106 protein-coding genes, 1 tRNA gene and 3 riboswitches (1 of these 110 running past the window's edge) are annotated in these 115343 nt (G+C 52.1%); of the genes, 97 read left to right on the top strand and 10 right to left on the bottom strand.

Going from position 1 to position 115343, the window contains the following annotated elements:
* On the top strand, positions 1-625 hold the end of the coding sequence (locus tag FYJ52_RS02285; RefSeq protein ID WP_154575641.1) for an ATP-binding protein. 689 nt of this gene lie to the left of the window's left edge; the window shows 625 of its 1314 coding nt (coding positions 690-1314); the start codon falls outside the window, past its left edge; it ends in the stop codon at positions 623-625.
* Between the two features lie 57 nt (positions 626-682).
* Here the strand turns inward: FYJ52_RS02285 and FYJ52_RS02280 are convergent, their stop codons facing one another.
* Positions 683-1315 (bottom strand): EutP/PduV family microcompartment system protein, encoded by a 633-nt coding sequence (locus tag FYJ52_RS02280; RefSeq protein ID WP_154575640.1) that lies wholly within the window; start codon positions 1313-1315, stop codon positions 683-685.
* A 148-nt stretch (positions 1316-1463) separates the two neighbouring features.
* Here FYJ52_RS02280 and FYJ52_RS02275 point away from each other — a divergent pair, with 148 nt between their 5' ends.
* From FYJ52_RS02275 to FYJ52_RS02260, 4 genes are all read left to right on the top strand, one after another.
* Positions 1464-2150: an HAD family hydrolase gene (locus FYJ52_RS02275; RefSeq protein ID WP_154575639.1), complete on the top strand. Its 687-nt coding sequence runs from the start codon at positions 1464-1466 to the stop codon at positions 2148-2150.
* 82 nt (positions 2151-2232) lie between these two features.
* A tRNA-Gly gene (locus FYJ52_RS02270) sits at positions 2233-2306 on the top strand.
* A gap of 106 nt (positions 2307-2412) precedes the next feature.
* Entirely contained in the window at positions 2413-4257 is a 1845-nt protein-coding gene (locus FYJ52_RS02265; protein ID WP_154575638.1) for an NAD(P)-binding protein, read from the top strand.
* Positions 4251-6035 carry a [FeFe] hydrogenase, group A gene (locus FYJ52_RS02260; protein WP_154575637.1) on the top strand — a complete coding sequence of 595 codons (1785 nt, stop codon included), beginning with the start codon at positions 4251-4253 and terminating at the stop codon, positions 6033-6035. Before FYJ52_RS02265 ends, FYJ52_RS02260 begins: the two co-directional genes overlap by 7 nt.
* A gap of 70 nt (positions 6036-6105) precedes the next feature.
* On the opposite strand, the gene FYJ52_RS02255 is transcribed toward FYJ52_RS02260, so the two are convergent.
* On the bottom strand, positions 6106-6711 hold the full coding sequence (locus FYJ52_RS02255; protein ID WP_154575636.1) for an ANTAR domain-containing response regulator: 606 nt from the start codon (positions 6709-6711) through the stop codon (positions 6106-6108).
* A gap of 10 nt (positions 6712-6721) precedes the next feature.
* Positions 6722-7945: a glutamine synthetase family protein gene (locus tag FYJ52_RS02250; RefSeq protein ID WP_154575635.1), complete on the bottom strand. Its 1224-nt coding sequence runs from the start codon at positions 7943-7945 to the stop codon at positions 6722-6724.
* A gap of 308 nt (positions 7946-8253) precedes the next feature.
* Between FYJ52_RS02250 and purF the strand changes: the two genes are divergently transcribed.
* From purF to FYJ52_RS02225, 6 genes are all read left to right on the top strand, one after another.
* Entirely contained in the window at positions 8254-9690 is a 1437-nt protein-coding gene (gene purF / locus FYJ52_RS02245) for an amidophosphoribosyltransferase (protein WP_154575634.1), read from the top strand.
* A gap of 13 nt (positions 9691-9703) precedes the next feature.
* Complete coding sequence (gene dapF, locus FYJ52_RS02240; protein ID WP_154575633.1) at positions 9704-10504, top strand: diaminopimelate epimerase; 801 nt, start codon at positions 9704-9706, stop codon at positions 10502-10504.
* Positions 10501-11682, top strand: a complete 1182-nt coding sequence (locus tag FYJ52_RS02235; protein ID WP_154575632.1) for an LL-diaminopimelate aminotransferase — start codon at positions 10501-10503, stop codon at positions 11680-11682. Before dapF ends, FYJ52_RS02235 begins: the two co-directional genes overlap by 4 nt.
* Before the next feature lie 321 nt (positions 11683-12003).
* On the top strand, positions 12004-12180 hold the full coding sequence (locus FYJ52_RS10015) for a hypothetical protein (RefSeq protein WP_205960735.1): 177 nt from the start codon (positions 12004-12006) through the stop codon (positions 12178-12180).
* On the top strand, positions 12104-15853 hold the full coding sequence (locus FYJ52_RS02230; RefSeq protein ID WP_154575631.1) for a hypothetical protein: 3750 nt from the start codon (positions 12104-12106) through the stop codon (positions 15851-15853). Before FYJ52_RS10015 ends, FYJ52_RS02230 begins: the two co-directional genes overlap by 77 nt.
* 205 nt (positions 15854-16058) lie before the next feature.
* Positions 16059-17480 carry a hypothetical protein gene (locus tag FYJ52_RS02225; RefSeq protein WP_154575630.1) on the top strand — a complete coding sequence of 474 codons (1422 nt, stop codon included), beginning with the start codon at positions 16059-16061 and terminating at the stop codon, positions 17478-17480.
* Between the two features lie 135 nt (positions 17481-17615).
* Here FYJ52_RS02225 and secA read toward each other — a convergent pair whose 3' ends face one another.
* On the bottom strand, positions 17616-19943 hold the full coding sequence (gene secA / locus FYJ52_RS02220) for a preprotein translocase subunit SecA (protein WP_205960734.1): 2328 nt from the start codon (positions 19941-19943) through the stop codon (positions 17616-17618).
* 298 nt (positions 19944-20241) lie between these two features.
* Between secA and glpK the strand changes: the two genes are divergently transcribed.
* From glpK to tuf (FYJ52_RS02165), 11 genes are all read left to right on the top strand, one after another.
* Positions 20242-21732: a glycerol kinase GlpK gene (gene glpK, locus FYJ52_RS02215; RefSeq protein ID WP_154575628.1), complete on the top strand. Its 1491-nt coding sequence runs from the start codon at positions 20242-20244 to the stop codon at positions 21730-21732.
* Complete coding sequence (locus FYJ52_RS02210; protein ID WP_328598748.1) at positions 21687-22292, top strand: glycerol-3-phosphate responsive antiterminator; 606 nt, start codon at positions 21687-21689, stop codon at positions 22290-22292. Before glpK ends, FYJ52_RS02210 begins: the two co-directional genes overlap by 46 nt.
* 42 nt (positions 22293-22334) lie before the next feature.
* Positions 22335-23843 carry an FGGY-family carbohydrate kinase gene (locus FYJ52_RS02205; protein ID WP_154575627.1) on the top strand — a complete coding sequence of 503 codons (1509 nt, stop codon included), beginning with the start codon at positions 22335-22337 and terminating at the stop codon, positions 23841-23843.
* A 24-nt stretch (positions 23844-23867) separates the two neighbouring features.
* Positions 23868-24623: an SDR family NAD(P)-dependent oxidoreductase gene (locus FYJ52_RS02200; RefSeq protein ID WP_154575626.1), complete on the top strand. Its 756-nt coding sequence runs from the start codon at positions 23868-23870 to the stop codon at positions 24621-24623.
* Between the two features lie 21 nt (positions 24624-24644).
* On the top strand, positions 24645-26108 hold the full coding sequence (locus FYJ52_RS02195; protein WP_235901493.1) for an NAD(P)/FAD-dependent oxidoreductase: 1464 nt from the start codon (positions 24645-24647) through the stop codon (positions 26106-26108).
* A 12-nt stretch (positions 26109-26120) separates the two neighbouring features.
* Entirely contained in the window at positions 26121-27380 is a 1260-nt protein-coding gene (locus tag FYJ52_RS02190) for an NAD(P)/FAD-dependent oxidoreductase (protein WP_328598747.1), read from the top strand.
* A gap of 13 nt (positions 27381-27393) precedes the next feature.
* Entirely contained in the window at positions 27394-27759 is a 366-nt protein-coding gene (locus FYJ52_RS02185; RefSeq protein WP_154575624.1) for a DUF1667 domain-containing protein, read from the top strand.
* Between the two features lie 8 nt (positions 27760-27767).
* Positions 27768-28631 carry a class II fructose-bisphosphate aldolase gene (locus FYJ52_RS02180; RefSeq protein ID WP_154575623.1) on the top strand — a complete coding sequence of 288 codons (864 nt, stop codon included), beginning with the start codon at positions 27768-27770 and terminating at the stop codon, positions 28629-28631.
* Between the two features lie 88 nt (positions 28632-28719).
* Entirely contained in the window at positions 28720-28950 is a 231-nt protein-coding gene (locus FYJ52_RS02175) for a DUF1858 domain-containing protein (RefSeq protein WP_154575622.1), read from the top strand.
* 110 nt (positions 28951-29060) lie between these two features.
* On the top strand, positions 29061-30509 hold the full coding sequence (gene proS, locus FYJ52_RS02170) for a proline--tRNA ligase (protein ID WP_154575621.1): 1449 nt from the start codon (positions 29061-29063) through the stop codon (positions 30507-30509).
* A 121-nt stretch (positions 30510-30630) separates the two neighbouring features.
* Entirely contained in the window at positions 30631-31821 is a 1191-nt protein-coding gene (tuf, locus tag FYJ52_RS02165) for an elongation factor Tu (RefSeq protein WP_154575610.1), read from the top strand.
* Between the two features lie 101 nt (positions 31822-31922).
* Here the strand turns inward: tuf (FYJ52_RS02165) and FYJ52_RS02160 are convergent, their stop codons facing one another.
* The gene (locus FYJ52_RS02160; protein ID WP_205960733.1) at positions 31923-33194 is read right to left on the bottom strand and encodes a phosphotransferase; all 1272 of its coding nucleotides are present in this window, start codon (positions 33192-33194) and stop codon (positions 31923-31925) included.
* A gap of 187 nt (positions 33195-33381) precedes the next feature.
* Positions 33382-34341, bottom strand: a complete 960-nt coding sequence (locus FYJ52_RS02155) for an L-lactate dehydrogenase (protein ID WP_154575619.1) — start codon at positions 34339-34341, stop codon at positions 33382-33384.
* Positions 34342-34654: 313 nt separating this feature from the next.
* On the opposite strand from FYJ52_RS02155, the gene FYJ52_RS02150 reads away from it, so the two are divergent.
* Both FYJ52_RS02150 and FYJ52_RS02145 read left to right on the top strand, forming a co-directional pair.
* Positions 34655-35335: a hypothetical protein gene (locus FYJ52_RS02150; RefSeq protein WP_154575618.1), complete on the top strand. Its 681-nt coding sequence runs from the start codon at positions 34655-34657 to the stop codon at positions 35333-35335.
* Positions 35336-35541: 206 nt separating this feature from the next.
* Positions 35542-53664: an MBG domain-containing protein gene (locus tag FYJ52_RS02145; RefSeq protein ID WP_154575617.1), complete on the top strand. Its 18123-nt coding sequence runs from the start codon at positions 35542-35544 to the stop codon at positions 53662-53664.
* Positions 53665-53795: 131 nt separating this feature from the next.
* On the opposite strand, the gene FYJ52_RS02140 is transcribed toward FYJ52_RS02145, so the two are convergent.
* A complete protein-coding gene (locus FYJ52_RS02140) occupies positions 53796-55079 on the bottom strand; it encodes a type II toxin-antitoxin system HipA family toxin (protein ID WP_154575616.1) in 1284 nt (427 codons plus the stop codon).
* Positions 55076-55297: a helix-turn-helix domain-containing protein gene (locus FYJ52_RS02135; RefSeq protein ID WP_154575615.1), complete on the bottom strand. Its 222-nt coding sequence runs from the start codon at positions 55295-55297 to the stop codon at positions 55076-55078. Before FYJ52_RS02135 ends, FYJ52_RS02140 begins: the two co-directional genes overlap by 4 nt.
* 422 nt (positions 55298-55719) lie before the next feature.
* Between FYJ52_RS02135 and rpoB the strand changes: the two genes are divergently transcribed.
* From rpoB to FYJ52_RS01850, 56 genes are all read left to right on the top strand, one after another.
* Entirely contained in the window at positions 55720-59505 is a 3786-nt protein-coding gene (rpoB, locus tag FYJ52_RS02130; protein ID WP_154575614.1) for a DNA-directed RNA polymerase subunit beta, read from the top strand.
* A gap of 3 nt (positions 59506-59508) precedes the next feature.
* Positions 59509-63384, top strand: a complete 3876-nt coding sequence (gene rpoC / locus FYJ52_RS02125) for a DNA-directed RNA polymerase subunit beta' (RefSeq protein ID WP_154575613.1) — start codon at positions 59509-59511, stop codon at positions 63382-63384.
* Positions 63385-63477: 93 nt separating this feature from the next.
* The gene (locus FYJ52_RS02120; RefSeq protein ID WP_205960732.1) at positions 63478-63732 is read left to right on the top strand and encodes a L7Ae/L30e/S12e/Gadd45 family ribosomal protein; all 255 of its coding nucleotides are present in this window, start codon (positions 63478-63480) and stop codon (positions 63730-63732) included.
* 101 nt (positions 63733-63833) lie between these two features.
* Positions 63834-64208, top strand: a complete 375-nt coding sequence (rpsL, locus tag FYJ52_RS02115; RefSeq protein ID WP_154575611.1) for a 30S ribosomal protein S12 — start codon at positions 63834-63836, stop codon at positions 64206-64208.
* 143 nt (positions 64209-64351) lie between these two features.
* The gene (gene rpsG / locus FYJ52_RS02110) at positions 64352-64822 is read left to right on the top strand and encodes a 30S ribosomal protein S7 (RefSeq protein ID WP_295362313.1); all 471 of its coding nucleotides are present in this window, start codon (positions 64352-64354) and stop codon (positions 64820-64822) included.
* A gap of 42 nt (positions 64823-64864) precedes the next feature.
* Complete coding sequence (fusA, locus tag FYJ52_RS02105; protein ID WP_328598746.1) at positions 64865-66940, top strand: elongation factor G; 2076 nt, start codon at positions 64865-64867, stop codon at positions 66938-66940.
* Between the two features lie 50 nt (positions 66941-66990).
* Entirely contained in the window at positions 66991-68181 is a 1191-nt protein-coding gene (tuf, locus tag FYJ52_RS02100; protein WP_154575610.1) for an elongation factor Tu, read from the top strand.
* 393 nt (positions 68182-68574) lie between these two features.
* A complete protein-coding gene (gene rpsJ / locus FYJ52_RS02095) occupies positions 68575-68883 on the top strand; it encodes a 30S ribosomal protein S10 (RefSeq protein ID WP_154575609.1) in 309 nt (102 codons plus the stop codon).
* Positions 68884-68945: 62 nt separating this feature from the next.
* Positions 68946-69581, top strand: coding sequence for a 50S ribosomal protein L3 (gene rplC / locus FYJ52_RS02090; RefSeq protein WP_154575608.1), 636 nt, complete (start codon positions 68946-68948; stop codon positions 69579-69581).
* A 17-nt stretch (positions 69582-69598) separates the two neighbouring features.
* Positions 69599-70219, top strand: a complete 621-nt coding sequence (gene rplD, locus FYJ52_RS02085) for a 50S ribosomal protein L4 (protein WP_154575607.1) — start codon at positions 69599-69601, stop codon at positions 70217-70219.
* On the top strand, positions 70219-70509 hold the full coding sequence (rplW, locus tag FYJ52_RS02080) for a 50S ribosomal protein L23 (protein ID WP_154575606.1): 291 nt from the start codon (positions 70219-70221) through the stop codon (positions 70507-70509). Before rplD ends, rplW begins: the two co-directional genes overlap by 1 nt.
* A 46-nt stretch (positions 70510-70555) precedes the next feature.
* The gene (gene rplB / locus FYJ52_RS02075; RefSeq protein WP_154575605.1) at positions 70556-71389 is read left to right on the top strand and encodes a 50S ribosomal protein L2; all 834 of its coding nucleotides are present in this window, start codon (positions 70556-70558) and stop codon (positions 71387-71389) included.
* A 14-nt stretch (positions 71390-71403) separates the two neighbouring features.
* Entirely contained in the window at positions 71404-71682 is a 279-nt protein-coding gene (rpsS, locus tag FYJ52_RS02070; RefSeq protein ID WP_154575604.1) for a 30S ribosomal protein S19, read from the top strand.
* Positions 71683-71701: 19 nt separating this feature from the next.
* The gene (gene rplV, locus FYJ52_RS02065) at positions 71702-72046 is read left to right on the top strand and encodes a 50S ribosomal protein L22 (RefSeq protein WP_154575603.1); all 345 of its coding nucleotides are present in this window, start codon (positions 71702-71704) and stop codon (positions 72044-72046) included.
* Positions 72047-72063: 17 nt separating this feature from the next.
* Positions 72064-72792: a 30S ribosomal protein S3 gene (gene rpsC / locus FYJ52_RS02060; RefSeq protein ID WP_154575602.1), complete on the top strand. Its 729-nt coding sequence runs from the start codon at positions 72064-72066 to the stop codon at positions 72790-72792.
* 14 nt (positions 72793-72806) lie between these two features.
* Positions 72807-73241, top strand: a complete 435-nt coding sequence (rplP, locus tag FYJ52_RS02055; RefSeq protein ID WP_154575601.1) for a 50S ribosomal protein L16 — start codon at positions 72807-72809, stop codon at positions 73239-73241.
* Positions 73238-73447, top strand: coding sequence for a 50S ribosomal protein L29 (gene rpmC / locus FYJ52_RS02050; protein WP_154575600.1), 210 nt, complete (start codon positions 73238-73240; stop codon positions 73445-73447). Before rplP ends, rpmC begins: the two co-directional genes overlap by 4 nt.
* Before the next feature lie 13 nt (positions 73448-73460).
* Complete coding sequence (rpsQ, locus tag FYJ52_RS02045; RefSeq protein ID WP_154575599.1) at positions 73461-73718, top strand: 30S ribosomal protein S17; 258 nt, start codon at positions 73461-73463, stop codon at positions 73716-73718.
* Between the two features lie 20 nt (positions 73719-73738).
* Positions 73739-74107, top strand: coding sequence for a 50S ribosomal protein L14 (gene rplN, locus FYJ52_RS02040; RefSeq protein ID WP_154575598.1), 369 nt, complete (start codon positions 73739-73741; stop codon positions 74105-74107).
* A gap of 12 nt (positions 74108-74119) precedes the next feature.
* Entirely contained in the window at positions 74120-74443 is a 324-nt protein-coding gene (rplX, locus tag FYJ52_RS02035; RefSeq protein ID WP_154575597.1) for a 50S ribosomal protein L24, read from the top strand.
* A gap of 14 nt (positions 74444-74457) precedes the next feature.
* Positions 74458-74997 carry a 50S ribosomal protein L5 gene (gene rplE / locus FYJ52_RS02030; protein WP_154575596.1) on the top strand — a complete coding sequence of 180 codons (540 nt, stop codon included), beginning with the start codon at positions 74458-74460 and terminating at the stop codon, positions 74995-74997.
* An 11-nt stretch (positions 74998-75008) separates the two neighbouring features.
* A complete protein-coding gene (locus tag FYJ52_RS02025; RefSeq protein WP_154575595.1) occupies positions 75009-75194 on the top strand; it encodes a type Z 30S ribosomal protein S14 in 186 nt (61 codons plus the stop codon).
* Between the two features lie 28 nt (positions 75195-75222).
* Positions 75223-75621: a 30S ribosomal protein S8 gene (gene rpsH, locus FYJ52_RS02020; protein ID WP_154575594.1), complete on the top strand. Its 399-nt coding sequence runs from the start codon at positions 75223-75225 to the stop codon at positions 75619-75621.
* A gap of 20 nt (positions 75622-75641) precedes the next feature.
* Positions 75642-76175 carry a 50S ribosomal protein L6 gene (gene rplF / locus FYJ52_RS02015; RefSeq protein WP_154575593.1) on the top strand — a complete coding sequence of 178 codons (534 nt, stop codon included), beginning with the start codon at positions 75642-75644 and terminating at the stop codon, positions 76173-76175.
* Between the two features lie 54 nt (positions 76176-76229).
* Positions 76230-76598, top strand: a complete 369-nt coding sequence (gene rplR, locus FYJ52_RS02010; RefSeq protein ID WP_154575592.1) for a 50S ribosomal protein L18 — start codon at positions 76230-76232, stop codon at positions 76596-76598.
* A 16-nt stretch (positions 76599-76614) separates the two neighbouring features.
* Positions 76615-77121 carry a 30S ribosomal protein S5 gene (gene rpsE / locus FYJ52_RS02005; protein WP_154575591.1) on the top strand — a complete coding sequence of 169 codons (507 nt, stop codon included), beginning with the start codon at positions 76615-76617 and terminating at the stop codon, positions 77119-77121.
* A gap of 10 nt (positions 77122-77131) precedes the next feature.
* Positions 77132-77314 carry a 50S ribosomal protein L30 gene (rpmD, locus tag FYJ52_RS02000; protein WP_154575590.1) on the top strand — a complete coding sequence of 61 codons (183 nt, stop codon included), beginning with the start codon at positions 77132-77134 and terminating at the stop codon, positions 77312-77314.
* A gap of 12 nt (positions 77315-77326) precedes the next feature.
* A complete protein-coding gene (gene rplO, locus FYJ52_RS01995) occupies positions 77327-77770 on the top strand; it encodes a 50S ribosomal protein L15 (protein WP_154575589.1) in 444 nt (147 codons plus the stop codon).
* On the top strand, positions 77770-79029 hold the full coding sequence (gene secY / locus FYJ52_RS01990) for a preprotein translocase subunit SecY (protein WP_154575588.1): 1260 nt from the start codon (positions 77770-77772) through the stop codon (positions 79027-79029). The genes rplO and secY overlap by 1 nt, the downstream gene beginning before the upstream one ends.
* A gap of 35 nt (positions 79030-79064) precedes the next feature.
* The gene (locus FYJ52_RS01985) at positions 79065-79706 is read left to right on the top strand and encodes an adenylate kinase (protein ID WP_154575587.1); all 642 of its coding nucleotides are present in this window, start codon (positions 79065-79067) and stop codon (positions 79704-79706) included.
* A 52-nt stretch (positions 79707-79758) separates the two neighbouring features.
* Positions 79759-80514, top strand: a complete 756-nt coding sequence (map, locus tag FYJ52_RS01980; RefSeq protein ID WP_154575586.1) for a type I methionyl aminopeptidase — start codon at positions 79759-79761, stop codon at positions 80512-80514.
* Between the two features lie 14 nt (positions 80515-80528).
* Positions 80529-80867 carry a KOW domain-containing RNA-binding protein gene (locus FYJ52_RS01975; RefSeq protein WP_235901491.1) on the top strand — a complete coding sequence of 113 codons (339 nt, stop codon included), beginning with the start codon at positions 80529-80531 and terminating at the stop codon, positions 80865-80867.
* Positions 80849-81076 carry a translation initiation factor IF-1 gene (gene infA, locus FYJ52_RS01970; RefSeq protein WP_154575585.1) on the top strand — a complete coding sequence of 76 codons (228 nt, stop codon included), beginning with the start codon at positions 80849-80851 and terminating at the stop codon, positions 81074-81076. The genes FYJ52_RS01975 and infA overlap by 19 nt, the downstream gene beginning before the upstream one ends.
* Before the next feature lie 22 nt (positions 81077-81098).
* Entirely contained in the window at positions 81099-81212 is a 114-nt protein-coding gene (gene rpmJ / locus FYJ52_RS01965; RefSeq protein ID WP_013781731.1) for a 50S ribosomal protein L36, read from the top strand.
* Between the two features lie 183 nt (positions 81213-81395).
* The gene (gene rpsM / locus FYJ52_RS01960; RefSeq protein ID WP_154575584.1) at positions 81396-81770 is read left to right on the top strand and encodes a 30S ribosomal protein S13; all 375 of its coding nucleotides are present in this window, start codon (positions 81396-81398) and stop codon (positions 81768-81770) included.
* Between the two features lie 14 nt (positions 81771-81784).
* Entirely contained in the window at positions 81785-82174 is a 390-nt protein-coding gene (gene rpsK, locus FYJ52_RS01955; protein WP_154575583.1) for a 30S ribosomal protein S11, read from the top strand.
* 17 nt (positions 82175-82191) lie between these two features.
* A complete protein-coding gene (rpsD, locus tag FYJ52_RS01950) occupies positions 82192-82821 on the top strand; it encodes a 30S ribosomal protein S4 (RefSeq protein WP_154575582.1) in 630 nt (209 codons plus the stop codon).
* A gap of 66 nt (positions 82822-82887) precedes the next feature.
* Complete coding sequence (locus FYJ52_RS01945; protein ID WP_154575581.1) at positions 82888-83844, top strand: DNA-directed RNA polymerase subunit alpha; 957 nt, start codon at positions 82888-82890, stop codon at positions 83842-83844.
* 4 nt (positions 83845-83848) lie between these two features.
* Complete coding sequence (rplQ, locus tag FYJ52_RS01940; protein WP_154575580.1) at positions 83849-84190, top strand: 50S ribosomal protein L17; 342 nt, start codon at positions 83849-83851, stop codon at positions 84188-84190.
* Positions 84191-84326: 136 nt separating this feature from the next.
* Complete coding sequence (locus tag FYJ52_RS01935; protein ID WP_154575579.1) at positions 84327-85223, top strand: energy-coupling factor transporter ATPase; 897 nt, start codon at positions 84327-84329, stop codon at positions 85221-85223.
* Positions 85208-86074 (top strand): energy-coupling factor transporter ATPase, encoded by an 867-nt coding sequence (locus tag FYJ52_RS01930; protein WP_154575578.1) that lies wholly within the window; start codon positions 85208-85210, stop codon positions 86072-86074. Before FYJ52_RS01935 ends, FYJ52_RS01930 begins: the two co-directional genes overlap by 16 nt.
* Positions 86067-86891 carry an energy-coupling factor transporter transmembrane component T family protein gene (locus FYJ52_RS01925; RefSeq protein ID WP_154575577.1) on the top strand — a complete coding sequence of 275 codons (825 nt, stop codon included), beginning with the start codon at positions 86067-86069 and terminating at the stop codon, positions 86889-86891. The genes FYJ52_RS01930 and FYJ52_RS01925 overlap by 8 nt, the downstream gene beginning before the upstream one ends.
* A gap of 4 nt (positions 86892-86895) precedes the next feature.
* On the top strand, positions 86896-87651 hold the full coding sequence (truA, locus tag FYJ52_RS01920) for a tRNA pseudouridine(38-40) synthase TruA (RefSeq protein ID WP_154575576.1): 756 nt from the start codon (positions 86896-86898) through the stop codon (positions 87649-87651).
* A gap of 177 nt (positions 87652-87828) precedes the next feature.
* Positions 87829-88266, top strand: a complete 438-nt coding sequence (gene rplM, locus FYJ52_RS01915; protein ID WP_154575575.1) for a 50S ribosomal protein L13 — start codon at positions 87829-87831, stop codon at positions 88264-88266.
* Positions 88267-88285: 19 nt separating this feature from the next.
* The gene (gene rpsI, locus FYJ52_RS01910; RefSeq protein WP_154575574.1) at positions 88286-88678 is read left to right on the top strand and encodes a 30S ribosomal protein S9; all 393 of its coding nucleotides are present in this window, start codon (positions 88286-88288) and stop codon (positions 88676-88678) included.
* 76 nt (positions 88679-88754) lie between these two features.
* Positions 88755-89783, top strand: a complete 1029-nt coding sequence (locus FYJ52_RS01905; RefSeq protein ID WP_154575573.1) for an SPFH domain-containing protein — start codon at positions 88755-88757, stop codon at positions 89781-89783.
* 212 nt (positions 89784-89995) lie between these two features.
* Positions 89996-91825, top strand: a complete 1830-nt coding sequence (gene typA, locus FYJ52_RS01900; RefSeq protein WP_154575572.1) for a translational GTPase TypA — start codon at positions 89996-89998, stop codon at positions 91823-91825.
* 104 nt (positions 91826-91929) lie between these two features.
* Complete coding sequence (locus tag FYJ52_RS01895) at positions 91930-92667, top strand: NAD-dependent protein deacylase (protein ID WP_154575571.1); 738 nt, start codon at positions 91930-91932, stop codon at positions 92665-92667.
* A 41-nt stretch (positions 92668-92708) separates the two neighbouring features.
* A riboswitch (cobalamin riboswitch) is annotated at positions 92709-92891 on the top strand.
* 247 nt (positions 92892-93138) lie between these two features.
* Positions 93139-93311: riboswitch (Lysine riboswitch) on the top strand.
* Between the two features lie 89 nt (positions 93312-93400).
* Entirely contained in the window at positions 93401-94420 is a 1020-nt protein-coding gene (locus FYJ52_RS01885; RefSeq protein WP_328598745.1) for an aspartate-semialdehyde dehydrogenase, read from the top strand.
* A gap of 29 nt (positions 94421-94449) precedes the next feature.
* The gene (dapA, locus tag FYJ52_RS01880; protein WP_154575569.1) at positions 94450-95346 is read left to right on the top strand and encodes a 4-hydroxy-tetrahydrodipicolinate synthase; all 897 of its coding nucleotides are present in this window, start codon (positions 94450-94452) and stop codon (positions 95344-95346) included.
* On the top strand, positions 95339-96109 hold the full coding sequence (gene dapB / locus FYJ52_RS01875) for a 4-hydroxy-tetrahydrodipicolinate reductase (RefSeq protein WP_154575568.1): 771 nt from the start codon (positions 95339-95341) through the stop codon (positions 96107-96109). Before dapA ends, dapB begins: the two co-directional genes overlap by 8 nt.
* 132 nt (positions 96110-96241) lie before the next feature.
* Complete coding sequence (locus FYJ52_RS01870; RefSeq protein ID WP_154575567.1) at positions 96242-97444, top strand: aspartate kinase; 1203 nt, start codon at positions 96242-96244, stop codon at positions 97442-97444.
* Positions 97445-97456: 12 nt separating this feature from the next.
* The gene (locus FYJ52_RS01865; protein ID WP_154575566.1) at positions 97457-97939 is read left to right on the top strand and encodes an ACT domain-containing protein; all 483 of its coding nucleotides are present in this window, start codon (positions 97457-97459) and stop codon (positions 97937-97939) included.
* A 22-nt stretch (positions 97940-97961) separates the two neighbouring features.
* Positions 97962-100250: a L,D-transpeptidase family protein gene (locus FYJ52_RS01860; RefSeq protein ID WP_154575565.1), complete on the top strand. Its 2289-nt coding sequence runs from the start codon at positions 97962-97964 to the stop codon at positions 100248-100250.
* A 151-nt stretch (positions 100251-100401) separates the two neighbouring features.
* A complete protein-coding gene (locus FYJ52_RS01855) occupies positions 100402-101373 on the top strand; it encodes a serine O-acetyltransferase (protein WP_154575564.1) in 972 nt (323 codons plus the stop codon).
* A 12-nt stretch (positions 101374-101385) separates the two neighbouring features.
* Positions 101386-102237 carry a shikimate dehydrogenase gene (locus FYJ52_RS01850; RefSeq protein WP_154575563.1) on the top strand — a complete coding sequence of 284 codons (852 nt, stop codon included), beginning with the start codon at positions 101386-101388 and terminating at the stop codon, positions 102235-102237.
* Positions 102238-102376: 139 nt separating this feature from the next.
* On the opposite strand, the gene FYJ52_RS01845 is transcribed toward FYJ52_RS01850, so the two are convergent.
* Together FYJ52_RS01845 and FYJ52_RS01840 are read right to left on the bottom strand one after the other, a co-directional pair.
* A complete protein-coding gene (locus FYJ52_RS01845; RefSeq protein WP_154575562.1) occupies positions 102377-103456 on the bottom strand; it encodes a site-specific integrase in 1080 nt (359 codons plus the stop codon).
* A gap of 70 nt (positions 103457-103526) precedes the next feature.
* Positions 103527-103937: a helix-turn-helix domain-containing protein gene (locus tag FYJ52_RS01840; RefSeq protein WP_154575561.1), complete on the bottom strand. Its 411-nt coding sequence runs from the start codon at positions 103935-103937 to the stop codon at positions 103527-103529.
* Between the two features lie 180 nt (positions 103938-104117).
* Between FYJ52_RS01840 and FYJ52_RS01835 the strand changes: the two genes are divergently transcribed.
* The 17 genes from FYJ52_RS01835 to FYJ52_RS10010 form a co-directional block, all read left to right on the top strand.
* Positions 104118-104318 (top strand): hypothetical protein, encoded by a 201-nt coding sequence (locus tag FYJ52_RS01835; protein WP_154575560.1) that lies wholly within the window; start codon positions 104118-104120, stop codon positions 104316-104318.
* Positions 104311-105018: a hypothetical protein gene (locus FYJ52_RS01830; RefSeq protein WP_154575559.1), complete on the top strand. Its 708-nt coding sequence runs from the start codon at positions 104311-104313 to the stop codon at positions 105016-105018. The genes FYJ52_RS01835 and FYJ52_RS01830 overlap by 8 nt, the downstream gene beginning before the upstream one ends.
* A gap of 7 nt (positions 105019-105025) precedes the next feature.
* Positions 105026-105520 (top strand): hypothetical protein, encoded by a 495-nt coding sequence (locus FYJ52_RS01825; RefSeq protein ID WP_154575558.1) that lies wholly within the window; start codon positions 105026-105028, stop codon positions 105518-105520.
* A 131-nt stretch (positions 105521-105651) separates the two neighbouring features.
* On the top strand, positions 105652-105918 hold the full coding sequence (locus FYJ52_RS10325) for a hypothetical protein (RefSeq protein ID WP_408003670.1): 267 nt from the start codon (positions 105652-105654) through the stop codon (positions 105916-105918).
* 12 nt (positions 105919-105930) lie between these two features.
* Complete coding sequence (locus tag FYJ52_RS10320; RefSeq protein ID WP_154575557.1) at positions 105931-106242, top strand: S24 family peptidase; 312 nt, start codon at positions 105931-105933, stop codon at positions 106240-106242.
* The gene (locus FYJ52_RS01810) at positions 106239-106553 is read left to right on the top strand and encodes a hypothetical protein (protein ID WP_154575556.1); all 315 of its coding nucleotides are present in this window, start codon (positions 106239-106241) and stop codon (positions 106551-106553) included. Before FYJ52_RS10320 ends, FYJ52_RS01810 begins: the two co-directional genes overlap by 4 nt.
* A gap of 729 nt (positions 106554-107282) precedes the next feature.
* A complete protein-coding gene (locus tag FYJ52_RS01805; RefSeq protein WP_154575555.1) occupies positions 107283-108584 on the top strand; it encodes a phenylacetate--CoA ligase family protein in 1302 nt (433 codons plus the stop codon).
* A 12-nt stretch (positions 108585-108596) separates the two neighbouring features.
* The gene (locus FYJ52_RS01800; RefSeq protein ID WP_154575554.1) at positions 108597-109034 is read left to right on the top strand and encodes an ACT domain-containing protein; all 438 of its coding nucleotides are present in this window, start codon (positions 108597-108599) and stop codon (positions 109032-109034) included.
* Between the two features lie 35 nt (positions 109035-109069).
* Positions 109070-109196: riboswitch (FMN riboswitch) on the top strand.
* A 98-nt stretch (positions 109197-109294) separates the two neighbouring features.
* A complete protein-coding gene (locus FYJ52_RS01795) occupies positions 109295-109879 on the top strand; it encodes an ECF transporter S component (RefSeq protein WP_154575553.1) in 585 nt (194 codons plus the stop codon).
* Positions 109880-110002: 123 nt separating this feature from the next.
* Positions 110003-110572 (top strand): TetR/AcrR family transcriptional regulator C-terminal domain-containing protein, encoded by a 570-nt coding sequence (locus tag FYJ52_RS01790; RefSeq protein ID WP_154575552.1) that lies wholly within the window; start codon positions 110003-110005, stop codon positions 110570-110572.
* A 145-nt stretch (positions 110573-110717) separates the two neighbouring features.
* Positions 110718-111188 (top strand): ferritin-like domain-containing protein, encoded by a 471-nt coding sequence (locus FYJ52_RS01785; RefSeq protein ID WP_154575551.1) that lies wholly within the window; start codon positions 110718-110720, stop codon positions 111186-111188.
* 16 nt (positions 111189-111204) lie between these two features.
* Positions 111205-111600: a flavodoxin family protein gene (locus FYJ52_RS01780; RefSeq protein WP_154575550.1), complete on the top strand. Its 396-nt coding sequence runs from the start codon at positions 111205-111207 to the stop codon at positions 111598-111600.
* Entirely contained in the window at positions 111578-112075 is a 498-nt protein-coding gene (locus FYJ52_RS01775) for a MarR family winged helix-turn-helix transcriptional regulator (protein WP_154575549.1), read from the top strand. Before FYJ52_RS01780 ends, FYJ52_RS01775 begins: the two co-directional genes overlap by 23 nt.
* A gap of 49 nt (positions 112076-112124) precedes the next feature.
* Positions 112125-113207 carry an ABC transporter permease gene (locus FYJ52_RS01770; protein WP_154575548.1) on the top strand — a complete coding sequence of 361 codons (1083 nt, stop codon included), beginning with the start codon at positions 112125-112127 and terminating at the stop codon, positions 113205-113207.
* Positions 113204-113866 (top strand): ABC transporter ATP-binding protein, encoded by a 663-nt coding sequence (locus FYJ52_RS01765; RefSeq protein WP_328598744.1) that lies wholly within the window; start codon positions 113204-113206, stop codon positions 113864-113866. Before FYJ52_RS01770 ends, FYJ52_RS01765 begins: the two co-directional genes overlap by 4 nt.
* A gap of 121 nt (positions 113867-113987) precedes the next feature.
* Positions 113988-114629, top strand: coding sequence for a CpXC domain-containing protein (locus FYJ52_RS01760; RefSeq protein WP_154575547.1), 642 nt, complete (start codon positions 113988-113990; stop codon positions 114627-114629).
* A 296-nt stretch (positions 114630-114925) separates the two neighbouring features.
* Positions 114926-115343: IS110 family transposase (locus FYJ52_RS10010; protein WP_205960730.1), on the top strand; the 418-nt coding region annotated here is incomplete at its 3' end.

Below are 115343 nucleotides of genomic sequence, written 5' to 3'. Positions count from 1 at the left end.
TTCGGGGAAGCCGGCCAACAACGTGCTGCTCTACGGCGACGCCGGCACCGGCAAATCCACGAGCATCAAGGCCATTTTAAATCAGTATTACGACGCGGGTCTTCGGATGATCGAAATCTACAAGCATCAGTTCAAGAAGCTGTCCCAGATCATCGCAGCCGTGAAAAACCGCAACTACCGTTTCATCATTTATATGGACGATTTGTCCTTTGAAGAATTCGAGACGGAATACAAATATTTGAAGGCCGTCATCGAAGGGGGACTGGAGCCGCGGCCGGACAACGTGCTGATCTACGCGACCTCCAACCGCAGACATCTGATCCGGGAAACCTGGTCCGATCGGGCCGATCAGGACAGCGAAGATATTCACCGCAACGACACCGTTCAGGAGAAGCTGTCTCTGGCCAACCGTTTCGGCGTGCGCATCGGCTATTTCAAGCCTTCCCAGAAGGAATATCAGGCTATCGTCGAAGCGCTGGCAGCGCGCTGCCCCGGCATTACCCTGGACCGCGACGAGCTGCTCAGTCAGGCGCGGGTTTGGGAAATGCAGCACGGTGGCTTCTCCGGCAGAACGGCCCAGCAGTTCATCGACCATCTGGCCGGCACTCTTACCAAAACCGAATAAAACGCAAAAAAATAAGGCAGATACACTCGTGTATCTGCCTTTTTGCGTGCCTGCAATTTACCGCGCCTGATTGTGCATGTTGTTGACGTTGTTTTTGAGGGAACCCGCTTTGTTGGCTGAGACGATCAGGTTGTCGTTGATGTCGAGGAAGTCGGTATGGCCCATGTCTTCGATCTGAGAGCCGATTTCAACCGCTTCGTATTTGGTGGTCAGCACCTCGCGGGGCGTTTCCAACTCTTCCTTGGTGAACGGGAAATGATCGTCCGGATCTTTCAAGAAGGTCAACAAATCCCAAAGTCCGGTGCCTTCGTATGAAGAAACCGGGAAAATCGGATTGGCGCCGGCGAGGCGCAGCCAATACTGGGCGCGGTCGATGTCCGCCTCCGGCTTGTCGATTTGGGTGATGATTCCGATGACCGGGCGGGAGCTGACGCCTGCGCAGCTCGGCGGGTACAGCGAGTAGGGTTCATCGGCGGCCATCAGCAGGGCGACGTAATCCGCTTCGTAAGCGTACAGCGCCAGGGCGCGCGCCAAATCGGTGCACTGGGCGTATTCGCCGGGCGTGTCGATGATAATGTCAAAATAATTGACCGCCTGGGTTTTTTCGTATTGCAGCTTTTTTCCTTTAAGGGCCTGTTTCAATGTGGTCTTGCCACATTCCGAACGGCCCATCATAACCATTTTACGCATAAAATGCCTCCATTATTCAAAAATAGTTTAACACAACCTTTTGAAATCATCCTGTAAAGAATTGTTCATTAACCGAAAAAAGTAGTATAATAGGGCCGATCAATATCAACTCAAAATTAACCATTTATCAGCGATCAAAGGAGAAAACATGCGAGACCAGATACAAGCCGTAATTTTTGATATGGATGGCACCATTTTGAATACCCTTGAAGATTTGACGGGCTCCTTGAACTACGCCCTGGGACAGACCGGGCACCGTCACGATTACGTAGCGGAGGACGTGAAGCACTTCTTCGGCAGCGGCATCCGTGTTGCGATCAGCCGGGCGCTGGCGGCAGAAGGGCAGCCCGACGTGCCGGAGGACGACCCGGAAGTCGAACGGGTCCGCGAAATTTTTGCGCCGCACTACGCGAAACACTGCAACGATCACACCGGCCCTTACCCGGGCATCCCCGAATGTATCGCCGCCTTGCGAAAGCGGGGCATTCTGACGGCGGTGGTCTCCAATAAACCGGACTTCGCCGTGCAGACTCTGGCCCGGGAAATTTTTCCGGGTTGTTTCGATTTAGCCGTCGGCGAGCAGAGCGGTGTGCGCCGGAAACCGGCGCCGGACATGACGGACAAGGCGCTGAAAGATTTGAAAACCTCGAAGGAAAATGCGGTGTACGTCGGCGATTCGGAAGTCGACCTCATGACCGCGAAGAACGCCGGACTGCCCTGTATCGCCGTGAGCTGGGGATTTCGTTCAATTGAATTTTTAAAGGCCCGGGGAGCATCGACCATCGTTGACCGCGCGGACGAAATCGTTGGCTGGGTCGACGTGCAGAATGCCTAAATTGTATGGCATACAGACAAGAGAAAAATTAAGGCTTTACAAACGCTGCACTTTTTGCTAGAATAACGTTGTTGATTCGAAAGCGGGTATAGCTCAGTGGTAGAGCCCTGGCTTCCCAAGCCAGTCGCGAGAGTTCGATTCTCTTTACCCGCTCCAATTGAGAACAATGGAGTCCGTAAAATTACCTTGCGGGCTCTTTTTTTCACACAAAAAAGTAAACGGACAGCATCAGAGAAATAATAAGAAAGTGAGGAATCGACGAATGGCCAGACTAAGAACGTCGACGCAGAGTCGTGCGCAGCAGGTGGTTGAGCATTTGTACAGCAATTTAGAGCAGCGGATTATTGCGAGTCCGCCGGGGCTCTGCCCGGTCGACATTTCGGCGGCATTTTTGAGAATGTGCCACGCCCAGACCTGCGGCAAGTGCGTCCCCTGCCGGATCGGCATCGGCCAGATGGTGCACATCATGGACGATATTCTCGACGGCAAGGGCAGCCTCGAAAGCATTGACGTGCTGGAACAGACGGCGCGGGTGGTCTACGAAACGGCGGACTGCGCCATCGGCTACGAGGCGGCGCACATGATCCTACAGTGTCTCGACAGCTTTCGGGACGATTTTGAAGGGCATGTCAAATGGGACCGCTGTATCGAGCAGCTGGAGCAGCCGGTGCCCTGTGTGGCGCTGTGCCCGGCGGGCGTCGATATTCCAGGCTACATTGCGCTGGTGCGAGCCGGGCGATACGCCGATGCCGTACGCCTGGTGCGCAAGGATAACCCGTTTTGTTCGACCTGCGGCATTGTCTGCGAGCACCCCTGCGAGGCGCGGTGCCGCAGGAACATGATCGACCAATCCATCAATATCAGAGGGCTCAAGCGTTTTGCCGACGAACAAGCCGGCGTCGTGCCGGCGCCGGCACCCCAGCCCGATACGGGCAAGCGGGTGGCCATCGTCGGCGGCGGCCCGAGCGGATTAACCGCAGCGTATTTTTTAAGGCTCATGGGCCACAGCGTGACGGTTTACGAAAAGCGCAGCCAGCTGGGCGGCATGCTCCGGTTTGGCATTCCGCGGTTCCGTTTGTCGGAAGAAGCGCTGGATAAGGACCTGGATATGATCCTTTCCACTGGCATCGACGTGAAATTGGGGATCGGCATCGGCGACGGCGACGGGGATGTGAGCATTGCAACTCTGCGGAAGGACTACGATGCGGTGTACATTGCCATCGGCGCCCACGAAGATCGGAAAATCGGCATCGACGGGGAGGACGGTCCGGGCGTCGTCTCAGCGGTTAAGCTGCTCCGGGATATTGGTGAAGGACACCCCCACGATTTGAGTGGCCGGAAAGTGGTGGTCGTCGGCGGCGGCAACGTCGCGATGGACGTCAGCCGGACAGCGATCCGTCTCGGCGCGTCGGAAGTCAGCGTCGTCTACCGCAGACGCAAGGCGGACATGACAGCCTTATCTGAAGAAATTGAAGGCGCCGAAGCCGAAGGGATTCAGATTCTCGAGCTGCACGCGCCGAAGGCCGTGCTCAGAGACGAAGAAGGCCAGGTCAGAGCTTTCCTCGCTGAGCCAAAAATCATCGGCAAAATCGACAGCGGCGGCCGTCCGCGGCCGGAAGCGGCAGACGGCGACGACGTGGCGATTCCCTGTGATGTGGTCATCGTCGCCATCGGCCAGCAAATCGATTCGAAACACCTGGAAAACAACGGCATCCCCGTTCACTGGGGCTCCGTGGTGACCGGCGACAGCGGCAAAGTCAAAGAAGTTCCCGGCGTTTTCGCCGGCGGGGACTGTGTTACCGGGCCGGCGACGGTTATCAAGGCTGTGGGCGCCGGGAAGGTGGCCGCGGCAAATATCGACAATTATCTGGGATACAACCACATCATTTCAGTGGACGTCGACATTCCAGAACCGGCGCTGATCGACCATCCGGCCTGCGGCCGTGTCAATTTGCGGTTTAGAAATGCCAACAGCCGGCGTCTGGACTTTGAGCCGGTGGAAACCGGCATGACCTGTCAGGAAGCGGATCAGGAATCGGCGCGTTGCCTGCGCTGTGATCACTTCGGCATCAGTACGCTGCGTGGAGGGAGGAATGCACAATGGTAATCCGCGTGACCATCAACGGATTCGTCTATCAGATTCCGTCAGATATCAGCATCATGGAAGCCTGTGAAAAGACAGGCTGGCCGCTGCCCCACCTTTGCTTCTTAAAGGATATTAACGAGATCGGCGCCTGCCGGGTCTGCGTCGTCGAAGTAGAAGGAGAAGAGCGGCTGATTACGGCCTGCAACAACAAAGTCTACCCGGGCATGGTCATATACACGAATTCGCCGCGGGTGCAGGAGGCCAGACGCATTAACCTGCAGCTGATTTTATCCCAGCACGACAGCCACTGCACGACGTGCCCGCGAAACGGCAATTGCGCCCTGCAGCAGGCCTGCTTCGATCTGGGCATCGAGGAAAGCCTGTACCACAAGGAAGTGCCGGAAAATAAATGGCCCCAGGATTTCCCGCTCATCCGAGAGGAATCCAAATGCATCAAATGCCTGCGCTGCGTGCAGATTTGCGACAAGATTCAAAGCCTCGGCGTCTGGGACTTGGTGCGCTCTGGCGGACGCACCACCGTGAACGTTTCCGGCGGGCGCCATATTGAAAACGCAGACTGCACGGTCTGCGGCCAGTGCGTGACCCATTGCCCCACCGGCGCCCTCCACGGCAGACAGGACCGCAAACGGGTCTATCCGTGGGAAAAGGCCATCAACAATCCGGACATTGTGACCGTTGTGCAGGTGGCGCCGGCGGTGCGGGCCGCCTGGGGCGAGGGGCTGAACCTCTCCAGGGAGCGGGCGACACCGGGGCGCCTTGCGGCGGCGCTGCGCCGCTGCGGCTTCAATTTCGTTTTTGACACCAATTTCGGGGCGGACCTGACGGTCATGGAAGAAGCCTCGGAATTTTTGAAACGGATGACCGACGGCCAAAAACACCGCTACCCGATGTTCACCTCCTGCTGCCCGGGATGGGTGCGGTTTTTGAAGTCGCAATACCCGGATATGGTGGACGATTTGTCGACCTCGAAGTCGCCGCAGGGGATGCAGGCGACGATGACCAAAACCTATTTCGCCGACAAAATCGGCGTGCCGGCCGACAAGATCTTTTCGATTTCGGTCATGCCTTGCCTGGCGAAGAAGTCGGAAATAGCCATTCCAAGTCTCAACGACGCCGGGGCCGGCCAGGATCTGGACGTCACCCTGACGACCCGGGAAATGATCGCGATGATCCGCGCACAGAATCTGGACGTCGCGAACCTGCCGGAAGAGCCTTTCGATTCGCCTCTGGGTGTCAGCACCGGCGCCGGCGTGATCTTTGGCACGACCGGCGGCGTGATGGAAGCGGCCCTGCGCACGGGCTATTATCTGGCGGCAGGGGAGACCCCCAGTCCCGACACCTTTAAGACGGTGTGCCGCACAGAGGCCCATCCTTGGGGCGAGGCGGCTTACGATTTCGCCGGCATCCCGGTGCGCACGGCGGTGGTTAGCGGCCTGGCCAATACTCGGCAGCTCATTCGGGCCCTCAGGCGCGGCGAAGTGCATTACGATTTCGTCGAAGTCATGGCCTGCCCGGGCGGCTGTGTTGGCGGCGGCGGCCAGCCGATCCACGACGGCGAAGAATTGGCGGCGATTCGGGGACGGCGTCTGCACAATTTGGACCGCATGGCCAATATTCGATTCTCTCACGAAAATCCGGAGATTCAGCGGCTGTACCGGGAATTTTTAGGCGAGCCCCTGTCAGAAAAAGCGGAGCGCTACCTGCACACTGACCACCATCAGTGGGAGATGCCCTTAAGCCCTCATTTGGATGAAGATGTCCGGATCGAAAGAAAATGACGCGTTAAGCAAAAAAATAAGAGGCCAACGTAAAAGTTGGACCTCTTATTTTTTTGGGTCAGCTTTCGAATTAAACCGACAAATTTTTCAGAATCGCTTCGGCAATGGCCCCTTTGGAGACGCTGTGATTCATCGCCTGTTTTTCGATGAAATGATGCGCGTCCATTTCGTTCATGTTTTTCTGGTCGATGAGCAGCCATTTCGCTTTGTTGACCAGGCGGATTTCTTTCATCTTATCTTCAAGAGAAACGGATTTTTTCTCGAGGCGGTGGAGCCGTTCCCGATAAGCCGCCATCCATCTCAGTGCGAGGCGCACGTTTTCACCGGTGGCCGGCTTGGGCAGGGTGAGCACGCCGTACTCGGCCACTTGGTTGTGAATGTCTTCCAGATGGTCGCGGCTGATAAAAAGCAGCGGCACGACCGCGCGGTTCTGGGTGAGATGAATGGCCAGTTCCGAGCCGAATTCGTCGGGCAGCGGCGTGTTGATGATGACGAAATCGTAGGGTTGGTCGTTGAGCGCCCGGCGCCCAGCCGCAGCGTTGGTGACCACCGTTACTGGGCTGTACTGCCGTTCGGGCATCAGCGCCAAAAGGGCGGTGTTAAAGCGCTCCGCCGAGGAAATCAGCAGCACGCGGTAGACGCGTTGAGTGTTCAGAGATGCTTGCGTGATGCGCATAAACCGCCTCCTAACGGTGACAGAATTTGGTGATCAATGATGAAGGCAGGTGTGCCTGAATAAAGGACGAATGGCGGGCGATGCCGGTGGCTTCCGAGCGGGAAGCTGGCAGGGTCTGCAGCTGATCGAGGATCTCAGGCTCAGCGGTAAATAGGTTCGCGTCGACAGGGTCCGGCAGTTTCAGGCCGCGGACAACGCCGTCGATGCCGGCGTAGATCAAAAGGGTCAGCGCCAGATAAGGATTGGCGCCGTTGTCCGGCGAGCGCAGCTCGACGCGGCGGTAGCGTTCGTTGGTCGTGGCCGGAACGCGGATCAGCTGGGAGCGGTTTTGGTAATCCCAGGAGATGTATTTTGGTGCTTTGCGGTGGCCCAGCCGGTGATACGAGGCTTCGGTGGGATTGAGAAAGGCCGTCATGTCGAGGATGTGGTCGAGGATGCCGGCGGTCATGCTTTCCAGATAGTCCCGTCCATCGTCGGCGCGCACCGAAATATTGATGTGCTGGCTCGAGCCGTCTTCATTGCTCAAAGGTTTTGGTCCGAAATCGGCGTAGAGGCCGTTTTGTACGGCGACGGCCTGGACGGCGGTGGTGAAAGCGATGGCGTTGTCCGCCGCGGTCAGCGCGTCGGCAAAATTGAAATCCACTTCGTTTTGCCCCGGGCCGCCTTCGTGGTGGGAGCCAGTCGGGCTGATGCCCATTTCTTCGAGGGTCAGGCAGATTTCCCGGCGGATATTGACCCCGCGGTCCAGCGGCGCGATGTCCATATAGGTGGCCCGGTCGATGGGAATTTGGGTCGGCTCGCCGTTTTCGTCGAGACGGAATAAATAGAATTCTTTTTCAGTGCCAAAGAAAAATTCCAGCCCCGCGGCCCGGGCGTCTTCGACGGCCTGAATCAGGAGGCTGCGGGTGTCGTGGGCGAAGACGGTGCCGTCAGGGTTGCGGATCTGGCAGAACATCCGAACCACCCGGCCGTGCTCAGGGCGCCAGGGAAAGAGCGTCAGCGTCGACGGATCGGGAAAGAGGAAGAGATCGGAATGGACATCCCGGTCAAAGCCGTCGATGGCGGAAGCGTCGATGGCGATGCCGTCCTGAAAGGCGTGTTCGAGCTGGGAAGGCATCAGCGAGATATTCTTTTGGCGGCCGAAGATGTCGTTGTAGGCGAGACGGATGAATTTGACGTCATCTTCCTCGACAAATTGCCGGACTTCTTCAGCTGAATATCGATCGTAGATCATAAATGTGACTTCCTTTCATTATTTTTAAATTTGTAGAGAACAAAAATATTTTACAATAAAAAAGAATAAAATAAAATTAAAAAATCCATTCGCAGCAATGACAACGTTGTAGATTTGGCAGGCGGTCTGACCCGTAAAAAAGGATTGACAAACCGGAAGGCCGTGAAGTAAGATAAAGCCGACAAAAGCAATGGCGTTTTTGGATGGTTCCCTGCGCATTGCTTTTTTCTGTCTATAAGGTTATGATAAAATAAAACGATCGTTTCTTAGAATATTTACAGAATTTACAAAAGCATTGTGAGGTAAGGATGTCTATTCACGAAGAATGTGGTGTTTTTGGCGCGATCAGCCGCGAACGGAAAGATTTGGCGCGGCTCACGTATTACGGGCTGTATGCCCTTCAGCATCGGGGGCAGGAAAGCTGCGGTATCGTCGTCGACGACGACGGCCTGTTTTATTCCCACAAAGACCTCGGGCTGGTCGGGGACGTCTTCTCTAAAGAAGATCTCGATCGGCTGCCGGAGAGCACCATGGCAGTGGGCCATGTCCGTTATTCGACGACGGGCGAAAAGACCCGGGCCAATTGTCAGCCCATCGAAGTCAACCACCAGAAAGGGAAGCTCGCGCTGGCGCACAACGGCAATTTGACGAACTCGGACAAGCTGCGGGATCGCCTGGAGCTGAACGGTGCGATTTTCCACACCACCAGCGATACAGAAACCATTGCCTACATCATCACCGGCAAACGCCTGCGCTGCGGATCGATTGAGGACGCCGTCAGCCAGGCCATGGACGAAATCGAAGGGGCGTATTCCCTCGTCGTCATGTCGGCCGCGAAGCTGATGGCGGTGCGCGACCCCTACGGCTACCGGCCGCTGTGTTACGGCAAGACGAAGGATGGCACCTACATCGTCGCCTCGGAAAGCTGCGCCCTGCAGGCGGTGGGCGCCGAATTTATCCGCGATCTGGAACCTGGCGAAATTCTCGTGTTCAACACCGACGGCGAGATCGTGTCCCGCCGGGAACACTGCGGCAAGGTGCCCCGTCAGAGCTGTATCTTCGAACAGATTTACTTTGCCCGTCCGGATTCCGTCATCGACGGCATTCCCATCCACGAAGCCCGCGTCCGTGCGGGGCGCGCGCTGGCTAAGGCGCACCCGGTGGACGCGGACGCCGTCATCGGCGTGCCGGATTCGGGGCTCAATGCCGCCATCGGCTTCGCCCAGGAATCGGGGATTCCCTACAGCATCGGCATGATCAAAAACAAATACATCGCCCGTACCTTCATCTCGCCGGGGCAGCGTGAACGGGACAATCAGGTGCACATCAAACTCAACCCGATCTCGTCGATTGTCAAAGGCAAGCGCGTGGTGCTGGTCGACGATTCGATCGTCCGCGGGACAACCTCGCGGCGCCTCGTCACCATGATGCGGGATGCCGGCGCGACGGAGGTTCACATGCGGATTTCGGCGCCGCCGTTTCTGCACCCGTGCTACTACGGCGTGGATATCGACAGCGAAGACAATTTGATTGCGGCGCAGCACAGTGTCGAAGAAATCTGCGAGCTGATCGGCGCGGATTCCCTCGGGTACCTGCCCATCGAAGATTTAAAAGTCCTCTCGCCCGAGCTCGGCTACTGCGACGGCTGCTTCACGGGGCGTTACGCGACAGCGGTCTCGGCGCATTACCGGAAAGATCGGTTCTCGACGCCGTTGTCTCAGCGCAAGAAAAAGAGTCAGAAATAAATAGGAGTGCATCATGCAATTTACATTTACAAAAATGGAAGGTCTCGGCAACGACTATCTTTACGTTTACGACGACCCGGACAAATACGACGCGCCGGCCTTGTCGATCCGGCTGTCTGAACGCCATTTCGGCGCAGGCTCCGACGGGATGATCTGGATTGCGCCGTCGGACCAGGCGGATTTCAAGATGCGGATTTTCAACGCCGACGGCAGTGAAGCGATGATGTGCGGCAACGGCATCCGCTGTGTCGGCAAATACGTTTACGACCACGGCTACACCGACAAGACCCATCTGCACATCGATACCCTGTCCGGCATCAAAGCGCTGGACCTCCTCGTTGAAGACGGCAAAGCCGTTGGCGCGACGGTCAACATGGGGAAGGTCGAAGTCTCTGGCCCTAAAACGCTGGACGTTGACGGCGAAGCGGTGACCTGCCGGCCGGTTTCGGTGGGCAATCCCCACGCGGTGATTTTCGTCGAAGACGGCGAAAACGCACCGCTGACCACCTTGGGTCCGAAGGTTGAAAAGCACCCGGCTTTCCCGGACGGTGTCAACACGGAATTTGTTCAGGTCATCGACCGTCACCACTTGAGAATGCGCGTCTGGGAACGGGGCAGCGGCGTGACCCTGGCCTGCGGCACCGGCGCCTGCGCGTCCACCGCGGCCGCAGTCGCCGAAGGGTTCTGCCCGAAAAATGAAGACGTGACAGTCACCCTCGACGGCGGCGATCTGCACATTAAAATCACCGATGACGGGGCGGCGATCATGACCGGCCCGGCCACCACAGTTTACAAAGGAGAAGTTACACTATGATTCCCAATCACCACTACGACGAGCTCGTCTCGTCCTATTTGTTCTACAACATCGACCAGAAGGTCAGTGCGTACGTGAAAGATCACCCGGACGCCAAGCTCTACAAAATGGGCATCGGCGACGTCACCCTGCCGCTGGCAGACGTTGTTATCAAGGCGCTGCACGAAGGGGTTGACGACCAGTCCAAGAAAGCAACCTTCCACGGCTACCTGCCGGAAGTCGGGGCCGATTTCCTGCGCGAAGCGGTTCAAGGCCATTACAAGGAACGGGGCGTCGATTTGGATATCGGCGAAATTTTCGTGTCCAGCGGCGCCAGCGACGAACTCAGCCACATCCTGAACCTGTTCGACAAGAAGAACTCGGCCCTCGTCATGGAGCCGGCTTATCCGGCGTACGTCGACGCCAACGTCATGGAAGGCCGTGAAATCATCCACCTGCCTTCTTCACGGGACAACGGCTTCCTGCCGATGCCGACGGACGATCTCAAGGCGGATCTGATCTACATCTGCTCACCGAACAACCCGACTGGTGCGGTGTTCAACAAAGAACAGCTGAAGGCGTGGGTGGATTACGCGAACGCCCACAATTCGGTGATCATTTTCGACGCGGCTTACGAATGCTTCATCGCCGATCCGGAACTGCCGCACAGCATTTTCGAAATTCCGGGCGCGCGGACCTGCGCCATTGAAATCTGCTCGTTCTCGAAGACGGCGGGCTTCACCGGGACGCGCTGCGGCTACACGGTGATCGGCAAAGATCTCGAACGGGAAGGCATGAACCTGAACGCGATGTGGGTGCGCAACCGGACGACGCGTTCCAACGGGGTGTCCTACATCATTCAGAAGGGCGCTGCGGCTGTCTTTACGCCGGAAGGCCAGGAACAAATTCAGAAGAACATCGACGTCTACCGCAACAACGCGAAGGTTGTCATGGCCGCGCTCGACGAATTAGGTCTGTGGTACTGCGGCGGCAAGAACTCGCCGTACATCTGGATGGCCTGCCCGGACGGCATGGACAGCTGGACGTTCTTCGACAAGCTGCTCAACGAAGCGCAGATCGTTGGCACACCGGGCGAAGGCTTCGGCGACTGCGGCGAAGGCTATTTCCGTTTTTCGATGTTCGGGGATCCGGACGACACTAAAGAAGCAGCCAGACGCCTGGTCGAGCTGCTGAAATAATTGGCGCAAACATCAAAACACATTTGAATTTAATGAAGTCTGCTCATTTGAGCAGGCTTTTTTTATTGAGCAATATTGTAAAAACAAGATACCCCTCTGTGTAAAGAAGTGTCTTTTTGTGATGAATGATAACCTCTTTATTCGAAATTTAGCGCAATTATTTATAAAATAGCTTGAAAGTAGCAATATAACCTTCTATAATTAAATTAAGAGTTACTTAAATGGGAAAGTGGCTCAATTTTTTGATTATCTCGTTAGATGGCGCAAAACTCACGATAAGACAGTGCGTCCTATCTGATCATGATGGAAAGGAAATTAGAATTGAAAAGCGAAAGAGGATCATCCAAGCAAACGCTTAAGCGCACGGCAGTCAGTTTAACGCTGGCAGCAGCAACTTTGGCGAGCGGCCAGGTGGCCGTCAATGCACAGGCGCCTTCGGCCGACGCGTCGGACGTCTCGACTCAGACCGTTGATACAGGGGGGGGGTATAGCCACTAGCAGCTCGAACATTGCGCAGCCGAAAAGCTCCGAATCAATCGCCGATACAGCGCAGACCGCGCCAAATGATTCACAAGAAACGGCACAAACCAATACAGCGGCTTCTTCTGCAGCTCAGACCACTTCTCAGAATAATTCAGCTGCAGTAAGTGGAAAACCTGCAGCTCAAACGGCGGACCAAACAGAAAGCCAAGCGTCAACTTCAACCGCGAGTGACGTCAAAACCACTGACACGCCCGCCTCAAAGACAACGCCTTCTTCTGCATCTGCAAAAGCAGCCAATACCCTCGGTGAAAAATATGAAGCAGTTCAGAAAGCCAAGACGGAAGCCTCAGCTAAACAGGAAGTCTCAAATACCGCAAATCAGAAAGCAGATGATGCTAAATCTGACTTAACGCAGGCAAAACAGATCACAGAAGATGCTCAGTCGGATTATAATAACGCCAAATCAAATGTTGACACGGCACAGAAAAATTATGACAATGCCAAAAAAGACACTGAAAATGCGCAAAAGGCATTAGATCAGGCAAAAGCTGAACAGAAAGCAGCAGAAAATCGTGTGGCAACAGCCAACAAAGCATCGGATGATGCGGAAAATGCAGTAAAAGCCGCTAAAGATAAAAAAGACGCTGCTGAAAAAGCTCTGGCAGATGCTAAGCAGGCTGCTTCTGGAACAGTTACGGACAAAGCAGCAGCTGACGCTAAAGTTGCTGATGCACAGAAAGCCTATGATGAAGCTGCTCAGGCGGTCGTCAATGCACAAAAAACAGCCGATGCTAAATATAACGATCTGCTCAAAGCACAGTCTGATTTAGACGCTTTAAATACTGGGTCACAAGTTGAAAAGGCAGCGCAGGCGTTAAAAGCAGCGCAGGAAAAAGAAAATGCAGCACAGACGGCTTACAACACTGCCAAAGGTGCTTCTGAAAAAGCAACTTCTGACTTAGATGCAGCGAAGACCAATCAGGCTGATGCCAAGAAAGCTTTAGAGGATGCTCAGAAGGCGGCAAAGCAGGCAGAAGATGATCTTGCCACTGCCAATAGTACATATGAACAGGCAAAAAATATTTATGATAATGCCGGTCAGAAATTTATTGAATCTCATACAGCATCAGATGTATCAGTTGATTCCATCATGGAACGTGCAAGAACGACAGGTGGATCACATGACACATCAATCATGACAGGTATTCCTTCAGGAAATGACAGTTTTCGTACTATTTCCCAATGGGATGTCTTAAATAATAAACATTTTCAGGACGCACTTAAGAGCGCATTCAATGCCGATAACATTGAAAAAGATATTGCTTTTATGGAAGAAGTCAATGCTGACCGTGCAAAAGAAGGGAAAGATCCATATCAAGTCGATTATTCGGTTCTCTTTGACTCAATCTTCAATTCGGCATTTCAGTCTGTTTTAGGTAATGAATTTGGCATTTATGATCACTGGAACGCAGGATTGTATAGTCAAACTTGTGTAGGTACTTACGATAAAAATGGAAATTCTATAATTGTATCTGATTATCTGTCAAGTTGTACACCAAATCCTAAAACACCGACAGAAGAAGAAAGTAAAACAGAACTTTACGATATATTAGGCAATGATCTCGGGGTGACATTAGGTGAAGCCATAAAAGATTCGGATAAACTTACACAGTCTGGGCCTTGTTATACTGACAACAATACTTACGCGCATGCTAGATTTGGCGGTGAAAACTTAGCGTGGGGTTGGTATAACGACAAGGGTGAAGCTGATCCGGTTTATGGATGGTACGACTATGAAAAAGAAACTCACGAATTAAATGAAAAGTACAAAAATGATCCTGCTAAGTTAAAAGAAATCTACAATGAAAGAGGCGGATGCGGTCACTACGGTGCCATCAAGAGTGATACCTTTAAGGTAATGGGTATTGGTTTTGTCGATGATAATTCGATTAACTACAGTGCAGAAGGCACTGACAATAACTACGGGATTGCCTTTAATCCAGATGGATACCATTATGCTTATACGTCTGCTATGGAAATGTGTACCATTCCTAAAACCGCAACAGCTGAAATTACCACCGTTGACAAAGTAAAAGAAGCCTTCCAGAATTACATGAAAGACATCAAGCAGAAACTTTCTGATGCGAAAGACGCTTTGACAAAGGCTCAAAATGCAAAAGCAAAAGCCGATCAAGCTGTTAAAGACGCACAGGCAAAGGTTGACGCTCTGGTCTCTACTGTAACAGATGCTCAGACGAAAGCAGACGAAGCAGCAAAGAAACTTTTCGACGCACAGTCTAAGTTGAATGAAGCGAAAGCTAATACTGAAAGCGCACAGGGGGATTACAATAAAGCCCTTGAAGCAGATCAGAACTTGGCTAAAGCGATCCAAACACAGCAGAAGGTTGTCGATCAGGCAAAAGCTGAAAATGAATCTGCACAAAAGGCACTGTCTGACGCTAAAACTAAACAGGCAAAAGCCAATGAAGCGTTAACCACAGCACAAACTGAACAGAAAAAAGCAGATCAGAAAGCAAAAGATGCTCAGGCTGATGTGACCGCAAAGGAAAAGAGCCTTAATAATGCAGCAGCAGCGCTTAAAGATGCTGAAAATACGAAAACAAAAGCTGATCAGGAAAAAGCGGATGCAGCTTCTAATCAAACCGCCAAGGACAACAAAGAAAAAGATGCTGAAAATAATAAGTTAACGGCTGAACAAAAAGAACAGCAGCTCTTAATCCTGTTAAATCTCAGCAAAGCTAATCTGGCAGATACTGTTAGTGCTCACATCAAAGCTTTACCAGAAATCAACAATTTGACCTTAAATGATAAAGACAGTGTGGATACTTTAGCGAAAATCTATGACAGCATGACCAAGGACACACAATCTCTTATCAATAAAGAAGATGCGAACAAATTAGATCAGGCCAGACAGAAAATTGCAGACCTTGTATTGATTCAGAAAGATAAGGATACTGCAAAAGCGGTTGCCGACAAGGCAGACGCCCTGCCAAAGGACATCACAGCGGACAATGCAGCCGCCGTCTACGACGTACAAAAGGCGTACAATCACTTAACCGACCGTCAGAAAGACTTTGTCGGGCAAGAAGCCAAAGACAAGATTGCCGCTGCGGTGAAGGCTGCGGACAAAGCCACCGCTGACGCCGTCAATGACGCCATTGCCGCTCTGCCGGATCAGATCACGTTGAAGGATAAGGACGCCGTCAAGGCCGCCCGCGCCGACTACGACGCACTGACCGACGATGCGAAAGCCCAGGTCGACCCGGCGAGATTGACCGCCGCGGAAAAGGCCATCCAGAATCTTGAAAAAGAACAGGCCGATCACGACGCGGCGCAGAAAGTCGACACGATGATCAATGCGCTGCCGAAGTACCCGAGCGCCAAAGACCGCGCTGGGATTCTGAACGTCTACCGCCGCTACCAGGCCCTCTCTGCAAACGCCAGGGCGATGCTGCCGGACGGCGACGTGGCCCGGCTCCTCGACGCGATGAAGGCCGCCAATGCCGCAGGCAACAGCAGTGCCGCGGCCGTGAAATCGGCTCAGGGCAAGACGTCCGGCTCGCCGAAGACAGGGGACACCACCGCAGCCAGCGCCGAAACCGTCGCGCTCCTCGCCGCCATCGCCGGCCTGAGTCTGGCCCTCAAACGCCGCCGCGAAGACGCGTAAAGTTAAAAATTATTAGCCATCTCATTTTTATAAAAGGGCTGTCGCACGTAGACGGATCGCATCTGCGTGCGGCAGTTCTTTTTATTTGGCAAGTGGGCACCATCCCCACATTAGTAACCTCATATTGACTTATGTAACGCGTTGCTTTATAATAAGATCAACCGTAGATTAAAATATGGCGGTTATTTTCTTTAAGGAGAAAGCTATGAACTCGAAAGCATTTAAAATATTAGCAGGTGTTGCAGCGTTAAGTACGGTTGGCGCACCGGTAACGGCTTTTGCGTCACCAGTAAAAGCGACAGAAACCGAAAACACCAATACACAAACGACGGCAACGGCCGGCGATGTGAAAACGACCGATCAGGCGTTGGCGGACACCAAAAAAGACGCCAAAGACGCCAAACAGGATACGGCAAAGACTGAAACAGCTGACAACGCGGCAAAGACGGACGCAACTGATAAGACTTCTGATGCCAAGGATGCGGCAGCTCAGGACAACGCGGGCGAAAAGCAGGCGGGCGACAAAAACGCGGATAACCAAAACAAAGCCGCGGACGATCAAGGGAAGACCGATGCGTCCAGCCAGCTCTCTGACGTCGAAAAAGGGTATGTTAAGACCTTAGACGATTATATTCAGGGGACAACGGAGATCGATTTAAATAATTTATCGCAGTATAATTTATTTGATTTATATGATCGTACCGAGGGCTATTCTATGGACCTTTCGAAGATCAGCGAGGACTTCATTAAAAATCATGGTTATACCGATAAATATAATCAGGCGAATAAAGTGACGAAGGCGGTTGAAGCCTATTTTGACAGCATGTTTAACAGCCCAGAATGCGTCACTTTCCGAAATAAAATGAAGACCATTGATACCTCCACACCGGAAGGGGCAGATGCGGCGTTAAAAGCTTATAGCCAGCTCAGCCCAAGACTTCAGGAATACATGTGGATGTACACCGATCCAGATCAAAACTTGCTGATTCAGGAAGTGATTGAAAATGATCCGCAGATCAAACCGGTGCTCGACATCCTCGATAGCGATGCTAATCCGGACTGGAACGCTTTCTTCAAGCAATATAACCAATTATCACCGGAGAAGAAAGCCATTGTCAACAACTTAGATTCGGACAAGATTAAATCGGGCGCGAAGTCATTGATCGAAAAATCGATCGACGATGCCAACAAGAGCAAGCAGTCGGATGCGCTGAAGAATTTCCTCGCGGGCTTCGCCGAAGCGGCGGCCAACCCGACCACTCAGCATATGGATCAGCTCGCCAAGGAATACCGCAGTCTGTCGAAGGCGGATCAAGCCTACGTCCAGAGCCATCTGCAAGGCGCCTACGATTATTACGGCCTCGACAACGCGGGCGCGGAAGCGCAGAACAGCGATCAGAAGGAAAGCGATAAGGGCAATACCGCTCAGAACCATTCGACGGTGACGAATAAACTGGCGGCGGTTCTCGGAAAAGCGAAGGCGGCGACTGTGACGGGCACATCGCCAAAAACCGGCGACAACACAGAAGCCATGGCCGAAATTATGGCCATGCTCGCGGGTATCGGCGGTGCAGCGGGCGTCGGCATCTTCAAGTCGAGAAAAGCAAAACGGGCGCTGCGAAGATAAGCAGGAACGTGTAACAAAATAAGACGTGCGTCTTTAATTCAAAGAATTAAAGGCACACGTCTTTTTTTAATGGTTTGATTTTTCAGAAAAGCCCTCGCCTTGTATCAAGCTAAGGGATGAGAAAAGGCCCTGTGATCAATAATTGGTCAAATTGGCCAATTCCTTGATGGTCTCCAGCACGATGCGGCGGTTCATCTCGTCGAACAGGTCGGCAGATTCCCTGCTGTATTCGACGATCGGGTCGTTCTGTCCGTAGGCGCGCAGGCCGATGCCCTGGCGCAGCTGGGCCGTCAGGGTCAGGTGGTCGACCCAGGCCGCGTCGACCTGGCGGAGCAGCACCAGGCGCTCCATATTGTTGGCGATGGCCGCGCCGAATTCTTCGACGTGGGCGGCGTGGAGGGACGCAAATTGCTGCATCAGTGCGGCCCGCAGGGTGTCAATGTCGCGGATTTGCACCAGCTCGCGCTGGGGAATGGGGATGTTGTAAGCTGAAAGGGTTCTGATGAATTGCTGGGTGTCGATTTTTCGGCCGTCGGTCACGCAGGCGCCGATGATCGCGTCGGCCGCGTCGCCGGCCATGGCGGCGATTTGGTCGGAGAGATCGGCGCTTTCCATGACGGTTTGGCGCTCGCGGTAAATCAAGTCCCGCTGGCGGCTGATGATGTCGTCGTATTGGAGCACCTGTTTGCGCTGGTCGGCGTTTTTGGCCTCGAGGAAGTCCTGGGCGGCCTTCACCGCGCGCGCGGCGGCGGCGCCGACAATGGGCTCGTCTTCGGGATAATCGGCGTATTTGGCCATGAGTTTCTCGGCTTTTGGGCCGCCGTAAATCTTGAGCAGGTTGTCCTCGAGGGAGAGGTAAAACTGGGATTCTCCCGGGTCACCTTGACGGCCGGCGCGGCCGCGGAGCTGGTTGTCGACCCGGGCGGATTCGTGGCGCTCCGTCCCGATGACGCAGAGGCCGCCGGCCGCCCGCACGCCGGGCCCGAGCTTGATGTCGGTGCCGCGGCCGGCCATATTGGTCGAGATGGTCACGGCGCCCCGCTGGCCGGCCTGGGCGACGATGGCCGCTTCTTCGGCGAGGTGTTTCGCGTTGAGCACCTGGTGGGCAATGCCGGCGCGGCAGAGGGCCGCACTGAGCTTTTCCGACGCGCTGACTGACGCCGTGCCGATAAGCACCGGCTGCCCTTTCTCTAGGCAGGCCTTGACGTGAGCGGTTACGGCGCGCAGCTTGCCCGCCTCGGTGGTGTAAATCTGGTCCGGCCTGTCGACCCGTTGGATGGGCACATTGGTCGGAATGGCAATGACGTCCATGTGGTAGACGCTGCGGAATTCTTCGGCCACGGTTTGGGCCGTGCCGGTCATGCCGGCGATTTTGTCGAAATGCCTGAAATAATTCTGGAGGGTGATGGTCGCGAGGGTCTTGGCCTCACTGCGAATGGCGACGCCTTCCTTGGCTTCGATGGCCTGGTGGAGCCCGTCGGAAAACTGGCGGGAGGGCATGACGCGCCCGGTGTATTGATCGACGATGACGACTTTCCCGTCCTGAATGATGTAGTCCACGCCGTTATCCATCATGCCGTTGGCGTAGAGGGCCTTCTCGATGTCGTGGACCAAGGCGGCATTTTCGGCGGCGGCCAAATTGTCGACGTGGAAAAAGGCTTCGGCTTTGGCGATGCCCGTTTCGGTCAGGGTGATGACTTTGTCCTTCTCGTCCTTGTCGTAATCCGCTGCGTCCAGGGATTTGATGAACCGGTCGGCCCGTTCGTACTCGCCGGCGTCCCGGGTGGCTTCGCCAGAGATGATTAACGGCGTGCGGGCCTCGTCGATCAAAATCGAATCGGCCTCGTCGATGATCGCGTAATGGCGCCGCGGCTGCACCTGATCGTCCAAATCGGCGGCGATATGGTCCCGGAGGTAGTCGAAGCCGAATTCGCTGCTCGTGCCGTAGGTGATGTCGCATTGGTAGGCCGCCTTGCGCGCAGCCGTCGACATACCGCTGACGACGAGCCCAGTTGAAAGTCCGGCGAAGGCGAAGACCTGGCCCATTTGTTCGGCGTCGCGCTTCGCCAGATAATCGTTGACGGTGACGATGAACACCCCTTGGCCGGAGAGGGCGTTTACAAAGGCGGGCATGATGGCCACCAGGGTCTTGCCCTCGCCGGTTTTCATCTCGGCGACACCGCCGTCGTGGAGCACCAGGCCGCCGAGAATCTGAACCGGGAAGGGCCGCATGCCCAGCACCCGCCAGGCGGCCTCGCGAATCAGCGCGAAGGCGTGGATTTTGATGTCGTCCGCCGTCGCGCCGTCTCTCAGCCTTTGCTTCAGCGTCTCGGTCACCGTCAGAAATTCTCTGTTGGCGAGCTGAGCGTATAACGATTCGAGGTCGAGAATCTGCTCGACCTGGCTGCGGTAATGGCTGACATGGAATTGATTAAAGATGGCATCTATTTTTTCGTATCTCATACGTCTCATCATACCACAGATCGAAGGAATGGCGTACACTGAAAAGCGATTTCACAGCAAAACAGGCAACAGTTCAAATCAGCCCACGAAAAAATAAACTTGACATCGTTTTCTGGCCATGTTAAGATAAATGCACAAAACAAAATAATCCGATTTGAATCAAAATTTGGAGAGTTGGAGAATGGGATGGAAATGCAGAGTCCTGTTTAATGAGTTGCGAGATCCAAAAAGGGTCGCGCAGTTTATTAAGCAGGGCTTTTTGTGTTTTCAAAGATTTCATGCATCGGGGAGGATGAAAATGAAACAGTATATTTTGGTTATGGATCAAGGCACCACTGGCTCGCGCGGCGTCGTCTACGACACCACCGGCAATGTGGTCGCTATCGATTACGCGGAATACAAGCAGTATTATCCCCAGTCTGGCTGGTGGGAACAGGATGCGGGCGACGTCTGGCAGGTGACCTTAAAGACGTCCCAGAACGCGATTGCCAAGGCCGGCATCACCGGCGCCGACATCAAGGCCATTGGTATCACCAACCAGCGGGAAACGACGGTCATGTGGGACAGTGAAACCGGCGAACCGGTTTACCACGACATCGTCTGGGGCTGCCGCCGGACGGCGCCCATTGTCGAACGGCTCCGCCAGGAAGGCTACAACGCGATGTTCAACCACAGGACCGGGCTGGTGCTCGACCCGACTTATTCCGGCACGAAGATCAGATGGATCCTCGACAACGTGCCCGAAGCGGCGGAAAAGTCGAAACAGGGCAAGCTCAAATTCGGCAACATCGACTGCTGGCTCCTCTGGAATTTGACCTGCGGGCGGGTCCACGCCACAGACTGCTCCAACGCGGCGCGCACCCTCTTGTTCAACCCCTACGAAGGCAAGTGGGACGACGCATTGCTCGCGGCGCTGGATGTGCCGGCAGACATCCTGCCGGAGGTCAAAGATTCAGTGGGGTATTTCGGCACAGCGGACCCCAAATGGTTCGGCGCGGAAATTCCAATCACCGGCATCGCCGGCGACCAGTCGGCCGCATTGTTCGGCCAGGCCTGCTTTGAAGAGGGCAGCGCGAAAAACACCTACGGCACGTCTGCAGTGCCGCTGATGTTTACCGGCGACAAGGCGCCGCGGACAGAAACCGGGCTGATGACATTGGCCTGGGGCATCGACGGGCACCTGTCCTACTCGATGGGGGCGTCCATTCTCATCGCGGGCCAGGTGGTGCAGTGGCTCCGCGACAAAATGAAATTCTTCGGGAAATCCAGCGAATCGGAAGCCATGGCGGCCAGCATTCCAAACAACGGCGGAATCTTCTTCGTGCCGGCCTTTACCGGCCTCGGCGCGCCTTTTTACGATCCGAAGGCCAGGGGTATGATCATCGGCATCACCGCCGACACGACACAGGAACAAATCACCCGGGCGGCCCTCGAATCCATGGCGTATCAGACGCGGGATCTCCTCGAAGACATGGCCGAACACTCGGGCATCGCCCTCAAGGAACTCAAGGTGGACGGCGGCGCGGCACAGAACGATTTCCTGATGCAGTTCCAGGCCGACATCCTCAACTGCCGGGTTATCCGCCCGAAAGATATTGAGACCACAGCCAAGGGTGCCTGCTATCTCGCCGGGCTGGGCTGCGGCGTCTGGAAGGATCAAAGCGAGCTCAAAGACCTGTGGGAAGCGGACAAAGTCTTTGAACCGCGCATGGGCGACACTGAACGGGAAGCGCTCTACGAACAGTGGCGCGAAGCTGTGAAGCGTTCCGCCGGCTGGGCGCGCGGATGAGCGGCGCCAGGACAGACGGACGGCCGTCCTTTCAGGTGATCCCTTCGATTCGCCGTCTCGGCGATTTGGAGTGGGCCCTGAAAAGCAAGCGGCAGACGATTTTGCTCACCGGTGCCGACATTGCCAATCTGCCGCTACTAGCCGAAAAGGTCCACCGCGCCGGGAAAAAGGTGCTCATCAACATGGAACTCCTCGGCGGATTCGGACGGGACGAGGTCGGCATCAAGCTGCTCAAGCATTATTTCAAGGTCGACGGCGTCATGTCCACCGACCGGATGCGCCTCGGCATGGCGCGCAACATCGGCCTGTACACGATTCAGCGCTTTCTGATCTCCGATTCCAAGGCGCTGGACACGACCCTTCGGATTTTGAAATCCACCCGGGCCCAGGCGGCGGAAATTCTGCCGGCGAAGGTCGCGGTGGACGTTTTGCCAGAGCTGAGGAAGGTGACGTCCATCCCGCTCTGGGCCGGCGGCTTTATCCAGACTGCGGAAGAGATCGAAGGGGTCGAGCAGGCCGGATTCAACGGTGCCACCACCAGCGAAAGGCGTTTGTTTTAAACGAGATGGGAAGGAACGGAATTTCAGATAGAGAGGTGTAAAATGGAAAAATATTTGCTGGGTCTCGACAACGGGGGGACCATGTCCAAAGCGGCATTGTACGATTTAGAGGGACATGAAATTGCGGTATCCAGCCGGAAAACGGAGCTGATTCAGCCCCAGCCGGGCTTCACCGAAAGAGACAGTAACGAGATGTGGGCGGCCAATGTCGGCGCGATCCGCGCGGTGATCGCCCAGGCGGGCATCGACAGCGGACAAATTGTCGGCGTCGCCGCGACCGGCCACGGCAACGGCGTCTACCTGACGCAGGCCGACGGCACGCCGGCTTATAACGGTATCATTTCAACGGATTCCCGGGGCAACGCATTTGCGGCCCAGTGGCAGCAGGACGGCACCTTTGAAAAGATTCTGCCCAAGACCATGCAGTCCTGCTGGGGCGGTCAGCCGACGACCATCATCAAGTGGTTTTTAAAATATCAGCCGGAAGTCATCGAACGTACCCGCTGGGTCTTTATGTGTAAGGATTTTATCCGGTTTAAACTCACCGGCGAGGCCTACGGTGAAATCACCGATTATTCTGGCTCGTCGCTGATGAACGTCCGGGATGTGTGCTACGACAAGGACCTCCTCGCGGAAATGGGCCTGGAATGCATTTACGACAAGCTGCCGCCCCTGCGCTACTCCGGCGAAATCTGCGGCTACGTGACGGAAGAGGCGGCGGGGCTCACCGGCCTCAAGGCCGGCACGCCGGTGGCCGGCGGATCGATGGATATCCACGCGTCGGCAATGGCCGTCGGCGTCACCGACGAATCGGCCATGTGCGTGGTTGCCGGGACGTGGAGCATCAACGAATACATCAGCAAGACACCGGTGGTCGACAAGGATTTGTTCATGACGTCCATCGACACAATCCCGGGTTATTGGATGACCCTCGAAGGCAGTCCGACCTCGGCGTCCAACCAGGAATGGTTTTTGACCGAGGTGCTCAAAGGCGTCGACCTGCACGACCGGGGCATTTACGACTTTGCCAATGAGGCGGTGGTCCGGGCCGGGGACGACGACAAAGGGCTGGTCTTCCTGCCCTTTTTGTTCGGCAGCAACGTCAACATGAACGCCAAGGGCGCCTTCATCGGGCTGCAGTCCTGGCACACCCGGGACGACATGCTCCGGGCGGTGTACGAAGGCATTGTGTTCAGTCACAAATACCACATCGAAAAGCTGCTCAAGTATCGGGATGCGCCGGACTTGATCCGGATGGCCGGCGGCGTCGCCAAATCCAAGATCTGGGTGCAGATGTTCGCGGATATTCTGCAGGTGCCAATCGAAGTCGCCCGCAGTCAGGAGCTCGGGGCTCTCGGTTCGGCGATCAACGCCGGCGTGGCCGTTGGCGTCTTCCCATCCTTTAAGGAAGCCTCGGAGCAGATGGTCGACGTGATGTACACGGCGCGGCCGGATCTGTCGAAAAAGGACGTTTACGACAAGAAATACCGGCGCTATCTCAAAGTCATCGATGCCCTGGACGGCGTCTGGGACGATTGGGACGAAATGTAAAAGCGAAAGAAATCGAAGGACAACATGGATTTAAAATTAAAAGGTAAAAATGCGATTGTAACCGGCGCCTCGCGGGGCGTCGGACGGGCTGTGGCCCTTGGGCTCGCCAGAGAAGGCGTCAATCTTGTGGTCACTGCTGGCCATTTAGAGGGGGCCGAAAAGACGGCAGCGGCAGCCAGGGCCCTCGGCGTTCAGGCGACAGCGCTGGCCGCCGATTTCGCCGACCCGGCCCAGGTGACGGCGATGATGCAAAAGGCAGAGGCGGCCCTTGGGAAGATGGATATCTTAATCAACGACGCGGGGATCTTCCTCCAGGGGTGGTGCCAGGACATCAGCCTTGAGGATTGGCAGCGGACGATGAACGTGAACCTGACGGCGTCTTTTTTGACTTCTCAGTATTTTGCCAAGGCCAATCTCGACGCCGGGCGGGGCGGCAAAATCATCAACGTCAATTCACAGGCCGCCTTTCACGGCTCGACGACGGGCCACGTGCATTACGCGGCGTCCAAGGCCGGCATGGCCGCGATGACCATCTCGATGGCGAGAGAGCTCTCGCCGAAGGGCATCACTGTCAACGCAGTGGCGCTGGGGATCGTTGAAACGGATATGATTGCGAAAAGCATGGCCGAACATCCGGGGTATTACGAAAGCCGGATCCCCATCGGCCACGTCGCAAAACCGGAGGAAGTTGCCGACGTCATCGTCTTTTTGGCGTCCAGCCCGGCCGATTACATGACCGGCGCGACGGTCGATCTCACCGGCGGCATGCTGATGCGGTAATTGAAAAAAGGGAGGAAAAATTTGAAAGCGGACAATCAAAAAATATACGACGTGATCGTCATCGGCGGCGGGATCACCGGCACCGGCGTGATTCACGAACTGGCGAAGTACGACATTGATGTGGCCCTGCTGGAGCGCAAGAACGACATCGGCATGGGCGCGACAAAGGGCAACGGCGGGGTGGTTCATCCCGGCTACGATCCCCATCCCGGCACCCTCAAGGCTAAGCTGAACCCGCGGGGCGCGCGGATGTACCCGCAGCTCGCAAAGGACCTCGATTTCAATATCCGACACACCGGCACCCTCGTCGTCGCCTATTCCGAAAAGGACTTGAAAAAAGTCGACGAGCTCTGCGACAACGCGCGGATCAACGGCGTCGAACAGGTCGAACGGATCGACGCGGCGCAGCTGCAGAACCGGGAGCCCAACATCAATAAGAAGGCCCTCGGCGCCCTGCTGGCCCACACGACGACGATGATCGATCCCTTTGAAGTGGCCGTGGCCTTTTCTGAAAACGCGATTGTCAACGGTACGGACATTTTCCTGGAATCGGAAGTGAGAGGCATTTCGAAAGACGAAGACGGCAATTTCACTATCCAGACGAATCGCGACACCTACCGGACGCGTTACATCGTCGATGCGGCAGGAATTTACGCTGACGATGTCGCGGCCATGGCCGGCATCCACGAGTACAAGATTCAGGGGCGCCACGGCAATCTCTGCGTGGTCGACAAAAATCTGCCGACCCCGATTCATACCGTCATGTTCCCGTGTCCAAGTCCGGACACCAAGGGGATTGCGCTGATTCCGATGGCCCACGGCAATTACATCATCGGCTCGACGGCGACGATGCGCACCGATAAAGAGGATACCAGCAATGACGCCGAAGGCATCCAGGATCTGCTCAACGGCGCGCACCACCTGATTCCAGGCTTTGATGACGGCTCAGTCATCCGCACCTTCGCCGGTCAGCGGCCAGTGGCGCTGGACAACGATAACGATTTCTGGATCTGCGAATCGGAAACGGTGCCCCATTTCATCCACGCGGCCGGCATTCAGTCGCCGGGGGCCGCTTCTTCGCCGGGCATTGCCGAGTACGTTCGGGATTTGTTGGCCGACGCCGGCCTCGACCTGAAGCCGCGTCCGGGCTACAACAAATACCGCAAGGCGCCGGTGGACTTCAGCGAATGCAGCGACGAAGAAAAAGATCAGATCATCGCGCAGGACCCGCGCTACGGTCAGATCGTCTGCCGCTGCGAAACGGTCACGGAAGGCGAAATCGTCGCGGCGATCCATCAGACCCTCGGCGCGCGGACCGTCGAAGGGGTCAAACGCCGCACCCGCGCGGGCATGGGCCGCTGCCAGAGCGGTTTCTGCCAGTTCAAGGTTATGAGGATTCTGGCGCGGGAACTGGGTATTCCGGAAGAAGAAGTGAAGTTCGAAGAAGACCATTCGCCGGTTTTGTTTGGGCCTGTGAAGAGATAAAGGAGAATCAGAGTGAAGACTTATCAATACGATGTGGTAGTGGTCGGCGGCGGGCCGGCCGGTCTGGCGGCGGCCCTCTCGGCCAAAAAGCAGGGCGCCAGCGTGGCGATTCTCGAACGCAACGGCGAACTGGGCGGCATTCTCGAGCAGTGCATTCACGCGGGATTCGGCCTCCACGTTTTTAAAGAAGAGCTGACCGGTCCGGAATACGCCGAACGGTTTATCGACCAGGTCGCCGATCAGGACATCGACGTGTTTTTGAACACCATGGTTTTGGACATTACGCCGGACCGCCACGTCTCGGCGATCTGCGGGGAAGGGGTGCTCCATTTTGAAGCGGGGGCCGTCATTCTCGCCATGGGCTGCCGGGAACGGACCCGCGGCGCCATCCGCATCCCGGGCGACCGCGGCGCCGGGGTGTTCACGGCGGGGATCGCCCAGCGCTACATCAACCTTGAAAATATGAAGCCGGGGAACCGCGCGGTGATTCTCGGCTCCGGCGACATCGGGCTGATCATGGCCAGACGGCTGACCCTCGAAGGGATCGAGGTCGAAGGTGTTTACGAAATCATGCCCTACCCCAACGGGCTGTACCGCAACATCATCAATTGTCTGGACGATTTCGGCATCCCGCTGCATTTGTCGACGACGATCACCCGGATCAACGGCAAGGACCGCGTGCATTCGGTCGAAGTCGCCGAAGTGGATGCGAACCGCCGTCCCATTCCGGGAACCGAACGGGAAATTGAATGCGACACGGTGCTGCTCTCAGTTGGGCTCATCCCGGAAAACGAACTGAGCCGGAAGGCGGGCGTCCCCCTCGACCCGGTGACGAAGGGGCCAGTCGTCGACGAAAACCTTGAAACGAAAGTGCCGGGGATTTTCGCCTGCGGCAACGTCCTGCACGTGCACGACGTCGTCGATTACGTCACCGCAGAAGCACAGGAAGCCGGCGAAAAAGCGGCGCTGTACGCGAAAAATGCGCTGAAGCCCGCGGCCAAGCAGCTCGCGGTGAAAGCCGAAGGGGCGGTGCGATACACGGTTCCAGGCTTTGTCGATCCGGGGGACGGCACAGACAAGCAGATCAAATTCCGGGTCGGCGCGCCGATTGAAAGCGGCGTGACCGTGGTGAGTTCGGGCGGACAGGAGATCTACCGTGAAAAGAAAGCCCACCGTTTCCTGCCGAGCAATATGGAAATTCACACCGTAGCGTGCGATGCGCTCAAAGGCTGCACAGCACCCTTGACGGTGCGTGTAGAAATCCAGGAATAAGGAGGAGCCAAAAATGAAAAAAGTAAAAATGAGCTGCACTACCTGTCCGAACAGCTGTGAGCTTTTGGCGACGGTCGACAACGACCAGGTGGTCGCGGTGGAAGGGAATCTGTGTAAGCGGGGCGTCGATTTTGCCGAAAATGAATGGCGCTGCCCGGTACGGACTTTGACGTCGACGATGATTCTCGACACTGGTGCGAAAGCGGTACTGGTCCCGGTGCGCTCAGCGAAGCCGATTCCCAAAGCCGTGATGCAGGAGGCAATGGCGGCCATTCAGGCGAAACACCTGCACCACCCGGTTAAAATAGGCGAAGCCTTGATCGATAACGTCGCGGGAACGGGCGTCGCGATCGTCGCGGCGAAGACCGTCAGAATGTAGGTGGCTTTATGCTGGTACATTTAAACGAACTGCTGCAGAACGCGTATACGCGCCGTGTGGGGATCGGCGCCTTTAATACGCCGAATTTAGAGGCGGTCCGCGCGACCATCGCCGCTGCTGAGGCCCGGGGCGAAGGGGTCATTCTGCAGCACGCCGAGCTCCACGAGTCCGTCATGCCTTTATCGGTCATCGGGCCGGTGATGGTGGCCGCGGCTGAAAACGCCCGCGTGCCGGTGGCCGTGCATCTCGATCACGGCGAACATCTGGATTACCTCAAAAGAGCGCTGGATTTAGGTTTTACATCTGTCATGCTCGACGCGTCGGCCCGGCCCTACGAAGAAAACGTGACGATGACAAAGCAGGCGGTTGATCTGGCCAAATCCTACGGCGCAGCAGTTGAAGCGGAGCTGGGCCGGGTCATCCGCCCGGCGTCCGGCGGCGGCACCGATGATCCGGAAAACCTCCCGCCCGACGCGTCCTATACTGACCCGAAAATGGCGAAGGCTTTTGTGGACACCACCGGCGTCGACTGCCTGGCCATCGCCTTTGGTACGGCACACGGAGTCTACACCTCCAAACCCGTCCTTGACGTGAACCGGGTCGCTGAAGTGCGCGAAGCGGTTCGGCTGCCGCTGGTGATGCACGGCGGCTCCGGTGTGACCGACGACGAAATGCAGAAAGCCATCGAAAACGGTATTTGCAAAATCAATTACTTTACTTACATGTCGCTGGCCGGCGGCGAAGGCGTCCGGACGCTGATCGACGGCGCAGAGGACCCGGCGGGCCTGCGCTTCGATCAGATGGCCCAGGCGGCGCAGGACGCGATGCAGGCCGATGTGGAGCGGGCCATGGCGGTCTTTTCAAGGGGGTAATCTTAATTAGACAAAAAAAGTCTTGATTTCATTTCATTCTGTGATATATTTATAGGCACAAAATGAAGACGAAACGAGGAGGACTCCTATGAAAATTACAAAAGACATGTTAACCGGCGACGTCGTCGCCAAATATCCCGAAGCGGCCCGCGCTCTGATGATGATCGGCATGGGCTGCATCAGCTGCCCGGCTGCCGCCATGGAATCCATTGGCGATGCGTCGATGGTTCATGGCCTCGACGGCGATCAGGTGGTCGATTATCTGAACGACACCCTGCATCTGAATGACGACGCGGACGAAGCGCCGGCTCAGGCATAAAAACGGGAAATAAATCGTAAAAAAGGCTGTTGCTTTTCGGCACAGCCTTTTATTTTGTGCTATAATATAGGCCGTTTAAAAAGAAAATTTATTTATGGGAAAGGATTGCTATGGGGAAAAATAAAGGCAAAAAAGTAGAAGCCATTACACCGCGGGACGTTGATTTTGCGCGGTGGTATACGGATGTGATCTCCAAAACGGAAATGGTGGACTACGCGCCGGTTAAAGGGTTTATGGTCATTCGGCCGTATGGCTACGCCATCTGGGAAAATATTCAGAAGCTGTACGATGCGAAATTCAAGGCGACAGGCCATCAGAACATGTATTTTCCGCTTTTGATTCCGGAAAACATGCTCCAAAAGGAAGCGGAACACGTCGAAGGCTTCGCACCGGAAGTCGCCTGGGTTACAGAAGGCGGCGGCAAGAAACTCAACGAACGCCTGGCCATTCGTCCGACGTCAGAAACGATCATTTGCTCGATGTACAGCAAGTGGCTGAACTCTTACCGTCAGCTGCCGTTTTTGTACAACCAGTGGGCCAACGTCGTGCGCTGGGAAAAGACGACGCGCCCCTTCCTGCGCACCTCTGAATTTTTGTGGCAGGAAGGCCACACCCTGCACGAAACCGCTGAAGAAGCCCAGGAAGAAACCATGCGCATGCTCGGCATTTACCGAGAAGTGGCCGAAAAGGATTTGGCCATTCCGATGGTTGTCGGGCGCAAGAGCGAAAGCGAAAAATTTGCCGGCGCTGCGGCAACCTACACCATGGAAGCCCTGATGCATGACGGCCAGGCGCTCCAGTCGGGGACTTCCCACAATCTGGGCCAGCATTTCACCAAGGCCTTCGACATTACGTACCTCGACCGCAACAACGAACAGCAGTATCCGTACCACACGTCGTGGGGCGTTTCCACCCGGCTCATTGGCGGGCTCATTATGGTCCATGGGGACGACAACGGACTGGTGCTGCCGCCGCACATTGCGCCGATTCAGGTGGCCATCATTCCAATCGCGGCCCACAAACCGGGCGTGCTCGACGCCGCACAGGATCTGAAAAAACGCCTTGAAGGCCGTTTCAAAGTCACCCTCGACGATTCGGACAACTCACCGGGATGGAAATTCAACCAGTGGGAAATGAAGGGGGTCCCGATCCGCATCGAACTCGGACCGAGAGATTTGGAAAACAATCAGTGCGTCCTGGCGCGCCGCGACAACGGCGAAAAGATCCCGGCTTCCCTCGACGACATCGAAGGAACCGTCGGCGACCTGCTGGAAACCATTCAGCAGAACCTGTACGATAAGGCGCTGAAGGCCCGCGAAGAAAAGACTTCCACAGCTGAAAATATGGACGAATTCAAGCAGCGCCTCGCTGAAAATCCGGGCTTCGTCAAAGCCAACTGGTGCGGCGATCCGGCCTGCGAAGACAAGATCCACGAAGAAACAGGGGCATCCTGCCGCTGCATTCCTTTCGACGACGAACAGGAAGTCATCGGTGACGGTTCCTGTGTCTGCTGCGGCAAACACGCCGACAAGATGGCTTATTTCGCACGCGCCTATTAAAGACGGCTTAAAAATGCGAAAATCGCTTGAAGTTATCACACATATTATATATAATGTTATGGAACGTTTCTAACAACGCCTATCATTTATTTTAATTATATTAAATAAGGAGATATGACCAATGGCAAAAGAAAAATTTGATAGATCGAAACCGCATGTAAACATCGGGACAATCGGTCACGTTGACCACGGTAAAACCACATTAACGGCAGCCATCACCAAAGTGCTGCACGCGAGATACGGCTCTGGTGAAGAAGTTGCATTCGAAAACATCGATAAAGCACCAGAAGAAAGAGAACGTGGGATCACCATCTCAACGGCACACGTTGAATACGAAACCCCGAACCGCCACTACGCACACGTTGACTGCCCGGGCCACGCCGACTACGTCAAAAACATGATCACCGGTGCTGCACAGATGGACGGCGCCATTCTGGTCGTTTCAGCAGCAGACGGTCCAATGCCGCAGACCCGTGAACACATCCTGCTCGCACGTCAGGTCGGTGTTCCGTACATCGTCGTCTTCTTGAACAAAGCCGATCAGGTCGATGACCCAGAACTGATCGAACTCGTTGAAATGGAAGTCCGCGACCTGCTCAACGAATACGACTTCCCAGGGGACGACACCCCAATCGTTGTCGGTTCCGCACTGAAAGCCCTGGAAGATCCAATGGGCCCAGATGGTGACAAGATTGTCGAACTGATGGAAGAAGTCGACAACTACATCCCAGAACCGAAGAGAGACTTAGACAAACCATTCCTGATGCCAGTCGAAGACGTCTTCTCCATCACCGGCCGCGGTACCGTTGCAACCGGCCGTGTTGAAAGAGGGGTTGTCCACATCGGCGACGAAGTCGACATCGTCGGGATCAAAGAACCGAGAAAGACCACCGTCACCGGGATCGAAATGTTCCGTAAATCACTGGACGAAGGCCGTTCAGGGGACAACATCGGTGCATTGCTCCGTGGGATCGATCGTACTCAGATCGAAAGAGGCCAGGTTCTGGCACAGCCGGGCACCATTCACCCGCACACCCACTTCACCGCACAGGTCTACGTACTGACCAAAGAAGAAGGCGGCCGCCACACACCGTTCTTTGACGGATACCGTCCGCAGTTCTACTTCAGAACCACCGACGTTACCGGCGACATCAAACTGCCGGAAGGCGTAGAAATGGTCATGCCTGGCGACCACATCGAAATGGAAGTCACCCTGATCACACCGATCGCTATTGAAGAAGGATTAAGATTCGCTATCCGCGAAGGCGGCCACACCGTTGGTTCCGGCGCTGTTGCGAAGATCATTGAATAATCTTTAAACAAAGCATCACAATAAAAAGCTCGTGTCATTTTGGCACGAGCTTTTTTATTGGGTTGATTGAGATAGATGCGGTAAATGCCGTATCGAAGTGTTTACAAGCGCTCCTTCGGGTAGCGGTTGGGCAGTTCTCTGAGGAAGTCGATCCAATCCTCAGGCCGGGCGGGTTGGACGCGGCGGCTTAAAATGTCCTGACTCGAGGCCAGCACGAGCTTTTCGGGATAAATGCGTTCCGCGACCGGCAGAATCTTGAAGTCGTGGACGAGCCCCCAGTCGCTGAGCCGGGATGCGGCGTTGAGCGCGGTAAAGGACAGGGCGTCGGCGAAATGCTGATTGAGATAGGCATCGACGTCGAGCTTTCTCAAATTGTAATTGTGCGGGATATTTTCGCGGATCAGCTTCTTAAATTCTTTTTCGAACACGGTGAAGAGATCTGACAGCATATCGAGCAGGTAGCGCTGGTAGTCTTCCCGCTTTTCCTTCGGCTGGCCGCTTTCGCCGAACAGCGAACAGTAGTCGAGCACAAAGGAACCGCAGAGACGGCCGAAGTCCTGAGCAATCGGGCCGAATCCGGCAAATTCGCCGTCGATAATCTTCAGGTGGTTTTCATCGATCATGATGTTAGACGCGTGCAGATCGGTGTGAATCAAGCATTCCTTTTCGTCGGTAAAGAGATGGCTGAGGCGCTTGATCTCGGTCTGCACTCCTTCGTCGTCGATGATGCGCTGGCGCAGCGGCGCAACGGCATCGGGCATGGCGCGTTCCGGGGAGACGATCACGCAGGATTTGAATAAAAAGGTGTAGAGCGCGGTGACTTCCGGGTTGTCGAAATACTGAAGCAGGGTCTGTCTGCGGTATTCGGTCATATTGAGGGCCGACGAGTAAAAGAGGTTGTCGGCGAGAAAGGCGCCGAGCTGGCGGCCGAGACGCGGGTATTTTTTAAACCGTGCGAATTCGAAGCGCAACAGGCTCAAATCCGACAGGTCTTCCATGACGATGACGCCGTTGGGGCGGTCCAGCAGGTAAATTTCAGGGCAGATGCCCGGATGGATTTGATTCCAAAAAATTAAAGCGGCAATTTCGTACTGCATCCGGCTTTGATCGAGCTGCCAACTGGAGACGTAAGCGTCTGGGCTTTTGCGCTGCTGCCGGCTGACGGGGACATCGAGAATCTGCTTGATGACGACGGAACGGCCATCGCTGCCGCGTACGCGGTAGATCAGGTTGACGAACCCTTCGGCGCTTTCCTTGACCTTGCGCAGGTCTTCCACCACGAGACGGCAGGATTTGGAAAAGATGCCGCGTTCCTTGAGATATTGGTCAATTTGTTCTTCAGTCTGTAATATTGTGATAGCGTCCTTTGCCATCGGCATGCCTCCTTTTCTAAGTGACTACAGTTAATTTTAAAGGTTTGCGATACTTCTATTTTACCATATACAAGAACCGGGACGGGAATCATCCTCCGATAATAATTAGAGATACGCCGGATACAAATTTGCCTTGATCAGATGGCGATAAAGCGCAGGCAATGTGATGGAACGGCGAAAAAGACAATTAATGGACGATCATCGGGTGCATTGTCAAATTGTGGCGGACGCTTTCGCAGCATTGGTGGAAGGCAGCGCGTTCGTCGTCGGGCAGGGTGTATTCGACGATTTCGATGATGCCGTCGGCGCCGACAATGGCCGGGACGCCGATGAATAACCCCGATTCGCCGTATTCGCCGCAGAGTTCCGTGCTCACGGGGAGGATCGCCTTTTCGTCGTGATAAATGACGTGGACGATGCGCGCCAGCGTGCTGCAAATGCCGTATTCGGTGCAGCCCTTGCCGTGGACAGTTACCCAGGCGTTCTGGACGACCTGTTTGCGAATCGCCTCGCGTTCAAACTGGAAGCGCGGGTCGTGCTGGGCGAGCTCGTTCAGCTTTTTGCCGCCGAAGGTGACTTGCGACCAGGGGACCATGATCGCGTTGCCGTGTTCGCCCATCATACAGCCGTAAATGGAATGGTGGGCGATGCCGGTTTTCCGGTAAAGCACGTTTTTGAGCCGCGCGGAATCGAGACCGGTGCCGGTGCCGAAGACGTGGCCCTTGGGCAGCCCCGACAGCTTGGCGATCCGGTAGGTCACGATGTCGCAGGGATTGGTAATATTGACGATGATGCCGTCAAAGCCGCTGGCCATGACCTTTGGAATGTAGTCGGTCACCTGAGGAATGGTGAACTTCATTTCCTCGAGGCGGTCGTTGTTGGAAGCGGCGAGGATGGCGACGTCGCCGATGGCGTTGACGATGATGTCTACGTCGCCGAGATCGCCGTAATCCGCTACGTTAATTTCCACGGTGTGCGGGCAGTTGGCCACCGCGTCCCGGAGATCTTGGCACTCGCTGACGACTTTGTCGTGATCCGTATCGACGAGAAACAGCTCGTCGACGATGCCCTGGAGCGCGAGAGAATACGCACAGTGGGCGCCGACATGGCCCAGCCCGATAACGGCAACTTTTCGCTTTTTAATCAAAATAATCAGCCTTCTTTCCTTAAAATTGATAGGGTGTTTGCGGATTCACCCAGTGAATTTATACGATTACAACAATATTATAGACCAAATCCCATGCCATAGCGCAAAGAAAGACGGTAAATTTTAAAGCAATACCAGAGATATCTTGCGGGACCAAACGCGTGTTCCGACGAATTTAAACGGAGATGTAGCCGGTATTTCTTTGTACACAAATATGTATTTATAAAAATATTTTGACCATATCGTATCACCATGCTATAATGAAATCGAAAACATCACATTGCAAATAGAAAAAGATAAGGAGGCGAAAGTGATGAAAAAGCAAATGTTGAGCCGGTTGTTTGCCGTGGTGTGTGTGGCGGCGCTGGCCTTTGGGCTGACGGCCTGCGGCAGTGACAAACGAGCCGTTGAATCGGCGGCGAAGACCTTTATGACCTACTGCGACGACGGGGATTTTGCCTCGGCGCAGAAGATGTGTTCGAGTTCAGCAGCGAGTTCATTGGATATCGACCGTATTGACGATACCTTTGAAGACAGGGTTTACTCAGCTTTTTCAAGCGAAGGGATTCAAAAATCAGACTTATCGCCATCCACGCAGAACGCAATTGATGATTTACTAAAATACGTTAAAAAGAGTGTGATCAAATCCTACGAGATCAACGACGATTACGACGACGATACGAAATCGCTGACGGTCAAAGTCACCATGCTCAGTGATTTTGACAGCTCGGCTTACAACACAGCAGTCAGCAATCTTGGCAATACTTATGTCCGCCAGCATCAAAGCGAATTGATGAGCACTTACGCCTCCGGCGGCGAAAAGGCGCTGATGGTTAAGATTCTCGACGGAATTATGCCGGACGCGGTCAAGCAGGCGAAGACCAAGATGGTTGACACCGCAACGACCCAGGATTACACTTGGAAACTGACCTTCGAAAAGAACAGCAGCGGGGATTGGATCGTCAAACGCGCCCAGGAAACCAAAGTAAAATAGGACCGGAACTGCGGGAAAATATAGACAACAAACGAGATCTGAAAAGGTCTCGTTTTTTTGTTCTGGTCCCGCTGAGAGGTGGGCCTGCGGCAGAGAAATAAGGGAAAATTCTGTGTGAGAACGTCTTTGCAAAGTGTACAAACTAGCCCAATAGGTGTATAATATATAACATAATACGACTAAAATTTTCACAGAGGAATCAGTGTATGAAGCGCAAAATTTTCACCTGGCTTTTCGCGGCGATGTTTGTTGCCGGAGCCATTTTTTTCATAAAACCACAGGCTGTTTTTGCAGCGGAAGGCGACGACTCGGCGTCGAGCGCGCCGACAGCAGCAGTGACCCAGACCACCACCACGCCGGCGGCAGTGACGCAGACGTCCAGCACACCGAGCACTGCGACGCGGCAGACCCCTGCGGCGCAGACAGCGTCCGCTCAGACGGCTGAGACCGTCACCACAGCACAATCTTCGGACGCGGCCGCCACAACAGAAAAGACGGCGGAACCATCAGCGTCCACGACGACGGAAAGCACGTCGGAACAAACTGATTCGGCCTCAAACGATGCGTCAACACAGGCGAACACGCAGCAGAATGCAGCAGTCGAAGACAACACGGCGCAATCGGGCGGCACCCAGTCGAGCACGCAGACAGCTGCCACCACGAACGCCGATGGGCAGTCCGCGGCCGTCGAAAAGGGAACAATTGCCGCGCCGACCGACCTGAAGTGGAACGGCAGCCAGATGATCTGGACCGCGCCGGGCATCACCACAACAGGCGGCACCGTCGACAGCGGTGCGGTTACAGGGTACACCCTTTATGTTTATAAAGGCAAAACGCTGGTTTTCACGACTTCTACAGATGCGACCCATTACGATAATTTCGCCAACAATATCATAGGCGATGACGACAAGGGCAGCGGCCGCTACACCTTTACCGTTCAGGCGCTGACGGCTAAAGACAATGCCTATTACAATCAGGAAGGCGCAGTTTCCACTGAGAGCGGCGCCTATGTCGTGCCTCTGGTCACAGTTACCGGAGACAACGGCATCGCGTCGACAACGCCGGGCGATTCTTTCCTGCTTTTGCCGGGCAACGCCGATCACAGTCATGCCACTGTCACGGCAACGGTCCAAGACGGCTACCAATTTGCCGGATGGACCGGAACCGGCGTGACCTTTGATGACGCCAGCAAGTCGAGTACGACGGTGACGATTAACGCTGGCTACGACGGCGACACGGCCTTAACCATTACGGCCACATCCAGGGACAGCGCCCCACCGGTCATTTCTTCTTTCACAGGTCAAGATCACAGTGCGTTAACCGCGACGGCCACTGACGGCCAAACGGGAATTGTCCGCTACGCCTTCACGACAAAATCAAATCAAAACGATTTGACAGACAGCGACTGGACAGCCGTCGAAAATTCTGCGGCCAGAACGAAGACGTTCATTTACAATTTATCCGCCGGCGGCACTTATTATTTCTACGCTCAGGACGGCAGCGGCAATATCGCTAAGAGCGATGCGCTTGACGTCACGAAGATCACCTACAAAAATTACACGAAACCGAATGACGCCGCCGATCGTATCGAATATTTAATCGGCAGCGAAACTTATATTTTGTCAGAACCGGCATACCACGCGTATGATTTCAATGGCTGGTACTTAAATTCAGATTTTTCGGGTGACACCCAGACTAAAATCACAGCACATCAAGATCAGGGTTATATCCTCTACGGAAAATGGACGGCGAAGACCATTTCTAAATCTGAACTTCAACTTTCCAATATTACCAAAGTTTACGACGGGCAGAGCAGCAGTCTGGCGGTTAACCCGACAAACACTGGAAATCTTTCTTACCAATGGTTCAAAGGCGACAAAGCGATCGAAAACGCTACGAGCAAAACGTTGTCCGTTGAAAATGTGGCCGACAGCGGCACCTACCACGTGGCCGTGACGCTGAAAGACGACGAAGGCAATGTGGTCGCCACAGCAACGAGCGATCCGGTGACAGTCACCATTTCAAAGCGTCCGGTGATCGTGGAAGCCCAAAATCAGACACTCACCTACGGAGCTGAACGAGTTTCTTCCTATTTATATATATACGAAAAGGTTCCTGGCGATGACAATTCCGGTCTGATAACAGGGGACGAAAACCAAATTACAGTCGGCACCCTTTCGTGTGAATATCAAAAAGGCAATGCAGCCGGCAGATATGATATTGCTGTCAGGGGCTTTACATCAGCTAATTATGATATCAAGATGACGCCGGGCACCTTGACAGTCAATCCGAAATCGGCAGATGCTGTCACGGCAGCGCTTGAAAAAGATGCTTATGTTTATATTGGATCGGAAATCAAGCCAGCCGTTACCGTCACAGACGGCAGCACGACTTTGAAAGCGGGCACCGATTATACCGTTGAATACACCAACAACATTGACGTCGGTAAAGCGACCGCCACGGTGAAATTCCAGGGCAACTATACTGGAACAAAAACGCTCTTATTTAATATTACGAAAGCCGATTTTGATTCGAAAGTTTCGATCAATGGCTGGACCTATGGCAATACAGCGAGCACGCCGACGGTCGACGCTAATCCAGGCGGCGGCACCGTGACCTATTACTACGCCAAGGCAGATTCCAAAAATTACACGACGGCGCAGCCGAGCCAGGCCGGCGATTATCAAGTCTACGCCGTCATCGCCGCGACGGACAATTACAACAGCGTCACGACAGCGGCACAGAAATTCACGATTGCCAAAAGAACGATCACGATCAAGGCGGCGGATGCCACCTTTGAATACGACGGCGCGGCCCACTCAGCCAACGCCTGGTCTTACATCAATGGGACGTTCGCCTCGGGCGAAGGCTTCTTCGCCGTTACGGTAAAAGGCACGGCGACAGATGTGACGGGGAATGCCGGCGTGGCGAACGTCATCACCTACACCTTAACGAGCGCCACCGACGCAGACAATTACGCCATCGATGCTCAAAACGGCAAAATCGTCATCACGCCGGCGAATCTAACCGTGCCGGCGCAGCCGGTCTGGAGCGCCGAAGCGCCGGGGTCCGCCGCTTGGATTGCGGTCGCGAAGAAAGATCTGACGGTGGCCTACAAACTGACGCTCTACGCCTTCGACGGCACTACCTACACGCCAATCGGCGATCCGGTCATGGTCAGCGGCACGTCTTATGATTTCTCAAGGGCGATCCGCGAATACGCAGCTGCGGCTGCCAAAGAAGGCAAAGCCTACCGCTACGCCTTTACGATTCTGTCAATCTCCTCGGGGGGCATGAATCGAGACAACTACGCGAACAGCCCAGTCTCAGAAAAATTCGGCAATCTGCTCACGGCGGCGGTGACCCTCACACCCAACGAGCATCTTTCGAGCCTGACGATCGGCGGTCAGAATGCAGGCACCTATATTCTCCTTCAAGGTGAACGCGCTGCGATCGGAGCTAAGGCCAACGAAGGCTGGAAATTTTCAGATTCGGCTTTCACTGCAGATTCGGGCCTCAGTCTGAGCGAAGGGGCAGTGACCGACACACTCATCCACGATAATTTTGCGGCGGTTCACAGCACCTCCGCGGTCATCACCATGCGGGCCGATGCGGCGACGTCGGCGATCGGTCAGACCGTCCGCGTCAATACAGAAGACGACGTGCCGTGGATCACGACCTTTACCGCTGACAATACGGCCGATCTCAAAAACGTCACCTTCCGTTTCAACATGGGCGACGCCAACGGCTTGGCAGCGTGGGCGCTGACGACATCCAAAGATGCGCCGGAAAAAGACGCGGACGTTTGGCAGAACCTTTCGGGAACCCCAACGACGTACGAAGGCAGCACATCGGCGAGCGCGGCCGGGAAATATTATCTTTACGCCAAAGATACGAGCGGTCACATTGTCACCGCGTCGACGGTTGTGATGAATGGCGCCGTCCCCACCTACACGAAGAAGGGCATCAACGTTTATGCGCTGACCCTGAAGAGCGGCACCGGCGCCGATCACACCTTGTACAAAATCGAAAACACGACGGTGACCCTGCCGGCGCTCACAACGCTGGGATTTGCCAAGACCGGTTACGCCTTCCAGAACTGGTACGGCGCGACCGGGATCTACCAAGACCAGGGCGGCTACGCAGCCAACGCCAACGATACCCTCACCGCTCACTGGACGAACGAACATTTCGATGTACAGGTTAAGTATTTTTACATGGGGACAGATGGCAATTATTCAGCCACGCCAAGCGCTACCGTGTCCTACAATGTGCTTTACGGCACAAAACTCAACACGACGGACGATCAAGTGAAAAGAGATCAGGTCGGTTTCACCCGAGACGATGTCAGATCGAGTTCGGTCACGGTCACCAGTGCGGGCCAATATTTGAACGTCTACTACAAGCGCAATCAGTACACGATCACCAAGACGTACACAGCGCCTGGCGAAACCAAAGCGACGAATGAAAGCCAGATATTTTACTACGGTGCGGATGTCAGCGGCTTTTTGAAATCCAAACCTTCCTCCGCTGGCTACACCTTCGTCGGCTGGACCTTTGAAGGTTCGGGGGGCCAGCCAGCCACCATGCCGGCCTACGATGTCAGCGCCAGCGGCACCTTCGAAGCCCAGCCGGCCACCTATCACATTGTGAGCTACACCCAGGATTTGAAAGCGGATGGTACACCTGCTGAGACGTATACTGAAAATTCGTCGCGCGACGTCATGACGGTGAACGGCGCGGCCATCACCTTTGGCAAGGCAGATGCCGCGGCGATCGAAGGCTTCACCTACGCCGGTGCGGCGGTCACCACCGGCAGCGGCTCGGCTACTAAACCGGCTGACGTTTCCGAAGAAGTCACAGCCGCGGCAAAGACCGCCAATTCGGAAACGGATCAAAGCAACGAAGTTTACATCAATGTCTACTATATGAGAAACGCGTACACGCTGACACAGAACGTCTGGAAGGGCGAAGTCGGCGGTCATCCACTGAGAGCGAAGACCTGGACATTGTACTACGGCGCGCCGATCACAGCGGCCACCTACGCGGATGATGATTTGGCGAGCATCGCGCCCAGCGGCTACACCCTCGCGTCCTACGTGGGCTGGAGCACGAACACCCCGCCGACGGCCATGCCGGCCGGGAACGTCACCTGCACGAGACAATACGTCTCCAACGTCGAAGGCCAGTATCAGGTTGAGGTTTACATCGAAGGCGACACCGCTAACACTTACACCAAACAGACCTACAACTACACCGGCAATGTCGGCGCGACGGTCACCATTGGCGAAGGCGACACCGATACCATAAATTACACCAACTTGTCGTCGAGCATCCCGTACTTTAAGTACCTACAGTACAAAACTGTTACAGATCAAGATATCGCGGATGGCAAAGTCCAAGGCGCGTCCGGCGTCACAGTGCTTCCGACAGTGACCCGCGCGGCGGTCACCAACACCAATGACGGCGAGACCCCGGTGGTCCTGCGGATCTACTTCGAACGCCAGCCGATCACCGCGACCATTCACTATTACTACAATGTGGACGGCAATAATATAGAAGTGGCCACCGTGACGAAAACCCAGAAATGGGGAGCGAATTCCAGCTTCGATTACGAAGCCCTCGCTTTGTTTGACACGGTGTCCGGCGGCAAGTGGAAAGGCTCGATCGATTCGGACCTAAACATCATTGCTCAAGTGGATGGCAGCAATCCCGACGTTTACGATTTTAGAAACAACGGCTACGTGGTCAGCTACACTGCGTCTTACGATTTGAACGACACGCATTATTACAACAGCTACCGCTACGACAGCGAAGCGTCGTTAACTGGCGATGACATCGGCGCGGAAAAACGCATCATGGGCTACGCCAACAATATCGTCGACGTGTATTACACCAAGCCCGACCCGACCAAGCAGTTTTATCTGGATGTGGTGTACAACAGCGGGGCATATCCTGGACTCGCTCACGGGGAAAACAAAGATGTCCCGGTGACGTATACTTACAACGGCAAGACTTATCAGCTGCGTTACCAGAATGAAGCGGCTTTTTATAAAGACACGAAATATGCTCCGGATACAGCACACACGAATTATCCGGGGCTGAACAACCTCAATTTAAACAACGGGGATAGTTCCGCAACGACGGGTAAATATATTTATTCGACGTCCAATGTCAAAGACGGCTATACGCGCATCGAAATCGGCGGGACAACCTATTTTATCAGCGGAGATTATCTCTACATTCCGTTAACGGCCAACAACTATTTCTTAAACAACCTGACCAGCGTGGTCATCGGCAAGAGCGATTCCGATTATACAGTGAACGCAGATGAATTGGCCCATACCGATATCACGAACTTCTTAACTACTTACCGCAACACATACGCAAGCGAAGCCCAAGCCAAAGGCGCCCACGTCTATTATCACGCCTGGGGCTCGGACATTGTCAAAGGCAACGATGTGCTGCTCGTGACTTTTGAAGATGCGCGGATCGTGCACCTGCATTATATTGTCAACGGCACCAGCAGCTACCAGCAGGAATACGCTCAGGGCGGTACGGTCACAGATTTTTCTGGGGGCAAACAAAACTATCCGGAAAAGGCCGGTTACGATTTGGTCTGGTACACCGACCCCGCTTGCACGGTTAAGGCGACGAGCCTCACGATGGACACAGACCGCAACGTCTACGGTCAGTACGAAAAGAACGATCTTTATAATACCGTATACGCTTATTATGAACTGGCGAACGACGTGACGAAGAACGGCACAACCTATCATTACATCACGGAAAAGGATCTTGACGCCTTTAAAGACGACGCGGCCCTTGCCTCTTCAACTGAAAACGGTGTGACTACGTGGACGTACAACGGCCAAGTCGTCATGGTCCAAAAAACCCAGACGTCTTTATCCTTTGCGACGGTATCAATGAAGGCGGATGATTATCAGAAGGACGACTTCACCTTCGACGACGCCAACGCCGACAACCGCCTGACGGGCTACGCTGAATCATCACCGGTGACGCTGCGCGCGTATTTCAAGCGCAACCAGTACGAGGTGACCGTCGACGAAAACAAGGAACACGCCAACGCCGTAACCGATAAACACCGCGTCGGCGAAACGATTCAGTTAAGTACGCCGTCACGGAATGGCTACACCTTCACGGGGTGGAAGCTGACACAGGTTACCGGCAGCGGTGATGCGGAATGGCAGACGCTCACAGATAAAACCAGCTTCACAATGCCCAACACCCATATCAAGGCGGTCGCGCAGTGGAGCCCGGCGGCGTTTACCCAGAATATCGTGCATTATTATCAGAACCCGGTTACGCTGACCTACAATCAGGCGGAAGTGGCGGCGATGATGGCGGCGACGACGAGTACAGACGTGACGATTCACTACAACGGCACGGCGTACACCGGCAAGCTTTACGCCAACGGCGGCGTGACCTTTGAAATCGGCGGCACGACCTATTATATCGCCACGCCCACGAAGAGCTCGGAGACGAGTTATTCGGCGAGTCCAAAAGACCTTTCGGCGATTGCGGTTCCGGTGAGCGTCACGCAGGACACAGCAGTCAAAGTGTCTGATAACAAAAACGACGTCGACCATTACAACTTTGCCAGCGCGGTCTATCAGTACGAAGACACGCTGACCCAGCTCGGTGCGAAAGATCAGTACACGAACAAATACGGGATGTCTCTTTCGTATTTCTATACGCTGCAGACCGGCCTTAAGGTCGTGCTCCAGGTGATCGACGATCAAGGCACGGACAATCCGACCTGCACCCTCACCGGCGCGGGCCAAAACGATCATTACGGCCAGTCGGTTTCGATTTCAGCGGTACCTGGCGCGGGCTACACCTTCGTCGGCTGGTATAAGGCTTCGGATGTCTTGGGCAGCGATGGGAAGCTCATTCAAGACTACAAGAAAAAAACTGCAGTTTCGAAGGATCCAAGCTTTACCCAGACCCTCGAAGGCGATTGCGATTACGTCGCGGTCGTCTCGGCGCTCGACGTGGCCCAGCCGACTTTGACCGTCGGCGGGACAACGGAATTGACCTACGGTTACGAAGCGGGACAGGATAATGCGGTCTCCGTACAGGCGGCCTTTGCCGACGGCACGAACACCGACGACGTCAATTACATTGCCAGCTATCAATGGTACCGGGAAATGAATGGAAAACGTGTGGCCATTAACGGCGCAACCGCGGCGACTTATCTGATTCCGGAAGGCTTAGACGCCGGCACCTACATCTACACCTGCGACATCACCGTCGCGCGGCGCGACAACGGCCGAATCCAGACTTACACAAGTTCGGCGCACACGTTAACGATTAACCCAGCGGACATGAGCGTCACGGTCAACGCCGAAAATCCGGTCATCACTTACGACGGCCAGGCTCACAGCTCGGGCGTTTCTGTCAATAAGCCGGCGGACGATAAGCTTTACACGGTCTACTATAGTAATGAAGAAATCACGGCGGATAATCTTGCCGATTTAATTGCAAGGGGCGCCGCGACAACGACGGCTCCGGAATACACGAACGTCAAAGTTGAAACCGACGCGAACGGAAAGGTGAGCATCGGCGGCGCTTACACGACGTATTATTACGTCAAATACATCGGTGCCGGCGACGCCAATCACAATTATCAGGACGCGAGCGGTTCCACGACGCTGACGATTGTACCAAAGCACGTCACGCTGAAAGCCGGTTCGGTCGTCTACCACAAGACCTACGACGGCGAGACAACGGTGAGCGGCACAGCGACGGATTCAAATTCCGATCTCGGCAAACTGGTCCACGGCAAGGATATCTACACCATTGTCGGGATGGCCAACACCGACACCGACAAAGGCTACGTCATCGACTGCTCCGCGGATTTCAACAGCATCCACCAGAGCGAAGCCAATGCCATCACGATCAGCCGCATGAAGGTCATCAACGGGGATAATCAAGGCACCACGAATTACAACTATGTCTTTGCCGACGACTACACGATCACCATCTCGGGCTACATCGACCGTCTGCCGTTGACGCTTCAATGGGGCGGCACAGAATTTACGTACGACGGCCAATCCCACCAGCCGACGGCTCAGATCAGCTCGACGATTCCGGCCCACGACAGCGATCACCTCAGCGTAACCGTATCCGGTGCGCAGATTAATCGCGGTACGTACAATGCGTCGGCGACCGTTTCTTCAACGGATGCCGAAACTTACATCACGGACTTCTCGCTCTCCAACGGCGGTCAGAACTTTACGATCGCCCGGCGAGCAATTACGGTAAAAATGGATGATGGGTCTGCAACATATGACGGGAACCCTCACGGGCCGACAACGTACACCATTACTGAAGGTACTTTGCCAACGGACTATGTTGTTACAGCAGAATCGAGCAAACAGTACACAAATGCCGGAACGTACACGGACATCAAGCCCACTAATGTAAGAATTCACAACACTCAGGGCGAAGATGTCACGGACAACTTTGCGGTCACGTCCGGGAATGGCAGCTTCACGATTCAGCCGAAGAGCGTCAAAGTCAGCGGCATCACCGCTTCTGACAAAAATTACGACGGCAATACGAAAGCCGACCTCGATATTTCCCAGGCAATATTTGATGGCATTGTGGAAGGCGATCAGCTGAGTTTGGATCCTAAGAAAGTTACCGGTGCCTTTGAAAACGCCAACGCTGGAAATGACAAGAAGGTTGACCTTAACATCGACAGCCATGCCCTAACAGGCGCTTCTGCGGCAAATTATGTTTTAGCCACGGACAATCAAAGTACAACTACTGCGACGATTAATAAGCTCGTGATTACCGTCACGCCGGATGATCAGACGATCATTTACGGCGAAACGCCAGGTTTTAGCGTTGCGTATTCAGGTTTCCTCGACGGCGAAACAGACAATGTTATTTCCTACAAAGATCAAATCATTTATACCGTCGGAAAAAATACGGCATCTGCGGATGATTACGCGTCGACACTATCGGTCGGGAATTACACGATCTTTGTCAATACGAATGGCCTTTCCGCAGACAACTACACGTTTACACCTGGCACCGGCACGCTGACGATTGATAGACGGCCGATCGCGGTTACTGCGGCAGATGGGGCGAACGTCACGAAAACTTACGACGGCACGACAACTGCGGATGTTCAGAACAGCGACTACGCCTTCACCGCCGTCGCGGGCAACAGCGCCTCCGGTATTGTGAATAACGACAATGTGACCCTGCGCTACTCCGCGGCTTACGACTCAAAAGATGTCGGCACACCTGCTGTGCACATGACAGGTCTTTCCATCGATAACGGCAATTACATATTGGCGACGAACGCCTTTGATATCGCCGGGACCATTAAGCCGAGGACATTAACGGTCACAGCTGACAACAAGACGATCACTTACGGAGAAAATGCACCGGCTTATACGGCCACATACGCCGGTTTTGTTCATGACGAAACTGCCAGCGCGCTTGGCGGCACATTGGCCTTTACCTGCGATTACGACACGAACGTTGCGACCAAACGCAATGCCGGAACGTACACGATCACGCCATCTGGATTGACATCAGGGAATTACACCATTTCGTTCATCTCTGGCATCCTGACGGTTAATAAGAAAGAAATTACGATTACGGCAAATAATCTGACCGGCATTTATGGCAATCCCTATGCACCAAACTTTGGGTACACCTATTCTGGTCTTGTTTACGACGAAAATTACGTCGATGTTGTCAACGGCACCGTCCTTTACACGACGAACAACTTCGAGACAACAGACGTCACCGTAAATGGAAAAACAACGAAGGTCATTTCTTCAACGGCTGGCGTGTATACGATCACCCCTAATGTGAGCGGATTAAGTGCCCAAAATTATTCGTTCGTAGCTGCCAATGGCACCTTTACGATTAATAAGTACGGATTGAATATTTCGGGCATTGTCGTCAAAGACAAAGTCTACGACGGCACAACAAATGTCGACGGTTCACAATTCGATTATAAAAATGTGAAGTACGACGGGCTGCTCGCCATCGATCAGGCCTACATCGATGCGCATCACGACGACGCCATCACGGCAGGCGGGGTATATGCGGACTCGGCAAACGTTGACAAAAATAAAACTGTGAACTTGAAGATCACTCTTTTGGAGTATCTCTCACAGAGATGCTACGTTTTGCAAGACGATAAGTCGCAGAAAACCGCGACGTCTTCGATCACAAAGCGGCCGGTGCTCATCACGGCGGACAGCAAGACTATTCAGTACGGCGAAGACGCGCCTCAATTGACCGTGACCTATTCTCAGACCAAGGACGCGAACGGCAAGGTTGTCGCGGCTTCCGGTTTGGTCGCCGGTGAAACGGCGGGCAAAGCGAACGTCACGTTAAGCACGACCTACGTCAAATACGATGATGTGAGAAGCTATAGGATTACAGTGGACGGCTTCACAAAGACAACAGGTTCAGCCGATCCGCATAACTATGTCCCGAACTACACACAGGGCACCTTAACTGTTAAATCCAATCAGCTGACCGCGCCGCAGCCGACATGGGACGCCACGGTCCCGGACAAGGTGACGTGGAACGCAGTCAGCGGGATCGGCAAGGTGGACGTTCAGGGTTATACCCTTACCCTTTACAGAAACGGTGAAGCCGTAGTCGGTTCCACCCGAACGGTTGCGGCTGCAGGCTCCCTTGAAATGAACTACAGTGATTTGATTCACAAAACAGGCGCAGGGACATACACCATTAAAATCAAAGCGAACGCGTCGACAGAAAACAACGCAGATCAAAAGAATGTGACAGACAGTGACGAAGGCGAATCAGGTGAATTGTACGCGGCAAATGTTACGTTCCAATTTGCAAGCGATGCGATCACACAGGCGGGCAAAGGCGATACGATTTCGATCGGCGGTCAGCCGACTTACACGATGCTCGCCGGTGAAACGGGTGTTGCGATCAATGCGGCGCTCAAGAACGCGACAGGGTATACGGTGCAATCCGTGACCTCAGACAAGAGTGTGGTGACCATCGCTGACAGCACAGATACCGCAAGAACAGACGCGTCTTACGCGAGCACAGTCTCGATGGACGCGGGATTAAAGACCGCGGGTCCGGTCACCGTTAGTATCGCCTTGTCTGCGCGCCCGGCGACCCTAAGTGTCACCGTGACACCGCGTCCGGGAACTGGCCAGGCAAAGGCGACCTATGGTTATTCGGAAACGGATGCGCCGAGCTTCACTGCGACAGTGAATGTGGACTCCTCCGGTGATAATATCGGGACAGGTGACTATACCTACACTTACCGCTGGGATTATCGGATCGGCGCAAAGGATGTTCACGAAGGGACAGCGTTCACGTCATCCAATACTTGGAAACTGCCGACGGGGTTAGCGGCGAATGCATCACGGACGTATTACACGGTGCGCTGTATCGTCACGGCGAAGAGAAACGACAACGGTCAAACCACGACAACCGTAGAAAGCTGGGACGCGGTGTCTTACGTCACCAACGTGACGATCACGGCACGTTCGATCACAAATACAGACTTTACTATTAGTAAAATTGACAACGTGATCTACAACGGCTCAGCTCACACGCCGGAACCGGCGGTAACGGACACCGGTAGAAATGTGGCGTTGGTCGAAGGCACAGACTTTACCTACAGCTACAGCAATAATGTCGATGCTGGCACCGCAACGGTGATCATCACGGGCAAAGGCAATTACGCGGATAAGATCACAAGAACGTTCACGATTAATCCGAGACACGTCAGCTTCAGCGGTAATTCACACGAGATTACATATGACGGAACAAATCATAGCTATTCTGATATCACAGAAGGCGGACAGAATTATGAAGCAAAGGACGCCAACAGCGGTTTGGTATCCGGGCATACAAGCAACGTGGAATACCATGTGACTGGAACAGAAGCTGGAAATCATTCGGGTTCGATTACGCCTTCGGCAGACATTGTCATTAGAGACGCAAATAAAGTTGACGTTACAAAGAATTATGTTGTCGAATCAAGAGCGGGAAGTTTAATCATTAATCAGTCATTGGCTGATTGGAAAATTTTTTTGACGGACAATACGTACATTTATGACGGCACAGCGCATCATATGATCAACGCGCCGACGACCGATCCGAACGCGAACGGCGCGAAGACCGGCACGACCACGTACACCTATTCGACTGAGCTCAATGGCAATTACGTCAGTGATTTGACATCACTCACAAGAACGAATGCTGGTTCGACAACGATTTACGTGAAAGCCACCAACCCGAATTACAGCAAGACAGCGACAACGCAGGCCGATTTGATCATTGACAAAAGAGCAATCAGTTTCGACGGCCATTCAATCGATGAAAACGTCACATATGATGGCGCAGAACATGGCACGACAGCATTCACAATTGGCGGCAAAGATTATGCGGCAAAAGATGACACGAACGGCCTTGCGGCAGGCCACAAGAGTAATGTGACCTACAGCCTTAAAGGCACAGATGTCGGCGATTATACAGGGAAAATCACTTCTGGAAATATTGTCATCACCGATGCAAAGGGCCAGAATGTCACAGACAATTACGCGATTCAGTTACGTCTTGGAACGATGAAGATTGTTGAGACAAATGCAGCCTGGACCATCGCCCTTGACAATGATACCGTCACCTATGACGGTACGGCGCACTACAACACAAAGGCTGTCGCGTCGCAGGCATTAAGCGGAGAAACGCGCTATGAGTATTCGCTTGACGGCGTGACTTATTACGATGATTTAACATCATTGACAAAGGTCAACGCGGGCACGTACACGATTGACGTCAAAGCGACGAATCCGAACTACAGCAAACCCGCCACAACGACTGCAACGCTGACGATTAATCCCAAACCGGTCACCATAACTTGGACAGGCGATGCCTTTGTCTACGACGGCACAACCAAATTGGTTACGGCTGAAGTCAGCAACAAAGCGAAAGATGATGATACCTTTACGCTTGGCTACGGCGGCACCCGCGAAGCGAGCGCAGTCGGCAGCTATTCAGCAAAGGTCACGTCACTTGGCAACGACAATTACACGTTAGACGGCGCGACGGGGATCGATCACAATTGGTCCATCGGTTATCTGGCGACAGACGCGTCGGCGACGGTATCCGGTACGATGGGCAAAAATGACTGGTATGTCGGCAGAGACACCAAGCTGAACGCGCCGGCGGGTTATCAAATTTCCCGCGGCGAAAGCGATTGGACGAGCTCCATCTGCTATCCCAAGGACGGACAGTACACGGATGTTCAGTACAAACTGAAGAACATCCAAACCGGACAGATCACTGATTTCAAGACGGTTTCCTTCAAGGTCGATCAGTCTCAGCCGACGGGCACAATCCGCGATGGATCGAAGGACATCACCGATATCGATTCAAAAATCGCGTATCATTACATTTATCCGGATCAAGTGACTTTAACGATTGTGGCTAACGATCAGGAAAATTTGAGCGGCGTTGACACGATCGCCTATCAAGTTGTCACAAAGGGTCAGACTTTCGATCCGAACGGCACATGGCAGACCTACACGAACGCGTTTAATATCGCGGCGAATACAGAAGCCGTGGTCTACGCGAAGATCACCGACAAGGCCGGCAACGTATCGATCATCCATACGGATGGGCTGGTCGTCTACACCAACGCCACGGACAAAGATAATATCAACTACACCTTGACGACTGGCCAAGACCAGATATCGGGCATCGCTTTGAACGGCAATACCGTGAAAACCGTTAAGCTTGGCGACACGACGCTTACAGAAGGCGAAGATTATCGCGTTGAAAATCATAAGCTGATAATTGACGGCGATTACCTTGAAACCTTGAGCGCAGGCGACCATAACTTAATCGTCAGCTGGAATCCGTTAGGCGAAACCGGTGAAACCAACGGCACGCTGCCAAACAACTCGACGATCACCGTTCACGTTTTGAAACATGAAGGGCAAGTTACCGATATCCAGAATCTTACCAAGACCTACGACGGCAGCGCGGTCGGCCATCCGACGTATACGAGCAAATCGACAGGCAACGCGACTTATCTTTACAAGAAAGCCGCAGACCCAGACGATGCTTATTCGATAACATCGCCGACAGACGCTGGCGATTACATCGTTAAAGTCATCGTTGGAACAGACAGCAAATACGAGGAAACCAGCGGCACGCAGACCTTTACGATCAATAGGCGTAAAGTCACCTTCACAGGTGTTTCGGATACGATCACTTATGATGGCAAGACGCATACCTATACGCAAGTGAACGCCAATGACGGCGGACTGGTCAGCGGACATCAGTACAGAGTTGACTACAAGCTCGAAGGCAAAAACGTGGGAACTTATACCGGCGACATTGCGGACAAGACGAAAGTCACAATTCTGTCTGGCAGTGACGATGTAACGCAAAACTACGACATCACGACAACTAACGGCCAGCTCATCATCAAGAAATCAGATGACGCTTGGACCATCAGCCTGGGCGATTCGACGCATACATACGACGGACAGCCTCACGCGATGAATACGACGCCCTCGGTCTCGGATCTCAATGGGACAACGACTTATTGGTATTCGTTCGATGAAGGCGAAGGCTACGTGAACGATCTGAGCGATCTGACCAAGGACGAAGCTGGCGATTACATCATTTATGTGAAGGCCGACAACACCAATTACAACACGACAGCCAAGACGAAGGCGCATTTGATCATCAATCCGAGCGATGCAAACTGGACCATCGCCCTTGACAATGATACCGTCACCTATGACGGCACGGCGCATTACAACACAAAGGCTGCCGCGTCGCAGGCATTAAGCGGAGAAACGCGCTATGAGTATTCGTTTGACGGCGTGACTTATTACGATGATTTAACATCATTGACAAAGGTCAACGCGGGCACGTACACGATTGACGTCAAAGCGACGAATCCGAACTACAGTAAGACAGCAACAACGCAAGCCGATTTGATTATTGACAAGCGGCCGGTGACCTTTACCGGTGTTTCAGATACGGTCACTTACGATGGACAAAATCATGCTTACACGCAGGTGAACGCCAATGACGGCGGGTTAGTCAGCGGACATCAATACACTGTTGGCTATACGCTCGAAGGTAAAAATGCGGGCACCTATATCGGCGGCATCGCGGACAAGACGCAGGTCACGATTCGATCCGGCAGTGACGACGTGACAGCCAACTACGACATCACGACAACACCGGGTACGCTGACGATCAACAAGACCGATGCACAATGGCGTGTCGATCTGCCTGACGATACCGTCACCTATGACGGCACAGCCCATCACAATACGAAGACGGCTAAGATCAATTCATTAGACGGCACGACGGTGCAGTATTCGTTTAATAAGGACAGCGGCTACGTCGATGACTTGTGCGATCTGACACAGACCGACGCGGGGACGTACACGATTTACGTGAAAGCCACGAACCCGAACTACACGACGTCTGAAAAAACGACAACCGCGGCGCTCACCATCAATAAGCGGCCGATCACCTTCACCGGTGAATCCGCAGAAATCACCTACGATGGTAATCCTCATACTTATACAAAGGTTACCATCGGCAGTGACGGACTGGCGTCAGGCCACACGAGCAATCTGACCTACAGCCTTGCAGGAAAAGATGCCGGCCATTATTCAGGAACACTGACACAGGACATCCACATTACCGACGGGGATAACAACGATGTAACGAAGAACTACGACATCACGGCACATAACGGCACCTTGATCATCGCGGCACGCCCGATCGCGGATTATCCGGACTTTACGGTCGGTGAAATCGCTGAGGTAACCTACGACGGTTCAGCGCACACACCCGAACCGGCGGTAACGGACACCGGCAGGGCAGACCGCAATCATGTGGTGCTGGTTAAAGACACCGACTTAACCTACCATTACAGCAACAATGTGGATGCCGGCACCGCGACGGTAACCATTACAGGCAGAGGCAACTACACCGGGACGATCGACAGAACGTTCACCATCAACAAGCGCCCGGTTAGCTTCACCGGCAAATCCTACACCCTTACTTACGACGGAAAGGCGCACCGATACGACGGCATCACCGTCGACGGTTTGCTCGATGGCCAGACAAGCGACGTCCGCTACAGTGTTTCCGGCACCAATGCCGGCACCTACGGCGGCGCGATCACGAAGGCCGAAGACATCAAGATCACGGACGGAAACAAAGACGTAACGGCCAATTACGCAGTCACATCGGCAGCCGGAAAACTCACGATTGACAAGAAAGACATCGCAAAGGCAGACGTGACCCTGGGCGAACTCGTGAAATTCAACAACCAGGCATTGACCCAGAAGATTCGGTCGGTTGTGGTCGACGGATTGACCGTGACCTACACCGTCGTCGGCGATACCGCAAGCCAGCCTGGCGTTTACACGCTCACTTTGACGGGTACCGGCAATTTCACCGGCACCTGCACAAAACCATGGGTGCTCACGGCGGATCAGAACGGCCAGACAGGCGATGTGGAAGGCAATGTCAACGTTGACGTTCATCTCAAGAACGAAGCGCCGAAGACGGACCTCATCACGAGCAAGGCGTCAGTCATTCAAATCACGGCGGACGCCAATGAAATGTCAGCGGTGGCGGACGGCGCGGTCCTGGATATCTGGCTTGAAAATACCGATATTTCAGACACCATCAGCCGTACGTCGAAGGATGCGTTCGAAAAGAAAGCGCCTGACCTTATCGTTGGCGCTTATGTGGACATCAGCCTGTACAAACAATTATTCGTCAAGGACCAGGCGCAGGCCAAAACACAGCTGCACAACGTGGCGCGGCCGATCCGGATCACGATGAAGCTTCCGAAGCGCCTCATCAACAACGATGCGAATTACAGACGCAGCTACAAGCTGTTCAGACTTCACGACGGCGTGGTTGAAATGATCCCGGTGGACTACAACGCCCAGGATCAGACTTTGACCTTCTCAAGCGATAAATTCTCGGAATACGCGATCGTTTACGCGGACGCCTATATCGGGAAATCCGCAGCGGACAAGGACAACCGGAACCATGCCGCCCGAATGATATGCCGAACGGCGTCAGCGAGAGGCCATCGGCAGCAGAACTTATCTGTCGGCAGCGCTGCACAGGTTCAGGCAGCAGGCGCTCAGTCCAATGGCGCGGCCTACAGGTCAGGGAGCCCGAAAACCGGGGACGATCAGACGATCGCGCTCTGGCTCATCCTGATGCTGGTCTCGTGCTTTGGCATGGGCGCGGTAATGAAAAGCCGTGGAAAGAACGGGTGAAAAAAACGGACAAAAAGACGATTTAGAAAAGCATCTAGAAAATGAAGTGTCCATTTTGGACTTGGCGTTGAAACGCAAACGAGGCTCTGAGAAAAACGCAGAGCCTCGTTTTTTTGTGTCTTTTTATTACTTCAGGCAAATTGTTCCCAGCCGCCGGTTTTGAGGACTCGGTCGGCGAGACGTTTAGCGTTGACAAAGCCTTGATCGACCAGTGACGCGGTGGCGGCCTGCAGGGCCGGAACAAAGGATTGGCTGAGGCGGTGCAGATGCTGCGCGGCGATTTTGGCGCCGAGACCGCAGGCTTTGGCGGCGCAGGCAAAATCCGCCGGCGTGATGTCGTCGAGGGACAGATGATCGCCGATTTTAAAGGCCATGCTGCGTGTGGAACTCGGGTAAATGGAGGTCGAGATCAAATCGTATGCCGGGGCCAGGCGGATCGCGGCTAGATTTTCATCGTAGAGCAGAGAAAAATTTTTCAAGTGGTTGTCGGTGTTGCCGATCAGGAAATTGAAAATGACTAAGTCCCACAGCTTTAACTGGTCGACAATAGGATTGGCTGAATAACGGCGCAGAAGCTCAAACATCCGCGGCAGGTAATGGTCGTCCGGCCCTTCGTATTTATGTTCCGAGGAGATCCCAAGGGCTTGGGCGAAATCCTCCTGGTGAAGGCGCTGGGGCATGGGCATGCCGTTAAGGGTTGGCGTCGAGCGGGAGAAGGTTCTGTCGTAGCGGCGCGTGGCGAGGAGCACGTCCTGGTCCCGGCCGCTGCCGACGTTGACGATAAAACTCTGGGGCACGGGGATACCGAGACGCTCGGCCGTCGTCAGCATCAGCTGTTCGTTGGTGACGATGTTGTCGAGACGGACGTGGCTCTGCTTGACGATGTGAGTGCTCGGCGCAGTGCCTCTGGGCAAAAACCATGCCCCGGTGTCGGGGCTGTGGTAAAGGCCGACCTTGCCCGAGGCGCCGGTCAGCGACAAATGGGCCTTGGTGACGAGCGCGGCGGAGACCGTCACGCCCTCGTTGGCGAGATCGTGCACCTGGGACATGGACAGCGGCTCGTAGTCGGGCGAAATCGCCGGCTCGGACGGATCGCTGATGGTGATGGCGCCGAGACATTCCCGCCCCAGCATTTTGAGCAGGGTGAGGTAATCGTCGGCGTCGATGTGCATCCAAGCGGCGACGGAGCGGCGGGTAAAGCCCTCGGGCAGCAGCCCTTCGAAATAATTCTTGGTGGTTTCCGGCGAAAATGGATCGCTCTGAAGGGGCAGATGCAGGGAAATGGGCCGTGCGTTTTCCCGGGACAGATAATCGGAAGCGTATTGAAACTGGGGCGGCGCAGCGGAAGTGCCTGACAGCGTGCCGACCAGCACGGGCTGCCCGCAGATTTCAATGGCGACGTCTAAAACACTCAAGCGTTGGTGCCTCTGGCGTTGAGCGTCGTGTCGAGCCCGAGCAGATTGGCCAGGTAAAGGGCTTTGCCGAGTTCGGCTGTGGGTTTGCCTCGCTCGAGATCGGAAATGAAACTGATGCTGAAGCCGGTAAATTCAGAAAGAAAAGCCTGGGTGTAATGCAGCTGTTTTCTGCGGTTGCGCAGGGCGGCACCAAATTCAGAGGTGTCATTGATTTTCATAAAAAATTCCCCCATTAATCAAAAATTAAGCCGAACGGCGAAAAAATAAAAATATAGAGAAAAAATGAGCCGTACGGCTTTATTTGCTTTGTAAAATGCATTATAAAAAAAATAAAAGAAATTGTCAATCCGAAGACTTGACAATCTTAAAACGGCGTGATAACATGCTCAATTGAACTCAAGTACAAAAATTTATCATTATTTTTTTAAAAAATTTTTGTATTTCTTCAAAAAAACTTTATAAATTGTCAATGCAAAAAGGCATGGATGGGCGTGAAACCGCTGATCAAAGGCGGTTTGAAGGAATTTTTTATTTTCCGGATTCGTTTTTCTGACTGATCAAAGGTCGGAAATTTCATCGATACCTTTTCTTTTTTGCTGTCTGAGTGTGTTTTTATTGGATTCGAAGGAGACAAACGCTAATGGTACAAGTACATCCTGTTCGATCTGGACTTCGTATCAGACAAAGTTTCTCGAAAATTGAAGAAGTTCTCGAGATGCCGAATCTGCTGGAGGTTCAGCTGGATTCCTACAAATGGTTCCTGGAAAAGGGCTTGCAGGAAGTTTTCGACGATATGCGCGAAATCACGGACTACACCGGCAATCTCGTGCTTCAATTTGTCGATTACGATCTGGAAGACAAAACGAAGTGTTCAATCGAAGAATGTAAGGAAAGAGATCAAACTTATTATCAGCCGCTCAAAGTCCGCGTGCGCCTGATCAATAAAGAAAAGAACGAAGTCAAGGAACAGAAGGTTTATCTGGCCGATCTTCACAAAATGACGCCGACCGGCACGTTTATCGTCAACGGGGCCGAACGTGTCATCGTCAGCCAGCTGGTCCGCTCGCCGGGAGCGTACTTCACCTCCGAAATGGACAAGAAAAACCGTATCCCGCTGTATCAGTCCCAGATCATTCCGAACCGCGGCGCCTGGCTCGAATACGAATCCGACGCCAACAATTTACTCTGGGTCAAGATCGACCGGACCCGTAAGATTTCCCTGACGCTGATGCTCAGAGCCTTCGGCCTGGGCGACGACAGCGACATCATCGGCATCTTCGGGGAAGATCCGCGCTTGATTGAAACCATGAAGAAGGACGCTGCCAGCGAAGTTAACAACCGCGTCAGCGGTCTTCTGGAAATTTACCGCCGTCTGCGCCCGGGTGAACCGCCAACAGTCGATTCGGCGGAATCACTGCTGACGTCGATGTTCTTCGACGACCGCCGTTACGATTTGGCAAAGGTCGGCCGCTACAAGTACAACAAAAAATTGGCACTGGCGTCCCGTCTGATCGGTCAGGTCGCTTTTGACGACGTCATTGACGAAGAAACCGGCGAAATCCTGATCGAAAAGGGCCAGAAATTCGACAAGGCAACGGCCTGGGCAATCCAGAACGCCGGCATCAACACCGTTCGCGTCGCCATCACCATTGACGGCGAAGAAGCGCCGTTCAACGTCATCGGCAACGACTTTGTCGATTTGACCGAACAGGATCTGCCTTTCGACGTGTCCGATCTCGGCATCAACGAATTCGTCTACAAACCGGTGCTCGACGAAATCATGAACGACGAAGCCCTTTCCGACGAAGAAAAACACGACGAAATCAAGCGCCGCCACCGTGAACTGATTCCAAAACATCTGCTTCACTCCGATTTGTACGCGACGGTTTCTTATTTCATGGGCCTGGAATACGGCATCGGCGAAACCGACGACATTGACCACTTGGGCAACCGCCGCCTGCGTTCTGTCGGGGAATTGCTCCAGAACCAGTTCAGAATTGGCTTGTCCAGAATGGAACGGGTGGTGCGCGAACGCATGAGCGTTCAGGACGATGAAATCCTGACGCCGCAGAGCCTCATCAACACTCGCCCGATCAACGCAGCCCTGAAGGAATTCTTCGGTTCCTCTCAGCTGTCTCAGTTCATGGACCAAAACAACCCGCTGTCAGAATTGACCCACAAGCGCCGTCTGTCGGCATTGGGGCCGGGCGGTTTGTCCAGAGAACGCGCCGGCTTTGAAGTGCGAGACGTTCACGACTCCCATTACGGCAGAATGTGCCCGATTGAAACGCCTGAAGGTCCGAATATCGGGCTGATCGGCTCCTTGGCCATTTACGCCCGCATCAACGAATACGGCTTTATCGAATCACCGTACCGCCGCGTTGTTGACGGTGTGGCCACGGACGAAGTCGTCTATTTAGCCGCCGACGAAGAAGGGGAATACGCGATCGCTCAGGCCAACGAACCTTTGGACGAAAACAACCGATTCGTTAACAGCCAGGTTACCGGCCGTGTCGGCAAGAACCGTGACTTTACGACCATCCACCGCGACGAAGTCGACTTCATGGACGTCTCGCCAAAACAGGTTGTCTCAGTCGCGGCTGCGCTGATTCCATTCCTCGAAAACGACGATGCCAACCGCGCCCTCATGGGGGCCAACATGCAGCGTCAGGCCGTGCCACTGCTCAAACCGGAAGCGCCGCTGGTTGGGACCGGGATGGAAGCCAAAGCGGCCCACGACTCCGGCGACTGCCAGATTGCCAGACGCGCCGGAACTGTCGCTTACGTTTCGGCAGATACCATTCGAATTCGTCCGGACGAAGGCGAAGGCATGGATGTCTACCACCTGCAGAAATACGAAAGAACCAACCAGGGCAACTGCATGAATCAGCGCCCGCTGGTTTACCACAATCAGCACGTCGACGCTGGGGAAATCATCTCCGACGGGATGGCCACCGAACAAGGCGAACTGGCCCTTGGCCGCAACGCCCTGATCGGCTTCATGACCTGGGAAGGCTACAACTATGAAGATGCGGTCCTGCTCAACGAAAACCTTCTGAAGGAAGACCGCTACACCTCGATTCACATCGCTGAATTTGAATGCGAAGCCCGCGAAACGAAGTTGGGGCCTGAAGAAATCACCCGCGACATTCCGAACGTCGGGGAAGACGCCCTGAAGAAACTCGACGAAAACGGGATCATTTACATCGGTGCAGAAGTCAAGTCCGAAGACATTCTGGTTGGGAAGGTCACGCCCAAGGGCGAAACCGATCTGTCGCCGGAAGAAAAACTGCTGCGCGCGATCTTTGGCGAAAAGGCCAGAGAAATCCGCGACACTTCTTTGAAAGTGCCTCACGGCGAACAGGGGATTGTCGTCGACGTCAAGGTCTTCTCGAGAGCCAATAAAGACGAAGATTTAAAACCGGGCGTCAACACGATGGTCCGCGTATATATCGCGACGAAGCGCAAAATTTCCGTCGGGGATAAAATGGCCGGGCGCCACGGGAACAAAGGGGTCATTTCCCGCATTCTGCCGCAGGAAGATATGCCGTTCCTGCCAGACGGGACGCCGCTGGATATCTGCTTGAACCCGTTGGGCGTGCCGTCCCGTATGAACATCGGGCAGGTGCTCGAAGTCCATCTCGGGATGGCGCTGCGCTCCCTCGGCCTGCACATCGCGACACCGGTCTTCGATGCGGCCAATGAAAATGACATCCGTGACCTTTTGGTCGAAGCCGGCCTGCCGGAAGACGGCAAGGTTCAGCTTTACGACGGTCGAACCGGCGAGCCCTTTGACGGCCGCGTCACCGTTGGGGTCATGTATTATCTGAAGCTGCACCACCTGGTCGACGACAAGATGCACGCCCGTTCAACCGGCCCGTACTCTTTGGTCACCCAGCAGCCGCTCGGTGGGAAGGCGCAGTTCGGCGGACAGCGTTTCGGCGAAATGGAAGTCTGGGCCCTCGAAGCTTACGGCGCAGCGCACACCCTCCGCGAAATTCAAACCATTAAATCCGATGACGTCGTCGGCCGTGTGAAGGCTTACGAAGCCATTGTCAAGGGCGAAAATATTCCGGAACCGGGCCTGCCTGAAGCCTTCAAGGTTTTGATCAAGGAACTCCAGGCGCTGGCCCTCGACGTCACCGTCAATACCGACGACGGCGAACACCTCGACGTGCTGGATATCGACCTGGCTCAGGAAGCTTACGATAACGGCGAATTCGATCAGAAGAAACCGCACGAACATCACGAGGCTGAAGAAGCGGAAGATCAGGACGAAGAAGAAGCCGCACAGTCGCTGTTCGACGATTTGTCCGGGGCTTCCGACGATCAGATGGCGACGGAAGATGATTATTCCGACGAAGATATGTTCGGCATTATCAACGGCCAGGATATTGATGCGGATTTGAACGATAATGAGGAGTAAAAGATGATCAATCCACAGGATTTAAAATTTGAATCGATCCAGATCAGTCTGGCATCACCGGAAAAGATCCGCCAGTGGTCCCGCGGTGAAGTCAAAAAACCTGAAACGATCAACTATCGTACATTAAAACCGGAAAAGGACGGCCTGTTCTGCGAAAAGATTTTCGGGCCGACCAAGGACTGGGAATGTAACTGCGGCAAATACAAGCGGATCCGCCACAAAGGCATCGTCTGCGAAAACTGCGGGGTCGAAGTCACCCGGGCGAAGGTTCGCCGCGAACGCATGGGCCACATCGAGCTGGCTTCTCCGGTTTCGCACATCTGGTATTTCAAGGGGATTCCGAGCCGGATGGGTCTGATCCTCGAAATGTCGCCGAAAGAATTGGAACGCGTCATTTATTTCGCGTCGTATATTGTCACCGATCCGGGCGATTCGCCGCTGGCTTACAAACAGCTGCTCTCGGACACAGAATACCGCGAAGCCAGACAGCAGTACGGCAGAAGCTTCAGAGCCAGCATCGGCGCAGAAGCCATCAAAGAATTGCTGCAGATGGTCGACTTGGACCAGGACGAAGCGGTGCTCAAGGAAGAACTGAAAACCGCCACCGGCCAGAAACGCATCAAGGTGGCGCGCCATCTTGAAGCGGTCGAAGCGTTTAAATCGTCCAACAACAAACCGGAATGGATGATTCTCGACTGCATCCCGGTCATTCCGCCGGAACTGCGCCCGATGGTTCAGCTGGACGGCGGCCGGTTCGCCACCTCCGACTTGAACGATTTGTACCGCAGAGTTATCAATAGAAACAACCGTTTAAAGAAACTCCTGGAACTCGACGCGCCGGACATCATCATTCAGAACGAAAAGCGCATGCTCCAGGAAGCCGTTGATGCCTTAATTGACAACGGCCGCCGAGGCCGTGCAATCACAGGCCCGGGCAACCGTCCGTACAAATCCTTGAGCGATATGCTCAAAGGGAAACAAGGGCGTTTCCGTCAGAACCTCCTTGGCAAACGTGTCGACTACTCTGGCCGTTCGGTTATCGTCGTCGGTCCGGAACTGAAAATGTACCAGTGCGGTCTGCCGAAGGAAATGGCCATCGAATTGTTCAAGCCTTTCGTCATGCACGAATTGGTGGACCGCGGCATCAGCCAGAACATTAAAAACGCGAAGAAGACCGTCGAAAAGATGGATCCGATCGTCTGGGACGTGCTCGAAGATGTCATTCACGAACACCCGGTTCTGCTCAACCGCGCACCGACATTGCACCGCCTCGGGATTCAGGCCTTTGAACCGGTTCTCGTTGAAGGCCGTGCGATGAAATTGCATCCGCTGGCCTGCACCCCGTACAACGCCGACTTCGACGGCGACCAGATGGCCATTCACGTGCCGCTGTCCGTTGAAGCACAGGCTGAAGCGCGTTTCCTGATGATGGCCTGCAACAACATCCTCAAACCTCAGGATGGGACGCCGGTTGTCGTGCCGACGCAGGATATGATCCTCGGCGCCTACTACATTACGCTGGAAATGAACGACGAAGAAGAAGCTGCACACGGCAGCTTCGCTCCGGCGGACTATGAACCGGTCATCTCCGATGAAATGCCGGTCTTCTGCGACGAGGCAGAAATGGAAATGGCATTGGCCAACCACGCCGTCGGCCTGCACAAGCGGGTCAAGGTTCGGGAACACCGTACCATTAACGGCGTCGATCACGTCGGATTCATCGAATCAACCGTCGGCCGTTTTATCTACAACCAAGTCATTCCACAGGATTTGGGCTTTGTCGAAAGAGATCCGGATAAACCGGAAACTTACTTCAAACTTGAAATCGATCAGGTCGTCAAAAAAGGCGTCTTGAGCAAGATTGTCGACAAGTGCTTCAGAAAACACGGACCAACCATCACTTCTGAAATGCTCGACGAAATCAAACGACTCGGCTACAAGCATTCGACCTTGTCCGGAATTACCGTCGGCGTCGCCGACATGCAGGTGCCGGGGAACAAAGAAGAAATATTGGCCGCTGCCGACGAAAAGATCGACGAAAACCAGGCCAATTACGAAATGGGGCTGATCTCTTGGGATGAACGCCACAACAATATCCGCGATATCTGGAATGCAGCGACGGACGAAGTTACCCGCTCCCTGCTCGATAATCTGGGCCGCTTGAATCCAATCCACATGATGGCCGATTCCGGGGCCCGTGGTTCTGACAACCAGATCCGTCAGCTCGCCGGGATGCGCGGCTTGATGGCGAAAACCGACGGGGACATCGTTGAATTGCCGATCCGCTCCAACTTCCGTGAAGGGCTCAACATTTTGGAATTCTTCTCCAGTTCCCACGGGGCCAGAAAGGGCTTGACCGACACCGCTCTGAGAACGGCCGACTCCGGTTACCTGACCCGCCGTCTCGTTGACGTCTCTCAGGACGTGATCGTCCGCGAAGAAGACTGCGGCACCGAACACGGCTACGAAGTCCACGCGCTGAAAGAAAACAACGAAGTTATCGAAAGTCTCGGCGAACGTATTGCCGGGCGCTACGCACACGAAGATATTGTCGATCCCAATACCGGCGAAGTGCTGGTGGCCAAGGACGACGTCATCACTCGGGAAATGGCGGACAAGATCGACGAACTCGGCATCGAATCCGTTAGTATCCGCGCGGTCTTCAACTGCGAAGCAAAACACGGCGTCTGCCGCAAGTGCTATGGGGTTGACCTGACGACTTGGAAGCCGGTCAATATCGGCGAAGCCGTCGGGACCATCGCCGCACAGTCTATCGGCGAACCAGGGACTCAGCTGACCATGAGAACCTTCCACGCCGGCGGGGTTGCATCTGGGGACGATATCACCCAGGGGCTCCCGCGTGTCGAAGAATTGTTCGAAGCCAGAAGACCGAAAGGCCAGGCCATTGTCACCGAAATTGCCGGGGTTGTCGATATACAGGAAGGCAAACGCGTCGAAGCGATCGTGTCGGCACCGGATGGCAATTCGAAGAGCTACGTCATTCCTTACGGGGCCAGACTGAAAGTTGCGACCGGCGATTCCGTCGAAGCGGGACAGCCATTAACAGAAGGGTCCATCAACCCCAATGACATCCTGCGTATACAAGGGGTCGAGGCCGTTCAGGCTTACCTCTTGACAGAAGTGCAGAAGGTTTACCGACTGCAGGGGGTTCACATCTCGGATAAGCATATCGAAGTCATCATTCGTCAGATGCTGAGAAAGGTCAAGATCGAAGATTCAGGGGACACGGACCTGATCACCGGCACCGTCGTCGATATTTTCGACGCCCGCGAAGCCAACAACAAGGCTTTGGATCACGGCCTCGAACCGTGTACCTATTCCCGAGACCTGCTCGGAATCACAAAGGCAGCGTTGGCGACGGATTCCTTCCTGTCGGCAGCTTCCTTCCAGGAAACAACCCGCGTCCTGACCGATGCGGCGGTGAAAGGAAAGATCGACCCGTTGATGGGCCTAAAGGAAAATGTCATCATCGGTCAGCTGATTCCGGCCGGGACCGGGATTCGCGAATACGAAAACGTCGGCCTGGAATACGATGAAAATGTGCTCGACGACGAAATCGACGCATCAGCCGATTTGGCAGATGACGACGATTTGATTGACGACATCGCCGAAGGGGAAACCGAAGGCTTGGACGTGGTCATCGACGATGAAAACATCCTCGCAAAACGTGTCGAAGAAGAACGGAAATCCATCGACGACAGCATTGAAAAGAACGCCGAACTTTCGAAAGCCTTCGATATGTTCGACATGGATTTCTTAAGCGATGACGACGCAGAAGCAGACGACCAGCCGGACAGTCAAACCGATTCAGACGACAGCCATACAAATGATGGCGGCTCCGGCGATATCCTCGGCTGAACGGATAAAAAAAGCCTTGACACTGAATCAGCAGAAAGGTAAAATAATCACGCATGCTTTTTTGAGTGTGCATCAATGCCAAATGAGAATCCTATGAAAATAGATGTAGAGACTTTTAAAAGCTCACCCAAGGTCATCGGATTGAATCAAACGATGAAAAAAATGCGGAAAGACGAAATCCGCCTTGTTGTGCTCGCAGAGGACTGCGACGCACCGATTGCCGAGACGGTCAGAGAAGCCTGTGAAAAAAATCAGGTGCGCTGTATTGTCGCTGGGACCAAGGTGGAAATCGGCAAAGCTTGTGGAATCGACAGACCCGCAGCCGTAATCGGCTTTTTGGATGAGTGAAAAAACGATCAAGCAAGGCATGGTTATCTCCGGCACCTTCTTTATTAAGCAAAGAATGTGCCGGTTTTAATAAAAATTTAAATGAGGAGGTGCAGCACTGAATGCCTACCATTAATCAGCTTGTTAAACAAGGAAGAAAATCGGCAGTTCTGAAAACGAAGACGCCGGCTTTGAAGAGCAACCCGCAGAAACGCGGCGTGTGTACCGCTGTCCGTACAGCCACACCGAAAAAGCCGAACTCAGCACTTCGTAAAATTGCCAGAGTTAAACTTGTCAATGGCATGGAAGTTACGGCTTATATTCCAGGGATCGGTCACAACCTGCAGGAACACTCGATTGTTCTCGTTAAGGGCGGCCGTGTTAAGGATTTACCTGGGGTTCGTTATAAGATTATTCGTGGCGCGCTCGATGCCGCTGGCGTAGAAGACCGCAAGCAAGCTCGATCCAAATACGGGGCTAAAAAGCCTAAAAAATAAGTAGTGCAGTCAGAGCCGCGTCATAAGAATAGAATCTTTTGATGTGGATTGGCCATTAACTCGAAAGCATTCGAGTTAAGTGCACGACGACATTTGGATGTCGAGTACCGATGAAAATCCAAAATTGTTAAGGAGGGAAGCAAGTGCCTAGAAAAGGACCAGTTCCTAAGAGAAAAGTACTGCCGGATCCGATCTACAAAAACACGATTGTGACGAAATTGATCAACAACGTGATGTTAGACGGTAAGAAAGGTGTCGCACAGCGTATCGTTTACGGTGCCTTTGATCTGGTAGCAGAAAAAACAGGAAAAGATGCGCTTGAAGCATTTCAAGAAGCAATCGCCAATATCACACCGGTATTGGAAGTTAAAGCAAGACGTGTTGGCGGGGCTACCTATCAGGTCCCAGTAGAAATTCGCGCAGACAGAAAACAGGCGTTGGCATTGAGATGGCTCGTCGGTTTTGCCCGTCAGCGTTCCGAACGTACGATGGTTGAACGCCTCGCAGGCGAAATCATGGATGCCTGCAACAATTCAGGCGGCGCTGTCAAACGCAAGGAAACCATGCACGCCATGGCAGAAGCCAACAAAGCCTTTGCTCACTTCAGATGGTAAGCGTTTTAGGTTAGATCAAAATAACCAGAACAAGGAGAAATTGTGGCTAGAGAATATAGTTTGGAAAATACGCGGAATATCGGCATCATGGCGCACATCGATGCGGGTAAAACCACGACGACAGAACGTATCCTTTACTATTCCGGGAAAATCCATAAAATCGGCGAAACCCACGATGGGGCTTCCCAGATGGACTGGATGGCGCAGGAACAGGAAAGAGGGATCACCATCACTTCTGCGGCTACGACTTGTCATTGGAAGGGGAATCGAATCAACATCATCGATACTCCGGGGCACGTCGACTTTACCGTTGAAGTTGAACGTTCTTTGAGAGTCTTGGATGGTGCCGTTGCTGTTTTCGACGCCAAGGCAGGGGTTGAACCGCAGTCAGAAACGGTTTGGCGCCAGGCTGACGAATACGACGTTCCGCGTTTGGTTTATATCAATAAAATGGACGTTACCGGGGCTGACTTCTACATGTCAGTCGATACCCTGGTCGACCGTTTAAACGCCAACCCAATTTGTATTCAGCTGCCGATCGGCGCTGAACATGACTTTATCGGGATCATTGACTTGATCAAGATGAAGGCTGAAATCTACAAAGACGAATTGGGCGAACAGATTGAAATCACCGACATTCCAGATGATATGAAGGACAAGGCCGAAGAATATCGCGACAAGATGCTCGAAGGCTTGGCCGAAGTCGATGACGACTTAATGGAAAAATATCTGGATGGTCAGGAAATTTCTGAAGAAGAAATTAAACGTGCAATCCGTAAAGGGACAGTTGAATTGAAACTCGTTGCCGTCACCTGCGGCTCCTCTTACAAGAACAAAGGGGTCCAGATGCTGGTTGACGCCATTGTCGATTATCTGCCGTCGCCACTGGACGTTCCGGCTGTTAAGGGGATTGACCCGAATACGGACGAAGAAACGACGCGTGAAGCATCTGATGATGAAAAATTCTCAGCACTCGCATTTAAGATCATGACTGACCCGTACGTCGGGAAACTGGCCTTTATGCGTGTGTACTCTGGGAAAGCTGAAGCAGGCTCTTACGTCTACAATTCATCAAAAGATAAACGCGAAAGATTGGGCCGCATCCTTCTGATGCACGCCAATCACCGTCAGGAATTAACCGAAGTTTATACCGGCGATATCGTCGCTGCGGTTGGTCTGAAAGACACCGGTACAGGGGATACCCTCTGCGATCCGGATCACCCGATTATCCTCGAAAGCATGGAATTCCCGGATCCGGTTATTTCCGTTGCTGTTGAACCGAAGACCAAGGCGGGTCAGGAAAAGATGACCGTTGCCCTGATGAAATTGGCCGAAGAAGATCCGACCTTCAAAACTCACACAGATGAAGAAACTGGTCAGACGATCATTTCCGGGATGGGCGAACTCCATCTGGACATCATCATCGACCGTATGCTGCGTGAATTCAAGGTCGAAGCCAATATCGGTAAACCACAGGTTGCTTACAAAGAAACCATCACCAAGAAGGTTGACGCTGAAGGCAAGTTCGCTCGTCAGTCTGGTGGCCGCGGTCAGTACGGTCATTGCTTGATCACCTTGGAACCGTTGGAAGCCGGCGAAGGTTTTGTCTTCGAAAATAAAGTTGTCGGTGGTGCGATTCCGAAAGAATTCATCGGACCGATCGAACAGGGGATCAAAGAAGCGATGCAGAACGGTGTTGTCGCCGGCTATCCGGTTATTGACGTTAAAGCAACTGTCTACGACGGTTCTTACCACGAAGTCGACTCCTCAGAAATGGCCTTTAAGGTCGCTGGGTCGATGGCGTTCAAAAACGGGATGCGCAAGGCTGCACCAGTTCTGATGGAACCGATGGAAAAACTCACGGTTGTCTGTCCGGAAGAATACATGGGCGACGTCATGGGGGATATCAACTCAAGACGCGGCCGTGTTGAAGGGATGGAAGCCCGTCAGAACGGCACACAGCAGATCACAGGTGTTGTACCGCTGGCTGAAATGTTCGGTTATGCCACTTCACTGAGAAGTAAAACGCAGGGCCGCGGGATTTCAACCATGCAGTTCTCACACTACGAAGCTGTTCCGAAATCAATCGCTGAAAAAATTATTGAAGGCAAAGAATAATGGTTCTCAACCATTTGTCTTGAATCAGATAGTATAGAAAGGAATTTAAAATGGCAAAAGAAAAATTTGATAGATCGAAACCGCATGTAAACATCGGGACAATCGGTCACGTTGACCACGGTAAAACCACATTAACGGCAGCCATCACCAAAGTGCTGCACGCGAGATACGGCTCTGGTGAAGAAGTTGCATTCGAAAACATCGATAAAGCACCAGAAGAAAGAGAACGTGGGATCACCATCTCAACGGCACACGTTGAATACGAAACCCCGAACCGCCACTACGCACACGTTGACTGCCCGGGCCACGCCGACTACGTCAAAAACATGATCACCGGTGCTGCACAGATGGACGGCGCCATTCTGGTCGTTTCAGCAGCAGACGGTCCAATGCCGCAGACCCGTGAACACATCCTGCTCGCACGTCAGGTCGGTGTTCCGTACATCGTCGTCTTCTTGAACAAAGCCGATCAGGTCGATGACCCAGAACTGATCGAACTCGTTGAAATGGAAGTCCGCGACCTGCTCAACGAATACGACTTCCCAGGGGACGACACCCCAATCGTTGTCGGTTCCGCACTGAAAGCCCTGGAAGATCCAATGGGCCCAGATGGTGACAAGATTGTCGAACTGATGGAAGAAGTCGACAACTACATCCCAGAACCGAAGAGAGACTTAGACAAACCATTCCTGATGCCAGTCGAAGACGTCTTCTCCATCACCGGCCGCGGTACCGTTGCAACCGGCCGTGTTGAAAGAGGGGTTGTCCACATCGGCGACGAAGTCGACATCGTCGGGATCAAAGAACCGAGAAAGACCACCGTCACCGGGATCGAAATGTTCCGTAAATCACTGGACGAAGGCCGTTCAGGGGACAACATCGGTGCATTGCTCCGTGGGATCGATCGTACTCAGATCGAAAGAGGCCAGGTTCTGGCACAGCCGGGCACCATTCACCCGCACACCCACTTCACCGCACAGGTCTACGTACTGACCAAAGAAGAAGGCGGCCGCCACACACCGTTCTTTGACGGATACCGTCCGCAGTTCTACTTCAGAACCACCGACGTTACCGGCGACATCAAACTGCCGGAAGGCGTAGAAATGGTCATGCCTGGCGACCACATCGAAATGGAAGTCACCCTGATCACACCGATCGCTATTGAAGAAGGATTAAGATTCGCTATCCGCGAAGGCGGCCACACCGTTGGTTCCGGCGCTGTTGCGAAGATCATTGAATAATCTTTAAACAAAGCATCACAATAAAAAGCTCGTGTCATTTTGACACGAGCTTTTTTTGCGGTTAACCTAAAGAAAAACTTAATAAAAACTTTATTTTTTAGCCACATTTAAAAAAATGAAAAATTACAGAAAAAAATCTTGCCAACATCAGGGGAATGCATTATACTAGTCAAAGTTGGCTGTCTGCGATGAACCAAGATATTGCTGTTACTAATTCAGGTCATTCTTGGGGAGTATGTCACGATCTTTGAATCGGGCGACGATCATCACCGTCAAAAAGATGAGCAAGTCTGCTCGCTTTTTTTAAGACAGTGACTTTAAACACCCGGAGGGGTGGGTGATGATACAGCAACACCTAAACACTTTATTATTTTAAGGAGGATTGTTTCAGGTATGAGCAACCAAAAAATTAGAATTCGTTTAAAAGCTTTTGATCACGTTTTGCTTGATCAGTCAGCGAAACGCATCGTCGAAACGGCGAACCGCACAGGCGCTTCCGTTTCCGGTCCGGTGCCGCTGCCGACTGAAAAAGAAATTGTGACAATCTTGAGGGCTGTACACAAGTACAAGTATTCAAGAGAACAGTTTGAAATCAGAACACACAAGCGTCTGATTGATATCGTTAACCCAACACCGAAAACAGTTGATGCACTGATGCGCCTCAACCTTCCTTCCGGCGTCGATATCGAAATCAAATTATAAGAAGCTTTTACAGCGAACCAAGAATTATGATCGCGAAAGCGATCCAATGATCAGGAGGAAATATGAAAAAAGCGATTATCGGTAAAAAAATCGGCATGACGCAGATTTTTAAAGAAGACGGTACTGTTGTTCCAGTAACAGTCGTTGAAGCAGGTCCTTGCACGGTCGTTCAGAAAAAGACTGTGGAAACCGATGGCTACGATGCCGTTCAGCTCGCATTCGGCGACATTAAAGAAAAAAATGTCACCAAGCCAGTTAAAGGTCACTTTGACAAATACGGCGTTAAATACGCGCGCATCCTTCGCGAATTCAGATTGGATGACTGCAGCGCGTTAGAACCGGGTCAGGAACTCAAGGCTGACGTCTTTGAAGTTGGCGATCATGTTGATGTTTCAGGCCGTTCAAAAGGTAAAGGATACGCTGGCGCAATCAAACGCTGGGGACAGCAGAGAGGGCCGATGGCTCACGGTTCTAAATATCACCGTTCAGCGGGTTCTATGGGTGCTTCTGCCTACCCGTCACGCGTTCCGAAGGATAAACACATGGCCGGCCAGATGGGGAATAAAAATGTCACAACATTAAACCTTGAAGTGGTGTCTGTCGATGCAGAAAACAATCTGTTATTGATCAAAGGCGCTATCCCTGGTCCGAAGGGTTCTGTGGTTTCCGTAAAGAGCAGCGTCAAGGTTGCTAAATAACGACAGGAGGAAATCAAATGCCAAAAATCGATATTTTAGATATAAAAGGAAATGTTGTCGGCAATACCGAACTGAGCGAACGCGTATTCGGAATCGAACCGAATGAACCGGTTGTTCACCAGGTTATCGTTGTACAATTAGCCAATAAACGCCAGGGTACAAAGGGCAGCAAGACCCGTTCGGAAGTCCGCGGAGGCGGCAGAAAACCATGGCGCCAGAAGGGAACAGGCCGCGCACGCGCTGGTTCCAGCCGCTCACCATTGTGGATTGGCGGGGGCGTAATTTTTGCGCCGAAGAGCCGCGACTACAGCAAAAAGGTTAACAAGAAAGTTAAGAACTTGGCCATGCGTTCTGTCTTCTCGGCAAAGACTGCAGACCAGGAACTCAGAGTGGTTGATGCTTTCGATTTCGCTGCACCGAAGACCAAGGATATGGTCGCTGCGCTGGATGCACTCAATGCAAAAAACGCACTGATTGTCACTCCAGAAAAAGATGCAACCGTATATCTGTCAGCCCGCAACATCAACAAAGTTCAGGCCACGACGGTTTCTGAACTTAATGTTTACGACATGCTCAAATACGATGTGCTTGTCCTCACAAAAGACGCGCTCGCTAAAATTGAGGAGGTATATGCATAATGAAAGATCCCCGCGATATTATCATCAGCCCGATCATCTCTGAAAAGAGCATGGATCAAACCGAAGAAAAGAAATATTCATTCAAAGTTGCGAAGGACGCCAATAAGATTGAAATCCGCAACGCAGTTGAAGAAATTTTCGATGTCAAAGTCCAGAAGGTGTTCACTATGAACATGAAGGGCAAAAGAGTCCGCCGTGGCTACACCGTCGGCAAGAAACCGGACTGGAAAAAAGCCATCGTCAAACTGACAGATGACAGCAAGACCATCGAATTCTTTGAAGGGGTCTAATCCCTTTACCCGATAAGCAAAAGATATTAAAGGAGATTTGCGAATAATGGGAATTAAAAAATATAAACCGACTTCACCAGGTCGACGCAACATGAGCGTCAACACCTACGATGAAGTGACCAAACATGAACCAGAAAAATCCTTACTGACAAAGGTCAAGAAAAACGGCGGCCGCAACGTATACGGTAGAATCACCGTTCGTCACAAGGGCGGCGGTGCAAAACGCAAATACCGTATCATCGACTTCAAACGCGATAAATACGGTGTACCGGGCAAGGTTGTCGGGATCGAATACGATCCGAACCGCACAGCGAACATCGCACTGATTCAGTACGTAGACGGCGAAAAACGCTATATCCTCGCACCCCTCCGCTTACAGCCGGGGATGACGGTTATCTCTTCAGAAGATGCGGATATCAAAGTTGGCAACTGCCTGCCACTGGCCAATATTCCTGTTGGTACTTACGTACACAATATCGAATTTAAGCCGGGCAAAGGCGGCCAGATGGCGCGTTCCGCTGGCTCCAGCGCTCAGCTGATGGCGAAAGAAAACAACTACGCGACACTGAGACTTCCCTCAGGGGAAATGAGAATGGTCCGTCTGGAATGCCACGCAACCATCGGCGTTGTTGGCAACCTCGATCATCAGAATGTCCGAATCGGTAAAGCAGGCCGTAAACGTCATATGGGGATCCGCCCGACGGTCCGCGGTTCTGTTATGAACCCGAACGACCACCCGCATGGTGGTGGGGAAGGCCGCGCACCAGTCGGTCGTCCAGGACCTGTTACCCCATGGGGTAAACCGGCATTGGGTTACAAGACCCGCAAGAAGAGAAAACAATCTGATAAGCTGATTGTCAGACGCCGCAATGCCAAGTAACGAGGAGGAATAGAATGAGTCGATCATTAAAGAAAGGGCCTTTCGTCGAAGAAAGACTTTTAAAAAGAATTGAAGAAATGAACGAAAAGGGCGAAAAGAAAGTCGTCAAGACTTGGTCCCGTTCATCCACTATTTTCCCTCAGTTTGTTGGGCACACCATTGCAGTTCACGACGGCCGTAAACACGTGCCGGTTTATTGCACAGAAGACATGGTTGGCCACAAATTGGGTGAATTTGCACCGACCCGTACATTCAGAGGTCATGCCGGCGCGAAGAAGACCGCCGCTAAATAAGCCTTAAAGGAGGAAATTTATGGAAGCTAAAGCAACCGCAAAAAACGTCCGTGTTTCATCCAGAAAGGCAAAACTTGTCGCTGACGCAATCAGAGGCAAAAGCGTTGGAGAAGCACTTTCGATCTTACAGTTAGCGCCGAATAAAGCCGCTAGAATTATCGAAAAGGTTGTCCTTTCTGCATACGCAAACGCGGAAAACAATCACAACATGAATACAGACACCCTGTATATCGCTCAGATTTCGGCAAATCAGGGCCCAACTTTGAAACGTTGGAAGGCTGGTCCGAAGGGCCGTGCATTCCCGATCAAGAAGAGAACGTCCATCATCACTGCCGTATTAAAAGAAGCAGATTCTAATGAATAATTAGGGGGTAAATCAATTTGGGTCAAAAAGTTAACGCATTTGGTTTTCGCGTAGGCGTCATCAAAGACTGGAATGCCAAATGGTATGCGAACGATAGAGATTTCGCTGACAATCTGATTGAAGATAATAAACTTCGCAGCTATATCAAGAAAAGCCAGTTCCAGGCTGGTGTTTCCAACATTGTCATCGAAAGATTTGGAAATAAAGTTAGAATTCACATTTACACCGCAAAACCGGGTATGATCATCGGCCGCGGCGGCGCAGGAATTGAAGCCCTCCGTCTCGAACTTGAAAAGATGATCAAAAAGACGGTTTACATCAATATCGTTGAAGTTAAGAACATCGATATGGATGCGCAGCTCGTCGCTGAAAACATTGCCGGACAGCTTGAAAGAAGAATTTCCTTCAGACGTGCAATGAAACAATGCATTCAGAGAACCATGCGCGCCGGCGCAAAGGGAATCAAAACCTTGGTTTCCGGCCGACTCAACGGCGCAGAAATGGCTAGAAAAGAAGGCTATGCACAGGGCAACGTGCCGCTGCAAACCCTTCGCGCTGACATTTCCTACGGATTTGCTGAAGCAGATACCACGTACGGCAAGATCGGCGTCAAAGTCTGGATCAATAAGGGCGAAATTCTGACCGGCCGTGAAGATATTCTGGCCGATGCGCAGAAAGCAGACGACAAGCGCGGGGGAAGAAAGAACAACAGCCGCCGCAAGGCAGCACCGCGCAATGATGCGTAAAGGAGGATGTTGAGATGTTAATGCCTAAGCGTGTAAAACGCAGAAAACAACATAGAGGCCGCATGAAGGGCAAAGCCATGCGCGGCAATACCGTGACTTACGGCGATTTTGGCATCCAGGCTCTTGAACCGGCATGGATTACTTCAAATCAAATTGAAGCAGCTCGTGTCGCCATGACCAGATACACACGCCGTGGTGGTAAAGTTTGGATTAAAATTTTCCCGGACAAACCGGTTACAGCTCAGCCAGCTGAAACACGTATGGGTAAAGGGAAAGGTTCACCGGAATACTGGGTAGCTGTTGTCAAACCTGGCCGCGTAATGTTCGAAATCGGCGGCATTCCGGAAGTTCAGGCAAGAGAAGCTCTGCGCTTGGCGCAGCACAAACTGCCGATTAAAACAAAGGTCATCAAGAAGGTTGACCAGGAAGCAGCAGGTGAAAACGCATGAGCAAGCAGATGAAAGAATTAAGAAGTCTTAACGATACAGAATTGAATGCGAAATTGGCAGATCTCAAAGAAGAACTGTTTAATTTGCGTTTTCAAAGTGTAACGGGTCAGCTCGAAAATCCGATGCGGATTCGGGAAGTCAAGAAGACTTACGCCCGTATTCAAACCATTTTAACTGAACGTAAAATGGGGATTAACCAGGCATAAGAAGGAAGGATAGCTGATGGAACGTAATGAAAGAAAAACGCGAATCGGTAAAGTTGTCAGCGACAAAATGGACAAGACAGTCGTCGTCGCCATTGAAACTTTTAAAAAGCATCCGCTCTACAAGAAACGCGTAAAAGATACAGTTAAATTTAAAGCTCACGACGAAAACAACGAATGCCATGTCGGCGATACCGTCAAATGCATGGAAACCAGAAAGCTTAGTAAAGACAAGAACTGGCGTGTCGTTGAAATTGTCGAAAAGGCATTATAATTACTACGGAGGTATCAGAGATGATTCAACAAGAAACAAGATTGAAAGTCGCTGATAACACTGGTGCAAAGGAATTGCTCTGCATCCGTGTACTCGGTGGTTCTGGCAGACGTTATGCCAATATCGGAGATGTCATTGTCGCTTCAGTTAAAAGTGCGAGCCCAGGCGGCGACGTCAAAAAAGGTGACGTTGTCAAGGCTGTGGTTGTTCGTTCAAAACGCGGTGTCCGCCGTAACGACGGTTCTTACATTAAATTCGATCAGAACGCTGCTGTTCTGATCAACGACGATAAGAACCCGCGTGGAACCCGTATTTTCGGGCCTGTTGCCAGAGAATTACGCGATAAGAAATACATGAGAATCGTGTCTTTGGCTCCTGAAGTAATTTAAGGAGGTTTCCAGATGACAAGAAAATTACATGTAAAAACAGGAGATAACGTTCAAGTTATTTCCGGTAAAGATCTCGGCAAAACAGGCAAAGTCATTGCAGTTGATTTCGAAAACGCCCGCGTTAAAGTCGAAGGGGTCAACATTCAGACCAAACACAAGAAACCGAATCAGGCAATGCAGCAGGGCAGCATTGTCAAACAGGAAGGCTTTATCGACGCCTCCAACGTACTGCTTTACTGCGAAAAATGCGGCAGAGGCGTGCGCACTGGAATCAAAGTCAACGAAGATGGCTCCAAAGTCTGTGTATGTAAAAAATGCGGCACGGAACTTGATTAATAGGGGAGTTAACAATGACAAGACTGAAAGATAAATATGTGAATGAAGCCGTTCCAGCACTGAAGGAAAAATTCGGCTACAAAAATCCGATGCAGGTTCCAAAACTGGTTAAAGTCGTGATCAACATGGGTCTCGGCGATTGCAAAGATAATTCCAAGCTGCTCGAAGCAGCGGTCAATGATATGAGCATCATCAGCGGACAGCATCCAATTGTGACCAAGGCTAAAAAATCCGTTGCAAACTTTAAAGTTCGTGAAGGCCAGAGCGTCGGCGCAAAGGTTACCCTGCGTGCAGACAGAATGTACGAATTCTGTGATAAGCTCTTCAACATCGCGCTTCCGCGTGTCCGCGACTTCCACGGTCTGAATAATCATTCATTCGATGGCCGCGGCAACTACGCTTTCGGGATTCGCGAACAGCTCATCTTCCCGGAAATCGAATACGATAAAGTTGAAGCCGTCCGCGGGATGGACATCATGTTCGTCACAACAGCGCAGACTGACGAAGAAGCACACGAATTGTTGGCACAGCTTGGCTTGCCTTTTGAAAGATAGGAGAATCATTCATGGCAAAAACATCAATGAAGATGAAACAGCAGCGCAAGCAGAAGTATTCGACAAGAGAATACAATCGCTGCCGTATTTGCGGTAGACCGCACGGTTATTTGAGAAAATACGGGATTTGCAGAATCTGCTTCAGAGAATTAGCCTACAAGGGAGAAATTCCAGGCGTTCGCAAAGCCAGCTGGTAATACGGATTTAGAACAAGGAGGAACAAGCATGTCAATGACTGATCCAATCGCAGATATGCTCACGAGAATCAGAAATGCCAATACCGCAGGCCATGCGTCTGTCGAAATCCCGGCATCGAAAGAAAAAAAGGCTATTCTTAAAATTCTCCTCGATGAAGGCTATATCGAAAAATACGAAACAATTGATAATGGCAATCAGGGGAATATCAAAGTCACATTGAAATACGGCGAAGACAAGAGCCGTGTTATTGCAGGACTGAAGCGCATTTCCAAACCGGGTCTGCGCATTTACGTCGGAAAAGAAGATGTGCCGAAGGTATTAAATGGCTTGGGTGTTGCCATCATGTCGACATCCAAAGGCGTGATCACGGATAAAGAAGCCAGAAAAGCAGGCGTCGGCGGAGAAGTTGTCTGCTACGTCTGGTAAGCGTATCTGAGGAGGAAATTATGTCAAGAATCGGGAATGCACCGGTTGTAATTCCAGACGGTGTCGAAGTTAAATTCGACGGTCACGTCATCACCGTTAAAGGACCGAAGGGCACCTTAACCCGCGAATTACATCCAGACATCACAGCGAAACAGGAAGATAACGAAATCATTGTCACCAGACCATCTGACGACAAATTCCATAGATCGATCCACGGCACAACGAGAGCGCTGATCCACAACATGGTCGTCGGCGTTAGCCAGGGATTTGAAAAGAAAATGGAAATCAGCGGGGTTGGTTGGAGAGCACAGAAACAGGGCAACAAACTGGTCATGAACCTGGGCTACTCCCATCCTGTTGAAATGGAAGATCCGGAAGGAATCGAAACCAAAACCGACGGTCCGAACACCGTCATCGTATCCGGGATCGACAAGGAAGCAGTCGGCGCCTACGCTGCGCTGGTCCGCTCCAAGAGACCGCCTGAACCTTACAAGGGGCATGGTATCAAGTACGCTGATGAACACATCAGACGTAAGGTCGGGAAGACCGGCTAATTGATCGGTTGATCGATTGAGACTATCTCCACAGGGTAAGAGAAAGGATCACAAATGATTAAGAAAAAAGATAAAAATAAGGTACGCCAGAACAGACACCTGCGTGTACGCCGCAAAATCTCCGGAACAGCAGAACGTCCGCGCCTCTGCGTATTCAGAAGCAACAAGCACATTTACGCTCAGGTTATTGACGATGTTGAAGGCAAAACACTGGTTGCCGCTTCAACCGTTGAAGCTGACATCAAAAATGCCGTAGAACATGGCGGAGACAAAAACGCTGCTAAAGCAGTTGGCGAAGCTGTCGCGAAAAAAGCACTCGATGCTGGTATCACGAACGTCGTCTTTGACAGAGGGGGCTACATTTACACTGGCCGTGTCAAGGAATTGGCTGAAGCTGCCCGCGAAGCTGGCTTGAAATTCTAAAGAAGAGGGTCTGTTAATGAAAAGAAATATTATTGACGCATCTGGTATCGAACTTCAGGACAGAGTCGTTGAAATCAACCGTGTCAGCAAAACCGTCAAAGGCGGGCGCAACATGCGCTTCAGCTGCCTCGTTGTTGTCGGCGACGGCAATGGCCTGGTCGGGATCGGCACCGGTAAAGCAGTTGAAATTCCTGACGCAATCCGTAAGGGGATTGACGCGGCGAAGAAGAATTTGATCAAGGTGCCATTGGTTGGCACGACGATTCCGCATCAGGTGCTCGGTCAGAAGGGTGCAGGCAGCGTCCTGCTCAAACCTGCTGCAGCCGGTACCGGTGTTATCGCCGGCGGTCCTGTCCGTGCCGTGTGCGAATTGGCTGGGATCAAAGATATCCGTACCAAATGCCTTGGTACACACAATCCGCACAACGTTGTCATCGCAACCATGGAAGGTCTGTCTAGACTGACGACTGTCGAACAGGTTGCGGCAAAACGCGGCAAGAAACCAGAAGAAATTCTCGGCTAGGAGGACTATCATGGCGAAATTAAACATTACGTTGAAAAAAAGCATGATCGGCCGCAACCAGAGACAGCGCGCAACTGTTAAGGCTCTGGGTCTGCGCAAGATCGGTCAGACGGTGACCCATGATGATACACCTCAGATTCGCGGCATGATTCACAAAATTGATTTCATGCTCGATGTAGAAGAAGAAGCGTAGGAGGGTCTCTGAATGAAGTTAAATACATTAAGACCTGCAGAAGGTTCTACAAGAAACACGAAGAGAAAAGGTCGCGGGACTGCAACAGGCCAGGGTAAAACTGGCGGCAGAGGCCAGGACGGTCAGAAATCCCGTTCAGGCGGCAGCGTTCGCCTGGGTTTTGAAGGGGGCCAGATGCCTTTGGCAAGACGTCTTCCAAAACGCGGCTTTTCCAATTACAAGTTTAAGAAACAGTACGCCATCGTCAACGTCGGCGAACTGAACGCATTTGAAGCCAACACAGTCGTGACACCGGAACTGTTGCTCGAATACGGCTTCGTTAGAAAATTATTATCAGGTGTCAAGGTTTTAGGCGAAGGCGAACTCACCAAACCTTTAACCGTAAAAGTGAATAAAGTCAGCAAAACAGCAGAAGAAAAAATCAAGGCCTCCGGAGGGAAGGTCGAGGTGATTTAATGCTTGCGACCCTGAAAAAAGCATGGAGCGTACCGGAGCTGCGTCGTAAAATTATTATGACGCTGCTCCTACTTTTAGTATATCGGTTAGGCTCATTCATCCCTGTTCCGTACATTGACAGCCAGCAGCTCAGCTCGCTGGTCAGCGGCAACAACTTTTTTGGACTTTTCAATATCATTTCCGGTGGGAACTTTGAAAACTTCACCATTTTTGCAATGGGGATTACGCCGTACATCAATGCGGAAATCATCATGAATTTGCTGGTGTTTGCCATTCCGGCCCTCGAAAGCCTTCAGAAAGAAGGCGAAGAAGGACGTAAAAAAATCGCTCAGTATACACGTTATTTAACAATCGTCCTTGCTGTTATTCAGGCCCTCGGCATGACACTTTCATACAGACAGCTGTTAGTTGAAAGAACATTCTTCACAATCTTTACGGTTATTTTAATTGTCACAGCCGGTACAGTTCTTTTGATGTACATTGGTGATAAAATTACAGAAATCGGCATTGGCAACGGGATCTCCCTGATCATCTTCATCAGTATTGTTTCCCGCATTCCAAGCGCCATTCAAAACATCTACCAGTACATGCAGGTAGGAACGATGAATATCGTCACCTTGATTCTGCTCATCATCTTCATTGTGGTGGCGACGGTTGCGGTTGTTGCAGTTACAGAAGGACAGCGTAAGATTCCGATTCAGTACGCAAAACGCGTCGTTGGCAGAAAGATGTACGGCGGCCAGAATACGCACATTCCGCTGCGGGTTAATATGGCTGGCGTGATTCCAATCATCTTTGCTTCTTCACTGACACTTTTGCCGGCGACTTTGGGACAATTTTTCCCGAATTCAGGATTCACACAGTGGCTTGCAAAATACTTTGCTTGGGGTACGCCGTTGACGACGATTCTTTATGTCGTTCTGACGGTGGCGTTCACGTATTTCTACACAGCAGTCACCTTTAATCCATACGATATTGCCGACAATATTAAAAAACAAGGTGGTTACGTTCCAGGCATCCGTCCGGGCAAACCGACAGTAGAATACTTTACGAAGGTAATGAACCGCCTGACCTTGTTCGGTGGGATTTTCCTTGCGATCATCGCGGTTATTCCGATTATCGTCGGCCACTTTATCACGGGTGTCAACATGCAGTTCGGCGGAACCAGTCTTTTGATTGTCGTCGGCGTTGCACTGGAAACAGTGAAACAGCTTGAATCCCAGCTGACGATGCGCAATTATCAGGGATTTTTGAAATAAGAGATTCTTTAATTTTAAATGGGGAGTGAAATCAAATGAGAATCGTGTTATTGGGCCCTCCGGGCGCAGGCAAAGGAACGCAGGCGAAGAAAATCGCCGATCAATACAGCATCGTTCATATTTCCACGGGCGACTTGTTTAGAGATAATATCAAAAATCAGACGCCTTTGGGACAGAAAGCCAAAGCTTATATGGACGCGGGGAACCTGGTGCCGGACGAATTGGTCATTGCGTTGGTTGAAGACCGCATTTCCAAGGACGACTGCCAGAAGGGTTACTTGCTCGACGGATTTCCGAGAACGGTAGCGCAGGCTTCCGCTTTGTCTGATTTCACAGAACAGGCCGGCAAGCCCCTTGATTTTGCCCTCTCAATTGAAGTGCCTGAAGAAAAATTGATTGACAGGATCGTCGGCAGACGGGTCTGCCCCAACTGCGGCGCATCCTATCACGTCACCTTTAATCCGCCGAAAAAAGACGGCATTTGTGACCGCTGCGGCAGTGCACTGACACAGCGCAAAGACGATACGGAAGCGACCGTCAAGAATCGTCTCGACGTCTACAACAAGGAAACGGCGTCGCTGATCGATTATTACCGCTGCAAAGACATCCTTGTCACCGTGAACGGCGATCAGGATGTGAATGTGGTCACGGATGAGATCTTCAAGGCTCTTAAATAATGGATTGATTCTTTGAAAACGGAATCAGATCGACAGGAAAGTGTGAGACACAATGATAACGATAAAAAATGACAAGGAAATTGAAAAGATGAAAGCAGCCGGCCGACTGGTCGGCGAATGCCACAATCTGCTCAGAGATATGATTAAGCCCGGCATCACAACGATGGAACTGAACGACGTCGCGGAAAAATATTTCAGAGATCACGGCGCATATCCCACATTTCTGGGGTACGGCGGATTCCCGTATTCAATTTGTGCGTCGGTTAACGAAGAAGTCGTCCATGGCTTTCCGTCAGACCGAGTACTGGAAGAAGGAGACATCATCTCTATCGACCTCGGCGCGACGCTTGACGGTTATGTCGGCGATGCGGCGCGGACCTGGGGCGTCGGGACAATTTCTGATGAAGCGCAGAAGCTCATCGATGTGACCCGGGAATCCTTTTTCACAGGCATTAAACAGGCACACGTTGGCAATCGCCTCTCCGACATCGGCCACGCCGTACAGGAAGTGGCGGAAGCTGCCGGCTTCTCTGTTGTGCGCGATTATGTCGGGCATGGAATCGGCCGTGAAATGCACGAAGATCCGCCGATTCCAAATTACGGCAAGCCGGGACACGGTCCGAGACTTCTCAAAAACATGACCTTGGCTGTGGAACCGATGGTGAACGTCGGCACATACGATGTTCACACGCTGGACAACGACTGGACGGTTGTAACCAATGACGGCAAGCTCGCCGCCCACTACGAAAACACCATCTGGATCACAGGAGAAGGCGCACCGGAAATTCTGACATTGGTCGAAGATTAATTACAATTAATTTTATGAGTAAACAAATTGAGATCGGACAAATTGTCCGGTCAAAAGCGGGAAGAGATAAAGGCAGATTCATGATCGTCGTTGGGATACTCGATGGCGATCATGTTGCGTTGTGCGACGGCGATTTGCGCAAGATTGCATCGCCGAAAAAGAAAAAAATAAAACATCTTGCAAAAACGAATAAAGTCCTGTATCATATAAAAGATAGGCTGTTATCAGGTCAAAAAGTGCAAAATGCTGAAATCAGAAAGGCACTTTCAGCTTATCAGCAGGATGGCCAGCATCATTCTAAATGGGACGACACAGAAACGAAGGAGGATACACTTTGTCGAAAAAGAATGTGATCGAATTGAAAGGCAGAGTTGTTGAAGCGCTGCCGAATACGGTGTTCAAAGTTGAACTGGAAAACGGACATATGGTCACAGCACATATTTCTGGGAAACTGCGTATGAATTACATCCGCATTTTGCCGGGGGATGAAGTTACTCTGGAACTTTCTCCGTACGATTTAGACCGTGGCCGCATTGTGTGGCGCGGTAAAGGCCGGTCATAATCAAACAAATAAGGAGAATATCATGAAAGTCAGACCATCTGTAAAACCGATGTGCGAAAAATGCAAAGTTATCAAACGTCATGGCAAAGTCATGGTGATTTGCGAAAACCCGAAGCACAAACAAAGACAAGGCTAATCGAAGCCAAACCATTTTTTTGATCATCAATGTGGAAGCGGCTGTCAACACATTTTTGATAAATGAGGTTCGGATCCATCACCGTATTACCTGAAAATGGAATCAGATCCGACGGACATGGGCTGTTATTGTCACTTCGCAGCTCAGATCATATTTACACATGATTTAGGAGGTAAACTACTTATGGCAAGAATTGCCGGAGTTGACTTACCGCGCGACAAGCGTGTAGAAGTCGGCTTGACTTACATCTATGGCATTGGAAGAGCAACTTCAAAGCAGATTCTTCAGGAAGTCAACATTGACCCAAACACAAGAGTCAAGGATTTAACCGAAGCTGAAGTTGGTGCTCTCCGTAACATTCTCGATGAAAAATACACCGTTGAAGGTGACCTTCGCCGAGAAGTGAACTTGAACATCAAACGACTGATCGAAATCGGATCATACCGCGGTATGAGACATCGTCGCGGCCTGCCGGTTCGCGGACAGCGTTCTAAAACCAACGCAAGAACCCGCAAAGGACCGAAGAAGACTGTTGGCCGTTCTAAGAAAGACGCATAATAGGAGGTTGAAAATTGGCTAAGGCTGTTAGATCTAAAAAGAGAAAGATCAAAAAGAATGTTGAACGCGGTCAAGTACACATTCAATCTTCTTTTAACAATACAATCGTAACAATCACAGACAACGCAGGCAACGCGCTTTCATGGGCTTCCGCTGGGGAAATGGGTTTCAGAGGTTCTAAGAAGAGCACCCCGTTTGCCGCACAGATGGCCAGCGAACAAGCCGCAAAATTAGCGATGGAACACGGCCTGAGAAGCGTTGAAGTTAATGTTAAAGGACCTGGCTCCGGACGTGAAGCGGCGATCAGAGCCCTTCAGGCAGCTGGTCTTGAAATTACCGTAATTCGCGACGTCACGCCGATTCCGCACAACGGCTGCCGCCCGCCGAAACGCAGAAGAGTCTGATTGGAGGTATATAGAGTATGGCGAGATATACAGAAGCTTCATGCCGTCAATGCAGACGCGAAGGCATGAAATTATATTTAAAAGGCGAAAGATGCTATTCAAAAGACAAATGTGCTTTTGACAAGCGCCCGACACCGCCAGGTGCCGCTGGTAAACGCCGCGCGAAGCTTTCCGAATACGGCATGCAGCTTCGTGAAAAACAGAAAGTTAAAAGAATTTACGGTGTTCTGGAAAAACAGTTCAGACACTATTTTGATGTTGCTGAAAAACAGCAGGGAATTACAGGGGACAACTTGTTATTCTTACTCGAAGAAAGACTGGACAATGTCGTTTATCGTCTGGGACTGGCAACCTCCCGCAAGGAAGCAAGACAGCTGGTTCTCCACGGACACTTCACTGTTAACGGCAAGCGCGTCAATGTGCCTTCCTACGAAATTAAGGTTGGCGACGAAATCGCAGTTGCAGACGGCAGCAAAAAGTCTACAAAATTCAAGGACATCATCGAAGCAACAGAAAACAGAGCAATTGTTCAATGGTTGACGGTCGATTTCGACAAACTGGCAGGTAAAGTTGTCGGCAAACCGACCCGTGAAGATATCGATATTGAAATTGCAGAACATCTCATCGTCGAATTGTATTCCAAGTAATCAAGGGCCGTATTGGAACCCTCGTGTTTTGGAGTCTTGTTTATATTTTAGGAGGGTATCGATTATATGATCGAATTCGAAAAGCCAATCATTAAGAATGTTGATAGATCCGAAGATAATACTTACGGCAAATACACAGTCGAACCTCTTGAACGTGGATACGGCACCACGCTCGGCAACAGCCTGAGACGAATCATGCTTTCCTCGCTCCCCGGCGTTGCCATTACTTCTGTCAAGATTAATGATGTTCGTCACGAATTTTCGACGATTGAAGGCATTAGAGAAGATGTTATTGAAATTCTGCTGAATCTCAAAGGTCTGTGTGCGAAGATGTACACCGACGAGCCGCAGATCATCCGTATTGAAGCGCAGGGTGAAGGCGAAATTACCGCTGCCGATATCATCTGCGGACCGGAAGTGGAAATCATCAATCCGGATATGCACATCTGTACAATGGCCAACGACGCTGTCCTCAACATGGAAATGAAGCTGGAAAAGGGCCGGGGCTACAGACCGTCTGAAAAGAATAAGTACGACGGAATGCCTATTGGCACACTGCCGATGGATTCAATTTTCTCACCGATCAGAAAGGTTATTTTCCGGGTTGAAGATACCCGTGTCGGTCAGGTCACAGACTTCGATAAATTGACGCTCGAAATTTGGACAGACGGGACGATGACGCCGGAAGAAGCATTGTCGCTTTCTGCAAAGGTCATGAACGACCATCTGAAGCTCTTCATCGATTTAACCGAAGAAGCTGAACATGTCGAAACCATGGTCGAACGTGAAGAAAACGAAAAAGAACGGATTAAAGAAATGTCCATTGAAGAATTGGAACTTTCCGTCCGTTCGAGCAACTGCCTGAGACGGGCAAATATCGATACAGTTGAAAAATTGACTCAGAAAACGGAAGAAGACATGATGAAGGTCCGCAACCTCGGACGCAAGTCTTTGAATGAAATCAAACGCAAACTTGCTGAAATGGGCCTGTCGCTGAGTCAGGAAGATAAAACGAAGGAGTAATAGAATGGCTGGTTACAGAAAACTGGGAAGAACATCCGCCCAAAGAAAAGCCATGCTCAGAAATTTAACCACTGCACTTCTGGAACAGGGTCGTATCCAGACGACACTGCACCGCGCAAAAGAAGTCAGAAGAATGGCTGAAAAAATGGTAACATTGGGAAAACGCGGCGATTTACACGCAAGAAGACAGGCGCTGGCTTACATCACAAGCGAAGATGTAGTCACACAGCTTTTTGAAGAAATCGCACCGAAATACGCAGACCGCAACGGCGGCTACACACGGATCTACAAGATGGGACCGCGCCGCGGCGATGCAGCGGAAGTGGCCATCATCGAATTGGTCTAAGCCACCTGCGTATGCTTAAAGATAAAGACTGAAGTCTTCGGACTTTGGTCTTTTTTTATTTTGCAAGCGGGCTGTTTTGTATTATAATGGCATGCGGAAATAATCGTCAGATTGACGAAATACAAAGGATAAGGATATGAATGAGCAAACAGCTTTTGTAACACACGGTCAGAACGGCCAGGACGCAGAGCGCCAGCCGATTATCCGGGTTGAAAATCTCAGCTACGCCTATCCGGTGGAAGACAGTGACCAGCCAAAGCAGGCACTGAGCGATGTCAATTTAACGGTGGCGCGCGGCGAGTTTGTCGGCATCATCGGGCATAACGGCTCGGGTAAGTCGACGCTGTCGAAAATCCTGAACGGGATTCTTTCGCCGGATTCGGGAGATGCCTGGATCGAAGGAATGAACACGAAGGATCCGGAAAAGATCTGGAAGATTAGAAAGACTGCCGGGATGGTCTTTCAAAATCCGGACAACCAATTGGTCTCCTCGGTGGTGGAAACCGACGTGGCTTTCGGTATGGAAAACCTCGGCGTGCCTTCAGAACAAATTAAAGAAAAAGTGACAGAGGTGCTCGATTTGGTGGGCATGTCGGATTACCGCAAAGCCCGCCCGCACCAGCTTTCAGGCGGCCAGAAGCAGCGGATTGCCATTGCCGGGATTCTCGCGATGCAGCCGGACTGTATTATTTTTGACGAACCGACGGCCATGCTCGACCCCAACGGTCGGGCCGAGGTGATGAAGACCATCACCAATTTGAATCGTAAACACGGCATGACGGTGCTGCACATCACGCACTATATGACGGAGCTTGTCGGCGCGGACCGCATTATCGTCATGGACGGCGGCCGCATTGTCGCGACGGGAACGCCGCGGGAAATTTTTTCACAAGTCGCCATGCTGAAAGACATTGGCCTCGATGTGCCGCAGATGACGGAGCTGGCCTATCTTTTAAATCAGGACGGATACGATATTCCAAGGGATGTGCTTAAAATTACGGAAATGGTGGAGGCGCTATGTCACTTAAAATAGAACACTTGGATCACATTTACGCGCAGAACTCGCCCTTTGAGTTCAAGGCCCTCGATGATGTCAACGTCGAGCTGGAGAATGGGCATTTCATCGCGCTGATCGGCCACACCGGCTCCGGCAAGTCCACACTGATTCAGCATTTGAACGGTCTGATCGCGCCGACATCCGGCACAGTTTATTTAAACGGCGTCGATATTTTTGGTCAGTCTAAGGCCGATCTGGTTAAGACCCGGTTTTCGGTGGGGTTGGTTTTCCAGTATCCGGAACATCAGCTTTTCGAAGAGACGGTCGCCAAGGATGTGGCTTTCGGCCCGAAGAATCTTAAACTTTCTGAAGAAGAGATTCAGGAACGGGTCAAATGGGCCATCGAAATGGTCGGTCTGGACTTTGAAAAGATGAAAGACGTGTCGCCCTTTGAGCTTTCAGGCGGCCAGATGCGGCGTGTCGCCATTGCTGGTGTGCTGGCGATGCGGCCGGAGGTTTTGATTCTCGACGAACCGACAGCAGGCCTTGACCCCCACGGCCGGGATATGATCCTCGGACAGATTGAGAAGCTGCACAAGGCGACGGGCAACACGGTTATTTTGGTTTCCCACAGCATGGAAGACGTCGGCCGCTATGCCGACCGCATTCTCGTCATGTACAAGGGGAAGGCAGTGTATTACGACACGCCGACGGTGGTGTTCCGCCATGTCGACGAGCTTGAAAAAATGGGCCTCGCCGTGCCGGAAGTCAAATATCTGATGCGGGCGCTTAAAAAGCAGAATCCAGAGGTCAACGACGATATCTTCACGGTCGAAGCCGCTAAAGCGGAGATCGAACGGGTGTTTGGAGGTGAACGCCATGTTTAAAGACATTACCCTCGGCCAATATTACCCGACGGGTTCGGTGATCCACCAGCTGGACCCGCGGACGAAGATCAATTTTACCTTGGCGTACATCATTCTACTCTTCGTCGTCAACAATCCCGTCGGTTATTTGATCGCGATCGGGATGCTGGCACTGGTGATCGTCCTTTCGAAAATTCCCTTCGTTTACATCGCGAGAGGGCTCAAGCCGCTGATCTTTATCATTGTGCTGACTTTCATCCTCAATATGTTCATGACGCCGGGGCAGGTGCTCTGGCATTGGAAAGTCCTGCACATTACGCGGGAAGGGCTGAAGCTTTCGATCTTTATGGCGCTGCGCCTGACGCTGCTGGTGGCGGGGACGTCGATTATGACGCTGGCCACCTCGCCGATGGATTTGACCGACGGGATGGAAGCTGGGATGTCGGTGATTCCGGGTCTCAAACGCGTGGCACACGATTTGGCGATGATGATGTCTATCGCGCTGCGCTTCATTCCGACTTTGATGGAAGAAACGGACAAAATCATGAAGGCTCAGAAAGCCCGCGGTGCCGATTTCGAAACCGGCAATCTCATCGATCGGGCCAAGGCGTTGATTCCGATCCTCGTGCCGCTGTTCGTCTCCGCCTTCAGACGGGCGGACGAGCTGGCAACTGCCATGGAAGCCCGGTGCTACCGCGGCGGAAACGGCCGGACCCGGATGTACGTGCTGACCTACACCAAGAGAGATGCGGTGGCCTATCTCGTGCTCGCGGCCATGGCGGCGGCGATGATCGGTTCCCGGTTCATCCAATACCCGTGGCCCTTCCCCTTCGGATAAGCCGATGAAAAACATTGGATTAGTCGTGGCCTACCGGGGAGACGCCTTCGCCGGCTGGCAGATTCAGAAAAACGCCCGGACCGTGGAAGGCGAATTAAAACGGGCGGCCGCCGAGGTGACCGGCGAGCCGGTGACGATCTACGGCGCCGGACGCACCGATGCCGGCGTCCACGCAAGAGGGCAGCGCGCTAATTTCAAAACTGCGTCGTCCATTCCGGCGGAACGTTTTGCCTACGCCCTCAACGCCCATTTGCCGGAGGCCTGCCGGGTCATGTCGAGCTTCGAGGTGCCCCTGGATTTTCACAGCCGGTACGACGCAAAGGGCAAATGCTACACCTACCGCATTTATCGTGGACCCATCGCCGATCCGCTGACGGCGGATTTCAGCTGGCAGGTGTCTTATTTCCTCGATGTGGACCGCATGCGAGCGGCCGCGGGAGACGCCGTCGGCACCCACGACTTTAAGAGTTTCCAGGCGGCGGGCTCCTCAGCCAAGACTTCGGTCAGACGGGTGGACCGCATTGCGATTACAGAAGACGGGCCGATGCTGATCGTTCAATACATCGGCAACGGCTTTCTCTACAACATGGTCCGGATTTTAACCGGCACCCTCGTCGCCATCGGATCGGGGAAGCTGGCGCCGGACGCGATGGCCGGCATCATCGCCGCGAAAGACCGGAATGCGGCGGGAGTGACGGCGCCGGCCAAGGGGCTGGAGCTGACCCGCGTTTACTACGAAAATAATTTCATAAAAATGTGAAAAAGAATTGACAGAAAAAAGCGGCCTATAATATAATGTGTTTCAGGCTTTCATGTACCTCTGCCCCTAGGTACAAAATGATATAACGGCTGAGCCAACCAATCAGCCGGTCATTTCGCTTTCGATAATTTCCCACTTTTATCGAAAAAAACAACTTACAATCAAGGAGGATATGAGATGAAAGCATACGCCACAAAAATGGCTAAATCTCAGGATATAGATCGCAAATGGTATGTGGTCGACGCGACAGACAAAGTGCTAGGCCGTCTGGCTGCAGAAGTCGCAAATGTGTTAAGAGGTAAGAACAAACCGTGCTTCACCCCTCATGCAGATTGCGGTGATTTTGTCATTATTGTCAACGCTGATAAAATCAGATTAACGGGCAATAAACTCGATCAGAAGCTCTACAAGACCTATTCCGGTCACCCGGGCGGACTGAAGGAAATCGCTTACCGTCAGTTCTTGGCAGAAAAACCGGCTCAGCTCGTTTACAAAGCAGTCCGCGGTATGGTGCCACACAACAAGCTCGGCGATCAGGTGATGAAGAAACTTCGCGTTTACGCAGGTCCGGATCATCCGCATGCAGCACAGCAGCCTGAAGAAATGGCGCTGTAATCTGAGAGAGGTATAAAACATGGCAAAAGTACAATATTTTGGAACAGGCAGAAGAAAAGTTTCCGTCGCACGTGTACGTTTGTTACCTGGCGATGGCAAGTTTACAATCAACGGTCGCGACATTGACGATTATTTCGGACTTGAAACCCTGAAAATGATCGCACGTCAGCCGTTGGCATTAACCAACACAACCGACAGCTTTGACGTTGTTGTCAACGTTTATGGCGGCGGTTTCAATGGTCAGGCCGGCGCGATCCGCCACGGCATTGCCCGTGCGCTGGTCGAAGCAGACGTCAACCTGCGCCCCGAACTGAAGAAGGCTGGTTTCTTAACCCGTGACGACAGAATGGTCGAACGTAAGAAATACGGTCTCAAAAAAGCGCGCCGCGCACCGCAGTTCTCAAAACGTTAATTTTTTATCGGGCTTTGCCGCTTGTCGGCAAAGTCTTTTTTTAACCCTATTTTTATTTTTACATAAGGAGCATATCATGATTGGCCCGATTATTTTTCTCGTCGTCGTTCTGGTGCTGGTGCTGCTCAACGTGCGCGTGGTGCCGCAGACTGAGACTTATATCATCGAACGCCTCGGCAAATTTAAAACCATTTGGGAGGCCGGCATTCATGTGAAAGTGCCGCTGATCGATCAGATTACAAACAAAGTCTCCCTGAAAGAACAGGTGTTGGACTTTCCGCCCCAGCCGGTCATCACCAAGGACAATGTCACAATGCAGATCGATTCGGTGGTGTTCATGAAGGTCTTCGACCCGAAGCTCTACACCTACGGGATTAACAACCCGCGCGCGGGTTTAGAAAATCTGTCGGCAACGACCCTTAGAAACATCATCGGCGAGATGGAACTGGACCAGACGCTGACGAGCCGGGAAGTGATTAACGCGAAGATGCAGGGCGTGCTCGACGAGGCGACCGATCCCTGGGGTATCCGCGTGACCCGGGTGGAGATCAAAAATATCAAACCGCCTCAGGAAATCGAAGAAGTTATGACCAAACAGATGCGGGCTGAACGGGAACGCCGCCAGACCGTGCTCGAAGCTCAGGCCCATCAGGAAGCGGTCGTCTCCCGGGCAGAGGGGGACAAAAGGGCGAAGATCCTCGCCGCCGAAGCGGAGCGCGACGCAAAAATCGCCACCGCCGAAGGGGAAGCGCGCTCGCTGCTGCTGGTCTCAAGGGCGAAGGCTGACGGCATCAAGATGCTCAACGAAGCGGACATTCAAGAGAATGTATTAAAGCTCAGAGGCATTGAAGCCCTCAGGGATATGGCCGATGGCCGAGCGACGAAAATATACATGCCGACGGACCTCAGCGACTTGGTCACCTCTTTGGGCGTGGCTGGAGAAGCGTTGGGAATCGGCGATCACACGCCCGTCGACAAGACGCCGAAAGCCCAAAAGGCGCCGGAAGGCGATCCGTGTGTCACAGACGCAACCGGGCGCGGTGACCGGGAAGCCGCCGACACGACGGCGCGAATTGCCCGCGACGTTGAAAACCAGGCGCATTGATCCATGGTCCTTTAAAAGCGGAGCCGCCTCCGCTTTTTTTTGTGACATTTTGTAAAAAATCAAGGAAAAATTGAAAGAAAATGAAAAATGTGATATAGTCGTGTAAGCGAAATTTTCACACAAATGAAACCCCGCGCAAAGGCGGGCGAATTGAAAATATACGACATACATTGATCATTATTGGCATCGAAATTTGTTAACAGGAGAAATGAATGAAACAAGAAAATCCCATTATTAATATTGCTGTGATTGCGCACGTTGACGCGGGCAAATCGACACTGGTCGACGCTTTCCTCAATCAGAGTCACGTCTTCCGCGACAACCAGAAGGTTGTCGACTGTGTGATGGACTCTAATGATTTGGAACGGGAACGCGGGATCACCATTTATTCCAAGAACTGTTCGGTCATGCACGACGGCATTAAAATCAACATCGTCGATACGCCGGGCCACGCCGACTTCTCCTCTGAAGTGGAACGTATTCTCAAGACGGTGGATACGGTCATCCTGCTCGTCGACGCGAGCGAAGGACCGATGCCTCAGACCCGCTTCGTTTTGAACAAATCCCTCGAACAGGGGCTGCGCCCGATTCTGTTCATCAATAAGATCGACAAGAAGGATCAGCGCGCTGAAGAAGTCGTCGACGAAGTCTTCGACCTCTTTGTCGAACTCCACGCCAACGACGAACAGCTGGATTTCCCGATTCTCTACGGAATCGCCAAGGAAGGGATTGCCAAATACGAAATGGACGACGACAGCACCGACTTGACGCCGTTGTTTGACACGATTATCAAACACGTCGGCGTCCAGGAAGATCTGAGTCTTGAACCGCTGCAGATGCAGATTTCATCGCTGGCCTACGACGACTACATCGGCCGCCTCGGCATCGGCCGCATTTCCAGCGGGACGATTCACGAAGGCGACCAGCTGGAAGTGGCCAAGCGCGACGGCAGTTTCGAAAAAGTAAAGGTCAACCAGGTCTTTGTTTACAAAGGACTTTCCAGAGTGCCGGTTAAAGCGGCGCCGGCCGGCGATATCGCCGTTGTTTCCGGGATTGCGGATATCTCGATCGGCGAAACCATCGGCGAAGTGGATCAGGTTCAGCCGATGGAAATGATCGAAATTGAAAAGCCGACCCTGTCGATGAATTTCTTCGTCAATACCTCGCCTTTTGCCGGCCAGGAAGGGGATTTCATCACGACCCGCCACCTCAAGGCGCGTCTGGAAAAAGAATTGGAAGTCAACGTCGGTCTTGAAGTTGAACCTTTGCCGGACACCACCGAAGGGTTCAAGGTTTCGGGCCGCGGCGAACTGCACCTGTCGATTTTGATTGAAAACATGCGCCGTGAAGGCTACGAGCTGGCTGTTTCCAAACCGGAGGTCATTTTCAGAACCGATGAATCCGGCCACAAGACTGAACCGATCGAAGAAGTCGTCGCCAACGTGCCGGACGAATACTCCGGAACGGTTATCGCTAAATTGAACCAGCGCAAAGGGATGATGACCCAGATGAACTCTGAAGAAGGCTGGACTGATATGACGTTCGAAGTCCCGACCCGCGGGCTGCTCGGTTATCAGAGCGAATTCATCAACGACACCCATGGCGAAGGAACGCTGGTGCGCCGCTTCGACCATTTCGAACGCTACAAAGGGGACATTCCAGGCCGTCAGAACGGCGTATTGGTATCCGGCGTCAACGGTGAAACCATGGCTTATTCGCTGTTTAATTTAAGCGACCGCGGGACGCTTTTGGTCGATCCGGGCACCAAGGTCTACGAAGGGATGATCATCGGGATCAACAACCGCAGCGACGACATGGTCGTCAATCCGATTAAGAACAAGAAGCTGACCAACACCCGTGCGTCCGGTTCCGATGAAGCTTTGAAGCTCATCGATCCGAAGGTCTTCTCCCTCGAAGAAGCCCTTGAATTCATTGAAGACGACGAACTCGTCGAAGTTACGCCGCAGCACATCCGCCTGCGCAAAAAGATTCTGTCTGAACTCGACAGAAGACGTGCGCGCCGGGGCGGCGGCAATCAGTAAGCAACGGGATTGAACCATTAAACGCTGTCCATGGGGCAGCGTTTTTTTGTGGTTGGCATTTGGCAAAGAACAGGCGTATAATAAAAACAAAAGGGGGTTTTTCAATGGCATCAGATATTTCAAAGTTAACCAATATTTTGAGAGAAAGCGACAACATCGTCTTTTTCGGCGGGGCTGGCGTTTCAACGGCTTCCGGTATTCCAGATTTTAGATCGGCCGGCGGCATTTACAGCCAAAAGCTCAATGCGACTTTCACGCCGGAGGAAATGGTCTCTCACAGTTTTTTCGTCAATCACACCGAGGAATTTTACCGTTTCTATCGGGACAAGATGGTCTATCCCAAGGCGGAGCCCAATGGCTGCCACATCGCATTGGCCAAACTTGAAAAGATGGGCAAGGTCAAGGCCGTGGTGACGCAGAATATCGACGGCCTGCATCAAAAGGCAGGCAGCGAAATCGTCTTTGAGCTTCACGGTTCGGTCAAGCGCAATTACTGCACGAAATGCGGCGCGTTTTACGACGACGAATGGGTCATGGCGCAGCTGGGGGTGCCAAAATGTGAAAAATGCGGCGCGATAGTCAAGCCCGACGTCGTGCTTTACGAAGAAGCGCTGGATCCGGCACAGATCAACGGTGCGGTGGATGCTATTTCAAAGGCAGACACGCTCATCGTCGGCGGCACATCCTTAATCGTCTACCCGGCGGCCGGCTTGATCAATTACTTCAGAGGCAAACACCTTGTCGAAATCAATAAATCGGCGACGTCGGCGGACTCCAAGGCAGAATTGGTCATTCGCGACGATATTGCAAAGGTCATGGCCGAAGCGGTCGAAAATATGTAAATTTGAGACCTTTTCTCAAATGGATTGACGTTTCTGTGAGAATATTTTATAATTATATTAGTTAAATAAAAAAGATCCTGTGGGTAAAGGGAAACAGGTGAAAGACCTGTACTGTAAATCGCAGCTGTAACGCGAAATGCGCGCTCATAGCCACTGCTGAAAGGCGGGAAGGGAGCGCTGATGAGATCGCGAAGTCAGAAGACCGGCACAGTGATTAGTTTTGGCTCTCCCGATTTAAAGTGCCAAGACGAAGCGGCGTTACAACAGACACGAAAGAGGTCGGTTTGACGAATGGATCCTTTCTATTTAACCTTCATTAATTCATTCCTCTTTCCATTTGCTTTAAAAAGGAATGGAACCATCTCTTTGAAGCAGCGGCCTGGTGAACCGCTGCTTTTTTATTTGACTTTTCTCTTTTCAAACCATTGGCTTTTTGATACAATAAAAACCAGCAAATTTTTATATAAAAAAAACAAAGATAGAGGTGCGTCTTTCATCAGTACCCGTCAGGATCGCATCAGGGCGAAGGGAACGGCGGGGAAAGGGAAAAACGCCGAAGAGCCGCCCTACCTGCTGACTGTGGTTCTGGGCCTGTCGAAAACATCGCCAGGACTGTCGCCGGTCGGCGGAGCGCTGTCAAATGTTTGGGAATCCATGTTGGTTTCGAACTTTTGTGATGCCGGTATCTCTATACTGGCTTTTTTTATGACAAAAGATCTGAAGGAGGATCATTGTGAAAAAGTATAATGTTGCTGTTGTTGGGGCCACTGGCCTCGTTGGTCAGATGATGTGCCGCGTGCTGGAAGAAAGAAATTTCCCGGTGGACCATTTCTATCCGATGGCATCCGCACGTTCAGCGGGCAAAGAGATCGAATTTGCCGGCAAAACATATACCGTTGAAGAAACCACACCGGAATCCTTTGATAAGGACATCGATCTGGCGATCTTCTCGGCTGGCGGCGGCACCAGCAAGAAATTCGCGCCGGAAGCGGCGAAACGCGGCGTCATCGTCGTCGACAACTCGTCCTGCTGGCGGATGGATCCGGATGTACCGCTGGTTGTTCCGGAAGTCAATCCAGAAGATTTGAAATGGCATCACAATATTATTGCGAACCCAAACTGCTCGACCATTCAGGCGATGCTGCCGCTGAAGGCGGTCTACGACAAATACGGCATTGAACGCATTGTCTACTCGACCTACCAAGCTGTTTCCGGCGCAGGGGTGCAGGGCTTCCGCGATTTGAAGGACGGCGTCAACGGCGTGCCGCCGAAGAAATTCCCGTATCCGATCGCGTACAATATCCTGCCGCACATTGACGATTTCCTCGAAAACGGCTATACCAAAGAAGAAATGAAGATGGTCAATGAAACCCATAAGATCCTGCACGACGACAATATCAGAATTACGGCGACGACCGCCCGCGTTCCGGTTTTCTACGGCCACAGCGAAAGCATCAACGTCGAGCTGAAAAAGCCATTTGAATCGGTCAAAGAACTTCAGGACTGCATGGGCAGCTTCCAGAACGTCATTCTGCGCGACGATCCGGAACACAATATTTACCCGATGCCCATCGAAGCGGAAGGCCACGACGAAGTTTACGTCGGCCGAATCCGCCGCGATTTCTCGATCGACAATGGATTTAACTTCTGGTGCGTCGGCGACAACATTAGAAAAGGCGCCGCCTCCAACGCGATCCAGATCGCAGAATCCCTGGTCGAACAGGATCTGGTCCACGACCAGTACCAGGGCTGAGCCTATTTAAAAGTATAGGAGGGAGAAATATGTCTACAATCTTTACGGGATCATGTGTTGCCATGATCACCCCATTTCATGAAGACGGCACCGTCGATTATGACGGCTTAAAAGCGAATATCGACCGCCATGTGGCAGAAGGCACCGACGCGCTTTTGATCTGCGCGACCACCGGCGAAGGTGCGACCCTCAGCGACGAAGAACACCGCGATGTGCTCAAGGCTTCCGCTGAATACATTGACGGGCGGATTCCCTTCATTGCCGGAACGGGCAGCAATGACACCCGCTATTCGGTGTCGCTGACCCAGTTCGCCGAATCCATTGGCGCTGACGCGGCGCTGGTCATCAATCCCTATTACAACAAAACCACCCAGGAAGGGATTTACCAGCACATTAAAGCCGTCGCGGACAATACCAACATTCCGTTAATTGTCTACAATGTGCCGAGCCGCACCGGCTCCAATATCCTGCCGGCGACCATCGCCCGTTTGGCGAAACTGCCGACTGTCCAGGGGGTCAAGGAAGCCAGCGGCGATTTAAGTCAGATTGCGGAAGTGATCGAATTGACCCGGGACGACGACTTCGACGTCTACAGCGGCAACGACGATCAGACCCTGCCGATTATCGCGCTGGGCGGCAAGGGCGTCATTTCTGTCACCGCAAATATCGCGCCGAAGGCCGTTCACGACATGGCCATGGCCTGTGTCGAGGACCGCATGGACGAAGCCCGGAAGCTTTTCCTGGCGATCAATCCGCTGAACCGGGCAATGTTTTATGAAAACAATCCGATCCCGGTCAAGGCCGCGATGAAACTCATGGGTCTGGATTCAGGCGTTCTTCGTCTGCCGCTGGTCCCGATGACTGAAGCTGCGCAGTCGCGGATGGTTGAGGTCATGAAAGCTTATGGAGGACTTCTCGATGATTAAGATGATTTTATCCGGCGCTGCCGGACATATGGGAAAAGTCGTTGCGGATTGCGCTGCGGCTGCTGATGATTTCACCATCGTCGCCGGTCTCGACAAGGCCGCAGACACCAGCGCAGATTTCCCGATTTACGCGGATTTCGACCAGTGTACAGAAGAGGCCGATGTGATCATCGACTTCTCTCATTTTTCAGCCTTCCCGAAGGTGCTGGCTTTCGCCGAAAAACGCCACCTGCCGCTGGTGGTTGCGACCACCGGTCTCAGCGACGACGACGAAAAGGCCATTGCTGAAAAATCGAAAACCTTCCCGATATTCAAATCGGCAAACATGTCCCTCGGTATCAACGTGATGGCGGACGTCTTAAAGCAGATTTCCAGCGTGCTCGCCGATTACGATATTGAATTGGTTGAAGCGCACCACAACCGCAAAGTCGATGCGCCGAGCGGCACGGCGCTGCTCTTAGCTGATGCCGTCAACGACGGTCTCGAAGCAGCCGGTTTGCCGAAGAAACGCTACACCTACGGCCGTCACGGCCGGGACTGCAAGCGCACCGAAGACGAAATGGGCATTTCCGCCATTCGCGGCGGCACCATTTCCGGCGTGCACCTGGCCCTTTACGCCGGTGACGACGAACTCGTTGAAATTAAGCATACGGCGCTTTCGAGAAAGATTTTTGGCAACGGCGCCCTGAAGGCTGCCCGTTTCTTGATCAAACAGGAAAACGGCCTGTTCGATATGAGCGATGTCATTCATGCGCAGGCGTAAGAAAAATAAAAGATAATAGATAGAAGTCATTTACATTATAAAGAAGCGAGCTGTCTAATTGACAGTCCGCTTTTTTATCTATAAAATAGAAAAAACCAATCGAAAATCTATAAAAGGAACAAGGAATCACCTATGAATACGATCGTTCAAAAATACGGTGGGACGTCGATGGGGACGATTGCCCGGATCCAGAATGTCGCGAAACGTATCATCGCGAAAAAGGAACAGGGCAACCGGATGGTCGTCGTCGTTTCAGCAATGGGCAAGAGTACCGATCATCTCGTCGAAATGGCCTACGCGGTCAACGAAAAACCGCCGAAGCGGGAAATGGACATGCTGTTAGCCACAGGGGAACAGGTTTCCATCTCGATGCTCTCAATGGCACTCGATGAAATGGGCTACAAGGCCATCTCCTTTACCGGTCCGCAGGTCGGTATCAAGACCGAAGGCCTTCACGGCCGCGCCAGAATTATGGACGTGGACAAGACGAAAATCGTCGAGGCGCTGGACGAGGATAAAATCGTCATCGTCGCCGGCTTCCAGGGCGTCAACGAAAATGACGATATCACCACCCTTGGCCGCGGCGGTTCGGATACGTCAGCGGTTGCGCTGTCGGTCGTACTCGGCTGTCCCTGCGAAATCTATACGGACGTCGACGGGATTTACGGTGTCGATCCGCGGCTGTACCCGCCTGCAAAGAAGCTCGACGTGGTCAGCTACGACGAAATGCTCGAAATGGCGAGTCTTGGCGCCGGCGTCATGAATCCGAGAGCCATCGAGCTTGGCCGAAAATACAACGCGGACATTCTCGTCGCGTCCAGCATTAACAAGGTGCCGGGCACCCTCATCACCTCGAATATCGATCAGCAGGCCAAGGACATCACCGGGCTTGCGGTCTACGACGACGAAATGATGGTTTCGATCAAAGACGTGCCCTACCGTTCAGATGTCGCGGCACAACTTTTTGCCGACTTAGCTGAAGCGGGCATTAATGTCGACATGATCAGTCAGACGAAGCCCATCAACGACAAGATGCACATATCCTTCTCGCTTTCTACAGAAGACCGCGATTTGCTTGGCAAGGTGCTGCCGGCATTTCAGGCAGAATACGAAGGCACAGAGGTGACCATTCGCGACGATACGGTCAAGTTGTCCGTCGTGGGAAGCGGCATGAAACTGCACAGCGGTGTCGCGAGCCGATTCTTTGCGCTGCTCTGCGAACAGCAGTTCCCGATTCTCATGGTCACGACGTCAGATATCCGGATCTCCTGCATGATTCCGAAAGAAGCCAAGGAACGGGTAGTCATGGCGGTGGCCGATGGCTTTGAACTATAAAAGAGGTGCGAAATGATTAATATTGAAGAACATCCAGTAGATTCGCTGTCCATCGACTGCGAAAGTTTATTGATCACCCTGCATAACGTGCCCTTTGGCGAATATGTAATGACCCGCCTTCTCGACGATTTGGCTGCGGCATCTGTCAACGTCAACGTGATTTCGAGAACGGCGCCGGTGGGTGAAACTTACGACGTTTCAGTCATCGTGCCGGAGCGGGATCTGGCCAAGGTCCGGGACATTGCCAACAACCTTGGCGATGATTTCCCGGAAGTGAGCATCAACGTCAACAAACAGATCACGCGGTTAAACCTCCATGGCATCGGCATGCGCACGCAGTCGGGCGTCGCGGCCAAATACCTCCGGGTTTTCGCAGAGAACGACATTCAGATTTTAATGATCACCACCTCGGAAATCGCGATGTCCTGTGTCGTTAAAAACGACGACGTCAAACGCGCTGTGACGGCGATTCAGGCATCATTTGATTTAGAATAAAAAATAAAGAATAAGGAAAACTATGTCACAAGAAAATGAAAAAAAAGGCGGTTTGTTCGAAAGAGCAGATGCAGGGTCCTCGCCGAAAATCAAACCGGCTTTCGACGAGGACGTGTGGGAAGACGATGTGACGGCAGAAGACGCTGAAGCCTCTTCCGAAGCGCCGGTTGAAGCCGAAGCCGTCTCGGAAGAAAAGGACCCGACAGAAATCGTGAACGAACGGCTCCGGGAACGCAGCTTCGAAATCGCCGAAGGTGAGGACGAAGATGACGAAAAAGATGAAAATAAAGATGACACGGCATCCACAGATGTGACCGCTGAGCCCGAAGCGTCCGAAGAAACGGCAGAAGACGCCATCGACGCCAGTGCCGCTGAAGTGGACGCAAAAACTTCAGCATCCGTGCCGGAAGAAGACGCAGATTCAGAAGATTTGGAGTCAGACGAAAAATCTGAGGATGAAGGGGATTCGGCCAGCACGGACGCGCCTGAACCGCAGGGGGAAGCCGTTGAAGCGTCAGCTGAATCGAAGCTTGCTGCAGAAATTGACGAGGTCTTTGCGGCAAAGGGTGAAGCTGACACAGATGAAGCCGCTAAGCCCGAAGAGGCGGCCGTTTCAGAAACGGATCCGGACGCCACACAGGACGAGTCAGCTGAAGACGATCAATCTGAAGCCGAAGAATTAGAAGAAACAGCGCTTGAAATATCAGACGAAAAATCTGAAGACGAAGCAAAGGCTGAGCCGGCCGTAGAAACCGCAGAAGCGGAACAGGCAACCGAAGCCGAAGCGCCGAAAGAAGTGAGATCGGAAGCTTCAGCCCCTGGGCCAGACGGCGATGAAACAGCCGAAACGACTCCAGAAGCGGCTGAAGCAGAAGCGTCTGAGTCCGCGCAGGCGGCGGAAAAACAGCCGGAAGCTCCAAAGAAAAAGGCAAAGGCCAATAAACGCCGCGTCGCGCCGAAAGTCAAGATCATCGGGACTGTGATAGCCGTTCTCGCTATCATTTACGCAGCATTTGCTGTATATTATCACTATCATTTCTTCCCGAACACGGCCATTAACGGTCTCGCCGCGTCGGGTAAGACGGTTTCGGACATCAGCAGTTCCCTGGAAAACCGTGCCGACACCTATAGCGTCGCCCTCAAGGGACGCAAGGGCGAAACAGAAAAAATCACCGCTACCGCGCTGGGGCTTTCCTATCAGGGCAAGAGCCGTGTAAAGCGCATTTTGGCAGATCAAAACAGCCTCGCATGGCCGGTGCATCTGTTCTCGAAGACAGAGAACCACTCCGCCATTGCCTACGACAAGGATAAAGTCGATTATCTGGTTCGCCATTTGTTCCAGGTATCCGGCAGTCAGGTGGAGGCCGCGCGCAATGCGCAGCCGGTTTACAAAAACGGCAAAATCGTCATCGAAGATCAGATCCCCGGCAGTACGGTCGATCAGACTAAGCTCAAAAAACTGATCATTGGCGCCATTAAAACCGGTGACAGCACCATCGATTTGAAGGCCGAAAATTGCTACGTTCAGCCGAAATACACGGCGAATTCTCCAAAAGTGAAGCAGGCGGCAGCCAAAATGCGCAAAATGTTAAAAGCCGAAATCACCTACACTTTCGGCAGCGACAAAGTCGTCATCGACAAAAGCGTGTTCGGCCCGTGGCTGACGGTGGACGACAACATGAACGTCCAGATCGATCAGACCCAGCTCAAGCAGTATCTCTACGATCTGGCCTACAAAACGAACACCTATTACGGCAAACACACCTTTAAGACCACTGGCGGCAGCACGATCACGGTAAACGGCGGCAATTACGGCTGGCGCATCGACCGCGACGCGGAAGCTAAGAATCTCACCCAGGAAATCGAAGCGGGCAAAGTCATCACCCGCGATCCGGAATATTCCAAAAAGGGCAAGGTCCGCAACAGCACTTACGACGACATCGGCGATTCCTACGTCGAGGTGTCCATCGGTGCTCAGCACATGTGGGTGTACAAGGACGGTAAAAAAGTAGTCGACACCGCGGTGGTGACCGGCGACGTCACCAAAGGCAACGGCACGACGCCGGGTGCCTACTACATTGCCTACAAAGAACGCCACGCAACGCTGAAGGGTCAGGGTTATTCGACCCCGGTTTCCTACTGGATGCCCTTTAACGGCGGTCAGGGGATTCACGATTCTTATTGGCGCGGCGCTTACGGCGGCTCGATTTACCGCGGCAACGGCTCCCACGGCTGTGTCAACACCCCGCCGGCACAGGTGGCCATTGTCTGGAACAATGTCTCTCAGGGGACACCGGTTATCGTTTATTAAGCGCATTATCTTCTCTGAAGTATTTTATTTCAGAGAAGATTTTTTTATGGGTTGTTTTTATCTTTTGACAAAATTAACTGAATTGACGCACCCCGCTGTCCGCGTTAAAATAGAGTATATATCGAAAAATACGGGGGGAGAGGAGTTCATTTTGAGCAGAGCATTTAACAAACAGATCAACACGCTGAGCCAGGAGATGGTGCAGATTTATCGGGACGATAATGCCTACATTTCCTACACGTCAGCGGCTTTGCCGCAGCGCAGTGCCATGATCGAAATTTTAAGTGAAATTCGAAAATTATTTTATCCTCGGCATTACGGCGACCGGCAGCTTTTTAATTGCACCATTCGCTACTATATCGGCAATTTGATGATGTCCATCGAGGAGCGGCTTCATCACCAGATCCGTCTGGCCCTGCTGCGCGCCAACGACACCCGGCCCCAGGAAGAACAGGAAGAACCGGCGGTTTTGGACGAACGGGCCTCGGCGATCAGCTGTGAATTTATGAGCCGTCTGCCGAAGGTGCGCCAGATGCTCACCATGGACGTTCAGGCGGCTTACGACGGTGACCCGGCCGCCAGCGATCTCGATGAAATCGTGCTGACCTATCCGGGGATCTTCACCATGATGGTGTACCGGCTGGCCCACGAACTCTACACGATGCACGTGCCGATTCTGCCGCGGATGATGTCTGAATACGCCCACAGCCGGACGGGCATCGACATCAACCCAGGGGCGGTGATCGGCAAGTATTTCTTCATGGATCACGGCACCGGCATTGTCATCGGGGAGACCACGGAAATCGGCGATTACGTCAAACTGTATCAAGGGGTGACCCTCGGCGCGCTGTCGACTCGCGGCGGGCAGCGGCTCAAGGGCAAGAAGCGTCACCCGACCATCGGTGATCGGGTCACCATTTATTCCAACGCATCGGTGCTCGGCGGCGAGACCGTCATCGGCCACGACACGATCATCGGCGGCAACTGTTTTATCACGGAGCCCATTCCCGCGTGCTCCCGGGTGTTCATCAAGAACCCCGATCTGACCATTGAAAAGGGGCTGGATCACCGCACCGGGACGGAAATTCCCAATCCGGACGCAGAACCGGAATTGGTTGATTGAGGAGAAGATCACATGAACGACGGCAACACCGCGTTGTACGGGGTGCTCGGGCATCCCATTCACCATTCATTTTCGCCGGCTATCCACACGGCGGCCTTTGAAGCCACCGGGATCAACGCGACCTATCTGGCCTTTGACGTGGCGGAGGATCAGCTGAAGAAGGCCGTTGAGGGCTTGGTCACCCTGGACGCCAAGGGGTGGAATTTGACCATGCCCCACAAGACGACCATGTGCGGCCTGTGCGACTCGCTGTCCGAGGCGGCGGCGATCGTCGGGGCGGTCAACACCGTTGTCAACGATCACGGCCATCTGACTGGCCACATCACCGACGGCGCCGGCTTCACCGCGATGCTGAGGGCCCGTGGCTTTGACGTCAAAGGCAAGCGGGTTGTGCTCTTCGGTGCGGGAGGCGCGGCGCGGGCCGTTGCCGTGCAGCTGGCCCTCGACGGGGCGGCAGCCTTGTCAATCGTCAACCGCACCCCGGGCAAGGCCGCGATGCTGGCCGATCTGATCTCGTCGAGTACTGCCTGCGACGCGCGCGCCTTTGCACTGTCAGATGAAAGGGCGGCCGCCGAACAAATTGTGGCAGCGGATCTGCTGGTCAACGGGACCAAACTTGGCATGGCGCCGAATCCGGAGACTTGCATCCTGACGGACGCGGCTTTGCTAAAAAACAAGCCGGTTCTGGCGGATTTTGTCTACAACCCCCTTGCGACCGCTTTTCTCAAAATGGGGCAGGCGGCCGGATGCACGACCTTTGACGGCCTCGGCATGCTGCTTTGGCAGGGGGCGCTGGCCTTTAAACTCTGGACCGGGCAGGACATGCCGGTGGACAAGGTCCGCCAGCGTGTATTTCATCAATAGCGGATTAATCGTTGGATTCATCGGGCTGTCCCTTGACAGTCCGTTTTTTTATTTGCTATGATAAAGCAAAAAAAGCCCTTCAAAAGCTTATATTAATTGGCTTTTAGGGCTTTTTCTGTTTTTAGCTGCTATACTTTTGCTATATATTTTTTGACTTTTCTATTTTTTCGCAAAAATTTTCAAGTAAACCGCGAATTTTTTCTTGTTCATCTGGGAACAGGTGAGAATAAATTTTTAATGTCGTTTCGGCGCTGTCATGTCCTAAGCGGGCAGCGACTAGCAAGGGACTAGCACCCAAATTAATAAGCATAGAGGCATGAGAGTGTCTAAGGTCGTGTAAGCGAATACGACGAACGCCCGCCAAGTCCGCGGCTTTGTGAAATCTATACGCGACTATCTCTTTATATCGCTTAAATAATCTTTGATCCGGTTGATATCCGTACAACTTGCCCTTATATTCCTTGATCCGGTCAATAACGAATTGAGGGAGTAAAATAATGCGCTTGCTTTTCGGCGTTTTCGGCGTGCTGATATATTCGCGCCCCTCTATCATCTGATAGTTTTTTGTTATAGACACGGAATTTTCTTCAAGGTCAAAATCATTCCAAGTTAGCGCCAACGCTTCACCGATTCGACAACCAGACCAAAACAGAAAATAAATAAGTGTTTTGTCTGTTGGATCGTCAACGCATGAAAGCACTTTATTAAATTCTTCGGGCGTGTAAAAGTCCATACGCCCCGCCTTTTGCGTTCCCATTGATCCGGCAAGCGTTCCCGGGTTCTTTTCAAGACCGTAAAACTTCACAGCAAAATTAAAGATAGCATTTAACTGTATGCCAATAAGGTGTAATGTCGTTCCTTTTAGCCCAGAATTTAACATGTAATCGGTCTGAAAGTCCCTTATCATTGCGGGGGTTATATCGTCGATTAAAACGTCTGAAAAATGAGGGAGTAAATGATTCTTAATAATTGTTTTTTTGTTGGCGTAAGTGGTGGGCTTTACCCTTGCTTTAACATCTTTCAAATACAGGGCAGTTACAGCCTTAAAAGTTAAACCGGAAGACCCGGCAACCCTTGCCATAAAATCACGGTGATAGGCTTCCGCGTCCTTCTTACGTTTAAATCCGGTTTTCTTAGGGTGGTGCCTTTTGCCGTTGTGGTCACGATAGTAAAATTGCAAAGTATAGAGGCCTGTTTTATCGTCTTTCTTGATTGACATATATAATTACACCTAAAATTAATTTAAATCGCTAATTTACGCAAAAGAATTGAAATAACAAGCACCTCTATTATTTATCGTTCCTGTATTTGTCTATTTCTGTTAGATCGTCGATGTAATCATTGACCTTTTCAAGGCCGGGATCATTTAACAGATCAAGCTTGTTAATGATTACGGATTTATTTTCTTCTAGCGCGTTTACTGAGTCGTTACTTGCTAAGAATTTAATCCAATCGTTAACAGTCTCAAAATTTTCTGGGAAATGGCTAAGAAGATAAGCCGCCCTTAAATCGGCCTCGTCTTTATTAGTAAGCGATAAAGCGTTGATAAGTTTTTCAAACGTTTCTTTACCCGGTAAGGCGTCGCTTGTCTCGTATCGTTGAATAGAGGCACGCGAAACGCCGCTTAAATCGGCTAAAAAGTCGCGCGACATTTTCCCCCCTTTACGAATTCTATAAAGCATTTTTCCGAATTGTGACATAAGCAACCTCTAATTAATAATAAACATTAAAAGAATTATAACAAAATTATTTATTAATAGCTAATAAAAAGAGCTATTATTTAAAACAATATTGAAATAGCCAATAAAATAAGCTAAAATATAGAAAATAAGAAAAAGAGAGCTAATAATTTTAGCTGATTCATGAAAGGAAGTGATAATTTGAACGAATACTTTTTAAATGTTGAGGACGTCATGGAAATTGGCGGCATGAAGAAAGGGGCTAATATTCCATTGGGAACGTATAGCAACATCTTAAATAAAAAGAGTGCTAGTCCAAAAACCGTTGGAAAGTTGGCAAAAGCATTAGACACCGATGTGTTAAATATCATCGTTCAGCCAACGGAGAAACAAGATGAGTAAATACACAGATGAGGAGTATCACGAATTCATTAATAATCATAGTGAATATCAAGCTTTTATGGTTAGAGCGGACATTGTCAATAATGTAAGGGTTGGCCTGTTAGATCGTAAAACGTTCAATAAGGTGCTTGATACGGTCGCGGCATGGTGGACAAATACAGAAGATGATGAATGCAACCCGGATATTTTGGACAGAAAAGAAAAAATGCTCTATTGCCAGATGATCGAAACAGTTAAAAACGGAATTGATCCAACTATAGGACGGTCGCGGGCAGTTACAAAAACCAATTTAAGCAGAACAAAAACAGAACAGCACCAGAACAGAGCCAGTACTGAGCCAGTACTAAAACAACAAAATAATAGAACTGGGGTAATAAATAAAAAAATAAATAAAGTAAATAAATTAAGTAGTAGTAGTAGTGGTAGTTCTCTAAATATTATAGGTATTAGAGACGCGACAGAAAAAGAAACTACTACCACTACTACTGACACGAATTTAATACCGTCATTAGATGAGGTTAAGCAATACGCGAAAAATAGAAATAGTAAGGTAAAACCTGACCGATTCTATTATTACAACCAAACAAGGGGGTGGACAGATAAAAACGGCCAAATTATTAAGAGCTGGAAAGCATTATTCAAACTATGGGAACAAACAGAAAGAACAGGAGAGAATGAACTTCAAGATTTAGAATTTTAAATGACAAATGAGAGACGAATATAGCAATATCAATAAATATCATTTTTATGATGATCCAGAATTAGAGTATTATTTTGAGCGCTATATGAGAATAAGAGCGAAGAAAGGAGCAAACACCGATCCGGGAATTATTAAGATCATACAAAAGAAGCTTGAAGAATTTCCGGACGATATCAAGAAACAGATATTAAGTGACGTGATAATATCAAATTCAATCAGCATCACGAACTTAAAGAAGTACCGGCAAGCGCGAGAAGATCGAAAGCGCATGATTAAACCAATAGAAAACAGCATGAAAGAAAATTACGATGTCAATAAAGACTTGTATAAATGGCTATGTGATCCGGATATAGGAATACATGCTAATTTGTATATGAGAATTAAATTTGATTGTTCGACCTTTGATAAGGACGGAATAAGGCAGCTTAACAAAGAACTTGATGCGATCGGAAAGGAAAGGGCTAAAAGCTATTTAGAAGATCAAATTAATAAATATAAATAAAAAAATGGATTGATGTAAAAGATCAAAAGAAACATCAATCCAATAACAAAAAACAACCTTTTAAGGCTTATCTGTTGTATTTATTATACTTCAGATAAGCCGAATTGAAAAGAATCACGAAGGGAGTAACAATGATTAATTATTATTGCACCGTCAAGGACGTAATGGCCATTACAGGCGTTAAAGAAAGCAAAGCCTATAATCTTATTAAACAAGTTAATAACGAGCTTCACAAGCAAGGCTATATCACGTTAAGAGGCAAAGCACCAAAGGCGGCATTGTTTAACATGTTGGGAATTACTGAAACGGGCACACCTCTAACTAAAGACAAGTATCCGGAGATTTCGGAGTCCCTAAAAGAGAGTAAGGACGCGGCGGATCGTCAGGACGTCCAATAATAGAGGTTTGAAATGAAGTATAGAATACCGATTTTTAGAATCGTCAACAGCCCGTTAATATTTAACGTTTCCGGTAATTCAATGTATCCCAAATACGAGGATGGGGATATTATTTTTATATCGAATAAGCACGATTGTGAAAGCGGAAAAGACGCCGTTGTGCGTGTCAATGATTGCGACGCAACACTAAGAACGATTTTTAAAAATAAAGACGGCACAATAACGTTAAAACCGCGTAATCCCTGTTACGCTGAAAAGACCTTTAAGCTGCACGAGATTTTTATAATTGGTGTTGTTGTACGGATGATAAGGATAACAAAATGATGAGCATAGAGAAATACAAAAAAGTCAATGGTATGATGGACACAGACTATTATTTACCCGTTGAAGATGATTTATTAGAGGGCGCGGGAATAAAGGCGGGCGATATCGCTTGTTTGAAGGATGATGGAAAACTAAAGGCCGGGAAAACATGCGCCGTTGTTTTTCCGAATGAAGAAAAGGCCGTGTTAAGGTATCTTACACCGGACATTATAAGCGCCTTCTTAATCGATGGATCAATTCAAGTTATCGGTTTTTTAGTTGGTTTTTATCACAAAATCAATTATTCAGATTTGCCCGAATTTGAAGGATGAATAACAAAGTGTCGCGCCGATCCGGCGCGGCATGTTTTAATTTTAATTATTTATTTTCCGGAAATGGTCGTTTCTGTATCGGTAACGCGGGTCATGAATACGCGCTAAAAAATCACTTGAGCAAAAGCCGGGCGCTTAAGTATCGGTCAGATCGGGCGCTTAGTAATCTTTATAAAGCGTTATCAAAGATGTTTTTATAGATCATGATCCGGACAAACCGGACGCCCAAAAAGAGCGTTGCGAGATTTGCGAGCCCCTAAAAGAGAGCGCAACCCTGCCACGCGTGTGTGTGGAATACTTTCTAATTCGGTATTTTGCCGACTTCGGACGCGATCGCAATTTGCGACCACGTCCCCGCGTGGGTGTGAAAGGGGCATTTTCTAACTCCTTATTTTGAGGACTTAGAAACAGACCCCCGCGCGCGTGAAAATAGCGGCAAAGGGGTGTCCGTTTTAGACCCCCCCGGAGGGTGTCGCGAAACACGACCCCCAACCTCTACCCGCGCGCGAAAACAAACGGACTTTAACCATTGCAATAAATTAGTGCTATAGCTGCTATAGCTGTGCTATACTTTTGCTATACAATTTCTAGAAAGATGAAACAACGAGCGAAAAATAAGTATAATTTATTATTAAATACCACTGAAAACATGATAAAATAACATATAGTTTTCTAATAGCTTAGCTATGATAAAGTAAAAGGTTAAAACCCATGCAGGAGGATTTTCCATTGAAATACTGGAACGAAACATTTGAAACCATGCCTCAGGAGCAGCTCAAGGAATTGCAGCTGGTCCGGCTGAAACAAACAGTGGACCGGGTTTACGCCAACGTGCCCTTCTACCGCAAAAAATTTCAGGAGATGAACGTCGGGCCGGAAAATATCCAGTCCCTCGACGATATCCGAAGACTACCGTTCACCGAAAAGGACGACTTGCGCAACAATTACCCCTACGGGCTTTTGGCCGAGCCTCTGAGCCAGATCGCCCGGGTGCACGTCTCTTCCGGGACGACGGGCAAGCCGGTTTGTGACGGCTACACCCACAACGACTTGTCGATGTGGGCGGAATGTGTCGCCAGAGGGCTCGCCGGCATCGGCGCCGATGCCCATTCGGTCATCCACGACGCCTACGGCTACGGGCTGTTCACCGGCGGTCTGGGGATTCACGGCGGGGCCGAACGCATGGGCGCGTCGATCATCCCCATGTCCAGCGGCAACACCCAGCGCCAGATCATGCTGATGCAGGATTTTAAGGCGACGGTGCTCACTTGTACGCCGTCTTACGCCGAATACCTCGGAGAAAGCATGCGCGATGAAGGCGTCGACACATCGGCGCTGCCGTTGAAAGCCGGCGTCTTCGGCGCGGAACCTTGGTCGGAAAACATGCGCAAAAACATCGAATCCCTGCTCAATATCAAGGCCTACGACATTTACGGCATGTGCGAAATCTGCGGACCGGGCGTGGCCATCGAATGTCCGGAACAGGACGGGCTGCATTTCTGGGAAGACTTCTTCTATTTCGAAATCATCGATCCGGAAACCGGTGACGTGCTGCCCGACGGGGAAACCGGGGAACTGGTCATCACGACCCTCACCAAGGAAGGGATGCCTTTGATTCGTTACCGCACCCGCGATTTGACCTGCATCATTCCGGAACCGTGCAAATGCGGGCGCACTCACCGGCGTATCGCCAGACTCAAGGGCCGCACCGACGATATGATGGTCATCCGCGGCGTCAACGTCTTCCCGTCCCAGATCGAACACGCGCTGCTCGAAACCGGCTACGTCGAACCGCAGTATCAGCTGGTCGTCACCCGGGAAGGCTCGCGGGATCAGTTGGAAATCAAGGTGGAACTCAAAGAAGACTTCAACCTCGATTCCATCAACGCCCTCGAAGAATTAAAAGCGAAAATCGAACACGAAGTGCATTCGATCATCGGGATTAAATCGAAGATCACCCTGGTCGAACCGAAGAGCTTGGAACGTTTTGAAGGCAAGGCCAAACGGGTCAAGGATCTGCGGAAAATCTGAGGAGGTAGTCATATGATCAGACAGGTTTCAGTTTTTATGCAAAATCAGGAAGGACAGTTAGCCAAAGTGCTGCGCACCCTGGCCGGCGCCAAGGTCAATATCCGCTCACTGACCATCGCCGAATCGGAAGATTTCGGCCTCTTGCGCCTGATTCTTCAGGATTCGGACGCGGGCATGGCGGCTTTAAAGGGGGCCGGCATCATGGCCAATGAAACCCAGGTGCTCGCCGTCGAAGTGCCGGACGAACCGGGCGGCATGGCCAGCATCGTCGAAGTTCTCGGCGGTGCGGACATCAGTATCGCTTACGCGTATTCCTTCCTGCCGAAAAATACCGACAACGCGATCATCATCCTGAAGGTGGCGGACGCCGACTACGACAAGGCGATTGAATTGTTCAGCGGCGACGAACGGACCAATCTGCTGGCACGCGATGAACTGTTGACAAGGTAAGCGCGCGAGGTTATAATAGAGGCAAATAAAATAACAGTCTGTTTCAGGGCGGGGTGCAATTCCCCACCGGCAGTGATGCGAAATGCGAGTCTGCGAGCCATTTTGGGCAGATCTGGTGTGAATCCAGAACCGACGGTATAGTCCGGATGAAAGAAACGGTCAGTGTGTGTTTGACTCGTCCTGAAAATAATTATTTATTTTCAGGACTTTTTTTACGCGCGAAAGACCCCGGGGCAGACTCCTAAGGAGGCAGCATTCACATGAAAGCACAGCGCAAAACGCATTTTTTGGCACATCTCGCGGTATTGGTCGCGATGTCGGTTCTGCTGGTTTATTTGATCCATTTCCCGATCATGCCGGCCGCCCCGTTTTTGGAATACGATCCGGCGGACATTCCGATTCTCGTCGGCACCTTCTTGTTCGGGCCGGGCGCCGGTCTGATCATCACCGCCGTGGCCTGCATCGTTCAGGGGCTGACGGTCTCGGCTTCCAGCGGGATCATCGGCATTATGATGCATTTCTTTGCGACGGGCAGCTATGTCGTCGTCGCCGGACTGATTTACGTGAAGCACCACACAAAGGGCGGCGCGGTCGCGGCGCTGATCGCCGGAACCCTGACCATGACCGCCGTGATGGTCGCTTGGAACCTGGTGATGACCCCGATTTTCATGGGCACACCGAGAGCAGCGGTGGCGGCGATGATCGTCCCGGTCATCATTCCGTTCAACCTGATTAAAGCGGCGCTCAACGGCGCGATCACCTTCGTAGTTTACAAATCCATCTCCCGGGTTTTCGACCGGGATTTTAACCGAAACAAGGTCAGCCACGCCAAGGCCGACGCGTAAGACACAATCGATCAAAATCAAAAAGCGAAGTCTGAATTTCAGGCTTCGCTTTTTGTTTGGGCTGCCGTGATCTTGTGATAAAATAACAGGGAAATTGAAACACAGAAAAGGCGGCGCAAAAAAATGAAACGGAAAACGACGAAAGAGATTCTGGCGGATTCCTTCAGGGAATTGGCTGAGACCAAGGCCGTGAACAAGATTACGATTCAGGAAATCGCAGATAATTGCGACTATTCGCCGGTGACGTTTTACAGGCATTTTCGGGACAAATACGATCTCATGGCCTGGGACTACGCCGAACACTGCAGGCAGATCATGGCAGGGCTTCAAAAAGAGGCGCGCCCCTGGAAAGATTCGGTGACGGAGGGCTGCCGCTATCTCTACAGCCAGCGGCAGTATATGAAAAATCTCTTTGAACACACCAGCGGTCACGACTCTTTTGTAGAAAACATGTGCGACATCAACATCGGGATTCTTTCGGGGGAGGTGGCCAAAAAGACGCATCAGGCAGAAATGGACGAGCGGCTCTCTTTTATGATTCATTTTTTCTGCTACGGTTTGGGACAGATTTGGTGGAAGTGGCTGACCGGCTCGTCTTCTTATAATGCGGAAAGTCTGGCAGCGCTCATTGTTGAGGCCCTTCCCGAGCCGTTGAAACCCTATCTGCTCGATTCTTTTGAGAGAAATTTATAGTGTTCTCTCATTGTGAGAGAAAAGACGGCTGTTCTGAATTGATAAATTTGAGGATCCGGATAAAATAACCATATAAGTTGTGTGCAATTAAATTTTTCAAAATAGAAAAACGAAGCAGGCAAATATACGAAAAGGAGATTTTATCATGTCAAACAAAATGGAAAACAGAAAAGTCGTTGCAGAAGGATTACAGATGATCGTTTCTCAGCTCTCACAGCAGGCAGATGGCCACGTCCTGCAGTCTCGGATCTTCGCGTCAGAAGGTTTTAGCAAGCTGGCTGAAAAATACGCAGCTCACGCAGAAGAAGAACGCGGCTACGTTCAGGAATGTGCCGATCGGCTCATTGATCTGGGATGTGATGTCAAGCTGGAAGCCAAGGAAGCGGCGCCCCTTTGCAAAGATCCGGTGGAATGGGTCAAATACGATCTGCAGGTATCCAAGGACGGCCTGGAAGGATTGAGCGCGCTGATCGAGGCCGCCCGGCAGGATTACAAAACATACGATATCCTCACAAAATATTACGAAGATGAAGAAGAAGATATGTTCTGGGGAGAAGCGCAGCTGGATTTGATCGCGTGCATCGGTAAAGAAAACTGGCTGGTCCAGCAGCTCTGAGGAAGGAGAGCGGCAGATGAACAGTGCAGTTCGATATTATTCGAGATCTGGGAATACGCGCTTGGTGGCAGAAGCCATTGCCAAGGCAATGGGCGTGAAGGCGGTCGCCGTAGACGACAGCCAGGCGGCGCTGACGCAGCCGGTGGACGTGCTCTTCATCGGCGGCGCATTGTACGCCTACGGCATCGACGAACATCTGAAGGCTTATTTAGACACCTTAAAAAAGGATCAGGTGAAAAAGGCGGTCGTCTTTTCTACCTCCTTGGTATCCAAACACGCCATTGCCCTGATCAAGGCGGCGTTGAACGAAAAAGGCATCCCTGTGGCAGAACAGACTCTCTATTTCCGCGGCAAGCCTTCTGAAAAAAATCAGCAAGAGGCCATGCGCTTTGCAGAAGCATTCGCCAGCTGAGCGCCAGAAGCAGGCGCCAAACCAGCTCTGTCTGGAAGATCAGCTGTGCTTTCCGCTCTACGTCTGTGCTAAAGAAGTGGTGCGGCAGTACAGAAAACCGCTGAAGCCCTTGGGACTGACCTACACCCAGTATGTGGTGATGATGGCCCTTTGGGAGTACGGCGGCATGACGGTCGGGCAGCTGGGGAAACGGGTCTTCCTAGACTCCGGGACCTTGACCCCGCTGCTTAAGCGTCTGGAAAAGCAGGGACTGGTGCGGCGCACGCGGCCGGAGGCGAACGAGCGGACGCTTTTCATCTCCCTGACGGAGGCCGGAGAACAGTTGAAGGCACAAGCCCGGCAGATTCCGGAGGCTGTGCAAAATTGTGTACAGCTTTCGGAGGATGAGGTCCGCGTTCTGAAATCGCTGCTGGACAAAGCCGTGATCGAGATGCAAGGCGAAAAAACAGAATCAACCATTAGGCCCGCACAATGATGCGGGCTTGTTCTTTCTGAAATTAAAGACAAAACAAAAAGAGGACAATATGCAATTAGCTTGGAAAGAAATGCGGCACAATTGGAAAAAATACCTTCTGGTAGAGGTCATCGTCATTTTGATGATGTTTATGGTGATCTTTCTGTCCGGATTGGTGAAAGGTCTGGGAAGAGCGGTCTCCTCTAGTGTTGACAACATGCCGGCGGACCGATTTATTCTCAGCGATGACTCGGAAAAGATCCTGACGGTCTCGAATCTGACGCCAGATGAATACACAGCCGTACAAAATAAATACAAGGACAAGGCCACGCCCATTGACGTTCAGCGGACCTATCTCCAGAAAGGCAATAAAGGCGACAAGCAGGACGTCACGTATTTCGCCATCGATCCGGATGGCTTTTTGTCGCCAAAGGTCACCCAAGGGAAAAAACTGACAACTGAAAAGAACACCATCGTGCTCGACGACGATTTTGAGAGCACCGGCATCGAGGTGGGCGATACCATCGAAGATTCGGCGTCAAAAATAAAATTAAAGGTGGTCGGTTTTACGCAAGACGCTATGTACGGCCACATTGCCGCCGCCTATATGTCGACCGATACCTACCGCGCCATCATGAAAGCGGCCAATCCCGCCTTTCAGAACACGGTCCACGGAGCGGCCCTCAAGGGAAAGGCCCGCGGCGCCATCGCCGGGACCAAAGTCTACACCAAGGCCGCAGTGATCAAGGCCATTCCGGGATATCAGGCGGAACAGATGACCATCACCATGGTGGAATGGCTCCTCGTGGCGATCACCGCGATGATCATCGGGATCTTTTTCTTTGTGATCAACCTCCAGAAAGAGAAGGAATACGGTGTGCTGAAAGCCATAGGCGTCCCCATGCGCAGGCTGGTGGGGATGATTCTCTGTCAGGTGATCACCATCGCGGCCAGCGGCGCGCTGATCGCCGCTGCACTGACCGCCGGCATGAGCGCAGCGCTTCCGGCAACGATGCCCTTTTTTCTCGAAGCCCAGCAAGTGGCGCTGGTGCTCTGCGCTTTTGTAGCGATCTCGGTTCTGGGCAGTTTGGCCACGGTGGCCAGGGTCGGCAAAATCGATCCGGCCAGCATTATTGGAGGTGATTTTCAGTGAAAAACACAGTCTTGACCTTAAAGGATATTGTCAAATCCTACGCGGACGGGCCGTCGCGCAGAATGGTTTTGAACCACGTTGACCTGGATGTCGCGGCCGAGGAGTTTGTGGCCATCGTCGGCCCTTCGGGCTGCGGGAAAAGCACGCTGCTCAACATTGCGGGGATGATGCTGTCGGCGGATGCAGGCGAGATTTTCCTCTGCGGGCAAAAGGTTTCGGACCTGCCCCAAAAACGCTGGACAGCTATCCGACGGGAGAAAATTGGCTTCATCTTCCAAAATCATCAGCTGCTGCCTTACCTCAAGGCGGGAGAGCAGCTGTCGGTGCTGATGCAGACGGATGACGCAACGGTTCGGGAGCTTTTCCGGGAATTAAACATCGAACACGTCATCGATCAGTTCCCGGCTAAACTTTCCGGGGGCGAAAGACAGCGTGTGGCGATTGCCAGAGCCTTCGCCTCGGACGGCGACCTGATCCTGGCCGACGAACCCACCGCCTCTCTGGATTCCGAACGGGGCCGGCACGCGGTGGAAATGATCCGGATGGAGGCGCACAAGCGCGGCAAGGGCGCGGTCATGGTGCCCCACGACGCCAGAGTGCTGGACCTTGTGGACCGGATCTACAAAATGGAAGACGGCCAATTATCAGAAGTGGGCTGACGCCTAAAAATTAGGATGTTTCGCGAAAAATTTACGCGGCGCATCCTTTTTTCTTTTTGGCAGATCGGCACAAAACTGTGGTAGAATAATAAGCAAAATCACGAAAAGAGAGGAGACCGCTATGTCCATTGAGCAGCAGGCGAACGTGACCTGCCCGGTGTGCGGGCGCGCCAGCGCCTTTACCATTTGGCAGAGTATCAACACGACAGAAAACCCGGAAATGAAGGAGGCCTTCCGAGATGGTTCGGTCTTCCGCTTCCGCTGCCCGAAATGCGGAGCGGAGACGCCGGTGAGCTACCCGTGTCTGTATCACGAGATGGAACAGCAAATCATGATCTACCTCGTCGACGAAGAGGCGGTTGAGAAGACCCGGGAGATTTTTAACAAGGGCAAGGCCGACCCCAAAAATCACCACTACATTTATCGGATTGTGACGATGCCCCACGATTTCATCGAAAAAATCCGCATTTTTGATGCCGGCCGGGACGACCGCACCGTCGAAGTCTACAAACATCTGCTGGCGCACACTGTCGCGGACACTTATCCGGATCTCGATTACGACGCCATCCGCTACGACGGCTACAGCGACGACGGGAAGGAATACCTCGACGTGTTAAAGGGCGGCGAGGTTCTCACGAGTGCGACCATCGACGAGGCGCTTTACGAACGCCTTGACGAGGCGGTGACCGTCCAGCACGGCGCCATCCGCCACGGCAAAGAATGGGTCATCGACGACAAATGGGCCGCTGCCGCGATCGGCTAAACCGATTCAACCAAAACATTTCCGCCAGTAGGCGGATTTTAGTACCATATAAGTGTAGCAAGACAGAGAAGAAATTCTCATCCTGCTGCACTTATTTTTATATAATAGGGGAAGCAGCTGGCCTGACGTGCGGGTTTTTGGGTCATTGCATCCGACATAAAAACAGTCAGCCAGTCCCTTATTATAGAAACTCGATTAAGCAGGTTGGAACAATAGCTTCCGTGTTACGCGCTAAAATGAGCGGTAATAAGTGTGGTTGGAACAGCTGCAAATCTTACTTATTTTTGGAGGTCGAGATGATCAGCGTAGGTATTGATATTTCAAAGGGCAAGAGCACAGCATGCATCTTAAAGTCAGATGGCGAAATCGTCGAAGGGCCAATCACGTTTAAACACACGACATATGGATTAAAACAATTTATCGATCAAATCCCCAAAGGTGAGAACGAGGTTAAAGTCGTGATGGAAGCAACCGGCATTTATCACCTTCAAGTCGCGATCTATTTACAGGAGCAGGGTTACTTCGTAGCCGTCGTCAATCCTCTGGCAATGAAGCGCTTCAGAACTTTCAGTATTCGCGGCGTTAAGACCGACAAGGTTGACGCGATGAAAATCGCAGAATACGGTCTGGCGCGCTGGAATCAGTTAAGTGCCTTTCAAATCGCAGAAGACAAGTACGCTGAGCTCAGCATCTTAAGCAGGCAGTACCGCCATC

The sequence above is a fragment of the Pseudoramibacter porci genome, from assembly GCF_009696145.1.
GTDB lineage: Bacteria > Bacillota > Clostridia > Eubacteriales > Eubacteriaceae > Pseudoramibacter > Pseudoramibacter porci.
Note: the sequence above shows the minus strand (reverse complement) of the source record. Positions and strands in the feature narration are given on the sequence as shown.

Excerpts from the sequence above, each read along its gene's own strand:
- rpsM (WP_154575584.1), top strand. The coding sequence starts at position 81,396 with ATGGCAAGAATTGCCGGAGTTGACTTACCGCGCGACAAGCGTGTAGAA.
- rplV (WP_154575603.1), top strand. The coding sequence starts at position 71,702 with ATGGAAGCTAAAGCAACCGCAAAAAACGTCCGTGTTTCATCCAGAAAG.
- proS (WP_154575621.1), top strand. The coding sequence starts at position 29,061 with ATGGGGAAAAATAAAGGCAAAAAAGTAGAAGCCATTACACCGCGGGAC.
- dapA (WP_154575569.1), top strand. The coding sequence starts at position 94,450 with ATGTCTACAATCTTTACGGGATCATGTGTTGCCATGATCACCCCATTT.
- rplO (WP_154575589.1), top strand. The coding sequence starts at position 77,327 with ATGAAGTTAAATACATTAAGACCTGCAGAAGGTTCTACAAGAAACACG.
- rplE (WP_154575596.1), top strand. The coding sequence starts at position 74,458 with ATGACAAGACTGAAAGATAAATATGTGAATGAAGCCGTTCCAGCACTG.
- glpK (WP_154575628.1), top strand. The coding sequence starts at position 20,242 with ATGAAACAGTATATTTTGGTTATGGATCAAGGCACCACTGGCTCGCGC.
- FYJ52_RS10325 (WP_408003670.1), top strand. The coding sequence starts at position 105,652 with ATGATTAATTATTATTGCACCGTCAAGGACGTAATGGCCATTACAGGC.
- FYJ52_RS02235 (WP_154575632.1), top strand. The coding sequence starts at position 10,501 with ATGATTCCCAATCACCACTACGACGAGCTCGTCTCGTCCTATTTGTTC.
- FYJ52_RS01985 (WP_154575587.1), top strand. The coding sequence starts at position 79,065 with ATGAGAATCGTGTTATTGGGCCCTCCGGGCGCAGGCAAAGGAACGCAG.
- FYJ52_RS01770 (WP_154575548.1), top strand. The coding sequence starts at position 112,125 with ATGCAATTAGCTTGGAAAGAAATGCGGCACAATTGGAAAAAATACCTT.
- FYJ52_RS01780 (WP_154575550.1), top strand. The coding sequence starts at position 111,205 with ATGAACAGTGCAGTTCGATATTATTCGAGATCTGGGAATACGCGCTTG.
- rpsJ (WP_154575609.1), top strand. The coding sequence starts at position 68,575 with ATGAGCAACCAAAAAATTAGAATTCGTTTAAAAGCTTTTGATCACGTT.
- FYJ52_RS02200 (WP_154575626.1), top strand. The coding sequence starts at position 23,868 with ATGGATTTAAAATTAAAAGGTAAAAATGCGATTGTAACCGGCGCCTCG.
- FYJ52_RS02180 (WP_154575623.1), top strand. The coding sequence starts at position 27,768 with ATGCTGGTACATTTAAACGAACTGCTGCAGAACGCGTATACGCGCCGT.
- rpmJ (WP_013781731.1), top strand. The coding sequence starts at position 81,099 with ATGAAAGTCAGACCATCTGTAAAACCGATGTGCGAAAAATGCAAAGTT.
- FYJ52_RS01975 (WP_235901491.1), top strand. The coding sequence starts at position 80,529 with ATGAGTAAACAAATTGAGATCGGACAAATTGTCCGGTCAAAAGCGGGA.
- purF (WP_154575634.1), top strand. The coding sequence starts at position 8,254 with ATGTCTATTCACGAAGAATGTGGTGTTTTTGGCGCGATCAGCCGCGAA.
- FYJ52_RS01830 (WP_154575559.1), top strand. The coding sequence starts at position 104,311 with ATGAGTAAATACACAGATGAGGAGTATCACGAATTCATTAATAATCAT.
- FYJ52_RS02160 (WP_205960733.1), bottom strand. The coding sequence starts at position 33,194 with ATGGCAAAGGACGCTATCACAATATTACAGACTGAAGAACAAATTGAC.
- FYJ52_RS01810 (WP_154575556.1), top strand. The coding sequence starts at position 106,239 with ATGATGAGCATAGAGAAATACAAAAAAGTCAATGGTATGATGGACACA.
- rplP (WP_154575601.1), top strand. The coding sequence starts at position 72,807 with ATGTTAATGCCTAAGCGTGTAAAACGCAGAAAACAACATAGAGGCCGC.
- FYJ52_RS02025 (WP_154575595.1), top strand. The coding sequence starts at position 75,009 with ATGGCAAAAACATCAATGAAGATGAAACAGCAGCGCAAGCAGAAGTAT.
- FYJ52_RS01845 (WP_154575562.1), bottom strand. The coding sequence starts at position 103,456 with ATGTCAATCAAGAAAGACGATAAAACAGGCCTCTATACTTTGCAATTT.
- map (WP_154575586.1), top strand. The coding sequence starts at position 79,759 with ATGATAACGATAAAAAATGACAAGGAAATTGAAAAGATGAAAGCAGCC.
- FYJ52_RS02255 (WP_154575636.1), bottom strand. The coding sequence starts at position 6,711 with ATGCGCATCACGCAAGCATCTCTGAACACTCAACGCGTCTACCGCGTG.
- rpsD (WP_154575582.1), top strand. The coding sequence starts at position 82,192 with ATGGCGAGATATACAGAAGCTTCATGCCGTCAATGCAGACGCGAAGGC.
- FYJ52_RS02250 (WP_154575635.1), bottom strand. The coding sequence starts at position 7,945 with ATGATCTACGATCGATATTCAGCTGAAGAAGTCCGGCAATTTGTCGAG.
- FYJ52_RS01795 (WP_154575553.1), top strand. The coding sequence starts at position 109,295 with ATGAAAGCACAGCGCAAAACGCATTTTTTGGCACATCTCGCGGTATTG.
- FYJ52_RS01895 (WP_154575571.1), top strand. The coding sequence starts at position 91,930 with ATGGCATCAGATATTTCAAAGTTAACCAATATTTTGAGAGAAAGCGAC.
- FYJ52_RS01860 (WP_154575565.1), top strand. The coding sequence starts at position 97,962 with ATGTCACAAGAAAATGAAAAAAAAGGCGGTTTGTTCGAAAGAGCAGAT.
- dapF (WP_154575633.1), top strand. The coding sequence starts at position 9,704 with ATGCAATTTACATTTACAAAAATGGAAGGTCTCGGCAACGACTATCTT.
- FYJ52_RS01905 (WP_154575573.1), top strand. The coding sequence starts at position 88,755 with ATGATTGGCCCGATTATTTTTCTCGTCGTCGTTCTGGTGCTGGTGCTG.
- tuf (WP_154575610.1), top strand. The coding sequence starts at position 66,991 with ATGGCAAAAGAAAAATTTGATAGATCGAAACCGCATGTAAACATCGGG.
- rpsH (WP_154575594.1), top strand. The coding sequence starts at position 75,223 with ATGTCAATGACTGATCCAATCGCAGATATGCTCACGAGAATCAGAAAT.
- FYJ52_RS01800 (WP_154575554.1), top strand. The coding sequence starts at position 108,597 with ATGATCAGACAGGTTTCAGTTTTTATGCAAAATCAGGAAGGACAGTTA.
- rplD (WP_154575607.1), top strand. The coding sequence starts at position 69,599 with ATGCCAAAAATCGATATTTTAGATATAAAAGGAAATGTTGTCGGCAAT.
- rplC (WP_154575608.1), top strand. The coding sequence starts at position 68,946 with ATGAAAAAAGCGATTATCGGTAAAAAAATCGGCATGACGCAGATTTTT.
- rpmC (WP_154575600.1), top strand. The coding sequence starts at position 73,238 with ATGAGCAAGCAGATGAAAGAATTAAGAAGTCTTAACGATACAGAATTG.
- rpsS (WP_154575604.1), top strand. The coding sequence starts at position 71,404 with ATGAGTCGATCATTAAAGAAAGGGCCTTTCGTCGAAGAAAGACTTTTA.
- tuf (WP_154575610.1), top strand. The coding sequence starts at position 30,631 with ATGGCAAAAGAAAAATTTGATAGATCGAAACCGCATGTAAACATCGGG.
- FYJ52_RS02280 (WP_154575640.1), bottom strand. The coding sequence starts at position 1,315 with ATGCGTAAAATGGTTATGATGGGCCGTTCGGAATGTGGCAAGACCACA.
- FYJ52_RS02175 (WP_154575622.1), top strand. The coding sequence starts at position 28,720 with ATGAAAATTACAAAAGACATGTTAACCGGCGACGTCGTCGCCAAATAT.
- FYJ52_RS01850 (WP_154575563.1), top strand. The coding sequence starts at position 101,386 with ATGAACGACGGCAACACCGCGTTGTACGGGGTGCTCGGGCATCCCATT.
- FYJ52_RS02205 (WP_154575627.1), top strand. The coding sequence starts at position 22,335 with ATGGAAAAATATTTGCTGGGTCTCGACAACGGGGGGACCATGTCCAAA.
- rpoB (WP_154575614.1), top strand. The coding sequence starts at position 55,720 with ATGGTACAAGTACATCCTGTTCGATCTGGACTTCGTATCAGACAAAGT.
- rplW (WP_154575606.1), top strand. The coding sequence starts at position 70,219 with ATGAAAGATCCCCGCGATATTATCATCAGCCCGATCATCTCTGAAAAG.
- rplN (WP_154575598.1), top strand. The coding sequence starts at position 73,739 with ATGATTCAACAAGAAACAAGATTGAAAGTCGCTGATAACACTGGTGCA.
- FYJ52_RS01825 (WP_154575558.1), top strand. The coding sequence starts at position 105,026 with ATGAGAGACGAATATAGCAATATCAATAAATATCATTTTTATGATGAT.
- FYJ52_RS01760 (WP_154575547.1), top strand. The coding sequence starts at position 113,988 with ATGTCCATTGAGCAGCAGGCGAACGTGACCTGCCCGGTGTGCGGGCGC.
- truA (WP_154575576.1), top strand. The coding sequence starts at position 86,896 with ATGAAAAACATTGGATTAGTCGTGGCCTACCGGGGAGACGCCTTCGCC.
- rpsL (WP_154575611.1), top strand. The coding sequence starts at position 63,834 with ATGCCTACCATTAATCAGCTTGTTAAACAAGGAAGAAAATCGGCAGTT.
- FYJ52_RS02275 (WP_154575639.1), top strand. The coding sequence starts at position 1,464 with ATGCGAGACCAGATACAAGCCGTAATTTTTGATATGGATGGCACCATT.
- FYJ52_RS02265 (WP_154575638.1), top strand. The coding sequence starts at position 2,413 with ATGGCCAGACTAAGAACGTCGACGCAGAGTCGTGCGCAGCAGGTGGTT.
- FYJ52_RS02135 (WP_154575615.1), bottom strand. The coding sequence starts at position 55,297 with ATGAAAATCAATGACACCTCTGAATTTGGTGCCGCCCTGCGCAACCGC.
- rpmD (WP_154575590.1), top strand. The coding sequence starts at position 77,132 with ATGGCGAAATTAAACATTACGTTGAAAAAAAGCATGATCGGCCGCAAC.
- FYJ52_RS02145 (WP_154575617.1), top strand. The coding sequence starts at position 35,542 with ATGAAGCGCAAAATTTTCACCTGGCTTTTCGCGGCGATGTTTGTTGCC.
- FYJ52_RS01935 (WP_154575579.1), top strand. The coding sequence starts at position 84,327 with ATGAATGAGCAAACAGCTTTTGTAACACACGGTCAGAACGGCCAGGAC.
- rplX (WP_154575597.1), top strand. The coding sequence starts at position 74,120 with ATGACAAGAAAATTACATGTAAAAACAGGAGATAACGTTCAAGTTATT.
- FYJ52_RS01840 (WP_154575561.1), bottom strand. The coding sequence starts at position 103,937 with ATGTCACAATTCGGAAAAATGCTTTATAGAATTCGTAAAGGGGGGAAA.
- FYJ52_RS01790 (WP_154575552.1), top strand. The coding sequence starts at position 110,003 with ATGAAACGGAAAACGACGAAAGAGATTCTGGCGGATTCCTTCAGGGAA.
- FYJ52_RS02120 (WP_205960732.1), top strand. The coding sequence starts at position 63,478 with ATGAAAATAGATGTAGAGACTTTTAAAAGCTCACCCAAGGTCATCGGA.
- FYJ52_RS01925 (WP_154575577.1), top strand. The coding sequence starts at position 86,067 with ATGTTTAAAGACATTACCCTCGGCCAATATTACCCGACGGGTTCGGTG.
- rplM (WP_154575575.1), top strand. The coding sequence starts at position 87,829 with ATGAAAGCATACGCCACAAAAATGGCTAAATCTCAGGATATAGATCGC.
- FYJ52_RS02230 (WP_154575631.1), top strand. The coding sequence starts at position 12,104 with ATGCACAGGCGCCTTCGGCCGACGCGTCGGACGTCTCGACTCAGACCG.
- FYJ52_RS02150 (WP_154575618.1), top strand. The coding sequence starts at position 34,655 with ATGAAAAAGCAAATGTTGAGCCGGTTGTTTGCCGTGGTGTGTGTGGCG.
- FYJ52_RS02185 (WP_154575624.1), top strand. The coding sequence starts at position 27,394 with ATGAAAAAAGTAAAAATGAGCTGCACTACCTGTCCGAACAGCTGTGAG.
- rplB (WP_154575605.1), top strand. The coding sequence starts at position 70,556 with ATGGGAATTAAAAAATATAAACCGACTTCACCAGGTCGACGCAACATG.
- rplQ (WP_154575580.1), top strand. The coding sequence starts at position 83,849 with ATGGCTGGTTACAGAAAACTGGGAAGAACATCCGCCCAAAGAAAAGCC.
- FYJ52_RS02225 (WP_154575630.1), top strand. The coding sequence starts at position 16,059 with ATGAACTCGAAAGCATTTAAAATATTAGCAGGTGTTGCAGCGTTAAGT.
- rplF (WP_154575593.1), top strand. The coding sequence starts at position 75,642 with ATGTCAAGAATCGGGAATGCACCGGTTGTAATTCCAGACGGTGTCGAA.
- FYJ52_RS01785 (WP_154575551.1), top strand. The coding sequence starts at position 110,718 with ATGTCAAACAAAATGGAAAACAGAAAAGTCGTTGCAGAAGGATTACAG.
- FYJ52_RS01865 (WP_154575566.1), top strand. The coding sequence starts at position 97,457 with ATGATTAATATTGAAGAACATCCAGTAGATTCGCTGTCCATCGACTGC.
- secY (WP_154575588.1), top strand. The coding sequence starts at position 77,770 with ATGCTTGCGACCCTGAAAAAAGCATGGAGCGTACCGGAGCTGCGTCGT.
- rpsE (WP_154575591.1), top strand. The coding sequence starts at position 76,615 with ATGAAAAGAAATATTATTGACGCATCTGGTATCGAACTTCAGGACAGA.
- FYJ52_RS02260 (WP_154575637.1), top strand. The coding sequence starts at position 4,251 with ATGGTAATCCGCGTGACCATCAACGGATTCGTCTATCAGATTCCGTCA.
- FYJ52_RS01870 (WP_154575567.1), top strand. The coding sequence starts at position 96,242 with ATGAATACGATCGTTCAAAAATACGGTGGGACGTCGATGGGGACGATT.
- dapB (WP_154575568.1), top strand. The coding sequence starts at position 95,339 with ATGATTAAGATGATTTTATCCGGCGCTGCCGGACATATGGGAAAAGTC.
- rpsI (WP_154575574.1), top strand. The coding sequence starts at position 88,286 with ATGGCAAAAGTACAATATTTTGGAACAGGCAGAAGAAAAGTTTCCGTC.
- rpoC (WP_154575613.1), top strand. The coding sequence starts at position 59,509 with ATGATCAATCCACAGGATTTAAAATTTGAATCGATCCAGATCAGTCTG.
- FYJ52_RS01930 (WP_154575578.1), top strand. The coding sequence starts at position 85,208 with ATGTCACTTAAAATAGAACACTTGGATCACATTTACGCGCAGAACTCG.
- rplR (WP_154575592.1), top strand. The coding sequence starts at position 76,230 with ATGATTAAGAAAAAAGATAAAAATAAGGTACGCCAGAACAGACACCTG.
- typA (WP_154575572.1), top strand. The coding sequence starts at position 89,996 with ATGAAACAAGAAAATCCCATTATTAATATTGCTGTGATTGCGCACGTT.
- secA (WP_205960734.1), bottom strand. The coding sequence starts at position 19,943 with ATGAGATACGAAAAAATAGATGCCATCTTTAATCAATTCCATGTCAGC.
- FYJ52_RS01945 (WP_154575581.1), top strand. The coding sequence starts at position 82,888 with ATGATCGAATTCGAAAAGCCAATCATTAAGAATGTTGATAGATCCGAA.
- FYJ52_RS10320 (WP_154575557.1), top strand. The coding sequence starts at position 105,931 with ATGAAGTATAGAATACCGATTTTTAGAATCGTCAACAGCCCGTTAATA.